Origin of the sequence: Chryseobacterium sp. Y16C, assembly GCF_022488405.1 — a bacterium.
Lineage (GTDB): Bacteria > Bacteroidota > Bacteroidia > Flavobacteriales > Weeksellaceae > Chryseobacterium > Chryseobacterium geocarposphaerae.
In genome coordinates this window covers 1-115,343 of the sequence record NZ_CP092711.1, presented here as the reverse complement: position 1 = coordinate 115,343, position 115,343 = coordinate 1, and the positions used below count along the sequence as shown (strand labels likewise).

The window sequence follows — 115,343 nt, the reverse complement described above, 5'->3', positions numbered from 1 at the left end:
GGATGATTCTTTCTTCATTTTCGTCTATCATAAAGATTCTGACGCTCCCCTTTTCCACAAAATAAATATTGGTGTCTGTTTCATCTTTTACTTTGAGAAACTGATACCGCTGAATGATCTTTTTATGTTGAAAAAGATCTGCTTCAAGTAGTGTTTTAATAATATCCACAGAACATATTTGATTAAAATCCAAGTTTATTTAAAAACAATAATTCATTTACATCGATTCACATTCCCGCTGTCATCATCGACATATAATAATTAGCACAATGCAAAGCAATCATTAGCAATATTTCTTTCTCTGAAAAGGTATCGAAAATGTCTGAAGCAGCAATGTGGTATTCATAATTCATTGTATTCCACTTCAAATCGGGCTTCATTACCAAAAGCTCAGTTCCGTTTTGATCTGCAAGTACAAATGATTCTTTGAAGATGCCTCTATGCTTAAAAATATATCCGCTTTTTACTTCATTAAAATAGGTCTGAATCACAATTTCTCCATTCCAGTTCATTCTGAATTTTAAAAGTATTTTTTCACCTTCTTTGAGTTCAATGGTTGTTCCCCAAAAGCCTTTGGGTTCGATTTGATATTTAGAACCTAAGGTTTCGATGTCAGCATTGAACTTAAACCAGCTTTTATACACTAGCGTACCGATAAGCATTTCATTTTCAACCAATTCGAAAGTTAACGAATTTTTTGACCTTACTTTATACTCTTTCATAAGCTTTTATTTTGTTGTTAATAAATGCCGTATTACAAAAAAATACACTTAGAGGTGCAACTAAGAATAATAAAATTTCTTTCATGGATATAGTTTTGATTGGTTTTTATTCAATTAATTCAGCTCTTTTTCCAGCTTTTCCAAATATTGCGTCCAGGCACTTGAACAGCCTTCATAGCATTCAAATTCGGGAGTCAGTCCATTATGAGTAAATACAACCTGTGTATGATTATCTTTCGTAGAAATATCAAAACCAATTTTAGTTCCCGTCCATTCATCCGTCTTACTTGCAAAAGTCAGATTGCTGTCCGTAACTTTCCAAACAATCTTTTTGTCCGGAATAACTTCTATCAGTTTTTGCTCGGTATGATGTACTCCGTTTCCGGCATCGAAAATAAATACATCATTGAGCCGTTCCGATTTTCCGGTAATGATTTCATCGTGTAAACCATACCACCATTTTTTGGGATCACTCAAAATATTGAAAATTTCATCAATAGGCTTTGATGTAGTGAACGTGTAGGAGAAATTTTGTGTTGGCATATTTTTATTCATTTATGTGATTGATAAAATTACAATTATTATGAAGTATGTAGATTTAAATTAATAGAAATTTATAAATTTGTTTAAAACAAAAAAGATGGAATCTGCTACATTAAAAAACATCAACAAAATTCTTAAAGACGCTCCAGAAAATATTTTGGAGAGAATCTTAGGTTATATAGAAGGAATTTTAGAAGAAGAAAATACTGATTTTAAACTTTCTGATGAACAAAAAGAAAGTCTTCGCCAAATCAAAAAAAGATCTTACGAGCAACATACAGAAATTGATACTTTTCTAAATGAAATGAGCTCAAAATATTCTATTTAGATTTCAATCAAATTCTTTTGTCTTGAAACAAAAGAACCAAAAATTCAAGACTTGGAAACTTCCGCTAAAAATTAAAATTTAATCCTAAAATTCCCAAAACTTGCGCGAATTCAAGATTTGTTCTTCGGTTGAAAATTTGTCTCGCACTTCAAACAGTGGGAATTTTTTAACGGATTAATTTTTAATTTTCTTAACGCTCCATTTTCCTATGTCGTAAAATATTGAAAACATAATCATTCAGATTTTAACAGAATCCGATATTTCATATTAAGACAATTCTTAAATTATTAGCATTTTGATACAATTTTAGTTAAATATTTTACATTTTAAACAGAAGCTCTTTAAATATTTCTCTATGTCGTCTCAAAAATGGAATATTTTCATAATGTATTTTATAGAGTTTAAATGATTTATTTATACCTAATTGGAAAAATAAGATTTCATCAATTTTATAAGAAAGTATTATTGAACCGTCATCATCAAATGAAATAAATCCTTTATCAAATAACTTATCGATATTTGGCTGAAGCAATAATCCATTGTATTTACTTAATCTTTCTACATCTGTTGCAATTTTCCAAGGCAAAATATGAGATGCAACAAGGAATTCTACTTTTTCAAATTGACTTACTGAACATTTACCCCATAGATCAATCAAATCTTTACGGAATTTTCCTTGTCCTATTCTTGCTTTCATTAATAATTCTTTCTGAGTTTTTGATATTTCTTTAGAATTAATTTCCTCTATATCTTGCAATATGTTATATTCTGATGCTAAAAATCTTTTGTAAGTAGCTAAAGCCGTTTTTAAGCTACTTTTATCTTTATATACAAGTTTCTTAATTTTTAAAATATTAAAAAGATTACCAGCATTTATTGTATCTGAATTAATGTCTATTCCATTCTTTAATAAAAAACTTAACCTACTTCTATAACTTGAACTTGAGCCTTTACCCAATCCGATATCAGTTAAATAATATCTTAATTCTGATTCGTTTATAATCATGGTCTTTTATAATTTTTTTCAAATACTAATTTATAGAATTCTTTAAGCCCACAAAACTCTTTTAAACAAAAAACCTCGCAAGAAAACTTACGAGGTTTTAAAAATATCTTAATCCGAAGATTACATCGTTTCCATTTTGAAACTCATGCTTTCGATTACTTTTAGAATTGCTTCAACCGTATCCATTGATGTTAAACAAGGAACACCGTTTTCCACACTCATTCTTCTGATCTGGAAACCGTCTCTTTCAGCTTGTTTTCCTTTTGTAGTCGTATTAACCACATACTGAACTTTTCCTTTTTGGATCAGATCGATCAGATTTACGTCTTCCTCTCCTATTTTGTATCCTATTTTACAAGGAATTCCTTTTTCTTCGAAGAATTTTGCCGTTCCTTCCGTTGCCCAGATTCTGAATCCGACCTCATGGAATCTCGCCGCCAAATCTGCTGCTTCCTGCTTGTGCTTATCAGCTACCGTGAATAAGATCGACCCATGCATCGGAACTTTTCTTCCTGCCGCAACCAATCCTTTGTAAAGAGCCTTTTCAAGTGTTGTATCTTTACCCATAACCTCTCCTGTAGACTTCATTTCAGGGCCTAAAGAGATGTCAACTTTCGTTAGTTTTGAGAAAGAGAACACAGGAACTTTTACATATACTCCTTCTTTATTCGGAACCAATCCGCTTTCGTAACCTAGATCTTTCAACTTCTGACCTAAGATTGCCTTTGTAGCCAGGTTCGCCATTGGAACATCCGTGATTTTAGACAAGAAAGGAACCGTTCTTGATGATCTTGGATTAACCTCGATTACATATACATTTCCATCGAAAAGAACGTATTGGATATTCATTAATCCGATGACGTTTAATCCTTTTGCCAATCTCTTTGTATAATCAACTAAAGTTTCGATTTCTTTTTGTGAAATATTCTGTGGAGGATACACCGCAATCGAGTCTCCGGAGTGAACTCCCGCTCTTTCGATATGCTCCATGATCCCCGGAATTACTACTGTTTCACCATCGCAGATTGCGTCGATCTCAACCTCTTTTCCAACCATGTATTTATCAACCAAAACCGGGTGTTCCGGGCTTGCTTCCACCGCATTTTCCATGTAATGCGCCAGTTCTGTTTCCGTGTATACAATTTCCATTGCTCTACCTCCCAAAACGTAGCTCGGACGAACTAATACCGGATATCCTATTTCGTTGGCAATTTTTATCGCCTCTTCTTTTGAAGTCGAAGTTTTTCCTAAAGGCTGTGGAATCTGCATTTCCTGAAGCGCTTTTTCGAACTTATCTCTGTTCTCAGCTCTGTCTAAATCTTCTAAAGTTGTTCCTAAAATCTGAACTCCGTGAGAAGCCAATTTATCAGCTAAGTTGATTGCTGTCTGTCCTCCGAACTGTACCACAACCCCTTTCGGTTTTTCAAGTTCGATTATGTTCATGACATCTTCTTCCGTTAAAGGTTCGAAGTATAATTTATCTGAAATCGAGAAGTCTGTAGAAACTGTTTCAGGGTTGTTGTTGATGATGATCGCTTCGTAGCCCATTTCTTTGATTGCCCAAACTGAATGAACTGTAGCATAATCAAACTCAACTCCCTGCCCGATTCTGATGGGTCCTGAACCCAAAACGATGATTTTTTCTTTATCTGAAACAACACTTTCGTTTTCTTCTTCGTAAGTTCCGTAGAAATATGGCGTTTCAGATTCGAATTCTGCGGCGCAGGTGTCTACCATTTTGTAAACCGGCATCACTCCGTTTTCTTTTCTGAAATTGAAAACTTCACGCTCCGTTACGTCCCAAAGAACTGCGATATTTACATCTGCAAAACCTAGTCTTTTGGCTTCGATTAAAGTTTCTTTATTGAATTTATTTTCAGCAATTCTCTTTTCGAAATCAACTAATTTCTTTAACTTCCAGATGAAGAATTTATCAATTTTACTCCATTCTACAATTTGTTCCCAGTCATATCCTCTTCTTAAAGCATCACCAATGATGAACAATCTTTCATCATCACAAACTCTGATTCTTCTTTCGATTTCTTCAGCCGTTAAAGCTGCAGCCTGTTTGGTTTTTAAACCTAGATGTTTAATTCCTGTTTCTAAAGAACGGATAGCTTTCTGTAAAGACTCTTCAAAATTTCTTCCGATAGCCATTACTTCCCCCGTCGCTTTCATCTGCGTTGACAATCTTCTGTCCGCAGTTTCGAATTTATCGAATGGAAATCTCGGGAATTTAGTTACCACATAATCCAAAGCCGGCTCGAAACAAGCGTAAGTTTTTCCTGTAACCGGATTCATGATTTCATCAAGAGTTAATCCTACAGCGATCTTAGCAGCGATCTTAGCAATCGGATATCCTGTTGCTTTTGATGCCAAAGCTGATGAACGGGAAACTCTCGGGTTCACCTCGATGATATAATAATTGAATGAATGCGGGTCTAATGCCAACTGTACGTTACATCCTCCTTCAATTCCTAACGCTCTGATGATTTTTAATGAAGCGTTTCTCAACAACTGATACTCTCTGTCGGAAAGCGTTTGAGAAGGCGCCACAACGATTGAGTCTCCTGTGTGAACTCCAACCGGATCTATATTCTCCATGTTACAAACCACAATCGCGTTGTCGTTTGCATCACGCATTACTTCATATTCAATTTCTTTGAAACCTGCGATTGATTTTTCGATCAGACACTGAGTTACGGGACTGTGTTTTAATCCTAATTCTGCAATTTCTTTCAATTCGACCTCATTGGAAGCGATACCACCTCCTGTTCCACCCATGGTAAAAGCCGGACGAACAATTACAGGATACCCGATATTGTCAGCAAAATTTAATGCTCCTTCTACCGTATTTACGATATCAGATTCCGGAACCGGCTCATTCAGTTCTCTCATCAGTTCACGGAACAAATCTCTGTCTTCCGCTCTGTTAATCGCTGAAAGCTTCGTTCCCAAAACTTCAACTTTACATTCTTCAAGAATTCCTGATTTTTCCAATTCTACTGCCATGTTCAAACCAGTCTGACCTCCTAAAGTTGGTAAAAGCGCATCCGGACGCTCTTTTCTGATGATATGACTTACAAACTGAAGTGAAATCGGCTCGATATATACTTTATCCGCGATTTCAACATCCGTCATAATCGTTGCAGGGTTTGAGTTGATCAAAATTACCTTGTAGCCTTCTTCCTTCAAAGACAGACAAGCCTGCGTTCCTGCGTAATCAAATTCTGCCGCCTGACCAATAATGATAGGTCCTGAACCGATTACTAAAATTGTTTTTATATCTGTACGTTTTGCCATTTCTAAGTTAGATGTTAGATGCTAGAAGTTAGATGTTAGACTTTTAGCACTGTTTTTATTTAGATTTAATTTTTTACACATTGTCATTCCGAGGAATCGAGGAATCTATATTTCGTTATTTAGATTCTTCACTGCGCTTTCGCTTCATTCAGAATGACAAACTGAGTGTTTTACTTTTTGAAGTTTTCCATTAATTCAATGAACTCATCAAATAAGTAGTTTGCATCTTCCGGGCCTGGACTTGCTTCCGGGTGATACTGAACTGAGAAACAAGGGTGAATTTTGTGTTTCAGACCTTCGTTTGTTCTGTCGTTCAATGCGATGTGTGTTTCAATTAAGTCTGTTCCTTTCAAGCTTTCCTGGTCAACAGCATAACCGTGGTTTTGGGAAGTAATTGCCACTTTGTTTTTCTCTAAATCCAATACAGGGTGATTTCCTCCTCTGTGTCCGAATTTTAATTTGAAAGTTTTTGCTCCACAAGCCAGACCGATCAATTGGTGTCCTAAACAGATTCCGAAAATTGGAACTTTTCCTAAGATTCCGTTAATCATTTCAAGAGCTTGTTGGTTATCTTCTGGATCTCCAGGACCGTTTGACAACATTACTCCATCTGGATTCATCAGCAAAATTTCTTCAGCTGTTACATCCTGGGAAACTACTGTGATATCGCAGTTTCTTTGAGACAATTCTCTGATAATTCCTAATTTAGAACCAAAATCTACCAACACTACTTTCAACCCTCTTCCAGGATTTGCGTAAGGTGTTTTTGTAGAAACCTGCTCCACCTGGTTTGTTGGGAAATTGGTTGATTTTAATTCTGAAACTACTGTGCTTTCATCAGCATCAGCGTTTACAATTTTCCCTTTCACAACTCCGTGGTTACGAAGAATTCTTGTCAGTCTTCTGGTATCGATTCCTGAAATTCCTGAAAGGTTTTTCTTTTTAAACAGTTCATCTAAAGTAATCTGAGTACGGAAATTCGAAGGAAAATCGCAAAGTTCTTTTACGATAAGCCCTTTGATAGCCGGCTCGATACTCTCATAATCATCTCTATTAATCCCATAGTTTCCGATTAATGGATAGGTCATACACACAATCTGACCGCAATAAGACGGGTCAGAAATCAGTTCCTGATACCCTGTCATTCCGGTATTGAAAACTACTTCTCCTGCAGTTTCCAATTCTGTTCCGAAACCTTCTCCATGAAACACTTCACCGGACTCCAGTATTAATTTTTTCTTCATTTTAAACTTTTATCTCTTTATTTTATTTTCTATTTATTTAAACCACCCCGCCAAAAATTCCAAGAATTTTTACCACCCCTCCTCTGGAGGGGAATTTGAGTGCATTTTTTCTTTTTACTTTTATCTTTTTACTTGGCTCTTATTTAAAAGTATACCCTTCTTTCTCTAAGGCTTCTTTTAAAATTGCCATTCTTGCGAAAACACCGTTTTGCATTTGCTTGAATACTCTTGAGCGTTCACATTCTACCAGGTCTGTATCAATCTCCACTCCCCTGTTGATTGGGGCAGGATGCATGATAATGGCTTCTTTTTTCATGGCTTTTTCTCTTTCTTTCGTCAGACCGTATTTTCTATGGTATTCCGAAGCGGAGAAGCTCATTTTTGCATCATGCCTTTCGTGTTGAATTCTTAACAACATTAAAACATCAACCTCAGCAATTAACTCATCAACACTTAAGTATGTACCATTGATTAAAGCGCCTTCATCAAACCATTGTTCTGGTCCTGAGAAATATACTTTTGCACCTAATCTTCTCAAAGCTTCCGCGTTTGAGTTAGCCACTCTGCTGTGTTTTACATCTCCTACAATTCCCACTTTTAAGCCTTCAAATTTTCCAAATTCCTGATAGATTGTCATTAAATCCAGCATACATTGGGACGGATGGTTTCCTGTTCCGTCTCCTCCGTTGATTACAGGGATTTTTATATTTTTTAATTCATCAAAATATCTGTCTTTCTTATCCCTGATTACCACAAGATTCACCCCAAGACTTTCAATGGTTTTTACCGTATCATAAAGGCTTTCCCCTTTGTTTACAGAACTGTGAGACGCATCGAAAGGAACAACCTGTAATCCTAATTTTCTTTCAGCAATATCAAAACTTGTTTTTGTTCTGGTACTGTCTTCAAAGAAAAGATTTGAGCAAAAAACCTCTCCTTCTATTTTAGTCGTTTTACCATTGGCAAAAGCCAATGCATCTGTGACTATACTATTGATTCTCTCAGTGCTTAGTTCTGTAATTGTAAACATACTCTCTTAATTTTTTCACAAAAAAAAAGCGAAGAAAATATCTTCGCTTACTATAAATAAATATCGTAAAGGACGTTATCGCCCGGTAATTCTAATGATATAAATACTGTCTTATTCATTAGGTGCAAAGATACAACAATTTTACAAACTGACAAAACTAAAATTTGATTTAGATTAAAAAATAGTAATCTCTCGTTATTTTCATTTTTAAATATTATTTTTGTTAGAACTCAACTTTATGATATGGATTTAAAAGACAGAATGATTCTCAGCATAATTCAGGAAGACTCCACTTTATCCGTGAAAGAAATTTCGGAAAAGATAGGTCTTACCTTTACTCCGACGTATGAAAGAATCAAACAGCTGGAGAAAAACGGAATTATTGAAAAATATGTAGGTCTTTTGAATCGTGAAAAACTGGGCTTGAATATTGTTGTGTATTGCAATGTTCGTCTCAAAGAGCAATCTCAGAAAGTTTTAGAAACATTTGAGAAAAACATTGGCAAGCACGATGAAGTTCAGGAGATCATCAGTCTTTCGGGTGAATACGATTATATGTTAAAAATCATTGCAAAAGATATCAATTCTTATAATGAATTTGCCGTCAATGTGATTTCAAATATTCCTAATATCGGGCAGTACCATAGTTCTATCGTGCTTCACGAGGTGAAAAAGTCTACTAAATTTAAGATTGATTTGGATTGAAAATGAATTATTGAACTATTAAGCTTTAATCAAGGGGTTAAGTTAATTGAGAAAATTTGGCATTGTTAAAAAACTTAATGCCCTAAACTTCTTAATTAAAGCTTAATGGTTCAAAATAAATCAACCCAATAACTTATTCTTCAGTTTATTAAACTGATACTCTATCTTATCCAGACACAAATTCCCAATACTTCCCTGATGGGTATGATTCAGATTTCCAATTTCAAAATCAAACTCATTGTTTTCGATCTTCTGCCCTACTTTTATATAAGCATCACGGAATGAACTTCCGTTTTTCACTTCTTCATTAATTTTCTCTACGCTGAAAAGATATTTGTACTTTTCATCTTCAAGAATTCCATCTTTCACCTGAATATTGGGTAACGTATAATTTAAAATCTCCAGACATTCCTTTAATGAATCAATGGCAGGAAAAAGAATTTCCTTTGTCAATTGCATATCCCGGTGATAGCCTGAAGGAAGATTATTGGTCAATAAAATAAACTCATTCGGCAAAGCCTGGATTCTGTTACAACGCGCACGAACCAATTCGAAAATATCCGGATTTTTCTTGTGGGGCATAATGCTGCTTCCCGTTGTGAATTCTTTAGGAAAACGGATAAAATCAAAATTCTGACTTAAATACAGACAAACGTCATAAGCAAACTTTCCTAATGTTCCCGCCAATGTTGCCATTGCCATCGATAACATTTTCTCTGATTTTCCACGCGTCATTTGAGCATAAACAGAATTATAATTCATCGACTGAAATCCTAAATTATACGTCGTACTCTCACGGTCAATTGGGAAAGATGAACCATAACCAGCTGCAGAACCTAATGGATTTTTATTAATGATATTTTTAACCGAAAACAATAGTTCAACATCATCCAATAATGCTTCTGCATAGGCTCCAAACCACAACCCAAACGATGAAGGCATTGCAATCTGTAAATGGGTATATCCCGGAAGCAAAACATTTTTGTGCTGTTCTGCCAGTTTGATTAATATCTGAAAAAATTCGTCTGTTAATGCTGTAATTTCACGGATTTCATCTAATAAATACAATTTTATATCCAATAAAACCTGATCATTTCGAGATCTTGCCGTATGGATTTTTTTTCCAATGTCTCCTAATTTTTCAATTAAAATAGATTCCACCTGCGAATGAATATCTTCCGCATTTTTATCAATTTCAAAAGTTCCGTTCTCTATATCTTCTAAAATACCTGCCAAAACAGACAACATCTGTTCTGACTCTTCAGTGGAAATAATTCCAACTTCTGCCAACATTTTACAGTGTGCCATAGAACCTTTAACGTCATATTTCGCCAAACGCTCATCAAAGTCAAGATCCTTCCCGACTGTAAAGTTATTTACTAATATATTAGTGGCATTATCGTCTTTTTGCCATATTTTTTTCATAAAATTCTTTTTTGTTGGAAGATGGAAGCTGGGTGTTAGAAGTTTACTACCAACTGCTTTATCTTCTTTTTCATTAACTATTAAACACAATTTTGCCATTCCGACGAAGGAGGAATCTATCTTTATATTTAAAAAAGATTCTTCACTCCACTTCGTTTCGTTCTGAATGACAAAGTGAATATTTTTTTTATATTTTCTTTTGTCTTGAAACAAAAGAAACAAAAATTCAAGACTTGGAAACTCCGGCTAAAAATTATTTCTGTTCTCTAAAAATTCTAAAACCTGCGCGAATTCAAAATTTGTTCTTCGGTTCAGAATTCCTCTCGTGCTCAAACAGTGGGAATTTTTTAACGGATTAAGTTTCAATTTTCTTAACGCCTCCGTTTCCTAAGTCGTTATTCGCAGACTTCATAGACATCCATCATCCGCCATCCCGCTTCCAGCCTATAAAACTTTCTCTAAAATCTTAATGTAGATCTCAATTCCCTCCGCAATTTCTTCGATGAAAATAAATTCATCCGCAGTATGAGAGCGCCTACTGTCGCCAGGCCCTAGCTTTACAGAGGTACAAGGAATGATTGCCTGATCAGATGAAGTTGGGGAGCCATACGTTGTCCTGCCAATTTCCAAACCTGCTTGAACAAACGGATGATCCATTTCTATTTTTGAAGAATTTAACCTGAAAGACCTCGCTGTCAACATTGATTTCATCTGCGACTGAATGATTTCAAATGCTTCATTATTGGAATATTCATCGGTAACTCGTACATCCAAAGTGAAAGTACAAGATTCCGGAACCACATTATGCTGAACTCCGGCGTGAATCCCTGACAGCGTTACCTTTACCTCACCCAAATAATCCGAAACTTTTGGAAATTTGAAGTTCAGAATATTTTGAAGATCTTCCATACATTTTACAATCGAGTTATCATCATTCGGATGAGCAGCATGAGAAGGAGTTCCTTTCATTTCCCCGTCAATAACCAAAAGTCCTTTTTCCGCAATCGCCAAATTCATCTGCGTTGGTTCTCCCACAATAGCAAGCTCTACATTCGGAAGCTGCGGAAATAAAGCTTCGATCCCGTCAAACCCTGAAATCTCCTCCTCGGCCGTCAAAGCAATAACTAAATTATATTGTAAATCTTCTTTATCATAAAAATGTAAAAAAACCTGCGCCATCGAAACTAAAGAAGCTCCCGCATCGTTACTTCCCAATCCGAATAATTTTCCGTCTTTTTCAATCGGTAAAAACGGATCCAACGTATACGCTTTATTCGGTTTTACGGTATCATGATGTGTATTCAGCAAAATTGACGGCTTGAAAACATCAAAATTTTTATTCACTGCCCAGATATTATTTTTAAATCGTTTTGTCGGAATCTGATGTTTTTTGAAAAAATTTTCAATTTCCACCGACGTATTAAATTCATCTTTGCTGAATGACGGAATTTCAATCAGTTTTTTCAACAATTCTACTGCGTTATTCAGTAATTCTTCTTTACTATAAACAGATTTCAGTTCCTTCATGATGGTTTTCTATATGGTTTTTAAGTTCGGTTTCTTTGATTAAGAATACCTTATTTACATTATTTTTTACTGCTTCAAGAGCATTTTCCAGTTTGGGAAGGATTCCTTTGTGAAGTTTACCTTCATCTTTTAAGATTGAAAATTCTTCTTCTGAAATATTTTTGATCGTAGATTCCGGATTGTTTACGTCTTCCAAAACACCATCTTTATCAAAGCAATACAATAATTCCACATCATATTTTATTGATAATGCCTGCGCAATTACCGAAGCAATCGTATCTGCATTGGTATTGAAAAGATGTCCTTTTTTATCGTGAGTGATCGCTGAAAACACAGGAACCAATTCCAGTTTAAGCAACTTTGAAATCAATTTCTTATTCACGCTTTTTTCAGTAATGTCGCCCACGAATCCGAAATCGATTCCTTCGTGTTCTCTTTTTTTAGCTTTAATTAAATTAGCATCTGCGCCGGAAAAACCTATTGCTTTACACTTCTTCTGCTGAAGCTTGGCTACAATATTTTTATTGATTCCTCCTGCATACACCATCGCTACAATATCCAGGGTATCTTTATCTGTTATTCTCCGTCCGTTTATCAGCTTCTGTTCAATTCCCAGCTTATCAGCCAGAGTTGTCGCCAGTTTTCCGCCTCCATGAACGAGGATTTTCTTTTCCTGAATTTCGGCAAACTGCTCTAAGAATTGTTCTAATAATTCCTCATCATCAATTAATGCGCCGCCAATTTTTATGATGTATAATTTTTCTTTCATTTTATACATTTTTATTATTAAACCTCATAGGTTTTTGAAACCTATGAGGTTTGATTTTATTTAGAATTCAATTCATCCAAGATTTCAGAGAAAACCGCCTGAGCCGAGAAAATTCGGTTTTTTGCCTGCTGATAAATGATCGAATTTTCACCATCCATCACCTCATCGCTCAACTCTACATTTCGACGAACCGGAAGACAGTGCATTACTTTTGCATTATTGGTATTTTCCAACTTTTCATTTGTTAACATCCAGTTTTCTTTCACTTCCGGCATTGCTGCATACTCATCAAAAGACGACCAATTCTTCACATAGATAAAATCTGCACCTTTCAACGCTTCATCCTGATCATGGATTACTTGCACATCTTTTGTGAATTTTTTATCCAAATCATACCCTTCAGGATTGGCGATGACAAAATCCACATCCATTTCTTGCATCCATTCTGCAAAAGAATTTCCTACTGCATGAGCAATCGGTTTGATGTGAGGCGCCCAGGTTAAAACCACTTTCGGCTTACGCTCTTCTTTCCAGTTTTCTGTAATTGTAATGCAGTCTGCCAAACTTTGCAAAGGGTGACGCGTTGCAGATTCTAAAGAAATAACCGGAACTTTGGCATGTTGCTCGAACTGGCTTAAAATACTTTCATTCACATCATCGTCTTTGCTTTTCATTCCTGCAAAACAACGAACCGCAATGATGTCACAATATTGATTCAATACCTCAATCGCGTCTTTAATATGCTCAACCGTATCGCCATTCATTACGGCACCATCTGCAAATTCCAAGTTCCATGCTTCCTGAGCAGCGTTTAACGTTAACACATTTAAGCCCAAATTCTGCGCTGCAATCTGGCTACTTAAACGGGTTCTCAAACTTGAATTTAAAAATACAAGTCCAATAGTTTTCCCGTATCCTTTCTCGGTTTCCGAAAGAGGATTTTCTTTAATTTGTAAAGCTTTTTTTATAATTTCCTGTAAGTTTTCAACATCACTTACAGAGGTGAATTTTTTCATTTTGAATTGATTTTAAAGATTTTTATCTTACATATTTGATTGAGTTTTAACGCTATGATCGCGAAGTTTTTAAAAAAAAATTAAAATATTTTCGTTCGCAAGGGCGTTTCACTCAGCTAATGATAGTTGTGTTTGTCATTCTGACGAAGGAAGAATCTCAACTTTATTTTTAGAGATTCCTCACTCCACTTCTGAACTACGTTCGTAAACCTTCAGTTTATATTCAGCATGACAGACCACATAATTTCACAGATTAGATATCTTCCAATACTTCTTTCAAAGCATTTATGAATACATCAGTTTCTTCTTTTTTAATGTTAAGCGCCGGAAGAATTCTCAACACAGCCTTATCATTAGAGTTTCCTGTGAAAATATGATGATCGTACAACAGTTTATTTCTCACTTCTGAGCAATCCCTGTCGAGTTCTATCCCAATCATCAAACCTTTCCTTCGGATGGTTTTAATATGTGGAAAATCTTTAATTTCATTTTCAATATAAGCGCCCATTTCCTGAGCATTTTCGATGAGATTTTCATCTTTCATCACGTCTAATACAGCAATCGCCGCAACACAAGCCAAATGATTTCCTCCGAAAGTTGTTCCCAGTAAACCGTTGCTTGCCTGAAATTTCGGATGAATCAGAACACCGCCGATCGGGAAACCATTTCCCATTCCTTTAGCTGTGGTGATGATATCGGCTTCAATTTCAAACTCCTGGTGAGCGAAGAAATATCCGCTTCTTCCGTATCCTGACTGAACTTCATCCAAAATCAAAACAACATCATGTTTTTCACACAGTTCTTTGATTTTCGTTATAAATTCAAGTGTTGGAATCATAATTCCGCCAACTCCCTGAATTCCTTCGATAATAACAGACGAGATTTCACTTCCTTGTTTTTCGAAAACTTCCTCAAGCTGTTCAATATTATTCCATTCAGACTTAATAAATCTTTCAGCATAATTTACCGGAGCAACAATTTTGGGATTATCCGTCACAGAAACTGCTGCTGAAGTTCTTCCGTGGAATGAACCAGAAAAGTAAAGCACCTTATTTTTTCCGTTGTGAAAAGACGCCAATTTTAAAGCATTTTCATTTGCTTCAGCTCCTGAATTACACAAAAACAGATTGTAATCTTCCAAGCCTGAAAGCTTTCCTAATTTTTCAGCCAATTCAGTTTGTAATTCATTCTGAACTGAGTTTGAATAAAAAGAAATTTTATCTAATTGTTTTTTTAATTGATTTTGATAATGCGGATGATTGTGCCCGATAGAAATCACTGCATGACCTCCATAAAAATCAAGATATTTTTTTCCTTTATCATCCCAAAGAAATGATCCCTGAGCTTTAATTGGATTGATGTTGAATAATGGATATACGTTGAATAAATTCATTTTTTTGTTTTTTATATTTTTCTTTTGTCTTGAAACAAAAGAAACAAAAATTCAAGACTTGGAAACTTTCGCTAAAAATTTAAATTGAATCCTAAAATTCCCAAAACTCGCACGAATTAAAGATTTGTCTTCGGCTGAAAATTTGCCTCGTGCTCAAACAGTGGGAATTTTTTAACGGATTAAATTTCAATTTTCTTAACGCTCCATTTTCCTAGATCGGTTTTAATTTGAGTTTTAAAATTAACGATTGACTATTTGACAATTGACATTAAAAAGCAATCGGTTTTAAATTCAATCCTGAATTTTCTTCCCAACCCATTGCAATATTCATATTTTGAACAGCCTGTCCGGAAGCTCCTTTCAACAAATTGTCAATCGCTGAGTGAATAACCGCAACATTTCCACTCTTTTCTATATGAATCACACAGCGATTCGTGTTGACAACCTGCTTTAGATCAATTGCTTTTTCGCTTACCTTTACAAAAGGCTCATCTGCATAAAAATCCTTAAACAATTGCTCAATATCTGAAAGTTCTAAATCTGTTTTCACCGTGGAACTTGTAAAAATTCCTCTCGCAAAATCTCCCCTCCATGGAACAAAATTCAGACTGATTTCATTCGTATTAAAAGAAACTAACTTCTGTAAAATCTCATCCACATGCTGATGTGTCAAAGTTTTATACGCTGAAATATTATCATTCCTCCAGGTAAAATGTGTTGTCGCCTGCAAAGACTGACCTGCACCTGTAGAACCTGTAATTCCTGTTGTATACACTTCATTCAACAAACCTTTTTGAGCAAGCGGAAGCAAAGCCAGTTGAATTGCAGTTGCAAAACATCCCGGATTCGCAATGCTTTTTGCTCCTGAAAGTTGATTTTTGTTGATTTCAGGCAAACCATAGATAAAATTTCTGTTTGCAAAATTTCCATCCAAACGAAAATCATTTCCTAAATCAATGACCAACGTTGAATCTTTTACAGGATTTTGAGTCAGCCAATTCTGACTTTCTTTGTGGGGAAGACATAAAAATAAAATGTCTACTTCCTCAGGCTTATCTGTTAAAACCATTTCACAAACCGTCGTTAAATCCGGGTACAAATCTGAAATCTTTGTGCCCGAATTCGAACGACTATATAAAAAACTCAAAGACACATAAGGATGAAAAGCCAGCAGACGGACCAATTCGCTTCCCGTGTAACCGTTGGCGCCGATGATTCCTGCTGTTTTTATTTCTTTTTGATTAATCATATTCATTATTTCAAAAATTGATGTTGTCATTCTGACGAAGGAAGAATCTCCTTTATTTTTAGAGATTCTTCACTCCACTTCGTTTCGTTCAGAATGACAATCTTAGTCCCTTTCTTTAAATCAATTTATATTTTGATTAATCTGATGATATATGTTTAAAGAATTGCTTACAATTTTCGTGTACCCTTTCACATCATCGCCTGTCCAAGCTCTGTTTGCTTCTCCATAACTTCCGAATTTATCAGACATTAAATCATGTTCAGATTCAATTCCATTTAAAATAAATCTGTAGGGATGAAGGGTTACAAAAACTTTTCCACTGACTGTTTTTTGAGAATCTACCAAGAAAGACTCGATATTTCTCATCACAGGGTCCAAAAAAAGTGCTTCGTGAAGCCAGTTTCCATACCAATCGGATAATTGGGACTTCATCATCTGCTGATATTTTGAAAGCGTATGTTTTTCCAATAAATGGTGCGCTTTGATAATTACAGATGCCGCAGCCGCTTCAAAACCAACTCTTCCTTTAATCCCTACAATCGTATCTCCAACGTGAATATCACGACCTATTCCATAAGCCGAAGCCAATTCTTCAATCTTTTGGATTGCATATACCGAATGTTCAAAATTTTCGCCATTCACTGCTACAACTTCACCATTTTTAAACTCAATTTCCAGTTCAGAAGGCTGAGTTTCTTTAATTTGAGAAGGAAAAGCTTCTTCAGGTAAGTAATTTCTTGACGTCAACGTTTCTTTCCCACCAACAGAAGTCCCCCAAAGTCCTTTATTCACAGAATATTGTGCTTTTTGGAATTCCATTTCGTAACCGTGATTTTTTAAAAACTCAATTTCTTCTTCACGAGACAAGGCCATATCACGAATCGGCGTGATGATTTCCACATTCGGACACATTACCTGGAAAATCAAGTCGAAACGAACCTGGTCATTTCCCGCTCCCGTACTCCCGTGAGCGATAGCATCAGCTCCGACTTCAATCGCGAATTTTGCAATTTCCTGCGCCTGAATGGTACGTTCCGCGCTTACAGACAAAGGATAAGTATTGTTTTTCAACACATTTCCAAAAATCAAATACTTTACGCAAGAATTGTAATAATCCTCCTGAGCATCTACGCACCTGTACTCTTTTACCCCAAGATTTAAGGCTTTTTTCTCCAGTTCTTTCTCTTCTTCTTTAGAAAAACCTCCGGTATTTACAGTAACTGCATACACATCATACCCCAGTGTCTCACTAAGATATTTAGCACAGTAAGAGGTATCCAAACCTCCGCTAAACGCTAAGATGACTTTCTTTTTCATCTGGACTCTTTTTATTGTTTTTAATGGTCATCTGGAATTCGCCAAGAGAATTTTGTACAGGGTACTCAATATCGGATTGGCTCATTTCATTGCTATATTTAATTTCCGGCTGCGTATGGGCAGCTCCATTTTTTGTTATATTCTCAGGAACGAAAAGCATGGCCGTACACAGACAGTTTTTACGTTCTTTTTTCATTAAAATTTCATAATTCACACAGTTTTTACAGCCGTTCCAGAACTCTTCATCCTGAGTTAGCTCAGAATAAATTACCGGTTTGTAGCCTAAATCACTGTTAATTTTCATCACGGCAAGACCTGTCGTAAGACCGAAAACCTTAGCATTCGGATATTTATCTCTAGATAATTGGAAAACTTTATTCTTGATTAAAGTTGCAGCCCCCCTTTCCCTGAATTTAGGAGAAACAATCAACCCAGAGTTAGCCACAAACTGACCATGCGACCAGGTTTCTATATAGCAGAAACCTACCCACTCCCCGTTTTCAGTAGCCACCACAGCATTGCCTTCTGAAATCTTCTTACTTAAATATTCTATGGAACGTTTGGCAATACCCGTCCCTCTACGCTGTGCAGAATCGTACATTTCCTGCTGTATTTCACTCACATACATCAGATGTATGGATGAGGAAATTTCTATTTCCATTTATTTATCTAAATTTTTTGGCAAATTTAAAATATAATTTCTTTTAAAACCAAATAAAAAAGATAATTTTATTGAATTAATTTAATATACAGGTAATTTTATCTTTACGTTAAATTAATATTTTGCTAAATTATTATATATTTGCTAAAAAGATATAGTTATGGAAAATCAATGTCCAAAATGTAACGGCACTAAGGTTGTAAAAAGCGGAATCTTGAATGAAAAACAACGCTTCCTTTGTAAAGATTGCAATTACTATTTTACCGTAAAAAAATTAGGAAAACAAATTGATGATTACTATGTAACAAAAGCTTTACAACTATATCTTGAAGGTTTAAGCTTTCGTGAAATCGAAAGAATTATTGGTGTTTCTCATGTTACGATCAGTTCTTGGATCAAGAAGTATAATATTACAAAACCTCCCCATTCAGAATTCCATCCGGTGTATAAAATTCTAAAGCAAAATGAACTGATTGAATATATGAGCAAAGAAGAAAACCTTAAAAATTCAGGATTAATCATTACTCAATTTGCTGATAAATATATGCTGATAAAATGGGAAAGATTTAAAAAATAATTTTCATAGTGAATTGTCAATAAGTTAATTGTGAATCTGAAAAATGATATTATATAACTATATACTTTAAACTAAAATATAGAATATTAAAAATTAACTATATCATTACCAATAATATATATTAAATTTCTTCAAACAAATTATTAATTACAATTTGGTATTCATAAAAAACAATACCAAAAATTGATAATTTATGAAGAAATTACTCACTTTTATTGGATTGGCTTTAATCAGCAATTCTTTATATTCTCAAGGTTCGCCTGATTATGGAAATGGACTGAAAGTTAACTTAAATCAACAAGGTGATAAGTATGTCAGATTTATTTTGTGGGACCAATTTTGGTTAAGAAACACCCAAATGAACCCAGGAAGTATGGTTGGCGGAGAACCTACCGACAATTCCTGGAGCCTGGGAAACAGACGATTACGTGCTTTAGCATATGCCCAAATTTCCAAAAGATATATGATTTTAGCACATTTTGGGATTAATAATCAGACATTTATCAACGGAGGTGGTTCGGGAACTTCAGGAACGGGAGGCTATGGAAACGGAAAAAAGCCACAGATGTTTTTTCATGATGCCTGGAACGAATATGCAGTTATTTTACCTGGTGAAGCGGGCAAATTCAGTTTATCTTTAGGTGCGGGGTTGCATTATTACATGGGACTTTCCCGAATGACAATGGCTTCAACATTGAATTTCCTAACAGTTGACTCCCCTATTTTTACATGGCCTTTAATTGATAATTCCGATCAGTTCGCCAGACAACTGGGAATGTTTGCAAAAGGAAAATATGGAAAATTGGAATATCGTTTTAGCCTAAATAAGCCTTTTGCGACAGATTTAACCCCAACAAATGTAACAGATCCGGCAAAAGCAGTGGCTGTCGACAACAATGGAAATCCTAACTTTTCTAAAGCTGGTTATGTAGAATATCAATTTTTGGATGAAGAATCAAATTTATTACCTTTCAAAGTAGGTTCTTACTTGGGAACAAAAAAAGTTTTCAATGTGGGCGCAGGTTTTTATCATCAAAAAGACGGCACGAGAACTTCCGTGAATTCAACTATTGAAAAGCATGACATTACCCTCATTGCAGTGGATGCTTTTGCCGATATTCCATTAGGAAATGCTAAAAATAAAATGGCTGTTTCTGCTTATGCAGGATATTACAATTATCAATTCGGTCCCAATTATATCCGAAATTTAGGCATCATGAATATTGCTTCCGCAGATCCGAATTTTATCGGGGATAAAGCGATTGCAGGACCGGGAAATCTACAACCGACCATCGGAACAGGTAATATTATCTACGCACAGGCTGGTTTGCTCTTGCCAAGTCAGGCAGAAAAACCTAAAATCAGGATTCAGCCTTTTGCAGCTTTTACCCATAAAAGCTTCGAAGCATTTGATAAATCTTCATCACAAGTCGATATCGGTGCCAATTGGTTTATAGATGGTCATCATGCAAAAATAACAACCCAATATTCTACAAGACCAACTTATACAAGCCCTACGGAAAGCCCAAAGTCTAAAGGAGAATTCATTATGCAATTCCAAATTTACCTATAAAACTATTAATTTTTTAACCACAAAAGATACAAAAGACACCCTACCGTTTAGAAAAGCAAAGTTCACAAAAGAATAAAAATCAAAGATTTTTTAAACTTATACCCTCTGATTTGAAGTCTAGCCGTAAACTTAAAATAAATAATGTATTAATCTTTTGACTCTTTTGTGGTTAAGTAAAAAATAAGCTTTAAGAAAACTCAATATCAATTTAAACTAACATCAAAATTTAAGCAATATGAGCGAACATCATCACGACGCCTATGAAAATATGACCGACAAGCAAAAAAACCGCACCATCTGGAGTGTAATCACTGCCTCATCACTCGGCACATTGATAGAATGGTACGACTTTTATATCTTCGGAAGTCTGGCTGTGGTTTTAGCAACGAAATTTTTCCCGGCGGATAATCCTACCGCAGCATTTTTATCTACGCTTGCGACTTTCGCAGCAGGATTTGTGGTAAGACCTTTCGGAGCTTTGTTCTTCGGAAGATTAGGAGATCTTATCGGAAGAAAATATACCTTTTTGGTAACTTTATTAATTATGGGATTCTCGACATTCCTTATCGGATGTATCCCGAGCTATGAAACCATTGGATTTATGGCGCCTGTTTTAGTTTTAATTCTAAGATTATTGCAAGGTTTAGCTCTAGGTGGAGAATACGGAGGTGCAGCAACTTATGTCGCAGAATACGCACAACCCGGAAGAAGAGGTTACTGGACTTCATGGATTCAGACAACTGCAACGGCGGGGCTTTTCATTTCATTAATTGTTATTTTGGTAACAAAAACAACACTTTCCGCAGAAGAATTTGATGGTTGGGGTTGGAGAATTCCTTTCTGGATTTCCATTTTAATGGTAGGAGTTTCCTATATTATCAGAAGAAACATGAAAGAATCTCCACTTTTTGCCAAGGCTAAAAGTGAAGGTAAAACTTCAAAAAATCCCTTAAAAGAAAGTTTTGGACATAAATTAAACTTCAAATTTGTCTTATTGGCATTATTCGGAGCCGCGATGGGACAAGGGGTAATCTGGTACACCGGACAATTTTACGCAATGAGTTTCCTTCAAAAGGTGATGAATGTAGAATCCGCGCAAGTCGACTCATTAATGGCAACGGCTTTATTTTTAGGAACGCCTTTCTTTGTTTTCTTTGGGTGGCTCTCGGATAAAATTGGTCGAAAAGCGGTGATGATGACCGGAATGCTGATTGCAATTTTAACGTACAGACCGATTTATGATTCCATGTTTAAAAGCATTAATCTTGAAAACAAAACCGTAGCAGCTAACGGAATTACAGAAAAAAGAACAGCTAAAATCCATGATAAAATCGCAACTGACAGCCTGGTGAGTTTTCATAAAGAGACACTTTACACGGACGGAACTTTAATTAAAAAAGACAGTGTTGTACACTGGTCACCAAGCGGACCTGTCATGAAAGACGGAAAAGCGGAAGAGCCGAAAGTTTCCCAAAGCATCAAATTAGCGGATAATACCAAATGGTATCTGGTATTTTTAGTATTCATTCAAGTAATTTTTGTAACGATGGTTTACGGTCCTATTGCGGCATTCCTAGTTGAAATGTTCCCGGTTAGAATCCGTTATACGTCAATGTCTCTGCCGTATCACATTGGAAACGGAGTGTTTGGAGGGTTGCTTCCGGCAGTTGCAACTTACTTAGTCACAACAGGAAAAGAAGCAGGACATGCTACATGGTATCTGGAAGGACTTTGGTATCCTATCGGAGTTGCCGGAGTCTGTTTATTAATCGGATTATTTTATCTTAAAAATAAGAACAATAATATTCACGATTAGATACTGAATCACTCAAATTTTTATTAATTTTAAAACAACGAAAATGAACGGACTAAAAAAAATATTAGGCATAGTTTGGATAGCCATCGCTTTGGTAGTGGGATATTTCGGAATTACAGTGTTGGGAATTCCAAAAATCACCTCGGGGAAACAGGAAGATCTGGTTTTCGGAATCATCATTCTATTCGTTTTGATGCCGATTATCTCGGGCGGAATGGCAATTTTCGGTTATTATGCTTTAACCGGAGAATATTCTGACGACAAAGTTTAAACAATAAGTTAGTGATAATTGGCGGATAGAATCTGTCCGTCAATTATTTTTTTATAGATCATGAAAAAAAGACACGAACAAAAACTAATCATCCTGAGCATAGGACTTCTGATTGCCTTTAGCATTCCTGTTTCATTGTTGTTCAACAGTGAAAGGGAGGTTTTTGGTTATCCAATGATCCTGATTTATATTTTCGCTGTCTGGATAGTTTCCATCATTATTTCTTTTGTAATCGTAAAAAAATATGATGAGTAGTTTCGCGTTATTTACGGCGGTTTTGTTTTACCTAGCCCTTTTGTTCTTAGTCGCTCACTTGGCGGAGAAGAAGAAGAGTAAGCTTTGGATCAACAATCCTTACATTTACGCGCTTTCTCTGGCAGTGTACTGCACAGCCTGGACGTATTACGGAAGCATTGGTGTTGCTGCAACCAGCGGGCTCAATTACCTTCCTATTTACATCGGGCCTATCATTATTATTCCGGCATGGATCTACATTAATACCAGAATTGTACGAATTTCAAGAGTGAATAAAATAAGCAGTTTGGCAGACTTTATTTCATTAAGATATGGTAACAGCAGGAGTTTCAGTGCTATCATTACTATTGTCTGTCTTCTGGCCATTGTTCCTTATATTGGCTTGCAGATCAAAGCCATTTCAGAAACTTTTCATTTGGTAACAGAAACACCGATGTCTAGTGATATTTTAACCGACAACGCTACTTTTGTTGTCATACTGATTGCTTTATTTTCTTCCTATTATGGAACACGTTACGTTGATGCTTCCGAAAAACGCCTAGGAATCATTTCTGCGATTGCTTTAGAAAGCTTTCTAAAGCTGTTCTTCATTATTATTTTAGGATTATTCGTTATTTATTTTGTATTTGACGGATTTTCAGACATCTATCAGAAAGCAAGCCATTTCGAAGATTTTAAAGCAAAAAACACTTTCAACGGAATTGAAGATGCGATGAACTGGATGGTATTATGTATGATTTCAGGAACTGCAATCTGTATTCTTCCGAGACAGTTCCACACTGCAATTGTTGAGAACCGACAGGAAAAACACATCAAAACAGCAATCTGGTTTTTCCCGCTTTATTTATTGATTTTTACTGTTTTTATCTTTCCGATTGCTTGGGGCGGAAGATTAATTTTTGACGGCCAAAAAGTAAATCCGGAGTTCTACTCTATTTTAATCCCTCAACATTTTAACAATACCCTAATTACTGTTTTGGTTTTCCTTGGAGGATTAAGTTCCTGCATCTCAATGATTATTATTTCGGCCATTACTTTGTCCATCATGCTTTCCAACAATTTAATTATTCCTTACGGATTATTAGGAAAGCTTAAATCCGAAAATGAAATTCAGAATACCAAACTCATTACCAACATCAGAAAATTCAGCATTTTTGCACTGATTATCATGGCATTTGCTTTTTATAAATATTTTATTTTAAAAACTTCACTGGATTCGGTTGGATTGATTTCATTTGTTGTGATTGCACAACTGGCTCCTGCATTTTTCGGAGCTATCTTCTGGCGAAGGGGAAGCTATAAAGGTGCAGTGATTGGGTTATTAGCAGGCTTGGCCATTTGTTATTTCGGATTGATTATTCCCCAATATTATTTCTCTTATAACCAGGAATTCAAAGGAGCTTTAAGAGATATGTACAATGCTTTTGATTTCTTTAAAATTTCTTTTTTAGGAAGGATTCCGCAGATTTTCTTTTGGTCAATTTTGGTCAATACCGGTTTATTTGCCATTCTTTCTGTGAGCAGTAAAGGTAACTATCGTGAGCGGAATTTTGCCGAATTGTATGTTGATATTGACAAATATATCCAAAACCATGAAAATGCATTCATTTGGCGAGGAACGGCTTATGTTTCGGACATCAAAAGCATTCTGGAAAGATTTTTAGGCAAAAACAAAACCGAGCAGGCATTAAGAATCTTTAATCTAAAGTACAATATCGATTCTCAGGCAGAAACTGCCGATTCAAGATTTATTAAATTTTCGGAAAACCTTTTAGCAGGACGGATCGGAACGGCTTCTGCGAAAATCTTGATTGAAGGCGTAACGAAAGAAGATAAAATATCTTTAAAAGAAGTCCTAAATATTTTAGAGGAATCCAAAGAAAATATTACCCTCAATAAAAAGCTCACAGAACAGTCCGAAGAACTTCAAAAACTGTCCGACGATTTAAGAAAAGCCAATGAAAGTTTAATCATCAAAGATCATCAGAAAGACGATTTCCTTGACTCTGTTGCCCATGAATTGAGAACTCCGATCACCGCCATTCGATCGGCAGGAGAAATTCTGGCGGATGATGATGATATTCCTTTAGAAATCAAAAAAGAGTTTTTGAATAATATCATCACGGAATCAGACAGGCTGAGCGAAATTATTAATGACATTCTGTATCTGGATAAACTCCAGCATGGTGAAATTGTTTTAAATATTCAAAAAAATAACATTATTGAAAGCTATAAAAAAGCTTTAAACCCGCTTCTTCACTTAATTCAGCAGAAAAACATCCATTTAAGCGAAGTAAATCTTCTCAACAATTTTTTGTTTGAATACGACGAAGCCAGAATGATTCAATTATTTCAGAATATTTTGGGAAATGCTTTAAAATTCACCGATGAACAGGGAACCATACAAACCAAACTGTCTGAAAAGAACAACCAATTAATCATTAAGATTTTCAATACCGGAAAACATATTCCGGAAGAAGATCTGGAAATGATTTTCGATAAATTTTACCAGTCGAAAAATCAGAATATTTTAAAACCGACAGGAAGTGGACTCGGGCTAGCCATTTCTAAAAAAATAGTTCAGGCTCAAGGCGGAACGATAAAAGCAGAAAACAGCGGACTGGGCGTAACTTTTACGATTTCTCTTCCCGAAAAAATAAAGAATAAAAATGAAGTTGAACACAGTTAAACACACAACATGAAAAAGATAATTATTGCAGATGATGAACACAAAATATTAATGTCATTGGAATACAGTTTCAAGAAAAACGGTTATGATGTTTTCATCGCAAGAGACGGAACCGAAGTACTGGAATTTTTAAAAACGATGGTCCCTGATGTAATTCTACTGGATATAATGATGCCCAACCTTGATGGGTACAGCACATTGGAGCTCATCAAACAAGACAAAAAATTAAAAGATACAAAAGTCATTTTCCTGAGTGCAAAAAACAATCCAAAAGATATTGAGAGAGGACTGGAAATGGGAGCCGATGCGTATGTCACAAAACCTTATTCAATCAAAAAGCTGATACAGCAGATTGAAGAAATGTTTGAGTAGACCTGGAATGACAAAGAAAATAAAAGACTAAAAAATATCCTAAATGTCATTCTGAACGAAATGAGAGAGAAGAATCTATATCAAAATTAATAGATTTCTCCTTCGTCGAATGACAGAACGTTAAAAAATAAACGCAAAATTGATATGGATGCAGATACGCTATTTCAAAGAAGCATAGAAGATAAAGAGAATTTCTGGAAAGAACAGGCTCAGAAAATCGACTGGTTTGAATTTCCTACGCAGATTCTTTCTAAAGATGAAACACATTACACTCAGTGGTTTTCAGACGGAAAGCTGAATATGTGTTATTTGTGTATTGACAAGCATATTGAAGACGGTTTCGGCGAACAAACCGCCATTGTTTATGATTCTCCTGTCACCAATCAGAAGAAAACATATACTTTCAATCAGGCAAAAGAAGAAATTTCAAAACTGGCGGGAGGTTTGGTTTCTTTAGGCTTACAAAAAGGCGATACAGCTGTTATTTACATGCCGATGATTCCGCAGACTTTATTTGCGATGTTGGCCTGTGCGAGAATCGGGGTGATTCACAATGTCGTTTTCGGAGGTTTTGCACCACATGAATTGGTCGTGAGAATTGATGATTGTAAACCCAAAGCCCTGATTACTGCAACCGCGGGAGTTGAAATAGCAAAGAGGATTCCTTATTTGCCGTTGGTAGAAAAAGCGATTGAACTGGCTCAGGATAAAGTTGAAAACATTATCGTTTACAATAGAAAATTAGCAGAAAATCAACATGAAATGTTTGAAGGGCTGATTGATTACGAAGAACTCGTTCAAAGATCAGAACCTGCAGATTGTGTTTCAGTAGAATCCACTCACCCACTCTATTTATTGTACACATCCGGAACAACAGGAAAACCAAAAGGAATCACACGAGATACAGGTGGTTATGCAACGGCTTTAAAATTTTCCATGCAATATATTTACGGCGTTGAACCGGGAGAAACCTATTGGGCAGCTTCCGATTTTGGCTGGGCGGTTGGGCACAGTTTTTCGGTTTACGGTCCGTTGATTAACAGAAATACCACGATAATTTTTGAGGGAAAACCCATTATGACACCAGATGCGGGAACTTTTTGGAGAATTATTTCGGAATATAAAGTTTCGGTGATGTTTACGGCTCCTACAGCAATTCGTGCTATAAAAAAAGAAGATCCGAATGGTGAACTGGTAAAAAAATACGATTTAAGTCATTTCAAAAAGCAGTTTCTGGCAGGTGAAAGATGCGATGTTGCCACATTAGACTGGTTTGCAGAACATATCGGAGTTCCTGCGATTGACCATTGGTGGCAAACGGAATCCGGCTGGCCGATGTTGGGCTTAATGACTTTTGACAAAAATTATAAAATCAAAAGAGCTTCCGCTGGAAAACCAATTCCGGGATATGATATTAAAATTTTTGACGAAAACGGTTACGAACTTGATGCGCATCATGAAGGTTATTTGGTCATCAAACTTCCACTTCCTCCAGGAGCTCTACTGGGAATCTGGAATGATAAAGACCGTTTTCAAAAAAGTTATTTATCACAGTACAACGGTTATTATTTTTCAGGAGATGGTGCCATAAAAGATGAAGACGGATATATTTTCATCACAGGAAGGGTTGATGATGTTATTAATGTTGCCGGACATCGGCTTTCCACTTCGGAAATGGAGGAAATTGTTTCGTCGCATCCTGATGTTGCAGAATGTGCCGTTGTCGGAATTGATGATGAACTGAAAGGACAAATCCCTTTTGCTTCGATTGTTTTAAAAAATGGTTCAACGATTTCCGAAGAAGAAGTGGAAAAAGACATTGTAAAAACAGTTCGTGAAAAAATAGGAGCAGTTGCCTGTCTTAAAAATGTGATGACCGTAAAACGTTTACCGAAAACACGATCCGGAAAAATTTTAAGAAAATTAATACGAACCCTATTAGACGGAAAAGAATTCCAGGTTCCATCAACGATTGACGACGAAAAAATCATTGAAGAAATTCAGGAAAAAATCAAAGAATATAAGGCTAAAATAAGAAATTAAGCATACATTTAATATAAACAAAATTCAAATTTCAAAAAACGAAAGGGATATGAGAAATTACCTGATTGAAGATTTACCACATTATTTTGAAGAATATAAAAAGTCTATCAAAAATCCTAAAAAATTCTGGGATAATATAGCTGACCAAAACTTTGTGTGGTATCAGAGATGGAGCAAGGTCGTAAAATATGATATGAATGAGGCCAAAATCACGTGGTTCAAAAATGCTAAATTAAATATTACGAAAAACTGTCTGGATAGACATTTGTCGGTAAGAGGCGATAAAACAGCAATTATCTGGGAACCCAATGATCCTAGAGAGGAAGCACAACACATTTCTTATAATGAATTATACACGAGGGTCAACAAAACCGCCAATGTTTTGAAGGAAATGGGTATCGAAAAAGGTGACAGAGTCTGTATCTATCTTCCGATGATTCCTGAACTGGCCATTACCATGTTGGCTTGTGCTAAATTAGGTGCTGTTCACTCGGTAATTTTCGCAGGATTTTCAGCATCTGCAGTTTCTTCAAGAGTAAATGACTGTGGCGCAAAAATGGTAATCACTTCAGACGGAAGCTACAGAGGAAGTAAGGTTTTAGATTTAAAAAGTATCGTTGATGAAGCTTTAGAAAAAAGTCCTAGTGTTGAAAAAGTTTTGGTGGTAAAGAGAACCAATAACGAAATCAAAATGAAAGAGCACAGAGATTTCTGGATGGAAGATCTGTATGAAACAGCTTCAGCAGATTTCGTAACCATTATTATGGATGCAGAAGATCCGTTATTCATTCTGTACACTTCAGGGTCTACTGGAAAGCCTAAAGGAATGCTTCATACTTGTGCTGGATATATGGTTTATACCGCTTATACTTTTAAAAATGTTTTTAATTATAAAGAAAATGACATCTATTGGTGTACTGCCGATATCGGATGGATTACGGGACACTCGTATATTCTTTACGGACCACTTTTAAACGGTGCAACAACGGTTATTTTTGAAGGAGTTCCGACTTATCCTGAGCCAGACAGATTCTGGGAAGTTATTGACAAACATAAAGTCACTCAGTTCTACACTGCTCCAACTGCTATTCGTTCATTAGCAAAAGAAAGCACAGAATGGGTAGATAAACATGATCTTAGCTCTTTAAAGGTAATAGGATCTGTAGGTGAACCTATTAATGATGAAGCTTGGCATTGGTTTAATGATCACGTCGGAAAGAAAAAATGCCCGATTGTGGATACCTGGTGGCAAACTGAAACAGGAGGAATTATGATCTCACCACTTCCTTTTGTGACTCCAACAAAACCAACCTATGCCACCCTGCCTTTACCAGGAGTTCAACCCGTTCTAATGGATGATAAACGCAATGAAATTTCAGGGAACCAGGTAACGGGAAACCTTTGTATCCGTTTTCCATGGCCGGGAATTGCAAGAACCATCTGGGGAGACCATCAACGATATAAAGAAACATATTTCTCAGCTTTCCCCGGAAAATATTTTACAGGTGATGGTGCATTAAGAGATGAAGTTGGCTATTACAGAATTACAGGTCGTGTAGATGATGTAATTATTGTTTCCGGACATAATTTGGGAACAGCTCCTATTGAAGACAGCATCAACGAACACCCGGCTGTAGCGGAATCTGCAATTGTAGGTTATCCTCATGATATTAAAGGAAATGCTTTATACGGATTTGTTATTTTAAAAGACACAGGAGCTGACAGAAAGCAGGAAAACCTGGTTAAAGAGATCAATCAGTTAATTTCAGACCAGATCGGGCCTATTGCCAAGCTTGATAAAATCCAGTTTGTTTCCGGGCTTCCAAAAACCCGTTCAGGAAAAATCATGCGTAGAATTCTGAGAAAAATTGCAGAAGGTGATTTCAGTAATTTCGGAGATATCAGCACTTTATTGAATCCTGAAATTGTAGAGGAAATTAAAAACGAACGAATTAACTAAACTATATGAACTGAGAAATCAGGGGAACGGGCTTTACGGCCCGTTTTTTATTTGCAAATTTGAAAATTTAAACAACCGTTCAATAGAAGAAAACTACACATTCAATCAATTAACATAGATAAACATATAAAATGTTAAAAATTATTAAAAATAATTTAATTTATACCAAAAATAATACTACCTTTAAGTACAATTTAAAACATATTGCTTATGTCAAATATATTAGCTGGATTATTTGAACATCACAGCGATTACAAAAAGCTTGAAACCGATTTAGAAAACTCAGGTTTCCCAAGTTCTGATTATATAGTATACCTGAATGATTCACCTCATCATTCTCAGTATCTTGTAAGTGTAGCCGTAAAAGATACTAGCCAAGCAAATATGGCAAAAGATATTTTCACCCAAAACGCCGTTCATAAAACCTATCTATTTGAAGATATGAGTATTGATCAGGCTGATTACACTCATTTAAAAGGATATATAGACGCAAGAAATAAGGCTGAAATCCATACCAGTCCTGAAGTAAGAATAAAAGGATCAAGCAGCGGCATAGATTCCGAAGTAAAATTCTGATAAAATACAAATTCTGATAATTCTAATAACCAGGAATCCGTAGATTATTCTGCGGATTTTCTTATTTGAAAAGTTCTTTATTTTTCGTATATTCGTCTTATAACATAGGCATTCACATGAGTTACGACTTAGAGCAGGAAAATAAAGAGATCCTTGCAAGATATAAAGATTTAATTTCCAATACATATAGAACATTGGATGAGGAAAACAACAAACTCATCCGAAAAGCATTTGATATTGCATTAGATGCCCACAAAGAGCAAAGAAGGAAAACCGGAGAGCCTTATATTTACCATCCTATTGCTGTTGCTAAAATTGTGGCTACAGAAATTGGTTTGGGAGCCACTTCTATTGCCTGTGCTCTTTTACACGACGTTATTGAAGACTCTGATTATACCTATGAAGATCTGAAGAAAATTTTTGGTGAAAAAATAGCCAATATCGTAAATGGACTCACCAAGATTTCCATCATGAATCATCAGAATATTTCGGTGCAGTCTGAGAATTACAGAAAATTACTCTTAACGCTTTCCGAAGACTTCAGGGTTATTCTCATTAAAATTGCAGATCGTCTTCACAATATGCGTACGCTGGAAAGTATGGCTCCGGATAAGCAGAAAAAGATTGCTTCCGAAACGGTTTATATTTATGCTCCTATGGCTCACCGTTTAGGACTGTATAACATCAAATCTGAGCTTGAAGATCTTTCTTTAAAATACAACAATCCTGATATTTACAATGAGATTGCGGAAAAATTGGAATTAGCCAAAGAAAGCCGTGAAAAGTATATTGAAGAGTTTAAAAAAGAAGTTTCTGAAAAACTGCATGAAGAAGGACTCAATTTCAAAATTAAAGGCCGTGCAAAAGCAATTTCTTCTATTTACAGAAAAATGCTGAAACAAGGCGTTTCGTTTGAAGAGGTTTTCGACAATTATGCGATTAGGATTATCTACAAATCGGATGCGAAGAATGAAAAATTCCTTGCCTGGAAAATATATTCCATCGTAACGGATGTTTATCACAGTAATCCTTCAAGAATGCGCGACTGGATTACACAACCGCGTTCTACAGGCTATGAAAGCTTACATTTAACAGTTCTTGGTCCCGACAAAAAATGGATTGAAGTTCAGATCCGCTCCGAAAGGATGGACGAAATAGCCGAAAAAGGGGTTGCAGCCCATTATAAATACAAAGAAGGGTATAAACAAAGCTCTGAAGACCGTAACTTTGAAAACTGGGTAACAGAGATCCGGGAAGTATTGGAACAACAACAAAATCTTTCTACATCGGAACTACTGGACAACATTAAGCTTAATCTATACTCAAAAGAGGTTTTTGTATTTACGCCTAAAGGTGAGATTAAAATTTTACCAACCAATGCTACCGCGCTCGATTTTGCTTTTGCAGTACACTCGGATTTAGGAATGAAATGTTTAGGAGCCAAGATAAACGGAAAACTGGTTCCTATTTCTTATATTCTCCAAAACGGGGATCAGGTGGATATTCTTTCTTCACAAAATCAAAAGCCTAAATCTGACTGGCTAGAATTTGTAGTGACTTCCAAAGCAAAGTCGAAGATTAAAAGTTATCTGAACTCTCAAAAAAATCAGCTGGTAGAAGAAGGAAAAGAAATTCTTCAAAGAAAGCTTCGCCATGCTAAAATCAATTTCAATGATGAGGAAATTAATAAACTCCAAAAATTCTTCAATCTTAAGAGCTCTCAGGAATTATTTCTTAAGTTCCAGAATAATGAACTGGATGCAAGCAGCCTGAGAAAATATATTGAAAGTAAAAACGTTTTCAACAACTTACTTTCCAGATTCAGAAAATCGCCTTCAAAAAATGTTCATTACGAAGAGCCTAAAGAGCAGAATCTGGACATGATTGTCTTCGGAAAAGATGAAGAAAAATTAAACTACAGCTATGCAAAATGCTGTACAGTGATTCCGGGAGACAAAATTTTTGGATTTATTACCATCTCTGATGGTATTAAAGTACACAGTGATAACTGTCCCAATGCCATCAATCTTCGGGCTCAGTACGATTACCGTGTGATTCCTGCCAAATGGGTGAATGCGGAAAGCTTTAAAAACAGAATAAAAATTGAAATTGAAGGCTTGGACAGAATGGGAATGATCAATGATATAACGGCTGTCATAAGCGGTGCAATGGGAATGGATATGAAAAGTATGTCTATTGAATCCAATGACGGAGTTTTCAACGGTACCATTAATCTTGAAGTAAAAAACAGAAGCCAACTGGAAGAGACCTTTAAAAAACTAAAAGCAATCAATGGCGTTTCAAGAATAAGAAGAATATAATTGGGATTGATATGAATTTGACATTATATTTTAAAAGATTCTTTAATAACAGTCAGTTTTCGGGAATTATGCTCATTTTATGTGTTATAATTTCATTACTGATTGCCAATTCGTCTATTGGTGACGGCTTTCAGCATTTTTTAGACCAGGAAATCGGTATTTCTGCTTTTCATTTAGAATATCCGGTAAGTGTCTGGATCAATGATGGTTTAATGGCTGTCTTTTTTCTTTTGGTGGGGCTTGAAATTAAAAGAGAAATCATTGAAGGAGAACTTTCTTCATTTAAGAATGCTTCTCTTCCTATCGTTGCTGCTATCGGCGGAATGCTTGTTCCAGCTGTTATTTTCACTATTTTTAATCTCGGAACTCAATACGAAAACGGCTGGGGAATTCCTATGGCTACTGATATTGCATTTTCCCTGGCTATTATTTCCATGCTGGGAAGCAGGATTCCGAACTCTATTAAAGTTTTTCTGGCTGCTCTGGCTATTGTAGACGATTTAGGAGCAATACTCGTAATAGCAATATTTTATACAGATCAGATACACTGGGTGTATTTACTGCTTTCTTTAGGAGTGACTTTATTATTATTTATTTTAAACTTTTTTAAAGTTACTAAGCTTATTTTCTATATTATTCCGGGAATATTTTTATGGTATTTTCTTCATCATTCAGGAATTCATGCTACTATTGCAGGTGTTTTATTAGCCTTTTCAATTCCCACCAATGAATCTGATACAGAAATATCGCCTTTAGAAAAACTTGAACATACGTTAAGCATTCCGGTAAGCTTTTTAATCATGCCTATATTTGCGCTTGCCAACACTAATATTACTTTCAATAACACAATGATAGGAGGACTCACTAATACGTTAGGACTCGGAATTGTCTGCGGATTAGTTTTAGGTAAGCTCATTGGCATTAACCTGTTCTCTTTTCTTGCTATAAAATTTAAACTAAGCTCGCTGCCACAGAACAGCTCATGGATGCAAATGATTGGAGTAGGCTGTTTGGCAGGAATTGGCTTTACGATGTCTATTTTTATCGCTTTACTTTCCTTTAAAACAGAAATACAGGTTCAGGATGAGGCCAAATTCGCCATATTGGTGGCTTCTTTTTTATCTGCTTTTTTAGGATATATGATTTTGAAAATAAGCTCTAAGAAATTTTCAGAAGACTAAATTTGGAAACATTTAATCAGAAAAAAATTTTAAAGTTATTTTAAGCTTTAGAATCGTTTTCCTGATTTAATTTTCTAGTATGTTCTTCATCACTTTCCAGGTCAGGTTCTTTAACTGCAGCCTTATACACCAAAGCTTCTTTTTGAAGTTCATCGGAAAGTAATTTTTCAAGCCTTAATTTTCTTATGGCCATATTGAGCTCATTTCCGAATAGAAGCAGGTATACATTTACATTTACCCAAACCATCAGAAGAATCATACTCCCGATAGAGCCGTATAAAACGTTATACCTTGCAATATCTTTCACATAAATGGCAAAAATATAGGTTGTAAGGACAAATAAAACTGTTGTCAGAATCGCTCCGGGAATCGCCTGTCTGAATCTTATAATCTTCACGGTACCCAACCAGTAAAATAAAGCTAAAAGGATAAAATAAAACAAAGGAAATGAAACGAATCCAATGATTTTTGAAAGGTTATCCACCAGCCATGAAATATCATAAGACGGTGTAAAAAGTTTCATAACAACCTCTACATAGTATACTCCGAAAAGCGTCAGAAATACAATGGAAATAAACCCGATGGTAATGAAAAAAGAAAGAATAAATTCTTTTACATCTGTCAGTTTTTCTTCAGAATTTTCATTAAAGCCATTAATTAATGAGAAAGTACCATTTGTAGCAAAAACCAAAGCCAGAATAATCGTAAGATTGCTGATCCCTTTCATATTGGGAATAATATTGGTTTCTATATACCCTCTTACATCTCCTTCCATATTGGATGGGAAAACATTATGCATTAAAACTTCAAAAATATAAAACTGAAGCTTGTCATAATGCGGCATATAAGGCAATACGGAAAGCAGGAAAAGAAGAAAAGGAAACAAACTTATGGTAAAGCTCCAGGAAATTGCCGCTGCTTTTCTGCCTATTTTTCCTTTAAAAATACCTGAAATATAGATCTGAAACATCTGCCAAAGCGATATTCCCAAAACAGGAATATGAATACCGTCAAAAAACTCTTGAATCTTCAAGATAAATCTAGGAAGTTTTATACCCATGTTCTATTTTAAAATATGATCTATTTTATCAAAGTTTCTATTTACAAATGTAGGGGAATTAAACCGGAAACCAATTCCCACCCGAAACAACCATTGTGTTGTTGAGTAAAAATTCTCATTAGAACTATTGATCCAGTTCAGCTGAAACCCTCCTCCGAAAAACCATTTTCCATTATCATATCCCATTCTCGCATTAGAGTACAGCCCTACATTAAACTCATGAAAGTCTTCACCAATTAGTTTTGAATAATAAAATTCAGGATAAGCCTCCAATATTGCATACCAATTCCCTTCGATTTTCTTCTGCACTCCTCCACCCGATCTTAAAGCAATTCTGAAATCTTTCGAAGGAGAATTGTCGGCACTTTCATTAAAGATTTCACCCTGATAAATTGTTTTGTTAAAATCACTGAGAATATTATACTGATAAAACAGACCTGTACTTACAATAAAAATGTCTTTCAGGGGTTTATACGTCATATTGTTAAAACTTCTGTAATCGTTTTTATTTCCCAGTAGCAAATAACTTGTTTCTCCTTTAAAAGATCTGTATTTGGCATCAGGAAACTGCAGATATCCTTCCTCATTATAATCATCACCGTAAATCAGGCGCATAAATTCCTTGGTATCCTGAAAATACAATCCTTTTACCTGACTAAAATAAACATATTGCCGGAGTTTCGGACTCACAAAAAAAGTAAATCCTACATTAAAGTATTTTGATTTTCCTTTTTCCGGGTCATCATTATTGATTCTTGTGAGTTTCGGAGCCAATGAAAAACTCACATCCAGCCATCTATAGCGTAAGAAAAATTCAGTGTAGAAAGCGTCATTGGGCCTTAATCGAAAAATTTTATCCTGATATAACAATCCGAAAATATTGTGAATGTAGCTCAATCCCGCCACCACCGAAACTTTCTTTTTATCTTCTTCTAGATATTTTTCATCCCGGATTTCACCAATTTCCTGAGCATAAGAAACTGATGAAAAACAAAAAAGCAGACAAGAAAGGATTTTTACTTGCATCGGATTGGTGTTCTAACAAAAGTAATGATTTTTAAATTTGAAACCGTTTAAAAACACTGTGAATTATGTCTTTCTTTAATTTATGAATATCTTTGTCCCCGTAAATATTTAAAGCCAGGAAATGCAGATCAATTTGCTTTGTATCGGAAAAACTGATGATAAAGAAATCACGTCATTAATCAGTTACTATCTGAAACGCCTCCCTAAACACTGGAATTTTGAAATTATAGAAATTCCGGATGTAAAAAATGCTAAAAACCTTACTCCTGATCTTCTTAAAAAGGAAGAAGCAAAACTTTTTCTGAACCACATTGATAAAAATGATCTGGTTGTGATTCTGGACGAGAAAGGAAAACAGTTTACCAGCCGTGAATTCGCACAAAAAATAGATATGTGGATGAATTCCTCTGTAAAAAAGATTCATCTTTTAATTGGGGGAGCCTATGGATTTTCTGATGAAATTTATAGCAGGACCAATGAAAAAATGTCATTATCTAAAATGACATTTACCCATCAAATGATCCGCTTGTTTATTGTGGAGCAGTTGTATCGTGCTGATCAGATTTTACAGGGAAAACCATATCATAACGATTAAGTATCTTAATATTTTCACTTGGCACATTCTTTTAAAGGATGCACCAAGTGAATATAAAATTATTTTTTTGTATTTACCATCACTATTTGGGTGATTCCTTTTTCTTGGAATTTTTTCTTGATTTTATCATCTGTAAGCACCATTACATTTTTTATATTTTCGTAAGGAACTTTTTTTACAGCTTCAATACTGCTTTCTTCTTTGTCAATGTAAAAAATTGATTTGGAAGCAGATTCTTCAGCTTTTTTCAAAGCTGCCACCAAAAGGGAATTCTCCTGAGTCTTTGTTTCAGCCTGTTGAGCATTTGCAAAAGTCATTGCTCCAAGAGTAAAAACTGTGATAGCGAATGGTTTCAGATTTGGGAATTTCATATAGTATATTTAACTCAATTATTTTTTTTCACATTTAGCATAATACTCCTGTAATAGGGCTTTTTCGTAACCTAAGCTTACTGCTTTATCTAAATTCGTACATGCTTCTTTAGGTTTTGCCGTATCAAACAGGATCTGAGCTTTGGTAACGTAAGCCTGAGCGAATTTCGGATCAACAGAAATTGATTTATTAACATCAGCAAGCGCTTCTTTTGTTTTTTTCATTTTAAGGTAAATATCCCCTCTCCCGCTGTATAATAATGATTCGGGCTTTTCAGAAATTAACTGATTATAATCTTTTAAAGCACCTTCAAGATCGCCGTTTCTTTTTTTAAGATTCGCCAGTCCGGTTCTTGCAAGAATATTATCAGGAGCAAAGCTTAAAACATGCTGTAAATCTTTCTGTGCCAAATCTTTCTTTCCTAAATTGTCATATATTTTGGACCGGAGTAAATAAAGATTAGCACTCTCTGGCTCTAATGATATCCCTGTATTAACATACTCTAAAGCTTTCGTTTTACTTCCTTTCAGATTATGCAAAGACGCCAGATTTTCATATACAGAAACAGATTTCGGGTTTGATTTTAAAGCAGATTCATAGGATTTGAATGCTTGAGTAGTTTTACCTAATCTGCGTTGTGAAGTTCCGAGATTATCGTAATATTCTGACTGAAATTTCTGAATTTGTTCTTTTTCAGCAAGCTTTGTATATTGTTCCTCAGCACATTTATAGTCGGCCTTACTGAAACATTCTTCTGCTGTTTTTTTGTCTTGTCCGTGGAATAATTGAACCACTGAAAAAGTGGCGAAAGTAAAAAATAGGAGTTTTGTTTTCATATAGTTTTAGTTTGTTTGTTGATCACTTTTTTGGCGAGCATAGCAAAAAGCCCTCCCAATAAAGATCCAACAAACGCCCCCACCAAAATATCTATCGGGAAATGCACACCTAAATAAATTCTGCTGTATGCTACGATTGCAGCCCACACAAATATAAAATAAGGAAACCAATTTAGCTTATTTTTTAATAAAAAACTTAAATAAGTTGCTAAAAAGAAAGTATTGGAAGCATGTGCCGAATAAAAACCGAACTGACCACCACATTTCACAATTCTCATATGATCTTGTAAACTAGGGTCATGGCAAGGTCTTAATCTCGCAACTCCATATTTAAATACGCCTGCTAACTGATCAGAAATAGTAACTCCGATCGCGACAAATATTAATATAAAGACAAAAGATCTTAGCTTATAATTTTTGAAAAGTAAATAACAAAAGATAATATAAAGCGGAACCCAAATCCAGGTACTTGAAATCAGCATCCAAAACTGATCGAAAGAGGAACTTCCTAAGTTATTTAGATATAAAAATACGCTTTTATCTTCCTGAATAATTTCTTCCATACTCTATCCTATCTGCTTACAGGTCCTTCATACGTTTCATCCTCTGAAGGTTTAATTTGCACCTGCTCTGTTTTCGTGGAAGAAGGTTCGTTTAAGATATCTTTTTCAATATCTTTCATGGAATTAAAATCTTTGGCAGCATCTTTTACTTTTTCAATCTCACGTTTGATCTCAGAAACAGGATTATCCGTTTCTTTCATGATCTCCGTTTTGATGTCTTCCACTGCACCACGCATTTTTCTTACGCCTGCTCCCAAGTCACGCGCAATCTGAGGAAGTTTATCCGGTCCGAATAATACAACGATCGCTACGGCAATCAATGCCATTTCTCCAATGCTTAATTCCATTTGCCAAAATTACGAAAGATTATGCAATTGTATTATGCTATATATCAATTTTAAATAAATTTTAAGAATTTAAACAATAAGGGGTTAAATATATTGTTTAGAGTTTAAGCTTTATTATTTGAGTTTAAGACAATTCAATATATGATTGCTATTCCGACAGAGCCTAAGGATGCGAACACAGTCCAAAGGACCTATTATTTTTTCCTTTAATAAGCAATTTAAATTGTTAAAGAAAAATTAATTCACTTAAATTTGATTTAATTCAAATACTTTATTATATTTAAAACATCAATTATTGTAAAATTCATTTCATAAATTCATATACTTCTTCAAAAGCAACAAGAGGATCAAATTTGATCCCCTTGTTTTTATTTGATACTTTCTTTTTCTGAATTCTTGTTTTTAAAATTAAAATAAGTGATAATTACACTTACAGCCATCAAAACAAATGCTAAGAAAAACGGTGCTCCTGAAAACTTAAAGGGTGCCTCGTCATGAGTAAAAAAATAAAATAAATTCGTCATCATCGGAGGCCCGATAATAGAAGTTGCACTCATTAGACTCGTTAAAGCTCCTTGCAATTCTCCCTGTTCATTCGAAGGAACACTTTTCGTAATGACTGATTGTAAAGCCGGGCCGCAAATCCCTCCCAAACAGTAAGGAATAAGGAATACGAACATCATCCAGCCTTGTGAGGCAAAAGCAAACAACAGCATTCCGATGGCATATAAGGCCAAACCGTAATAAATGCTTTTTTGTTCGCCCAATCTTGGTGTTGTCCATCGAATCAAACCTCCCTGAACTAATCCCACCAATAAACCTACAACTCCGAGGGAAATACCCACCATTCTTTCAGTCCAACTGAATTTGTACATGGTAAAGAAGCTCCAGTTACTCTGTACAGCATGTCCTGCAATGTAGATTAATATCAAAGAAACTATGAGACCCGAAATTTCAGGATGCTTTCCTAAAAACTTAAATGATCCGATCGGATTAGCTCTTTTCCAGTTAAATTCTCTTCTTTTATCTTTATCCAGACTTTCCGGAAGAATGAAATACCCATAAAGAAAGTTTAATAAACACAATCCTGCCGCTGCGTAAAAAGGAACTCTTGAACCGTAATGTCCCAAAACTCCACCTAAGACCGGTCCGATAATAAATCCTAGTCCGAAAGCGGCGCCAATCAAACCAAAATTCTTGGCTCTGTCTTCATCGGTTGAAATATCCGCAATATAAGCACTCGCTGTTGTAACACTGGCTCCGGTAATTCCCGCAATGACCCTTCCTAGAAACAACCACCAAATGGTGGGCGCTAAAGCCAGGAAAATATAATCAACTGCAAATCCGAAAAGCGAGATAAGAATAATCGGTCTTCGTCCGAATTTATCACTTAAATTCCCCACCACCGGAGAGAAAATAAATTGTGTAAATGCATAAGCAAAACCCAGCCAACCTCCATATTTGGCAGCTTCACTTATGTCACTGTGAATAAGTTCCTCAATTAATTTCGGAACTACCGGAATGATGATCCCCCATCCCGTAATATCAATCAATAACGTAATAAATATGAAGCCAATAGCGGCTTTTTTCTTTGAGTTTTCCATAACTGTGCAAAAATAATCAAATAAGGAAAAATAATGATTCTAAATTATATTAATTGGATGTTAGATTTTTAACTGATAGTTAGTAATCGTTTGGTGGCTAAAACCATATTATTTAAATTGATTTTGAAAGATGACAAATTTTACAAGATACTTCAAATTGAAATGAATGACTTTAGTCTAGCCCCGATTGCAGCAATTGTTTGAGCTCATTTTAAATTGTTTCGGCAGCGGCGGCAAAGCCGCCGCTGCCGAAACAATTTAAAATAGCGAGTGCGGAAAGCGGGAAAAAGCTTTAAATAAAATTCGATTCATTCATCATTACGCACAAAAAAAGCCTTTCAGGTTTGAAAGGCTTTTTTCTTATTTATTGTAGTATAAGTTATTTTGAAGCAAGTACTTCTTTGTTTGAAGTAGATTTACCATGTACTTCCTCTTCTTTTCCTTTTTTAAGGAAGTCATAAGCAATCGCCGATGCCACGAAGATAGATGAGTAAGTACCGAATCCGATACCAATTAACATCGCAAACATAAATCCTCTCAAGTTATCTCCACCGAAAATGAAGATTGCCAAGATTACTAAAATTGTAGTAAATGAGGTGTTGAATGTTCTACCCAATGTACTAGAAATAGAATCATCAAATAGTCCAGCTAATGTTAAAGATTTTTTCTCTCTTAAGTATTCTCTAATTCTGTCGAAGATAATTACCGTATCGTTGATTGAGTACCCTAAAACCGTCAGGATCGCAGCGATGAAATCCTGGTTGATCTCCATGTTGAACGGCATATATTTATGAAGCAGGGAATACGCTCCCAAAATGATTACGGCATCATGGAATAGTGCAGCAACCGCACCCAAAGAGAACTGCCATTTTCTAAATCTCAATAAGATATAGATAAAGATAATTCCTAATGCTCCTAAAACTGCATAAATACCGTGAATTTTAATATCATCTGCTACGGAAGGTCCTACTTTTTCAGAAGAAATAATTCCAGCATGTTCTTTATCTGCAGATTTGAAATCTTTCAATGTAGTTCCTGCAGGTAAGTTTGCTTTTAATCCTTCGAACAATTTTTGCTCAATGATTTGGTCAGCTTTTAAAGATTCATCTTCGATAAGGTAATCTGTAGAGATCTTCAACTGATTATTGCTTCCAAAAGTTTTAGCTTCAACAGAAGAATTCTTTCCATCTTCAGTTTTGAATAATGCTACTAATTTATCTTCAACATCTTCAGCTTTAACGTCTTTATCAAATCTTACCACATAGTTTCTACCTCCGGTAAAATCAATACCATATTTGAACCCGTGAGTTGCAATTGAAATGATACAAACCAGCGTTAACACAGCAGAGAAAATGTAAGCGTATTTTCTTTTTCCGATGAAATCGATCCAAGTATTTCTGAATAGGTTCTTTGTTGCAGGAGTCCAAACAGAAAGTCCTTTTCCTTTATTTAATCTTGAGAAGATCATTACTCTCGAAAGCAATACAGACGTAAATAATGTCATTGCAACCCCAATCATCAAGGTCAAAGCGAAACCTTTGATAGGTCCTGTTCCGAAGAAGAACAATACAACCGCCGTTAAGAAAGTAGTTGTGTGACCATCGATAATCGCATTCAACGCATGTTTGAAACCATCTTTGTAAGCTTCAAGAATACTCTTGCCTGCAAATAATTCTTCTTTTGTTCTTTCATAGATGATAACGTTTGTATCGACAGCAACTGCCATCGTTAAAACGATACCCGCGATACCAGGAAGGGTAAGAGTGAAATCTCCCGAATCCATAATACCGAAAATATAGAATAAGTTAATAACCATTGCAATTACCGCATAAACACCCGCTCCACCATAGTAGAAAATGATATAAACGATAATAATAGCAAATGCAATCATGAATGACATCAGACCTGCATCAATAGATTCTTGTCCTAAAGATGGCCCTACAACTGTAGCCTGAACCACTTTTGCACCTGCAGGTAATTTACCTGCTCCTAATACGTCTACCAATTCTTTAGCTTCTTCCTGAGAGAAGTTACCAGAAATCTGAGTTCTACCGTTAGGAATTGCACCTACAACATTCGGAGCAGTATAAACTCTACCATCCAATGTTACCGCAACTGGTTTACCAACGTTTTTCTCTGTTAATGTTTTCCATTCTTTAGCCCCTTTAGAATCCATCTGCATGTCTACTACTATTCTGCTTAGCTCATCATAACTAATGTTAGCCGTTTCAACAGCACCGTCTACTGGAGCTTTTTGGTTGATGTTACCTCTAATTGCATACAGTACCAAGCTTTCAGCATCTGTAGCCTCAGGTTTGTACCCCCACATAAATTGGGTATATTTAATGTTAGCCGGACGTAAAGACTGAGCTACTTTGCTGTTTAAAATTTTGTTTACAACAGCTGTATCAGATAATTTTACACTTCCAACCGCACTTGGACTCATAGATTTTCCTCCCTGGATGATATTTGCAAAATTTGTGTTTTTTGCAACACCCATAGAATCTCCTTTTGCAGCTACCATTGTGCTCAATGTTTGGAAATAAGGAGCAATTTCAGTGATTTGCTGTACTTCCCAGAATTGAAGTTTTGCAGAAGTCTGAAGCATCTTCTTTACTTTGTCAATGTCTTTCATTCCCGGCATTTCCACAGAAATTCTAGCAGTTCCAGGTACTCTCTGAACATTCGGCTGAATTGCACCCAACTTATCAATTCTCGTTCTGATTACTTCAAAAGCTGTTCCTACAGATGCATCGATCTTTCTTTTCACGATGCTTTTTACCTGTTCATCCGGTGTATTGTACTTCACCTCAGTAAGGGTTGTATTTCCGAAGATTTCAGGATCTGCCAATTTCAGGTTTGTACCTTTAGCTTTGTTTACAGCATCAAACTGTTCGAAGAAATTGTCGATGTAAGCTTTTGTAGAATTCTTTTGTGCTTCATCAGTTTTGTTTAAAGCCTCAATAAGAACAGGGTTGGTAGAATAATTTGTTAAATCATTCACAAGATCTCTTTGGTTGATTTCCAAAAGAACGTTGATCCCTCCTTTCAAGTCAAGACCAAGTTTCATTTCCTTGTCTTTGGCTTTAGTGTAATAAAGTTTTGTGAATCCCAGGTTCAGAGTATCCTTAGAAAGTTTTGCAATTTCTTTCTGATACTTTTCCGGATTGTCTCCTGCAATAGCAGTTGCCTGCTTTTCAATTTTGCTGGCGTACCAAGTTGGTAATAGCTCATTTAAGCAAATCAACCCTAGTACAATAGCGACAATTGTAATAAGTCCTTTTCCTTGCATTTTGTTATAACTACGTTAAATTAAGTCGGCAAATATAATCATTTTATTGAATTTTATGAATTTTTAACAACAGAAATCGTTTATTTTCAGATATATCGGCATTCTTATTTTCATTTAAGATTTAATAATTTTTTGAGGATATTTTAGTGAATTTTTCAACGTTCGATTGGTATGAAATTTTCATTCAGCTTTAATACACTAAATATCAAAATATTATGAAAAATTTACTTTTTTGCACAAGTATTTTTTCTTCTCTCGTTATTAATGCCCAAAACATTAATATAGAAGAATTTGCCACGGGATTTACAGCTCCCGTCGAAATTGTACATGCGAACGACAGCAGAATGTTTGTTGTTCAGCAAAATGGAATCATAAAAATTCTCCAGTCAAACGGAAGTACTAACACTACCAATTTCCTGAATATCAGTTCAAAAATAACCTATGGCGGAGAAAGAGGACTTTTGGGCCTTGCTTTCCACCCGCAATATGCTACAAACGGCTATTTTTTTGTGTATTACAATGATACTAACGGAAATATTACCGTAGCCAGATATACCCGCAGCTCAAATCCTGATGTTGCTGATCCAGCTACAGAAAAAATTATCCTGAATCTTCCCAAACCATTCGATAATCATAATGGAGGGAGCATTCATTTCGCACCCGATGGATATTTATGGATCGTAACCGGAGACGGTGGAAGCGGTGGAGACCCCAATAATAATGCTCAAAATAAAAATTCGCTGCTGGGAAAACTCCTCAGACTTGATATTAATTCTACAGGACCTTACAATATACCACCAAACAATCCTTTTGTTGGCATAGATGGGGCAGATGAAGTCTGGGCTTACGGATTGCGTAATGCCTGGAAATTTAATTTTGACACTACTTCAGGAAATGTAATGATTGCGGATGTAGGCCAAGGTCAGATTGAAGAAATTAACCGACAGCCAATTTCTCAAGCCGGTCTTAATTACGGCTGGAGATGCTATGAAGGGAATACTCCTTACAATACAACGGGCTGTCCAAGTACTTCAACGCTGACTTTTCCCGTGGCTGCTTACAATCACACCGGAGGAAAATGTTCAATTACCGGAGGATATATTTACAGAGGCACCCAATATCCGACCTTACAGGGAAGGTATATCTTTGCCGATTACTGCTCTACCCAGCTCGGAATTTTAAATCCGGACGATTCCATAACCTGGACTTCTGCATTCTCCGGAAATAATTTTTCAACATTTGGAATCAACAATCAGAATGAATTATTTGTAGCTGCCGTTAATAATGGAAAAATATTTAAAATTACTTCAGGAACACTGGCTACACAGGAAAATACTCTTTCTCCGCAAATAAAAATTTATCCCAATCCCGCTGCAAAAAGAGTTTTTATTGATGGTGCAAAAGGCAAAGATATTTCTGTTGAAATTTTCAGTGCTGATGGAAAAATTGTCTTAGAGTCTCAAAAAATAGGAAACGATGGAAGTATTGATATTTCAGGAATTCCTGCCGGAGTCTATTTCATCAATCTGAATTCAGAAAATTTAAAATATTACAGTCAAAAATTAATTATTCAATAAAATATATTCAAAAGTCTATAAAAAAATCCAGCCAATAAACGGTTGGATTTTTTTCAATATAAAGATATTTCAATTTTTAAATTGTCATGGAAAAAATTCTTGTTTCCGGCTTGTTTCTCATCATTCTCAAATCAAAAACCATGGCTACATTTCTGGTAAATGCTCTTCCTTTTTCTGTTATTTTAATCTGATGATCATGAATTTCAACCAATTCATCATTCTCCATTTCCTTTAGCATTTCAAAAGCATTGTCTAATTCAGGGAAAGAATTATTGAGATCAAAAGTTGTTTCAAGCTGACACATTAAATTCAAAATATGTCTTCTTACAATAAGGTCTTCTTCGTTCAGGATATGCCCTTTTACTACAGGAATTTTTCCTTCTTCCACTATTTTCTGATATTCCTCTACCGTTTTCACATTCTGTGCAAAAGCATACCATGAATCTGAAATCGCTGACATTCCCAAACCAACCATCAATTGAGTTTTGCTTGAGGTATACCCCATGAAGTTTCTGTGCAGCTTTTTCTGAAGTAAAGATTGATACAAATCATCATGTTCCAAAGAAAAATGATCCATTCCCACTTCGATGTAACCTAATTCTTCCAGTAGTTTTTTACCATCTTCATACAGACGGCGCTTTTCTTCACCACTCGGAAGATCATTTTCATCAAATCCTCTTTGTCCAACTCCTTTCACCCATGGAACGTGTGCATAAGAGTAAAATGCCAAACGATCCGGTTTCAGTTCCATTGTCTTACGGATTGTATTTTCCATGGCTTCCCAAGTTTGATGCGGAAGTCCGAATACCAGATCATGACTTATTCCTCTGTAGCCAATCTCTTTAGCCCATTCCGTTACTTCTTTTACCTTTTCGAAAGACTGTATCCTGTTGATGGCCTTCTGAACTTTAGGATCATAATCCTGAACTCCAAAACTCACTCTTCTGAAACCTAAATCATAAAGTGTCTGCAAATGTTTTTTGGTAGTATTGTTTGGATGTCCTTCAAAAGAAAACTCAGGATGTTCTGCGATTTCAACCGTTTCAAAAATCCCTTCCAATAAGGTTTTCAAATTTTCCGGTGAAAAGAAAGTCGGTGTTCCTCCCCCTAAATGAAGTTCTTTTAATTTTGGTTTCTCATCAAAAAGCTGAAGGTACAGCCGCCATTCTTTCAATACGCTTTCCAGATACGGAATTTCAACACTGTGTTGTTTTGTAATACGTTTATGGCATGCACAAAATGTACACAGCGCCTCGCAGAAAGGCAGGTGAATATAAATAGAAATTCCCTCTTCTGCATTGGTTTCCTTAAAAGTCCTGATTACACTTTCTGTCCATTTTTCAGATGAAAAACTACCTTCATCCCAGTAAGGAACGGTAGGATAAGAAGTATAACGAGGTCCGGGAATATTGTATTTATCTATTAAAGAATTCATTTCAGATTTAATTTTAAATCGAATTTCAATTTGAAATTTCTTACTGCAAAATTAAGTATATCTTATGAATATTTAATCATGAAATATATTAGGGTCTTTTTTCGGAATTTATAATGAGTCTAAATACCTCTTCGGCAAATTTTTGCCCCATATCAATATACCCCGCACTGTTGTAATGCCATGGATCGTCACCATAACCGTAGTTTTTAGTTGAACGGACAATTGCTGTATTCCTGTCATCTCTTACAAATTTCTCCTGAGCATATTGTACGAGCTCTCCCATTTTCCATACTTTTCCTGATTTATCTTTCCCTGAGTCTGATATTTTTCCGATCACGACAGGAAGATCACCCGTTAGCATCGCTGCTCTCATTTGATTCATTAATGTCTTTAAATGATCATAATACCGATTCGCAATGGCTTCATCATAACTGGCATCACCTTCACCCTGCATCCAAAGAATTCCTGACGGAATCACCTGATCTTTTTTACCGTCTTTATCAATATCTGTTTCCGCTAAAGCATTTTTTACTGTTTTTAAAAAGTTATCATACTGGTTCAATCCGTTTTTTCCGTTAAAATCTGCATCCCAACACCCAAAAGGTCCGGCAGCAAGACTGTCGATAGAAGTTCCCTCTCTCGCATATTTTATTAAAGCAATTTTATCTTTGGGGAATAATTCCTTGATCTTTTTTGCAAAAGACATCTCTAACCCAAACCTGTCGGAAAGTGTATTTACTGTTCCGTCTGTCTTAAAGCCTGTTCCATTTCCGGGTTTTAAAATATCCCATTTACCTGTTCCACCATTCAAATCAGCATCAGGAACAGAATTTCCCTGAAAAATGTAAACATCTTTAAAGTTTCTCAGATCATTTGGTAAATCTTTATTAAAACCAAAACCATTCATATTTGATTGTCCGGCCAAAATGAAAACCCTTATTTTCTGAGTGTAAAATAGTGTAGGGATCAATAAAAGGAAAAATATCTTTAAATTTTTCATCGACATTTTTTTAAATAAATTTAAGATTGAAGGAAAATTGAACGGACTATATTAAAAAGATACGCTCTATGATAAGGATATCCTGGTCTTCTGATAAAAGACGGCAATTCTGAAACATAAAAGTCTAAATTATATTTTTCCGCAGTATTCATGGATTACAGCTTTAATTTCATTACCGAAATCTTATCCTTCCCTGCAAAAACTATGGTATTCCCATCTATCCATTGGCAAACAAAAAATCCTTTTTCATCAGAAATTTTTTTCCATGTCTTTCCAAAATCTGAAGAATAACTGATATGCTGATCTCCTACCGAAATAATTTCTTTCCCTTTAGAACCGGGCTTAATTTTCACACAAGTTGTATAACCAGCATTTTTTCCTGATGCCTGAACTTGCCATGTTTTTCCGCCGTCATTTGTAGTCGCGATATTATTGATATTGTCTGCTTGTTTTGTATAATCTCCGCCAACTGCAACTCCAAATTTGTCATCATAAAAATCTATTGAATACATTCCCTGAGAAGATTCTCCCTGCACGAATGGAGTATTAAAAATTTCAATGTTTTCATTTTTTAAATTCATTCTCAGAATTCTTGATGCTTTTCCGCCGGTTGCAATCCAAAGATATTTCTTGCTTGAAGCTATATTTGTATTACTTGCGGCAAAAGCAGCCTCCCCTTCATTCAGACTTATATTATTTTTAAAATTACTCCATTTCCCATTTTTAAAAACAGCTAATTTCAGATGATTATCTTTGTCTGCATCACTAAAAGTATAGGCCAATTCATTATTTACAAAATGTAAAGCATCGTAAAAAGCAGTTTTTACTGTATCTCTAAAAATAATTTCAGAGGTTAAGTCCTTTTTATCAATCTTAAAAAACTCAGCCGGACTTTCAATATTAATGGTGTAAAAAGAATTCTTATCCTGCGCCAGAGTTCTGAACTGCAATTTTTTTTCAGATAATTTAATCTGCTTTTGATTTTGGGGATTGTATACATCTACAAAACCGAATTTAGAATCTGTTCCGGTATACCAGACTTTGTTATCATACACTTCAAGTGCACGAATACTTATTTTATCATTTAATATAGTTTCTAAACTCACTTGTTGAGAGAATGAAAAGATTCCTAAAAAGGAAAACAGAATGGGAAATACTTTTTTCATAGAAACAAAAATAAAAAATCCACAGAAAAATCTGTGGATTTGTATGGTTTTAAATTTTATAAATCTAAATCAGGTTTTTGTAAAGGTTCCTGTTCTGCTTTGAACGTTTCTCCGTATCCGACTTTATGTAGTTTAGAGTGTCTGATACTGTACGCAAAATAGATAATCACTCCTAGAGCCAGCCATCCTGTTGATAATAATTTCGCTTCATGACTTAGGTTCCAGATCAAATACACATTGATGCAAATTCCTAAGGTTGCAATAACAGGCAATGCAGGAACTTTGAAGTTTCTAGGTAAATTAGGTTCTCTTTTTCTCAAAATCCAAACCGCTACACATACCATAGTAAAGGCAAATAAGGTTCCGAAACTCGTCATATCCGCTAATTTACTGATCGGTGTTAATGAAGCTACTGTAGCAATTACAATTCCTAAAAGCATTAAGCTTTTCGCAGGAGTTTTTCTTACCGGGTGTACATCGCTGAACATTTTAGGAATCAATCCGTCTTTAGACATTCCCAGGAAGATTCTTGACTGTCCCATAATCATTACCATTAATACAGAGATCAAACCTACTGTTGCTGCAATTGTGATAATATATCCAGCCCATCCCTGACCTGCAATTTCAAATGCATAGGCCACCGGAGCTTTAATAGCATCCGGGAATTTCCCTTGAGGGTTAAAGTCTGTATAATGCATCATCCCTGTAAGAACCAATGAAACTAAAATATATAATGCGGTACACACTAAAAGTGAAGCAATAATTGCAAATGGCACATCTTTTTTAGGATTAATCGCTTCTCCAGCTTGTGTGGAAACTGCATCAAATCCTACATAAGCGAAGAATATTGCTGCTGCTCCGGAAATAATCCCCTGAATTCCGTACGCTTCTTTCATGGTTTCACCTTCTTTCACCATGGTAGCTGCAGGAATAAAAGGATTCCAGTTATCAGCATTAATAAAGAAAGCCCCCGCAATAATTACAAATATAACTGCTGAAACCTTCATAAGTACAATAAGGTTATTGGCTTTTGCAGCTTCTTTAGTTCCTTTTATCAATAAGGAAATTACCACCAAAACAATTACAAAAGCAGGTAAATTCATTGAAAAACCTTCTCCTGTATAACTTGCAGGATCTGAAGTAAGATAATCAGGCAGATGAAGGCCAAACATTTTTAACAATTTATTAAAGTATCCGGACCACGAAACCGCTACCGTCATGGATCCCATCGCATACTCCAGGATAAGCCCCCAACCGATAATCCATGCAAAAATTTCACCTACAGTTCCATAAGCATAAGCATAAGCAGAACCTTCTACAGGCAGAATGGAAGCAAATTCAGAATAACACAGAGCTGCGAAAACACACGCAATTCCTGCTATAATAAAGGAAAGTGCCAATGCAGGACCTGCATGATAATAAGCTCCTGTACCCGTTAACACAAAAATTCCGCCCCCAATAATCGCACCGATACCGATAGCCGTAAGACTCCATTTACCAAGTACTCTTTTAAGCTGACTACTTTTAACATCATTCTCAAAAGCACTCATCGGCTTTTTCGTCCAGATTTTTGACATATTTTACTATTTATTAAAGATTTACGAAAATATAAAAAATTTAGAAACCTTAACGTTTATTGACAATTTTTCGTCATTAATTTTAAACAATCAACCTTAAAAAACTGATTACCACTACATTTAAATCATTTCCAACTCTCTTAATTTTTGTTTATTTTTGAACTCATGAATATATATGAACTTTTCATAAAACCCTATGAAAGCTATACTTCTCTCCAGATTTTCCTGGAAGCCTTTGCAACCGTCTTCGGAATCCTGAGTGTATATTTTTCCATCAAAAAGAACATCTGGGTCTATCCTACCGGAATTATTTCCACTTTAATATATGTTTATATTCTTTTCAATTTTGGATTATTGGGAGACTGTATGATTAATGTGTATTATACTGTGATGAGTATTTACGGATGGATATTATGGGCAAAAAATTCTGATGATCATATTCATGTTGAAGTAACCTGGGCATCCAGAAAAGAATGGATATATGGTATTATACTTTTTCTGTTCAGCATAATCCTGGTTACGATCATCTATTATTATAAGCCTTATATAGACAATCATTTTTCCATGAAAGGCACGAATCTTGGTTTATATCATTTAGATTGGGGCAATAAGCTAGACATAGCAACCACTTCCATATTTTTAGTCGGAATGTGGTTTATGGCTAAAAGGCGCATTGAAAACTGGATTTTTTGGATTATAGGAGATTTTATTTGCATCCCTATGATGATTTATAAAGGTCTCGGAATCACTTCGGTTCAATATTTGGTATTTACTATAATGGCTATCTTAGGATACCTCAATTGGAAAAAAAGTTATAAAGAAAAAAAAGTACAATTAAAGTCATGAAAAATTTATTTAAAATAGCATTTGGCATTTTAATGATGAGCAGCCTCACTTCTTGTGCAGTATATTCAGATACTGGATACGGATATGGGGATCCATATTACAATAACGGATATTACTATGCTCCAAGCGGATATTACGGAAGCGGAGGATATTGGGGAAATGACGGATATTATTACCGAAATGATTACACCTATTACTACGACAACGGAATGCCTTATTATTACTACAACTATAATAATTCTAGGAGAAAAGTATATGTAGAGAGAAGAAATACAACTTCACAAAGACCTAACAACGGGTTCAGAGGAGGTGTGAACGATGGTTCTTATAATGGCGGTTACAGACCTAATACCGGAAACAATCAGGGTGGTCAAAGACCTAATAACGGATTTAGAAATCCAGGTAATCAGGGAAATCAAAACCAAAATAACAACCGTCAGGGAGGATTTAGAAATAATTCTTCCAATTCAAACAGCGAATACCGAAATCCTTCTAACAACAGCTCAAATGGTGGCTTCAGAAACAATTCGGGAAATGCGCAGCAGAATAATTCTCAGCAAAACAACAATCCCAACAGAAGTGGTGGAGGATTTAGATAAAACCATTATAAATAAGAAAACGAACAGTTAACACTGTTCGTTTTTTGTATTAATTATAGTAATTTTGCAAGTTCAAATTGAGACAAAAAAATATGGATTTTTATAAATATCAAGGCACTGGAAATGATTTCGTCATGATAGACAACCGTTCCGGAGAATGGAATGATCTTTCAGTGGAAAATATTCAAAAACTTTGCGACCGCCGTTTTGGAATTGGTGCAGACGGACTTATTAAAATTAATGTAGCCGAAGGGTATGATTTTGAAGTGGATTATTACAATTCTGATGGTTCAAAAAGCTTTTGCGGAAACGGCGCCCGCTGTTCTGTGGCCTTTGCATTTTTCCTTGACATCTTTGAAGGAAAATGTAAGTTCATGGCCATCGATGGGGAACATGAAGCAGAAATCCATAATGGGATCGTAAAACTTAAAATGAAGGATGTAGAAACTATTTCCAATGATGGGCAAGATACTGTGATGGATACCGGTTCGCCTCATTATGTAAAATATGTTGAAGATATTATCAATTATAATGTTTTTGCCCACGGAAACGGGATCAGAAATTCTGAAAACTACAAGGAAAAAGGAATCAATGTCAACTTTGTGGAAAAAATTTCTGATGATGAAATTTTCGTAAGAACCTATGAACGAGGCGTTGAGGATGAAACTTACAGTTGCGGAACAGGAGTTACAGCTTCCGCTTTAACTTTTCTTCAAAATAGCAATCTAATCTCTGTAAATGTAAAAACTCTGGGAGGAAATCTTAAGGTTTATGCTGAAAAAAATGGAGATTCTTTTCAGAATATCTGGCTGGAAGGACCCGCAAAACAGGTTTTTAGAGGAAAAGTAGATCTTATTTAAAAACCAAAAAAAACTTTAATCACCATTTAAATGAAAAAAGCAATTCTTTTCATCATCCTGCTTGTATTTGTAGTAGGCGGATTTTTTGGAGTTAGATTTTATAAAAAATATTACGGAAACAATATCAAAAAAGACGGATATGTTTTGATTCCGCACAAAGCGAGTTTCAAACAGATCCTGGATTCTGCAGCAAAATATGTTGATAATCAAGAATCTTTCGAAATCGTGGCAAAAGAAAAAGATTTGGCTCAATATTTTAAGGCAGGTAGATATCACTTTCAAAAAGGACTGGGGAATGCTAACCTGGTAAATATGATCAAGGCCGGAAATCAAAGTGAAAACAGCTTTAGAATTGGTGATTTTGGAGACGTTTATCAGATGATCGGTAAAGTTTCTAAAAAAACAGAATTGGATTCTTTAAAATTTGTGAACGACCTGAATGCTATTGCAACAGAAAAAGGCTACAATAATGCCGAAGATCTGAAAAAGTATTTCTTCATTGATACCTACAACTTTTTCTGGACGGTAACTCCGGAAGAATTTTTCAAAAAATTTGATGATCAATATAATGAATTCTGGAATAGTGAGAGAAAAGGAAAAGAACAACAATCAGGTTTAACGAGAGACCAGATTTATGCTTTAGCTTCAATTGTTTATAAGGAATCCGGAGGTAAAAAAGATGAGCAGAAAACAATTGCTGGATTATATCTCAACCGTTACAGAAAAGGAATGAAACTTCAGTCTGATCCAACGGTAATTTATGCCATCAATAAACAGACCAATTTCAAGGAGCAAATCAAAAGGGTATTCTATAAGCATTTGTCTACTCCATCTCCATATAATACCTATGCCAATAAGGGAATTCCACCGGGACCAATCTGTATCGTTGATAAAAACTCTGTTGATGCTGTTTTAAACGCTGAAAACAACAATTATATTTATATGTGTGCAGATCCATCAAGACCTGGCTATCATAAATTTACCGATAATGCGGAAGAGCATGCCATTAATGCAAAGGCTTATCAGGACTGGCTCAACTCAAATAATATCAAATAAAAAATAAATTTAACTTTATTTTAACTAATCAATAATTAACATTTAGCTTTAAAACGCGACATATACATTATAAATAATAAACAATCTTAATATTATGAAAATTCGGTGTATTTACAATTTCACAATATTAAGGTAAATCTTTCACGATTTTACACAAAAAAAACGTTATGAATCAGACGGAAATCATTAACATTTTCACTAAAAAAACCTTAGGACTTACTTTTGTACTTTCTGCAGCCGCATTTGCTTTTGGACAGGAAAAAGTGGGTATTTCGGGAACTGTTGTCAACAAAAACAACCAGCCTGTACCTTATGCTTCTGTTACCTTTAGCAACAAGACAAGCAAACTTCTCAGCGATGCTGCTCTTACTGATGAAAAAGGTCAGTATAAATTAGATATTACCCCTGGAAACTATGATATTACGGTAGAAGCAATCGATTACAAGAAAAGTGTAATCAATAAACAGATTACTACAGCAGGAAATATCGGCGCCTTATCTATTGAACCGGAAAAAAGTGCTACCAATATAAAAACCGGAGATATTCAAGCAGTTGTAATCACTGCTCAATCTACAAAACCTTATAAAGTTGAACTTGATAAAAGAACTTACGACCCTTCTCAGGATATTGTAAGTAAGGGTGGAAATCTTCAGGATGTACTTTCTAATGTGCCTTCTGTTTCTGTAGATACCGATGGTACAGTTTCCATGAGAGGAAGCTCAAATGTGAAATTCTTAATTAATGGTAAACCTTCTGCATTACTTGGAATTGATGATGGTGCTAATGCTTTACAAAGTATTCCGGCTGATCAGATTGAGAAAATTGAGGTAATTACTAATCCTTCTTCAAAGTTTGAAGCAAGTGGAACTTCTGGTATTCTTAATATTATTCTTAAGAAAAGTAAAAAAGTGGGCTTCAATGGTAGTGTTGTCGGTTCTCTAGGATATTTCCCAAGAACCAGCCTTAATGCGAATTTAAGCTGGAGAAAAAATAAAATGACCTGGTTTTTAAATGGTGGTGGTGGTTACACTGAAAACCAAAATAAAAATGAAACTGAAACTACCTACCATAATATTGTTTTACCTAATAATATAGATCCTACCTCTCCTACTTTTGTTCAGCCTAAGGATATCCCGACTTATCAGTCTCAAGATTCCAAAAATAAAAGCTATAGTAAAAACTATAACGCAACAGCAGGTTTTGTATATGATATTTCAGATAAAACCTCGTTAAATGTTTCTGGTATGGTCAGAACTTTTGAAGGAGACTCTAATGAAAAGCTGAATTCCCTTGATAATTTTTTCAGGTATTCACCAACTGCCAATTCATGGCAGCCACTAACATCTCTAATGCAGAGAAATTCTAATGGGAATAATAATAATTTAGCATTTCAGGGAGATTTTGGTCTCGACCATAAATTTGATGATAAAGGGCAAAACATTTCACTATCATTAAGCTTACAGAGTAACAGAAGTAATAACAATTCTGATATCGCAGAATATTTAGATTCTAATTTCGTACGCGATGATGTTTCAGATAGACACTCTACTAACAAAACCGTTATAGGGAAGATAGATTATGAATTACCAATAGGAGAAAAGTCAAAACTAGAAGCCGGTTATCGTATCGACAATAATAATAATGATTATACAAGTGTTGTAACCAGTACTGTACAGGATCCTGTTATTGGATATTATAACAATTCCACTATGTATCAGGAAATGTTTAATGCATTTTATGTACAATTCAAAAGCAAAATTGGGAACTTCGGATATCAATTGGGGTTAAGAGATGAACAATCCAATATTAAAATAGATTATAAAAACCAAGGCGGTGATCCTCCTATCAATACGACTAAAAATTATAATAATTTATTTCCCAGTATCTATTTAAGCTATGATGTAACTAAAGATAATCAGATATTATTGAATTATTCCCGTAGAATAGACAGACCTCGTTCTTTCTTCATGGTACCTTATTCTAACTACTCAAACAGACAAAATGTCTTTGAGGGGAATATTGATCTTAATCCATCTTATGTAGATTCTTTTGAACTTGGTTATAATATTTCTAAAAGAAAATTTACAGTCAATCCTACGCTTTACTACCGTCATTCAACGGATGATAATAAAATGCTGGTATATAGAAAAGATGAGAGAACTGCAGATTTCTTTACAAAACCAATTAATTTAGGAAATGATAACCGTTATGGTTTAGATTTAAACTTTACATATGATCCTTTTTCGTGGTTAAAATTAATGGGTAACCTAGATGTATTTGGATATAAAACTTCGGGTATTGCTTTTTATAATTTAATAGACAGAAATGGTAATCCAGGTGTTGGAAGTATGGATTTTACAGGAAGCGGAGTATCTACAAGGGCAAGATTGAATGCAACATTTAAAGTCGATAAAACATTCAGTTTCCAACTACAAGGGTTCTACAGAGGGGCACAGAAATCAGCAAATCAGGACACTAAAGATATGTATGCTTTAAATTTGGGTGCTTCCAAAACAATATGGAAAGGCGACGGAACTATTGCTTTCAATATCCAGGATATCTTTAACACAAGAAGTAGAGAAATATATAGCTACAGCAGTGATTATACCCGTAGAAACTATATGCAATGGCAACCAAGACAGTTCTCAATTTCTTTAACTTACAGATTCAAGCAGGGAGAAAAAGTAGAGCAACCAAAACGTAAAAAAGACATCAACTCCAATGCAACCGGAGACGATCAACAGGGAGGACCAATGTAATCCTTCCGTATATAACACAAAAAATCCCGAAAGTAATACTTTCGGGATTTTTTATTTGCTTATTTCTTTATTTGATAATTTCAGCTTTTCAGCTTCAAAAATTCTTTTTCTTAAATCGCTCGATGAAAACCTGTGATCTCTTTTATTGTAAAAGATCTCAATTCCCTTTTCTTCACAGTATTTTTTCCCGGTAAAATCTTTGTCCATATAATCGTCACCGATGATTCTTACATCTATTACAAATGACTTCAGAATATCTTCTAAATCCTCTTCCGTATAATAAGGAATGATCTCATCAACTGCATTCACTGCTTTTAGCTGAATATACCTTTCTACGATAGTCTGGGTAGGCTTATTTTTGCTGGGCCTGTCATGTGAAGGATCAATTTGTAGCCCTACAATAAGGTAATCACATACCGTTTTGGCTTCTTCCAACATTTTTATGTGACCCGCATGAAGCAAATCAAAGGAAGAAAATGTAATGCCTATTCTTTCTGTTTTCATAATTTCTATTTAAAATTTCGCTGATAAAGATTCTTTAATATATAACCCTTATTTTGCTAAAGTAGCATTTAATTTTTAAAAATTATCTTCTTGAATTTAAATATTTTTGCCATTCCCAGGTCGTTTTCAAAGCATCTTCTAAAGTCGTCTCTGATTTCCAATTAAGCTCCTTTTCTGCTTTATCGGCATTGGCATAAGCAATTGTAATATCACCTTCCCTTCTTGGACAAATCTGATATGGAACTTTCACATTATTCGCTGTTTCAAAAGCTTTTACTACTTCCAATACAGAAGACCCTTTTCCTGTACCCAAATTATAAATATCAATTACCGCTTCTTCAGATTGATTCTCCAATAACCTTTTCAGGGCCGCGACATGGGCTTTTGCCAGATCAACAACATAAATATAATCTCTCACTGCAGTTCCATCTTCAGTCGGATAGTCATCTCCCCAAACATTTAGCTTTTCTCTTATTCCGGCAGCGGTTTGCATTACATAAGGAACAAGATTATTCGGAACTCCAATCGGAAGTTCACCGATTTTTGCTGACGGATGGGCTCCGATCGGGTTAAAATATCTCAATAAAGAAATTTTTCGCTGGTATGCTTTGGCAAAATCAGTCAAAATCTCTTCTCCCATTTGTTTCGTTTTCCCGTAAACACTTTCCGGCATTTTTAGCGGCGTATTTTCGTCAATCGGCATTTGATCTGCCTGCCCGTAAACTGTACAAGAAGAACTGAAAATAAAGTTTGAAATTCCTCTTTCTTTAAATTCCTGCAAAATATTAATTAATGAAAATAAATTATTCTCATAATAATCTACTGGCTTCTCCTGACTCTCTCCTACTGCTTTATAAGCTGCAAAATTGATACAGCCATCAATTTGATGGGCTTCAAAAACCTGATTCAGCAATTCTTTTCTTTTTAAATCGAAAGGATAGAAAACAGGCTTCTTTCCTGTAATTTCTTCAATATTTTTTAAGATAAATTTCTCCGAGTTTGATAAATCATCTATAATAACAACTTCAAAATTGTTATTTAATAATTCTACAACCGTGTGTGAACCTATGTACCCTAATCCTCCTGTGACAAGTATTGCCATTTTAATAATATTTTTTATTCTTTGTGTTTTCCTATTTCTTCTATTTCTAATGGAATAATACTCCCCTTAAACTTATATTTTTGAATTATAAAAAGTAAGCCAAATAATATAAAATAAATTGCCGGCATAAGAGTGTAATCTAAAATATCTCCGCCAAAATCTTTTATAATGAAAATCGATTCAAATATTCCGTAAGAAAAAATTATCAATATTAAAATTAATGTGATTGAAAAAGTTAAAATGGAGCTTCCACTTTTCTTAATCAATAAAAATAAAGATAGTGCAGACAATGCTCCTATCAAAAAAATCAATATTGAATAAATGAAATCTTTTGTGTTTAAAAATGAATTTGTAATAACTCTTGTATAAAAAGCAAATCCAAATAAAGTTGCAAAAACTCCATTTATTAAAAGAGCAATCCAATAAACTAGCTTATATTGAAAAACTTTTTTCATTTTATCCCATAAATTCCAGCACAGCATCCGTAATATACTTCAGCTGCTCATCATCAAGTTCTGTATGCATGGGTAAAGAAATCACCTGATCTAAAAGCTTATCTGTATTTACGAAATCTGCGTCGTTACTTTCCTGATAGTAAGCTTTTTGTTTTCTCAATGCTACAGGATAATAGATCATGGCAGGAATCTCTTTTTCCGTCAAGAATTTTTGCAGTTCATTACGTTTGCCATTCAGAATTCTCAATGTATACTGGTGGAAAACGTGGGTAGAATCTTCTGCTCTTTTCGGAGTCAGAATATTAGGATGATTGGCAAAAGCTTCATCATAAAAATCGGCTGCTTTTCTTCTTGACTCATTATAGGAATCTAAATGAGGAAGTTTTTTTCTTAACACAGCAGCCTGAATACTGTCTAAACGAGAATTTACCCCTACTTCATCATGATAGTATCTTTCGTACATTCCGTGATTGACAATTCCTCTTAAACGGTGCGCCAATTCATCATTATTCGTAAAAATAGCCCCACCATCCCCATAGCAACCTAAGTTTTTAGAAGGGAAGAATGAAGTTGTTCCAACTGTCGACATTGTTCCAGACTTTTTCACTGTTCCGTCTGCAAAAGTATAATCAGCACCAATTGCCTGTGCATTATCTTCAATAACGTATAGATTATTTTCTTCAGCAATTTTCAGAATCTCTTCCATATTGGCACATTGTCCGAAGATATGAACCGGAATGATCGCTTTTGTTCTTGGAGTGATTGCTTTTTTAATGGCTTCCGTTGAAATGGTAAAGGTATCATAATCCACATCTACCAATACCGATTTAAGCTTAAGCAAATGAATCACCTCCACGGTCGCAGCAAAAGTAAAATCTGCCGTGATTACCTCATCACCTTCCTGTAAATCAAGCGCCATCAAAGCAATCTGTAAAGCATCTGTCCCATTTGCACAAGGAATCACATGTTTCACATCTAAATAAGACTCCAATTCATTCTGGAAAGACTTTACTTCAGGACCGTTGATAAAAGCCGCTGAATCCATTACATTTAAAACTGCATTATCTACGTCATTTTTTATTTTGTAATACTGACTTTGCAAGTCAACCATCTGAATCTTTTTCATATATAAATTTTATTTTTTAATTATACATAACCGCTCAAATTCTTAGTATCTGCTTACATAAATTTGTATATCACGATTCTGTAATAATTTATTTCTGTAAAAATAAGGATTTTAATATCCTTTCAAAAATTTTATTGATTTTGTTTTATCTTTATACAAAATAAATGCATGAATAAATTTCTATCTTTTTGTTTTTTAGCAATTTGCTCTTCTTTTTCTGCTCAGACAGAACTTGTTTTTGTTTATTTTAATGATAAACCGAATAAAACTGCATTTTATGCAAATCCGTTATCAGAACTCACTCAAAAATCCCTGAACCGAAGAATCAATCTAGGCATAGCATTAAATGATCAGGACGCTCCCATAGAACAATCTTACATACAAAGCATCCAGAACTTAGGTATTCCTGTGACCGATTATTCCAAATGGTTGAATGGCGTCGCTGTAAACGTTAACCAGGCACAGGTCAATCTGATAAAAACACTTCCGTTTGTATCATCCGTACAAAGCTTTGCTAAAAATTCTTCATTAACTTTAAAAATTCAGAATCAAAATAAATGGAACGGTTTTGAAAAATTCAATAACCTATCTACAATCTTCAATTATGGCTCTGGTTTAGAACAGATTGATCAAATCAATCTTAAGCCACTGCATCTTGCAGGATATACAGGAACAGGTGTTTCTATTGCTATAATTGATACCGGATTTCCTTTCGTAAATACAGGTGCTGCTTTTTCAAGATTATGGGCAAATAGCCAAATAAAAGCCAGCTATGATTTTGTTGCAAAAAACACTGATATTTACAATACAACGCTGAATAATCATGGTTCTGTAGTTTTAGGAGCAATCGGAGGTTACCTTCAGAACAGTTTTGTAGGATCGGCTCCGGATGCAGATTTTTATCTGTACAGAAGTGAGAATACCACAGTGGAAATTCCGGAAGAGGAAATGTACTGGATTGAAGCTGCCGAAGAAGCAGACAGAAAAGGTGTGGATCTGATTACCTCTTCTCTGGGATATTCTGTCTTTGACGATCCTAAATATAACTATTCCTACTCCAATATGAACGGAACGACTTCATTCATTGCAAGAGGTGCTGAAATTGCGGTCAACAAAGGGATATTTGTACTGATTGCAGCCGGTAATTCCGGAGAACAACCATGGCATTATATCACAACACCTGCAGATAATGCAAAAGTTTTCTCAATAGGCTCGGTAGATTCCGCAAATCTATCTTCAGCATTTTCCTCGTATGGACCCAATTCAGCAGGAGTAATCAAACCTGATGCAGCCGCAAGAGGTACCAACTCAACAACAGTAGACAACGGATCTCTCATTACTGTTTCCGGAACTTCTATTGCAACGCCCATTGCTGCGGGTGGAGTTGCCTGTCTTATTCAGGCTTTTTCTACCATGAACAGAGATCTGATGAGAAATAAACTGCGTCAGACCGCTTCTCTATTTCCAAGTTATACCGATCAAATGGGCTTTGGAATTCTTAATTTCGGAAGTTTTTATAATTCGGTTTTAAATACCTCTGAACTGGTCAAGAAAAATTCTATTGCTGTTTTTCCCAATCCTGTTAAAAATATTTTAAATATTGCTTCAGAAAGTGAGGTTATTTCTTTAGAGGTTTATGATCATTTAGGGAGATTAATTACTAAAGTCAACAATCAAAAATCTGTAAAAGTGGAGAGCTTTCCTAAAGAAGTTTATTATCTCAAAATCCAAACGAAGGATAAAGTTTATTATGAGAAATTTATAAAAGAATAATAAAAATTTTAACAGCTCTTTTTGATTGTTATTGATTCAAATGTTTTAAAATCCAATTAACGCATTCTTCAGGGTCCATAATACTCCAAGAGTGAGGATGTCTGAAGCCTTCTGGTCTAACGCCTCTATCGTTCACAATGATTAAGTCTGCGTTCTTATGTCCTTTCAGTTTTAATAGATTCATCATAGCAGTAATACTGATACAATTCGTGTCATACAAATCTCTTCCTCTATTATTCATCTGCCATATAATTGCAGGTTCTGTGTACATTAAAACAGGGATATTCATTAAATATTTAGCGTTTCCACCATCTTTCTCAGTATATAAAAACATTGATTCTTTAATATAATTCTCTTTATTTTTATCAGGATAGCCAAGCGCTTCGATCATTTCTTTTCTAAAACTTTTCGCCTCATTTACAGCAGCCTCTGAAAAATTCCTTTCTATATCACGATTTAACTGATAATACATTTTCTCATAATCTAAAGGAGGATCAAGAGCAAAAACTGAATTTGGAGTGAAGTAAGTATTCTTATCTCTCACCGCTATTTCTGCATATTTTACAGCCAACATTCCTCCATAAGACAAACCACCAATTGAAATTTTATCTTTCGATATTTTATGCTTCTCCACAATATCTTTTGCAATCCTGTCTAAAAATTTTCGTTCAATATCCATTTTAAAATCTCCGTCTTCAAAACCAGGAAAAACCACAATTAAGTTTTTCTCTACTGCTAGTTCATCCAGATAAATCTGATTCATCACTCTTTCTGGACTTTCTCCGCCACCGTGCAGAATAACAATCAATCCAGCAGGTTTACCTTCAGGTACTATTTTATAATAGAAATTTGAAGTGTCTTTGAAAGTAATTTTTTCCGGTTGTTGAGCAAAAGTTGCAATAGAAAAGATAATAAAAAGTGTAGCTAGAAATTTAATGTTCATAAATATTTTAAAAAGGTTAAAAAACTATCCGAAAGTACGGATAGTTTTAATATTGTTCATAATATAATGTGTAGAAAAATTTATTTATGCTGAATTTCTACTTGCATTAATGTTTCCAAACAAGGAACGTGTCACCAATTTTCCATACGCTTCTACATCTCCTTCTCCTTTCTGAATTTTCATTAAAGCATACTGCTGAATACTCAATAATGGAAGGACAATTCTTTCACGGATCTTCACCGATTTTCTTGAAAGCGGATCTTCTTCCTGAAGCATTTTAAAACCAGTTAACTCCAACATAATATTCTTGGAAAGATTATATTCATCAAACAAAATATTCCAGAACGCACCGAATTTCGGATTGTTTTTAATATAATAAGTCAGCGGGAAATATGTTTTATTCATACTCATCATTGAATTCAAAACCAACGTTTTGAAGAAATCCGAACCTTTATATAGTTCTCTTACTTCATCAAACCTTCCCTGCTCCTTCATCTGCTGCATCGCAAAACCGAAACCGAAGAACCCCGGAACATTCTGCTTCAACTGCGACCATGAACCTACAAATGGAATAGCTCTTAAATCTTCAAACTTCAGCTCACTCCCGTTTCCTCTTTTCGAAGGTCGGCTTCCGATATTGGTTTTTCCGTAATAATCCAATGTACTCATTTCCTGAAGATAAGGAACAAACATAGGATGCGCTTTCAGATCTGAATATTTCTGATAACTGATTTCCGCCAGTTCAATGATTAAAGCCCTTTCTTTTTCGGTTAAGTCTTTTTTAGCATTTTTAAAAACATCATTCTCAACGCCGGCTGTCAAAAGCTGCTCAAAATTATATTTCGCCTGCTCTTTATTCCCAAAAATGCTGGTAATGGTTTGTCCCTGAATGGTTAATTCTATTTTATTATTCGCAATCGTTTTGCCTTGTGAAGCATAGAAGTCGTGAGTTTTGCCTCCTCCTCTTGCCGGTGGTCCACCTCTACCATCAAAGAATATTACTTTAATTTCATTTTCTTCAGAAAGTTTCGTTAGCACTTCTTTGGCTTTATAGATTTCCCAGTTCGCTTTTAGATACCCTCCGTCTTTTGTTCCGTCTGAGAAACCAAGCATAATCGTCTGCTGATTTCCTCTTTTCTCCAGATGCTTTTTATAAACCGGGTTCTGATACAATTCAGCCATCACATTTTCAGCATTGGCAAGACCTTCCATGGTTTCGAAAAGCGGAACAATATCCATATTGATTTCTTCATCCTGATAACCACAGATTTTGAAAAATGCGTATACATTCATCACATCTTTTACCGCATCGGAATTGGAGATAATATAACGGTTCATTCCTCTCAATCCATTCAGTTGCTGAATTTCTGCAATCTGAGAAACTGTCAGTAAAGTATCTTTAATAATATCTTCAAAATCATCAGGATTTACTTTTTCCTGGATTTGAATCAATTGATTAAACTTATCCTCATTGTTTGCTTCTATATTCCCGTAAACTTTAGCAAAAACTTCATCGATAACTTTCTGATGAATTCTGCTGTCCTGACGAACATCCAAAGTTGCAAAGTGAGTTCCGAAAATTCTTACGCGATCTCTGAAATTTACCAGTAAGTCAATAAATAACGAATTGTGCTGTTCTACCAGGATCTTTTCAGCTTCATCCAGTCTCTTAATAATATCATCGGATGTAATTTTTTCATTTCTGAAAATCGCAGAATACAACTCATTGCTCAATTTGGTCAAAACATCTGAAACTCCTCTGAAACTTAACCTTCTTCGGACCGTCTTTAAATTATTATAATAAGCCTTTAAAATCGCCGAATGCAGTTCTTCTGCCACTCTTTTCGTCACTTCCGCTGTCACAAAAGGATTTCCATCCCTATCACCTCCCGGCCAGAAACCCAGCTGAATCACATCTTCATGCAAATGAAAATGATCATTACCGAATATTGATTTTATTTTAGTGAAAAGTTCTCCAATAGTATCATAATACACGTATCTCAGGTAATAAATAATACTCAAAGCCTCATCAATAGGAGTTGGTTTTTCTTTGTTCACAAAAGGAGTTTTTCCCAACTGCTGCAGCAACATATCGATATTTGTGATAGAATCTGTCGTAATGGCGTTTCTAAGGTCATGAAGGATTCTCTGCACCGAATTCGGGTAAAACTGTGTCGGATGGGCTGTAAATACAACTTTCACCGCAAAATCTTTCAGTTTCTCTCGGATTTTTTCGAGTTTATGATCCTGTAATGAACGTTCATACATATTGGTTACCGTTCCGTTATCACTTTCAGAGTGAAGGTTCGGAAATGCAGCATCTTCAATGCTATCAAACAGAACAACCTGTCTTTCAATATATTGTATAATTTTAAAAAGCAGTTCGAGTTTCTGCTCTTCGGTCTGCAAATCGGTATGGCTTTTAAAGAATTCTTCAACAATTTCTTCAGGCGTTTTTCCGGCTTCATAGCCGATCTTGCTTTCTTCACAAAGAAACGGAAGCAGCATCCCGATATTCGTCATTTTATCATAAGGCAGGCTCATAAATAATGAATTGTAGATCTGGAACTTATTTTCCACAATCTGCCTGAATTTTTCTGCGCGTTGGTCGTGTATCATATAACAAATGTAGGAGATTTTGTTTTGAATTCAAATCACGTTTAGTTTAAATTTTATGAATATTTTTGCAGGATATATAACGCTAATTTTGATTGCAAAGCATTAATAGTTAATTTTACATTCACACCAATCTATATTCCATGAAAAAGATATTTATATTCTTTGTAATCTCTTTACTTTTCACAGCTTGTGGAGAGGATTGTTATAATCCTCCCCAACCGATCGTTTTTGAGTTCGTTAATTCCAATGATGAAAACCTGATTACCAATGGAAGTCTGGCCTCTTATTCGATTGTAGAAGAAAACCAGACCGCAGTACAGCTGACCAAAACTTCTGATGATAAAATTATTTTAGAAAATGTAGGCGCTTATAATGGCACAAAAAACTATAAATTTAGTTCTAATCTTAAAGTTTTTGATTTTTCTATACAGTCATCAGAATTTAAAGGAGGCTGTGATGGCTATCAGATTAATAAGATAACTTTTACAGGCGTCAAGATAGATGTAACAGATGAAAAAGGATATTATAAAATTATATTCCAGTAATTAAGTGGCACTAATTTATCTTAGAAATACTTATGAGAATTATTTCAATCTTTTCTTTTCTGCTACCTGGTTTGCTGCTCTCCCAAATTACAGTCCCTACTGATTTCAAAAAAATTCCTGAAATCCTGGATAATACAGAGCTGCTTTATCCTTTCATTGTTCCAGAGAAAAAATATGAATATTGGTCTGTATTTCGTAATAATCCGGATCCAGACAAAGCTATCGTTTATGAAAGTCAGGCACCGGAATTTATGACAATTAACGATCCCGCTCCCGAGAAAGGTTTCTTTCAGAAATGTTTAGGTGAAAACTGTTTTTCATACCTTATTGCCTGTGAAAACAGTCAGTCTAAATACTTTTCAACGGAACAGCAATTGAGAAATTTTATTGGCTATGTCGATAATCTTCCGGAAGCTCTCCTGATTGCCCAAACGTATGGCTTTATGCTTGATTCCATCAATATATCCGGAGGCGCTTATAAGATTGAAGATCATTATATTGTAATGTATTTATCAAAACTCAATAAATCTTCTACAAAAGAATCATTTCTGGTCAAGATAAATAGAAAAACAGGAAAACTAGAATCTAAAAGCAAAGGATTTTATTAAAAACATCTGATTATTCTTTAATTCATTAATACTGGTAATTTTATTTTGTCTTTATACGTTTTTTCAATAGTTTCGCTTTACCAATATACAAACTATGAAAAATCAGAACTTCAAAACATCAGCAATTGGGCCATTCTATAAATCGATCCTATTACTATTCGTATTCTTTAGCCACTTCACTTTTGCTCAGTATGAGAAAGTTTATAAATATGATGACTATCACAAAGATTGGGCATTGGTAAAAACATCTTCCGGAACTTTTGGTTTTATTGATAAGCAAAAAAAGCTGATCGTACAGCCTATTTATTCCAAAATTGAAAAATTTGGTATTTTGGATGATAATTTTGCTTTGGTTAAATCGATCTCCGATGGATATGGATTAATTGATCAATCAGGAAAAGAAAGAGTTCCCGCCATCTATTCTAAAATAGAAAAATTTGATGCCATAAAAAAAGATTGTGCTTTGGTTAAATCAAGATCAGATCTTTATGGTTTTGTGGACAGAACCGGAAAAGAAATAATACCTGCTACTTATACTTTAGAAGAAATAAAGACGAAGTTTCAATAGGTATCATTTAAGATGATCATTGGAATTTTAAAACAATCTTAACTTATTTTTGAAAAAGCATTCCGTACATTTGGGTAACAAAAAATGTAAGAACAATGCTTAATTTCGAGTTTAAAAATCCAACAAAAATACTTTTCGGAAAAGGTGAAATTGCTAAAATTTCCAACGAGATTCCTAAAGATGCTAAAATCTTAATGATTTACGGAGGTGGAAGCATCAAAAACAACGGTGTTTACGATCAGGTAAAAGAAGCTTTAAAAAATCACGACCTTTATGAGTTCGGTGGTGTTCCGGCGAACCCTGAATATGAAGTACTGATCAATGCGCTAGACTTTATTAAAGAAAAAAGCATCACCTTCTTATTAGCAGTTGGCGGAGGTTCTGTCATTGACGGAACAAAATTTCTTTCTGCAGCTGCTAATTATGTTGGAGAACCGTGGGAAATCTTAAAAAAACCTGTGAGAACTTTTGAAGGCGAAGGAATGCCTTTCGGAAGCATCTTAACATTACCGGCTACAGGTTCTGAAATGAATTCAGGATACGTGATTTCAAGAAGAGAGACTAATGAAAAATTATCTTCCGGAGGTCCTGGACTTTTCCCGCAATTTTCTGTTTTAGATCCTGAAGTGGTAAGATCTATTCCTAAAAATCAGATTGTGAATGGATTAACAGATGCTTATACTCATGTTTTGGAACAATATATGACCGCTCCTTCTTCTGCAGATTTACAGGAGAGAATTGCTGAAAGTATTTTAATCAGCTTACAGGAAACTGCCCCGAAGGTGTTAGCGGATGATTTTGATTATGAAGCTGCCGGGAACTTTATGTGGTGCTGTACTATGGCTCTTAACGGATTGATCCAAAAAGGAGTGATTACAGACTGGGCAGTACATGCAATGGGACATGAATTAACCGCTTATTTCGGAATTGATCACGCAAGAACTTTAGCGATTATTGCACCTTCCCATTACCGTTATAATTTTGAAACTAAAAAAGGCAAACTGGCTCAATATGCAGAAAGAGTCTGGGGAATCAAAGATGGTAGTACAGAAGAAAAAGCAGAACTAGGAATAAAAAAACTGGAAGAATTCTTTCACAGCCTACATATCCAGACCAAACTTTCAGAATATACGGAAGATTATAAGGGAACAGCCGAAAAAGTAGAAAAAGCTTTTACAGACCGAAACTGGTTAGGTTTAGGAGAATACAAAAAACTTACCCCGCAGGATGCCTACAAGATTGTAGAAATGAGCTATTAATAAAATGTTAGATTTAGAGTTTCAGTTTACAGTTAAAAATTAGGCATGAAACTCTAAACTTTTAACCTTAAACAGATAAATTCATTTTTTTTGCAAACATTCATTTAAAAAACCTTTATTTCATTACTGATATTACAAATTTATTTATATTTTAGCACATTCTTAAATTTGTGATAATGAAAAAACAGCTACTTTTATTTGCCTTTTCAGCCTTGGCGCTTACTTCTTGTAAAGATGACGATATGCAAGCATACGAATTAGATATTCTAAAAGGAGATTGGAAGACAAATAAAACGGAAATTGTATCAGGGAAAGATGGTAAAACTGTTCTTTTAACAACTCCGGTAACCGGATGCAGTACAAAAGACATTACTTATTTCAGTATTGATTATTCTACTTCATATACATATTATAACGGCACCGGTGCAGATTGTAAAGTCGCTGGTAAAAGCGAAGGAAAGTATACTTATGACACAGAAACTAAACTTCTTACCATAAAGTATAATAATAATGGTGACCAACCTTATAGAGTAGAAATCTTATCAAGCTCTGAGCTTAAAATTTTAGATTTATCCACTGATATTGACTATAACGCAGATGGAGTCAATGATCGAGTTTATATGTCATTTAAAAGATAATAATACATAACTCCCGGTTTTTCCGGGAGTTTTTTTATACCTTTATCCTACAAAAATTTAGAACAATGAAGAAGATGTTATCAGCATTCTTATTGCTGACTTTTGCCCTTTTCTTTTCTCAGGAAAAAAAGCCGATGTTTTGGCAAGACATTCAAAATTTCAAAAAACTTGATCAGGAAAATACTCCTCCTGAAAATGCTATTCTTTTGATCGGAAGCTCCTCTTTCACAAAATGGACGGATGTAGCCAATTATTTTCCTACCAAAACTATTATTAACAGAGGTTTTGGAGGTTCCAGACTCACAGATCTTAATTATTATGCAAATGATCTTTTAAATTATCAGCCTAAACAAATCATCATTTATTGCGGGGAAAACGATTTTGCGGATGATGACAAACTAAAAGCAGATGTTGTTGTTGACAGATTCAAAACATTCTATCAGAAAATTCGTCAGAAATTCCCGAAAATAGAAGTAGATTATATTTCGATTAAATATTCGCCAAGCAGAGAGAAACTATGGCCTCAAATGAAGGAAGCCAATAAAAAGATTGCTAAATTCATGAAAAAAGAAAAAAATGCTGATTTCATAGATATTACAAAAGTGATGAACGATTCAAACGGGAATATCAGAAAAGACCTTTTTGTAGAAGATATGCTCCATATGACTCCAGAAGGTTACCGACTTTGGACTTCTGTAATGAATCCTTATATGAAGTAAAACAAATAAGAAATAGGCTATTTTTTTTAAGATTACAAAATAACTAGCCGCTTAATTTCTTTGTGAAAACAATGATGAATAATCATGAATTCACATTTATTGGATGATTTTTTCAACTTTCAATTCAAAAAAACAATATAAAAAACTCTACTTGCACGATATAATAAAAATTCATTTCTTTGTGAACTTTAAAAAAATTAATAACAATGAAAAAAATTTTATTATTAGCTGTAGCTGCAGGTTTCGTTTTTAGTTCTTGTAAGAAAGATGATGATGATCAAAATTTAATAATCGGAACCTGGAAGGTTAACAAATTCAGCTATAAATATGGCAATGGATCTTCTGAAACAGAAATACCGGATGAATGTGCAGCTAAATCGACTATTGTATTCAAAGAAGATGGAGCATTAATCAGCAATGATTATTATAAAACCGGAGGGAATTGTGTTTCCGACAACGATATGGGAACCTATTCTTACAATGAATCAGGAAAAACACTTGCAATGAATTTAGAAGATAATACTATAAACTTTAAAGTATTAAATCTTACCAATTCTGAACTTGCTCTTCAGGGAGAGAATGACGATTATGACGGAGATGGTACGAATGATGAATACATCGTCTATTTAAAAAGATAAAAAGAAAACACTTCCAAATGGAAGTGTTTCTTATTTTATTTCTTTCTCTTAGATTTAGAGATTGCTTTCTGCTGTGCTCTGTTCGCTCCAAACTTCTTAGGCGCTTTTCTTTTCGAAGGTCCACCCCAGTTTTCTTTGGTATTCTTTGCTTTCTTTTCGTGGAAAGCTCCCCCTCCATCATTCAGTTTTACCGGAGCCGGGTTCTTCATGGCAATATGCTCTTCTTCAGACGTAATCTTTTTAGGATTTATTTTTACATCTTCAGGGAAATCGATGAATTTTAAATCTTTATCCATCAATAACTCAATATCAAGAATCAAAGGCTCCTCTTTTTTCGTAACAAAAGTTATCGCTTTACCATCTTTATCTGCTCTACCCGTTCTACCGATTCTGTGAATATATTGTTCCGGAATATCAGGAGTTTCGAAGTTGATCACGTGGGTAATATCTGAGATATCCAAACCTCTAGCCATGACGTCTGTCGTAATCAATCCTCGTATTTCTTCATTCTCAAAACGCTTCATTGCTTTCAATCGGTAGTTTTGAGACTTATTGGAGTGAATGACATCAAACTGCTCGGGAAAAAGCTCATCAATTTTAGTAAATAATAAATCAGCGTGCTTCTTGTTATTGTTGAAAATCAAAACTTTGGACATATCCTCATTGTTTTTCAATAAATTTTCAAGCAAATTGATCTTAGTATTGAAATTTTCAACCTTATAAGCAGTCTGTTCTATTTTCTCAAGCGGTGTTCCTGATTTTGCCAGTGAAATTTCAACAGGGCTTGCAAAATATTCATCTAGCATCTCGTCAACGGCTTCGGTCATGGTTGCAGAGAATAAGATATTCTGTCTTTTCTCTTTCATCATTTCAAAAATATGCGTCAACTGAGGTCTGAATCCTAAATTAAGCATTTCGTCAAACTCATCAATGATCAGTTTCTGAACTTCCTTCAATGAAATGGCATTATCAATAGACAAATCCATTACCCTTCCCGGAGTTCCTACCAAAATATCACAACCATCATTAAACAACAACTTTTGTGTATTGATATTCTTACCTCCGTAAATTCCAATAACTCTTGCAGTAATGTTTTCCGTTAATTTTTCAAGAATTTCTGTAACCTGAACCACCAATTCTCTGGTTGGAACCAGCACTAAAACCGTCGGATTTCCGGATTTATTGTATTTCCAGGTTTTCAAAACCGGTAAAAGATAAGCTAATGTTTTTCCTGTTCCGGTCTGTGCAATTCCCATCACATCACGTCCCGAAAGTATAGGTTTCAAACTTTTTTCCTGAATAGGAGTAGGTTCAAATAATTCTAAATCTGCTAAAACATCAAGAATTTTAACCGGAAGATCAAAATCTGCAAAAGTGAGTTTTTCCATTTTGCAAAGATAGACAATTAATTTTTTAAAGTTTGAAGGGAAGTTTTAAGAAAAAGCTTAACAGTAAGTTTGTCATTCTGACGTAGGAAGAATCTCAATAAAAGTAACAGACTCTTCCTACGTCAGAATGACAGATATGATTTATAATTATTTTCTTGTAATTCTCAGCAAAATGATGATCACTAAAAATATTGAAAAGATAAATCCTAAAACAGCAACCAATGACAACTCTCCGATTCTGGGACCAGCTTCTGAAACAAAAACAATTGATGTCGCAATAATATTGGCTCCTAAAACCACTGCTAAAATGAGATTAACGATACTTGACTTAATTAACTGATTCATTTTCTCCAGATTTTTTATCTCGCTGGAAACCGTAAATTTATTTTCGTCCAATTTTTGTAAAACCGAACGCAGTTCTCTCGGAATTTCATCCACATTATCCGTAAAATTCATTACCCGGTCGACTCCGCTTTTAAAAAGATTCTGCGGACTGATCTTTCGGGCAAAAATCTTTTTGGTAAACGGACTTAAACTTTTTACAACATCCAGATCCGGGTTAATACTTCTTCCAACTCCTTCTATCAAAGTAATTCCTTTAAACAAAAGATAAAAATAATCAGGCATCTGCAGTCGATTATCCGTCAGAACATCTTTCATCTTATTGATGATTACCTGCGCATTGATCTCTTTTAAAGAGGTACTGTGAACAAAATTCAGAATGTCTTCCACATCGTTTTCAAATCTTCTTTCATCCGGAATTTCATAGCTTATCGCCATTTTTTTAAGGTATCTTACAATTTTATGAGGATTTTTAGCCACGAAGCTTACAATAAGATTTTCCAGCACTTCTTTATCGTTAGGCGGAATTTTTCCTACCGCTCCGAAATCTATGAAAACAACTTTTCCGTCTTTTTTCACTAAAATATTCCCTGCGTGAGGATCGGCATGGAAAAAACCGTAATCCATAATCTGGGTCACGAAAAGTCTCAGACCAATCTCAGAGATGTTTACAGGATCTATATTGTTAGCCAAAAGTATCGATTTATCAGTTACTTTTATTCCATCAATAAATTCCATACAAAGAACATTATTGTTACAGAATTCTTCGTATACTTTCGGAACATAAGTTTCTTTATTGCTTTTGAAATTCCTTCTGAATTGCAGAATATTTTCTTTTTCGTTAATCAATGAAACTTCTTCAAGCAGAGATTTTTCGAAAGTGAAAATCGCCTGTTTCAGATTCAGTTTCTCTCCTATTTCTGAGTAAGAGGAAACGAGTTTTTCAAGGTCTTTAATCAGCAACAGATCATCTTCAATGACAGTCTGAACATCAGGTTTCTTAATTTTTAAAATCACCTCAGTTCCGTCATTCAGAATTCCTTTATAAACCTGTGCAATAGAAGCCGTTGCCAAAGGGACTTTCTGAATTTTCGTAAAATGATCATTCACAGAAATATCAAATTCATTTTCCAGAATATCCTCAACATTCATCTCTACCGTTTCGACTTTATCCTGCAACTTTTGTAATTCCTGAATCAGTTCTTTAGGAAGCAGATCTTCCCTGTTGCTGAAGGTTTGTCCCAGCTTTACAAAAGTGGGTCCCAATTCTTCTAAAACCAACCGGATTCTCTCATAAACACTTCCTTCAGAAACTATTTCATCCGAAGCTTCCTCTACCTTTTTCCCACTCTGCATTCTTGCCAATACGTCTTTGAAGCCGTATTTGCTTAATACAGAAAATAATTTGGCTGATCTTTTGAGTTTTCGTTGCTGCTTATCAAACATAATAATTCTAAAAATAGTTTGTTATAAGATATTCAAAATGGGAAAATTATAAATCTGTAGTTTATATTTTAGCTTTTGAAATATAAATGTAAACACACAATAAAGATAAAAATACTAAACCATGAATTAATATACTGTATTTCAAATGTTTTTCATTGCGAGAATAATACTTAATCAGATTAACAATCAACAGAATAAGCGTTAGAATAGGTAAAAATATTAAAAGTAAAACACCAAACCAGGTATGCAAGGTCCTGCTTTATCAAAATATTCTCCTAATAAGCTCAATAAATAGTAAGCAAGATAAAATACTATAGTTAGAATTGCACTTTGAAGTGCTTTATTTTTAATATTTAAAAAAGTTATCATAAAATATACTCAAAACTAGCTTATCGTTGCATTACAAATATTTTGACAGAGAAATTTAAATCAACTATCTAGATTTTTACACAATAATTATTCCACAAACAGATATTCATTATAATGCCCTAAAAACTTCACATTGGCTTTGAGCGCAATCAACTCATCAATCGCATTTTGAGATAAAACAGGATGCCATTCACTGGCTACATTAATGAAAAAAAAATAGTTTCCCAATCCTGTTTTCAGGGTACGGCTTTCAATTTTTGAAAGGTTCATTTTTCGCCATGCAAATACGGAAAGCACCTGATGTAGCCCTCCTGCATGATCTTCAGGAAGGGTAATAATCAGAGATGTTTTTTCTGAACTTTTTTGTAAGGGAAGTTCTAGGATTTCTTTGTTTTTAGATATCACTACAAACTTGGTATGGTTTTGTTCAAAATCCTGAATATTTTCGTGAATAATCTTTAAACCATACAATTTAGCCGCGGAACGGTTGGCTACAGCCGCCCACTTTTCATTTGGATTTTCAGATACCAGTTTTGCAGAAGCAGCAGTAGAATTAAAATCCTGCGATGGGATTCCGGGATAATTTTCGTGTCTGAAGTGATAGGTCTGTGCCAAAGCCTGCGGATGGGAAATGATCTTCTCAAACACTGAATTTTCAGGATGCACCATCAAATGATGGGCAATTGGCATCACCAATTCCGTTTCTATAAAAACATCGAAATTATAGAGATAATCCAACGTCATAGAAACCGTTCCTTCTATTGAGTTTTCAAGGGGTACAACAGCTTTATCAACCTCATTATTCATTACGGCATTAAAACAATCCAAAATACTGGATTGGGGTATTAATTCTTCGTGCGGAAATATCTGTGAAGCCGCTAACTGCGTAAAACTTGCCTGCGGACCAAGAAATGCTATCTTCATAGAACAAATGTAAAAATATTAAACAAAAAAATCCCGCCAAAAGGCAGGATTTATATTTAAATTCAAGTCAAAATTATTCCCATTCAATGGTTGCAGGCGGTTTGCTTGAAATATCGTAAGCTACTCTGTTAATTCCTCTTACTTCGTTAATGATTCTGCTTGAAACCGTATCTAAGAACTCGTAAGGAAGTCTGCTCCACGTTGCCGTCATAAAGTCGATCGTGTTTGCAGAACGAACTACTGCTGTATATTCGTATGTTCTTTCATCTCCCATTACTCCTACAGATTTTACCGGAAGAAGCACAACGAATGCCTGAGAAACTTTTTCATACAAATCGTTTTTGTACAATTCTTCGATGAAAATATCATCCGCTTCCTGAAGGATTCTTACTTTTTCAGCATCTACAGCTCCCAATACTCTGATTCCTAATCCAGGACCAGGAAAAGGGTGTCTGTGAACCAAATGATGAGGAATTCCCAGTTCTTCTCCTACTTTTCTTACTTCATCTTTGAATAATTCTCTTAGAGGCTCTAGCAATTCAAATTCCATATCTTCCGGAAGTCCACCAACGTTGTGGTGAGATTTGATTACTGCAGAAGGCCCGTTTACAGACTGACTTTCGATTACGTCAGGATAAATCGTTCCCTGGGCTAAGAATTTAGCACCTTCAATTTTATGAGATTCTTCATCAAAAACGTGGATAAATTCGTTTCCGATAATTTTTCTTTTGGCTTCAGGATCATCAACTCCGGCTAGTTTTGACAGAAATCTTTCCGATGCATCTACCATTTTAATGTTCATATGGAAATGTTCACCATAATTATCCATTACTTTTTTGCCTTCATCTTTTCTCAATAAACCTGTATCAACGAAGATACACGTCAGCTGATCTCCGATTGCTTTATGAATCAAAACTGCCGCTACGGAAGAATCCACTCCTCCGGAAAGTCCTAGAATCACTTTTTGATCTCCAACTTTTTCACGGATCTCTTCAACTGTTTTTTCGATATAGTTTGTCAGTTTCCAGTTTTTGTCCGCATTACAGATTCCAAAAACGAAATTCTCCAACATTTTTCCTCCTTCTTCTGTATGGGAAACTTCCGGGTGAAACTGTACACAGTAGATTTTTTTATCTTCGTTTGACATGGAAGCAATTACTCCTGATGTTGCGTTTAATTCAAAACCTGCAGGTAATTGTCCAACTTCATCAAAGTGGCTCATCCAAACTACTGAGTTATTAGAAACCCCTTTTAATAAAGAAGATTCTTTTACAATTTCTAAGTGAGCCTTTCCATACTCCCCTTTTACTCCTTTATGAACTTTTCCGCCTAAAAGGTGTGCTGTAAGCTGCATTCCGTAGCAAATTCCCAATACAGGAATTCCTTGTTCATATAATTCTTTTTCAACCAAATGAGCGTTTTCTGCATTTACAGAACTTGGCCCCCCTGAAAGGATAATTCCTTTTGGCTGTTTGTCTAAAAGTGTTTCTAATGGTGTATTGAAAGGTAAAATTTCAGAATATACTCCCATTTCACGGATTCTTCTTCCGATAAGCTGGTTGTACTGTGATCCGAAATCTAATATGATAATACCGTTGTTCATTTTTATAATTGATAAATGATGATTGATAAATGATGAGTTTTTAATTGTTTTAAACCTTTAAAAGAGTGTTTGTCATTCCGTAGGAATCTAAGCTATTTAAATTTTTATCATTGCAGTAGAGATTCCTACGGAATGACAAAAATTGGGTTCATTTTAAATCAAAACTTAACTCAAATATTTTTTAATTAATCTTTTAAGTTTTGGCTAAAGCCAATTCGATTTCATTTTTATTAATCGGGCTAAAGCCCGATCTTATTGATGGAAAGCTTTTCAATGATAAAGTCTTTACAAAAAAAGACCTGGATTTCTCCAAATCTTTTTTGATTTATTGTTTAGAACTTTCCGATGTCTTCTCTGTAGAAGCCATAATCGAAATGTACATGACTTGCATCTTCGTAAACTTTTTTACGGGCATCTTCGTACGTTGCTCCGGTAGCTACTATATTCAGTACTCTACCTCCGTTAGAAACAACTGCATCTCCTTTTTTAATTGCTCCTGCATATAAAAGCTGGCTGTGCTTCACTTTGTCTTCTCCTACGATTTCAAAGCCTGTTTCGAAGTTTCTTGGATATCCTCCTGAACACATTACCAGACAAACTGCTTTTTCGTCTTTAAATTTAAGTTCAAGATCTTTTCCGTTCATACAATCCTGAATAACATCTAATAGGTTGTTCTCCATAAGAGCCATCAATACCTGAGTTTCAGGATCTCCGAATCTCATGTTGTATTCAAGTAGATAAGCTCCGTTTTTAGTCACCATCAATCCGAAGAAAATGATTCCTTTAAAACTGAAACCTTCTCCTTTAAGACCTTTTAGAGTAGGCTCAAGAATATTTTTTTCAAAATCAGCATAATGCTCCTGAGTAAATTCAGGGCTTGGTGCTACAGTTCCCATACCTCCTGTGTTTGGACCTGTATCTCCTTTTCCTGCTTTTTTATAGTCTTTAGCAGCAATACAAGGGAAGATCTTTTCACCGTTTGAGAACGCAATAATTGACGCTTCAAAACCTTCTAAATATTCTTCGATAACGATACGGATACCTGCATCTCCGAATATTCTTCTGATCATAAAATCGTGAATCGTAGCTTCTGCTTCTTCTAATGTTTCACAGATCACCACTCCTTTGCCTCCTGCAAGACCACTAGCTTTAACTACCAATGGATATTGCTGTGTCTGAATATATTCCTTAGCATCGTTATAAGCATCAAATACGACAGCTTTTGCTGTTTTGATATCATAGGTCTGCATAAATTTCTTAGAGAAAGCTTTACTTCCTTCTAAACTTGCAACTTTTTGAGTCGGACCGAAAACTTTAAGATCATGTTTCTTAAACTCATCCTTCAACCCTGCAACAAGAGGAGCTTCAGGACCAACAATCGTTAAGTCTACTTTTTCTTTGATTGCAAAATCTCTAAGTTCTTTAATCTCTGATAAATGAACATTTTTCCCTATTGCATCGGTAGTAGCGTTTCCATTGGCAAAAAACATTTTAGTAACTCTAGAGTCTTTCTGAAGTTTTGCTGCCAAAGCAGATTCTCTTCCACCTTCACCTATGATTAATATTCTCATACTTTATTTATTATCTAGTCTTATTGTACAAATATATAATTTTGAATGCTATAAATACAATCTCAAAATTATTTTTTAATTCTATTTTAATTAGTGTAAAAAATGTCTAATCCCTGTAAACATCATCGGAATTTTATGCTCATTGGCAGCTTCAATACTGTCCTGATCTTTTACACTTCCTCCCGGCTGAATAATTGCTTTAATTCCTTCCTGAGCGCAGAAATCCACTACATCACGGAAAGGGAAAAACGCATCAGAAGCCAGTACCAGGTCTCCTGAAAATTTTTCTTTAGCTCTTTCAATCGCCTGTTGAGTTGCCCAGATTCTGTTTACCTGTCCTCCTCCGATTCCGAAAGCCTGAATTCCGTTTGAAACTACAATCGCATTAGATTTTACATATTTCACTACTCTCTGAGAGAATAATAATGCTTTTTTCTGCTCTTCTGTAGGCTGAGTTTCAGTTACCACTTTAATATCATCAGAGAAGATACTGTCGTTATCCTGAACCAAGATACCACCATCGATTTTCACCCAAGTCTGTTTGTCAGAAACAGGGTTTACGATTTTTATAATTCTTAAGTTTTTCTTCTTTCTTAAAATTTCCAAAGCTTCCTCATCAAATTCAGGAGCCATTACGATTTCAAGGAATGTCTTGTTTAATTCTTCAGCTGTTGCCGCATCAATTTTGTAATTCATTGCAACAATTCCGCCAAAGATGGAAACCGGATCGCACTCGAAAGTTTTCTGGTAAGTTTCCAATGCTGAAGTTCCGATGGCAACTCCGCAAGGTGTAGAATGTTTTACAGCACAACAAGCCATTTCTTCTTTGAATTCCGTAACCACTTTCCAGCAAAGATCCATATCACGAAGATTGTTGAAAGACAATTCTTTACCTCCCAACTGTTCGAAATCTTTCATTGCCCCGTTTTCGAAAGTAGAAACGTAGTAAGCTGCTGTCTGATGTGGATTTTCACCATATCTAAGGTCAGAAACTTTTTTGTAAGATGCATTAAGATACGTCGGATATTCTTCGTCTAAAAGCATTCTTGAAATCGCCGCATCATAAGCAGAAGTAAGATTGAATACTTTTCCTGCCAACCTTTTACGAGTTTCAATGTACGTATCTCCGTTTTGCTCCATTTCGATTTTCACTGCTGCGTAATCTTCTACGTCAGTAATTACCGTTACAGAATCAAAGTTTTTAGCTGCAGAACGAAGCATTGAAGGGCCTCCGATGTCGATGAATTCTACCTTTTCGTGAAGAGAAATGTTTTTGTTTACATTTTCGAAGAAAGGATAAAGATTCACGATCACCATGTCAATCAGACCAATTCCATGCTCCTGAACTGTTTTCATGTGCTCTTCATTGGAACGAACCGCCAACAATCCGCCGTGAACTTTCGGATGTAATGTTTTCACTCTTCCGTCCAACATCTCAGGGAAATTGGTAACCTCATCAATCTGAATTGGATTTAAACCAGCGTCTTTCAAATGTTTGAACGTCCCTCCTGTAGAAATCAATTCATAATTTTGGGCTTCCAAAAACTGTGCGAACTCTATCAATCCGCTCTTGTCAGAAACACTGATTAAAACTCTTTTTTTGCTCATTTTACTTTCGATTTTTTACTTTTTACAGCTATTTCAAACTGTAGTCCGGGTCTTTCACTTCCGGGCCTTACTTTATTTTTACTTAGATTTTCTTTGTTTTTCGAAATAATTTAAATCTAAATGTGTTTTTAATTCAAAAAGGTGATATCTTTTTTTACCACCCCGTCAAAAATTCTTTCTGAATTTTTGCCACCCCTTCAAGGGAAGGGAATTTTGTATCGCTAATAATTTGTGTTTAATTATTATTTAATACTTTATTGATTGCTTTTGGGAAAATCTCATATTCTATGATATGAACTTTTTCCGCTACGGTTTCCGGGGTGTCATCTTCTGTTACTTCAAATGATTTTTGAAGAATAGCTTCTCCTTCATCAATTCCTGAAGTCACAAAATGTACGGTAGCTCCGCTTTCTTTTTCCTTCGCTTCAATAACAGCATGATGCACATGGTGTCCCCACATTCCTTTTCCTCCGAATTTCGGAAGCAGAGCCGGATGAATATTAATTATTTTCCCTTTCCAAAGTTCACAAAACTCAGGTTTTAGAATGGATAAAAATCCTGCCAATACGATTAAATCAGTATTTTCAGGAATTGCTTTAGCCAATTCATCACTGAAATTCTTCCCTCTTGGAATCAGAATATTATCTATGTTATGATTTTTTGCTCTTTCAAGTCCGTAGCATTCTCTGTCGGCAACTACCAAAGATACTTTTGCATTCTGGATTTCCCCATTGTCAATGGTATCGATAATTCTCTGAAGATTAGTCCCTGAACCTGAAACGAGTATAACAATATTTTTCATTAATGAGTCAATTTGAAAATGAGTTAATTTGAAAATGAAATAGAAACATTATCTAATTGATAAATTTTCAAAATTTCAAATCAATCTTCTCGCTTCCTTTTGTAATTTCCCCGATCTCGTAAGCATCATCAAGAAGGTTTAGCACTTTTTCAGCTTTTTCAGCATCTACTACTACGATCATTCCAACACCCATATTGAATGTTCCGAACATTTCTTCACGAGCTACACCGCCTCTTTTTTCCAACTCAAGCATAATGCTTGGAATCTGAATTTTTGAAGCATCGATCGTCGCGCAAAGTCCGTCACCAATGATTCTTGGGATGTTTTCGTATAATCCCCCCCCTGTAATATGAGCAATACCTGCAACTTCAACCTCAGCAAGTACTTTATGAATATCTTTATAGTATAGTCTTGTAGGAACCAAAAGCGTCTCATATAAAGGTTTTCCTTCGAATTCTTCATTGAAATCCGGGAACACTTTTCTTACCAAAGAAAATCCGTTTGAATGGAAACCTGAACTTGGCAATGCGATAATTTTGTCTCCCGCTTTAATTTTAGATCCGTCAATAATCTGGTCTTTTTCAACAATTCCTACGCAGAACCCGGCAACATCGTAGTCTCCCGGCTGATACATTCCCGGCATTTCAGCAGTTTCACCACCGATTAATGCACAGTTGTTATCTTTACAGGCTTCTACCATTCCTAAAACGATTTCAGCGGCAATTTCTGAATCCAGTTTTCCGCAAGCCAGGTAGTCTAAGAAAAATAATGGTTTTGCACCATGACAAAGAATATCATTGGCACACATCGCGAAACAGTCGACCCCGATAGAATCATATTTTTTGGAGTCCAAAGCCACTTTAAGCTTTGTTCCCACTCCATCTGTTCCTGAAACCAAAACAGGATTTTTGTATCCGCCGATTTCGTAGAAAGCTCCAAAACTACCCAAATGATTCAAAACATTTGAATTGTGCGTTTCACCGACAGCTTTTTTAATCTTGTCAACCGTTTTGTATCCTTCTTCTTTGTCTACTCCTGCTGATTTGTAAGTGTTGCTCATGTCTACTTTTAGAAATTTATTTCAAACTTTTTATTCAAATTTAGAAAACAAAAAAGCCGACAATCTTGGTAGATTATCGGCCGTTGTTTTATCTCAGAATTTCAGAGCCCACAATATTCCCTTTCTTGGAAAAATACGGATTAAAGGAGGTCTGAATTTTCATCTTTTTTCTTTTTGCAAAGATATTAATTTTATATTAATTTTCAAATCTATTTTTCAAGGATAGATTCGATGGCAGAAATTTTCTTTATTTTCTCTCTTAATTCACTGTCTTTCTCTTCATTGGAAATCTTTTGAGCTGCTTTGTCAAAATTATCATTAAAGAAAGGCAATGAAAATGTTTCTACGATATTTCCACCGTGGAAAGGAAAACGTTTGGTTGCCGCTTCCAAAACTCCTGCTCCTCCTCTCGCTCCCGGAGCCGCAGACATTAGCAACATAGGTACTTCATTCCAAACCGTTCTGTCTTTGATTCTCGACACCCAGTCGAACACATTTTTAAATGCTGTAGAGTATGTCCCGTTATGCTCCGGTAAAGAAACCAACAATAAGTTTGCTCCGTCAATTTTTGCGGCAAAATCTTTTGCTTCCTGAGGAACTCCGTTTGCCAATTCTCTTTCGTGCTTGTAAATCGGCATTTCGAAAGGGTTTAAATCTACCACTTCTACTTCTGCATTTTCAAAAATTGATGCTGCATATGATACAAGGTGTTTATTCATGGATGCTTCGGAATTGGATCCCGCTATTGCTAAAATTTTCATTATTTTCTATATTATTTTAAATAAGTTTTTGTTTAATTACTGACACAAAGGTCGGGAAGATTTTCGTTAAAATCAATATTTATGTTTTAACCACCCCGTCAAAAGTTCTTTCTGAATTTTCGCCACCCCTCCAATGGAGGGGAATTTTACTTTACGAAATTATTTATTTTAAATAAGCCGGTAATTCCATTGGAACTTCCATTAAAAGAATTTCAGTGTCTTCAACTGCTTCGATATTGAAGCTTTGAGTATCCCAGATTCCTAAACCATCTCTTTCATTTAGAATTCTGTCTCCAATTTTTGCACTTCCTTTTAATACAAATGCATAGACTCCGTTTCCTTTTTTGTTAAGCATATAATTTTTACCGTTTCCTTTGGTAAAATTAGCTAAATTAAACCACGCATCCTGATGAATCCAAACCCCGTCGTCATTTTTATTGGGTGATAAAATCTGTTGGAAGCCATTGATTTTCTCTCCTTCTTTAATACTTTTCTGGTCGTATCTCGGTTCAACTCCCACTTCTCTCGGGAAAACCCAGATTTGCAAAAACTTTACAGCCTGATCTTTATTTTTATTGTACTCGCTGTGCATTACGCCTGTTCCCGCACTCATTACCTGAATTTCTCCTTTTTTGATAACGGCGGTTGTTCCCATCGAATCTTTATGCTCCAGATCTCCTTCCAAAGGAATTGAAATGATTTCCATGTCTCTGTGAGGATGTGTTCCGAATCCCATTCCTTGGGTTACGGTATCGTCGTTCAACACTCTTAACACTCCAAAATGTGTTCTTTCAGGATTTTGATATCCTGCAAAGCTAAATGTATGGTAAGAATTTAACCATCCGTGATTGGCATGACCTCTTGTGTCTGCTTTATGATATACTGTTTTCATACTGTGATTATTTATGGTACAAATGTACATCGTATAGCTTACGAAAATGTTGATGTAGGGTAAGAAAGGATTTCCGGTGTTATGTTTTATTGTTTTCTTCTTAAATTTAAAAAGCGAATTCAAATTGAACTCGCTTTTTGATATAGTTTATAAATTTTCCTAATTATTGTACTGTTAATGGGAGAGTAATTGTATTTGGTAAACCAATTGTAGCACGAGTCGTTTCTGTAGTTTCAACTTTCCAGCCATAATTTGTTGATGCAGATGAAGTACAAGTACCGGATACTTGATATAGATATGCTATTCCTACCATCGCTGCATTAGTTGCATACCCATTCGCATTTACATTATCTAGCTTAAAGAATTTCCCTGTTGTTCCTTCATAATATAAATATTTTCCATTTCTAATTTGTGTAGTATTATTTCCAGAGTTGACATATTTTATAGATCCGCTGCATGATGAATCCCCATAGTAGCTTTGCGTTCCCGGAAAAGTACCATCTATATTAATTGTTGTAATATATCCGTTACTTGTTTTAATTACATAGCTATTAGTTCCCATAGTTTGCACATATCCAATCAACTGATTATTTGCGTCAACTAATCTTCCTAACCCTTCACTTACCGAAGAGCCCCCTCCTGATGGAGTAGCCCAGGTTCCGTCTCCTCTAAGATATGTTGTATTATCTTTAGTTCCTGTTGCAGATATTTTAGCCAAAGTAATAGCATTATCCGCAACTTTTGCTGTAGTAATGGCATTGTTGGCAATGGTAGTTACGGCTGTACTGCTAATCAATACATCTCCCGTTGCAGTTTGGGGAGCCTGAGGAGAATATGGAGAAACAGAACTGGTTAAATAAACCTGTCCCCCTGCTGTTCCGTTTGTTAATCCCACTCCTGTTGCACCCGTAGCTCCTGTTGCGCCTTGCGGACCTGGAGGTCCTTGTATTCCCTGCACTCCCTGCATTCCATTACAGACATAATTTGTGGATGTCACTTCTGATGCATCAAGAACCCCGTTCGCATTAGTATCCTGTCCGCTTTCAACCTTCAATCCCCCTGTACTGCAATGTATACCTGCAGATTCAATGGTAGTTTTTACTAAAGCATTCAATGTAGAACTTCCCAAGGAAGATCTTGAAGCCTTACCTATAGTTCCGTCTGTTTTCATCACCAACACCTGATCGTAAGTAGAAGAACTGCTTCCATCAGTTAGTGAACGGACACGTAAAGTTCCATTGACGTCTAAAGTTTCTGTAGGTTGTTGAGTATTGATTCCCACATTGCCAGATTGAGCACTTATTGTAACTACACTGGCAAGGATAGCTACAAAAAGTAGAGTTTTTTTCATGTTTTTTGTTAATTTTTTTATTTTGGTAAAAAGTACACACAAATATATTGATTTTACTAAAAAAATAACTCTAAAATCAAGGATATATTAAATAAAATATAGGACAAATAAAATGGTGATTGAAAACCCTCTTTCAATCACCATTTTATAACCTTTAAAACTCTCTATATATAATTATGTAGAGGAATTTTAAAAATGTACCTGCTGGATTTCCTCTTCAATTTCTTTTGGAGTTTCAGTTTCTGATTTAATGAAAAACAAAGTTAATATTGCACCTAACAGCATACAAACTCCGCCAACAACAATATAATCGATAGCTTGCTTTCCAAAAATACCACTTACAATAGGTCCTCCGAAAACCCCGTTAATAATCTGAGGAATTACAATAAAGAAATTAAAAATCCCCATATAAACACCCATTTTCTTCTGTGGGATAGAATCTATCAGCATTGCATAAGGCATTGCCAAAATACTTGCCCAGGCAAATCCTAAACCTATCATTGAAATCCATAAATTATTAACATCTTTAATAAAATACATTGAAATCAGCCCCAGTCCTCCACAAGCTAAAGCTAAGGCATGAGTTTGTTTTTTTCCAATAAACTTCGCAATTGGTGTTAAAGCAAAAGCAAAGAAAATGGCATAAAAATTATAATTTCCAAATAAACTTCCTGTTAAATCTCCCGCTCTATTAAATTCTGCAGAATGAGTATCATCTGGTGATAGCCCGAAATGATGCGTTGCCAAAGCACTTGTTGTAAACACCCACATGGTAAACAATGCAAACCATGAAAAAAACTGAACTACTCCCAGTCTTTTCATTTGGGAAGGTATATTTGAAAAATCCTTGAAAATATCTGTAAATCTTGACGGTCGATCCTTTTCTTGTTTCTCTTCTGCAAATTCTGCAAATTCCTTTGGTGAATATTCTTTGGTTGTAAAAATTGTATAAAGAATTGACAAAATCAAAACTGCAGCTCCAATGTAAAATGCATAGATCACATTATCTGCTACAAATCCTTTCGGGGCAATATTAGATATTGATTTTATATTTAATATCCATTGAGGCAGGCCGAAAGACAAATTTTTTCTCAAGTAAAAATCAATATCTAGATTAATTTTTTGAAAATTTGCAAGAAAATTTGGTAACTCTGAACCTATCACCGCTCCTATTCCAATCAAAATTGTTTGTACCGAAAAACCAATAGTTCCCTGATGTTTTGGCAGCATATCTCCTACCAATGCTCGGAAAGGTTCCATGGCTACATTGATGGAAGCATCCATCATTGCAAGAAAAATCACCGCCAATAACAGAACATTTGCAGCCATCATCTGTGTTGCAGAAGCCGCATTCGGAAGCAATACCAAACCGATTGCACACAATACCGCTCCAATTAAAAAATATGGTTTTCTTCTTCCCAACGGGCTCCAGGTATTGTCACCCATGTGCCCGATAATAGGCTGAACAATTAAGCCTGTAACAGGCGCAACCAGCCAAAACCATGACAACTCATGAACATCAGCTCCGAAATTGGCTAAAATTCTGCTTGCATTTCCGTTTTGTAACCCAAAAGCCATCTGGATTCCTAAAAAACCCATACTCATATTGATGATTTGAAGCATGGATAAATTCGGTTTTGTTTTTCTTCCTAATTTACCTGCATCATATCTTCCTGCCATTTCTGCCATTATTTTTTCAGTTTTTGAATTAATGCATCTTCGATTGGTGTTTTTTCCACTACCACTTTATCTACTACCTCATTGGGTACAGTAACAGAAAGTACATATTGTTTTACTTTCCATTGTCCATTTATTTTTTCTACGACTCCGGAACCGCGGCAGATCTTCATTTGGGTATCCAACAGTTCATCAAACCAAGCCAGTTTTCTGTCTTTACTGAAATAAATATTCCTTTTTAATGAAGTAAAATTCCATGTTCTTTTTTTGTCGAAGTAAGGTTTTGCCCAGATCATAAATGATTTTTTATCCCAAACCTCGGTTGCATCTGTTCCGATAAACGTGGATTCGTCTGCAAAATAATTAAAGTAAGTATTAAAATCAGCATTCGCAGCCGCAACATTAAAGCTGTCGAGCATTGTTCCAATTTCTTTTTTTTCTTTTTCAAATTTTGCCTGAGCTGAAATGCCTATAAAACTCAATATAAATAGGATGAAGGTAAAGAATATTGTTGTTTTTTTCATATTTAATTATAAACCTTAAATTTTATTTTTAACGCAAAGAGCGCAAAGTTTTCTTTTTAACTACTAAATGTTTTTAAGTTCGCAAAGGCGTTTCACTTAAGTAAGATCACAAAGGTTTTAATTGCGAAAACATTTGTGCTATTCATGTTTTAATTCAATTCAATAATCATCGGTGTTTTTGCCGGTATTGTTAAAGTATTCTGCATCGAAAATTCCTTATCAGAGAGAATATCTTTTCCTTTTGTAAACCCGTTCAATGATTCTGCAAAATGTTTCAGGTCCAGTTTTTGTTCTTTTTCATCGTTATTCAGAATCACCATCACACTTTCTTTTTCATTATATCGAAAATACACAAAAACATTATTCTGAGGAACGAAATTTTTAGTTTTTCCTGTATGAATAACTTCATTGCCTTTTCTCCAATTCAATAATTTACGGGTAAACTGATAAAATTCCTTTTGCTCAGCGGTTTGGGAAGAGGGATCGAAAGCGTTCTGTTTATCAGATTTCCAGCCTCCAGGAAAATCTCTTCTGATGTCTGCATCTCCACCTTTATTTTTATCACCACGCATTCCTATTTCGGAGCCATAATAAATTTGTGGAATTCCGCGAACGGTAGAAATCAAAGTAAGGCCCAATTTATAGGCTTTAGGATCTGCATTAAAAATTTCATTCCATCTTTCCGTATCATGATTTTCGAAGAAAACCATTACGTTATTGATATTTGGATAAAGGAAATCACTTGTAAATACATTATAAATCTTCACCAATCCGGAATCCCAACCTTCTTTTTCTTTTAATGCTTTTGGTAAATCTCTATACAGCATAAAATCCATCACAGAAGGTAAATAAGAATTATAATTAGCAGCTTCTCCGGTTTTGGAATCTTTTTGCCATGCAGATATTTGTCCCGCTGTATACAACCATGTTTCTCCAACGATATTAAAATTCGGATATTCGTCAGTGATTGCTTTGGCCCATTTTGCCATGGCTTCTTTGTCGTTGTAAGGATAAGTATCTACGCGGAAGCCTCCCAATTCAGCATATTCAATCCACCAGATCGCATTTTGAGTAAGATATTTCAGAACCAGCGGATTGTTCTGATTGATATCGGGCATTGTGGTATCGAACCAGCCGTCTAATGCCAATTTTTTGTCTATTTCAGAGGCATTGGTATCAAACTGTGTTGTGGTTTTATAATTCGAACGTCTGAAACCGTTTTCTCCATCTTTAAACCAATGGATCCAATCTTTTGTCGGTAAGTCTTTGATCATCCAGTGAGAAACTCCCCAGTGATTGGTCACATAATCCATCACCAGCTTCATATTTCTCCGGTTCAACTTCTGGGAAAGCTCTTTATAATCTTCATTGGTTCCGTAGCGCTCATCAATTTTGTATAAATCTGTCTGGGCATACCCGTGATAGGAATATACCTTTTCATTATCTTCATTCACAGGAGTCAGCCAAACGGATGTTGCTCCTAAATTTTGAATATAGTCCAGATTGTTGATAATTCCTCTTAAATCTCCTCCATGACGGCCATTGGGAAGGTTTCTATTCGCTTTTTCCGTTAAATTAGGACTAGAATCATTCTTTTCATCACCATTCGCAAATCGGTCAGGCATGATCAGATACATCACATCTTTTGAAGTAAAGGATTCTCTATTCGCAGAATTCGGGTTTCTCTGCTTTAGTTCATAGGTGTAAGAGCCTATATTTTTTTTCCCGTTTTTAATGATAATCTTAAACTTCGGAACATTAATTTCATTGATATTAACCGTTACAAAAACGTAATTCGGGTTTTCAACTTTTTGGATGTTTTTTATTTGAACACCGTCCGAAAGTTCAATTTCATTCTTAGCAATATTTTTTCCGTACATCAAGATCTGAAGTTCAGGATTTTTCATTCCTTTCCACCAGAATGCAGGCTCTACCTTGTCTAAAGGTTTCTGGGAAAAGGCTACTGCAGCTACTGAAAGTGCAATAATTGCGTATATTTTTTTCATAAATTTTTGCTTAATAAGATTTTTGGCTATCCTGTTTTCAAAAAATATAATATAAATAGAACATATAAAAAATCCTTAAAGGCAAAACCTTTAAGGATTATAAAGTTAAGAAAATTTTTATTTTACAGGCTTAATCGAGATGGCGAAGCCTCCACTTCTTGCCATTTTAAAATTGATCTTAGATTTGCTTGTAATCTGCTTTTTATAGATATTATAGCTTTGAGGATTGTTGATATAATCTGCATCTTTTCCATCTTCGTAGATGGTTGCTTCATACTTCTGTCCTTTATCCAGGAAAGAGAAATCTACGGTATAATCACGTTTATTTTCATCGGTAATTCCTCCTACAAACCAATTTTCAGTTCCCTTAGCTTTTCTGGCCGTTACGACGTAATCTCCGGGTTCTGCCGATAAGATTTTTGTATCATCCCAGTCAGCCGCTACATCTTTAATGAATTGGAAAGCGTCCATATGCTTTTTATAGTTTTCCGGTAAGTCTGCCGCCATTTGGAGAGGCATATACATCGTTACATAAAGCGCTAACTGTTTTACGAGTGTTGTTTTTACGAAACGATTGTCCCCCGGGAAATAATAGTCTAGTTTGGTCTGGAAAATTCCAGGTGTATAATCCATAGAACCTCCCATCCATCTTGTAAACGGAAGAATGGTCTGATGATCCGGGTTATTTCCTCCGAACGCCTCATATTCCGTACCACGGGCTGCTTCCGCAGAAATATAGTTTGGATAAGTACGGCTCTCTCCTGTAGGACGTACAGATTCGTGAGAATTTACCATGATCTTATATTCATTGGCTTTCTCCGCAATTCTGTAGAAATGATTGATCGTCCATTGGGAATAATGGTGCTCACCTCTTGGAATAATGTCTCCAACATAACCGGTTTTCACAGCATCATACCCATATTTGTTCATCAACTGAAAAGCTTTATCTGCCCATCTTTCATAGTTCGTTGCCGAACCTGAAGTTTCGTGGTGCATGATTAATTTAATTCCCTTAGAGTGTGCATATTCATTTAACATTTTAATGTCAAAATCCGGATAAGGGGTAATGAAATCGAAAACAAATTCTTTTGAATGCCCGAACCAGTCTTCCCAACCGATATTCCAACCTTCGATCAATAGACCCTGGAAACCGTTTTCAGCAGCAAAATCGATGTATTCTTTTACTTTTGTATTGTTGGCTGCATGTTTTCCGTTTGGAGTCAGTTTCGTAAAATCGGTTGTATCCAAATGCACATTTTCTGCTGTTGAATACGCCCATTGAGATTTCCCGATAATCATTTCCCACCAAACACCCATGTATTTTGTCGGATGGATATAAGAAGTATCTGTATATTTTGTAGGCTCATTAAGATTAAAAATCATTTTAGAAGCCATCACTTCTTCTGCTTTTGGAGAAACAATAATTGTTCTCCAAGGAGTAACAGATGGTGTTTGAATATATCCTTTTGCTCCCTGTCTGTCGGCAGTGAGATGAGTTTTAAATTTAAAATTCTGAGCATCTACCTCAAGGTGAGAAGCTGGATAATTCAGAACCGCAGCTTCTGCAACATTGATATATAAAGATTCTTTCCCTTCTCTTTTCAACATTACCGGAGACTGAACGGCATTTTTAATTAAAGTTTGAGATGCATTTGCATCGGCTGCTTCAGGCCATCTTGCAGGAATTTCAGAAACTTTTGTTTCCTGATATTTATATTCCTGGGAATCGTAATCTGCAACAATCCACCAGGCTTTCATATCTGTCGGGAAATCAATTTCAGAATCTTCTTCACGAATGGTAAAGTAATTCAGATTTTTCTGTTGAGGAAATTCATATCTGAATCCTAATCCATCGTTAAACAATCTGAATTTTACCACAATACTTCTATCCGTAGAAGCCTGATTCAGCGTAACCGCCAATTCATTATATTGATTAATATAGTTTTTCTTTTCCCCTAAAACCGGCTGCCAGGTTTCATTTTTTGAATCTCTTTTTTCGTCAACTTTTGAAAAACCATTGTTCAAATCGAATTTGGCATCTTCTGGTTTTGCAATTTCTGACGCAAATTTTATTGAAGCATCTTTAAATAATCTCAATCCCAATTTAGAATCTTCCACCACTGTTTTACCATTGTATTTAAGATTGTAATACGGAACTCCCTGCTTCAGCTGAAAATCCATTTCAAATTTTCCGTCCGGCGATTTTAAAGATTGTGCATTAACACCCACAAACATCATTGAGAGCAAAAATGCTCCAACTGTAATTTTCTTCATAATGACTATTTATAACTTTAAAAATAGCCAAGTGCTTTTATAAAAACAGCACTTGGCTATGTAAATTCAGATTAAATTAATTTTATAATGGCTGGATTTTGTAAGTTCCTAATTTCACATTTACGGAAATTTTATAATTACCTCCTGTTCCATCAAACTTGATATTACCATTACTTCCTTTCGGTCCTAGATATCCTGTGTTTCCATCGGCTGTAATATTTCCCCAATCCAGGTCTCCCCAACTTTGTTGTCCTAAGAACTTAAATTCTGAAGCAGCAGGAAGTGCTACTGTATACTCAAACTTCCCGTTACCTAGGCTTGTCATTGGAATTGCCGTTGCCGCATTCCAACCATTTACAGTACCTACTAAATAAACATTCGTAGGATTCCAGCTATTCACAGGAGATGCCGAAACTGTAATTGACTTTACTGCTGCATCCGCATCAATAACAACTTTATACATTCCTGTAACTCCATTGAACTGAATGTTTTCAGGAGTTGAAGCAACTAAGTTCGTAGACCAAGTTTTAAAATATTTGTTTCCTGCATTCATTCCTGCCGTATCTAAACTATAATTAAGCGGGTCCCATCCTTGTTGTCCAAGGAATCTAAATGTTTTACCATTTTCCAAATAAGTATAGATTGTTGAAAAATTATCTTTCTTATAAAGTAATTGAGAGGTTCCCGCATCCCAGCCTACTGCAGAAGCATCGCCTACCAAATAAAAGGAAGGGAATGCTGTTAAATAAGGAGTAACTGTCATTGTAACAGAATTGGAATATAATGCTACGTTACCAACAGAAGATTTCATTCTAATTTCAATAGCAGTTGCAACTCCTGGTAAAAAACCTGAATCTAACATTATTTTATTGAAATCTCCAACTGTATAAGTTCCTGATAAGTCTTTTGCAGTAATATCAACACTGTGTGCTCCTTGAAAATTAAGTCCTGCTTTAGCAAATTCCAAAGAATTACTTAACGATACAGGAGTATCAAAAACAGGATTTACCCAACTGAATTTAACAGCCTTATTAGCCTCATCATCCTTTAATAAAACCAATGTTGTTGCATCTGCAGATAAAGACGGCTTTGTTCCATCTCCTAAAATTGCCTGATCTTCATCCTTTTCACAAGCAATTATGAGAAAACCTATTAGGGCAAATGTTAATATTTTAAATAAATGTTTCATTTTGATCGTGTTTTAAGATTAGTACCCTGGGTTTTGAACTAGATTTGGATTTGCAACTAGATCCTTAGCTGGAATTGGATAAAGATTTCTAAAATTTTCGACACTCTTACCATCTTTTACTCCTCCTTTCCACGGCCATAAATATGATCCTGTGGTAAACTTACCATAACGAATAAGATCTGTTCTTCTTGTCATTTCCCATCCTAATTCTCTTCCTCTTTCATCAAGTATAAAATCAAGGTTAATAGAGGCTAATGGCGTTGTATAGCCAGCTCTTGTTCTAATATCGTTAACATATTGCAAAGCAGTAGCTGTATTACCGTTTCCTCCTCTTAGAGTTGCTTCAGCATACATTAAATAAATATCTGCTAGTCTAAATAAAGGAATATCTGCGTCACAGAAATTCTTTGCACCATCTGAACCAAATTGTCCTGTACTTGTTAAATTTTTATATTTTATAAAAGCATAACCATCAGTAAATTCCCCTAAATTATTGATTTCAAGGTTTTGTCCACTAGTATAAAAATTCCCTCGCTGATCATTTGAATTTGTAAACAATGCAACGTAAGATTTTGTAGTTCTTAAACCACCCCATCCCCCATTGATTCCAAACATACTTTCTGAAGGCATACTACCTCCAACTGCAGCATGAACCATATAGGTAGATCCACCAGAAGTCTGGGTATGAACTCCATCAAATACAATAGGGAAAATAGTTTCAGCGTTATTCTTGTCATTATCTGCCAAGAATAAATCTGAATATTTAGTCTTTAAAGAATATCCTGCAGCAATTACTTTATTAGTGTAAGTAATTACATCATTATTATGATTACTTCCATTATAAATAGGTGCATTTAGATAAAGTCTTGCAAGCAATGACCAAGCTGCAGCTTTATCTGCTCTACCATAAGCACTAGTTCGCGCATCTCTCATATCATTAGCAACTGCTAATAGCTCAGATTCAACATAATTAAATAAATCGGCACGAGTAATTCTTTGAGGTGGATTAGTAGAACCCGGCAGATAGCTTTCATCTACAAAAGGAACATTTCCAAATAAGTCCAGTGCATAGTAATATGATAAAGCTCTTAGATACCTAACCTCAGCTCTCATATATTTTGCTTCTTTAAGATTATCTCCCGTGATATTATTTGATGCCAGCTTTTCATCAGTAACATTCCTTAAGAATTCATTACAAAAAGCAATTTCTGTATAAATTCTATAATACATTCCAGCAATGAACTCATTTGAAGAATCCCAAGTCATTTTATGAATCGTCTGCAAAGTACCATCGTTCCAAGCAATAACCGCTTCATCTGTTGGTAATGTTTGCATCGTGTATAATAATCTTGTATATTGAGAAAAGTTACCGTCAATGCCATTAATATCTGAATTTCCTCCGTTACTTTCTTGCCCTCCACTCGCAAAACCACCATATACTTTGGCTAATGCACTTGGATAGTTTGCAAAATCATTGAAAACATTTGTTGAAGTGACTCCTATTCTTGGCTCTTGCTCTAGATCACTAACACATGAAGTCGAAATCGTCAGTAATCCCAAAGCTGCAACTACTGTTATTTTATTTAAAATATTTTTATTAGGTTTCATTTGTTATTCTATTTAAAATTGAAAATTAAGCCCCAAAGAATATACTTTAGGCATTTGGTAATACCCATTATCTATGTTGCCGAAAATTTCAGGATCAACTCCTGAGTATTTTGTAATTACAAATACATTCTGAAGCATTCCATAAACTTTTAGACTGCTTCCTTTACTGAATACATCTTTAAAATTATATCCCAAATTCACATTATCCAATCTGAAGAATGATGCATTTTCAATAAATAAATCAGAGAAATATCTAGGTAATGAAAATTGATATTGTGCTGATGAAGAATATACATTCTGAAGATAACTATTAGTAGAAGCAGATTGTAATGAACTGTTAGAAGCAGCGTTATTGTAAACATAATTTCCTAATACAGCTCTTGCACTTAATCCAAAATCCCAGTTTTTATAATTTACTTTCGTATTAAAACCTAAAATTGCATCAGGCTGAGTAGATTTATAATAATACATATCACTTGCATTAGTAACTCCGTCTCCATTTCTGTCCACAAAAACGCCGTCTAAAGGTTTCCCGTTATTATCATATACCTGTTGATACACTAAGAAAGAATAAGGTTGGTATCCTACAGCATGAGCCTGGATTTTATTTCCAACACCTCCAGTAATGTCTCCTATTGGAATAAAGAATGAATCGTTTGCTGCACTTACAAGATTGGTTACTTTAGAATTATAATGTGTAGCATTGAAAGATACTTCCCAAGTTGTACGTTCGTTTTTTATAGGCACAAAAGTGATGGATCCTTCAATACCTTTAGTATCCATACTACCAACATTTAAGATATTATGATTACTTAAATCTCCAGCAGCAATCGGTGAGTCCACTAATAACTTTTCTGCTTTTTTCTTAAATACATCAATTGCACCGTAAATTCTATTTTTTGCAAAACCATAATCAACTCCTAGGTTTTGTGTTGTTGTGGTTTCCCAAGTCAAATTAGGATTATAAATATCTGGTCTTAGCATATAATAATACTGTGAACCGAATTGATATTGTGCACCAGGAACACTCGGACTATATGAAGCAAATGCCGGATAATAATTATCTCCCAATTCATTATTTCCTGTTTTACCCCAACCAGCTCTTAATTTTAACGTATTAAGTCCTGAGTTTTTAAGAAATTCTTCTTCATTAATTTTCCAAGCAACAGAGACTCCTGGGAAATTTCCCCAAAGATTATCTCTTGTTCCGTTATAAAATCTAGAAGAACCATCTCGTCTTATTGATCCTGAAATGATATATTTATTAGCTATAGTAAATATTGCCCTTCCATAAAATGAAAGTAGAACCAATTTCCTGTCAACAGCATTTACTTGCCCTGCTGTTTGTCCATTTCCTTGATTGGTAACTACAAGTGGTGCAGTAGTATGAAAATCCTGATAAGCATAACCAGCAGTAAGATCTACATTTGTTTTTAAGCTTGTTATATTTTTTGTGTAATTAAAATAAGTTTCCAATAGCTTATTTTTCTTTTCCATTGAATAAGGTCTGTATGAACCTAAGACCCCTATTCCCGATTTATAAGCAGGATCAATGGTAACTGCACCTTCTCCTTTTGAATAATCATATCCTGCATTTACATTGAAATGTAAATCAGGCAAAAAATGAAGTTTATAATCCAGCTGTATATTCCCAAGAGCCCTCCAGACAGAAGAAACATCTCTTACCGCATTTAATTGAGCTACCGGATTTGCAGTTGCATTAACGTTTAACCCAGTGTTAGAAGCCGGATCTAGCCATTCGTAATATCCACCATAATTAGAATTTCCCGAATACACAGGTTGAGTCGGATCAAAATAAGTAGCATTGGCAATCACTCCTGTTGCTGGAAAACGATTGTCCGTAAATGTTCCTTTGGCATTAACATTAACACTTAAGTGATTATCAAAAAATTTAGGATTTAAATTTATTGCTGCAGATGTTCTGCGGAAAGAATTGGTCTTTACAATACCATTTTGCTCATTGTAACCTAATGATACCCTGTAAGGTAAGCCTTTAACACCTCCAGAGAAAGAAACATTATTATCTGTCCCCCAAGCTTTTTGATAGATCTGGTCCTGCCAATTTGTATTTGCCGAACCCAGTCTGGCAACATAGCTTGGTGATGCATTTTGATTGACAAAAGATCTGAATGCATCAGCATCTAAAACATCTACATTCCCCATTTTTGTAGATACAGAAGCCAAAGTTGAAAAGTTAATTTTCAATTTACCAGCTGTTCCTTGCTTTGTGGTTATTAAAATTACCCCATTTGAAGCCCTGTTTCCATAGATCGCTGTAGCAGAAGCATCCTTTAAAATATCAAATGTTTGAATATCATTAGGGTTAATTAAGGAAAGAGGATCAGAAGCCCCACTTATTCCGCTAAAGTCTTGAGGTACGCCGTCAATTACAATTAATGGTGACTGAGATCCGCTTAAAGATCCAATACCGCGAATTCTGATGGCAGTTCCAGCTCCTGGTGCTCCACTATTCCCTACAATGGAAACTCCGGGAGTTTTTCCCTGAATCAATTGTCCGGGTGAAGTAGCCCCCCCGTTAAAATCTTTTGCACTGATGGAAGAGATCGATCCGGTTACATCCGTTTTCTTCTGCTTACCATATCCAATCAAAACAACCTCCTCTATCTTTTTCTCTTTGGTGATAGAGTCTTTGGTCTGCGCGTGAATCATGGAACTAGCCAATAAAAATGCAGGCGCAATTTTTAATACTGTTGTAAAGTTTTTCACAATCTTATTTTTATATAGTTTCGTTTATAGTTCTGGCATGAAACCAGACTTGCAATTTATAAAAATTTTATAATTATCATAAAATTAACAAAAAATTAAAATAAAAATATTTATATTAAAACCCAATAAAAAGCTAGATAACTATATACCAATACATTAAGAGATAATATGCTAAACATAATACAATTCTTAATATAGTAAAAAGTTAAACATTTGTTTAACAAAATATTTAGGTTTAACGTATAATTAATATATAGCGACTATTAAAAAGACACAGATATTAATTTTCGGAGATAATCAGTATCTTTGCAGCTAAAACTTTACTATTAAATGTCAAACAGAAAGATGATTACGGCAGCTTTGCCTTATGCAAACGGACCGGTTCATATAGGACATTTGGCAGGTGTCTATATTCCTGCGGATGTTTACGCAAGATTTCAGAGAAGATTGGGAAAAGATGTAGCGTTTATCTGTGGATCAGATGAACACGGGATCCCTATTACGATAAGAGCTAAAAAAGAAGGGGTTACTCCTCAGGATATCGTCGACAAATACCACGAAATCATTAAAAAATCTTTTTCAGACCTGGGGATTTCCTTCGATGAATATTCAAGAACGACGTCTAAAAATCATTATGAGACCAGTCAGGATTTTTTCAAGGTTCTTTATGAAAAAGGAAAATTCACTGAAGAACTGTCTGAACAATATTTTGACGAACAGGCTGGAGAATTCCTGGCAGACCGATATATCGTCGGAACCTGTCCGAATTGCGGCAACGAAAACGCTTACGGTGACCAGTGTGAAAAATGCGGTTCTACCCTTTCTCCATCAGAATTGATCAATCCGAAATCAATGCTAAGCGGCAATGTTCCTATCTTAAAAGAAACAAAGAACTGGTATTTACCACTCAATGAATATGAAGACTTCCTGAACGAATGGATCATTGAAGGTCATAAAGACGACTGGAAGCCCAATGTTTATGGACAGGTAAAATCATGGTTAAATGACGGGCTGAAACCGCGTGCAATGACCAGAGATCTGAATTGGGGAGTTCCGGTTCCGCTTCCGGATGCTGAAGGAAAAGTTCTGTATGTTTGGTTTGATGCGCCGATCGGCTATATTTCTTTCACGAAAGAATGGGCAGAGAAAAACGGAAAAAACTGGAAAGATTACTGGCAAAGCGAAGATTCTGATTTGGTTCACTTTATCGGAAAAGATAATATTGTATTCCACTGTATTATTTTCCCTTCGATGATGAAGGCTCACGGAGATTTCATCATGCCGAAAAACGTTCCTGCTTTTGAATTCCTTAATCTTGAAAATGATAAAATTTCAACTTCAAGAAACTGGGCGGTTTGGGCACATGAATATGTAGAAGATTTCCCGGGACAAGAAGACGTGCTAAGATATGCTCTTCTTTCGTCAGCTCCGGAAACGAAGGATAATAATTTTACCTGGAAAGATTTTCAGACGAAGAACAACTCTGAGTTGGTTGGGATTTTTGGGAACTTTATCAATAGAGTTGCTGTTTTAATTCATAAATATTATGACGGAGTTGTTCCTCAAGGTAATACAAACAGTCCTGAATTAAAGGAAATCAACAAAGCAGCGAAAGAAATTTCAGGGTTTTTAGAAAATTATGAATTCAGAAATTCTCTAACAGCTCTGATGAATTTAGCTCGTTTTGGAAACCAATATCTTCAGACAGAAGAACCTTGGAAAACCATTAAAGACAACCCTGAAAAAGCGGCTCAGTCTTTATTTGTTGGAGCTCAGATTGCGGTTGCTTTAGCTCAGCTATGCGAACCGTTTATGCCTTTCAGTTCTGAGAAATTATTGAACATGTTCAATGTGCAGAGGTCAGGTTGGAATGATGTTGAAACAAAATCCGTTTTAATTGAAACAGGTCACAAAATCAACGAAGCATCTCTTCTTTTCTCAAAAATCGAAGACGATGTCATCGAAGCCCAAATCCAGAAATTGGAAAACACAAAGCAAAACAATAAAAAAACAAACCCTAACGCAAATCCTATGAAAGACGAAATCACTTTTGATGATTTTACGAAAATAGACTTAAGAACAGCTACCATTTTAGAAGCTGAAAAAGTTGAAAAAGCAGATAAATTATTGAAACTTACCGTTGACACAGGAGTTGACGTAAGAACTGTAGTTTCAGGAATTGCAGAAAGTTTCACCCCGGAAGAAGTAGTTGGAAAACAGGTGATGATTTTATTAAACCTTGCTCCAAGAAAGATCAGAGGAATTGAATCTCAGGGAATGTTGCTATTAACAACAAAACCGGACGGAAAATTATCTTTCGTAACACCGGATGACAGCAATGTTGAAAATGGTATTGAGATTGGATAATCTTCAATATTTCAGATAAAGAAATCCACATGAAATTCATGTGGATTTTTTTTAAAGATGCTTCGACAAGCTCAGCATGACAACGCGAATATAACCGTTTTGTAACATCCTTTTATTTATTGCTTTAAGATAAGCGAATAGTATTAGAGATGTCATGCTGAGCCTGTCGAAGCATCTCCAATTCATTATTTTTTAATTAATCTTGCTAAATAAGCATCTTCATCCTGCAGAACTTTCTCAATTTTAAAACCATTATTTTCAGCCGCATTTTTCAAAGTATTGAAATCCAAGTACAACCATTTTATAGGATCTTCAGATTCACCTTTGTAATGAACGATATAATCCAGCTCGCCATAATATCCTTCTGCAGGAATATAAACTCCGCCGTCTTCATCCCGATCGAACATATATAAAATATCGGTGCTGTCAATCAAAATCTGACCTTTTTCATTCAACAAAGAATGTAATTTTTTGAGATAAATATCAATGACTTTCAGGCTTTGAAAAATCCCTGTTCCGTTCATTAATAAAAGAATTGTATCAAAAGTTTCTCCTTCAAAATGAAGCATATTTTCAGCAACCGCTTTTTTGATTCCCCTCAATTTGCATACTTCAATGGATTTTGGTGAAATATCTAACGCAGTAACATCCAGATTTCTATCATTTTGAAGATACAAGGAATGCGATCCGGCTCCGGCTCCAATATCCAAGACTTTTCCTTTGGATAGTTTTAAGGCTTTCTGTTCAATATCATTCATATCTTCAAAATCGCGGAAAAGATAATCTACCGGGAGCTCGTCCAGTTCGGAAATTGAAGTTTCAGTCTGCAAATCTTTTGGATCTTCATCATGATAAAAATCCCAGATAGCACGTCCCATTAAGTCTTTCATAGCTGTAAATATGAGTGCAAAGATACTATCTTCTAAAAGAAACGAAAAATATAATTGTAATTAGACTTTCATCTATCATACATCTCAAATTCATTTTAAATACTTTATAAGCATGATTAACATTTTCTATTTCTCAGACAACGTTCTTCCCACATTATTTCCTAAATTGTATCTTTTAAAAACAAGAACAACCTCATGACAAATAAAAGTTTTAATGTTCATCAGGGTTTTACTTTCAGTAAACATGTTCCGGAGGAAATTTCCAATTTCGAAAGGGTTTTCGATGTATTCAGAGATTTGCTCATCCACACTTCCGGCGATCTTGAGGAAGCTTTTGAATGGCTCGATATGCTCGACAGAGAATACAATATTTTCGATGATGAATACACCCGTGAAGATTTTGAAGAAGATCTGAAAAAACGCGGCTATATCAAAGCAGAAGATCCTGAAGACGGCAATTCCGGAACCGGAGAAGGTAAAAACGTGTTGACTGCCAAACTGGAAGCTGCCCTTCGTGAATATGCCCTGGATCAGATTTTCGGGAAGCTCCAGAAAAGTGGTATCGGAAATCACCGTACAAGCAAAACGGGAATCGGTGACGAGCGCGATGGTGAACACCGAAATTTCCAGTATGGTGATGATTTATCAGCTGTAAATATGACTGAAAGTTTGAAAAACGCCCAGATCAACAATGGAATTTCAGATCTCAGAATGACGGAAGATGACCTCATCGTAGAAGAAACCAAACACAAAGCTCAGATGAGCACGGTTTTAATGATAGATATCAGTCACTCTATGATTCTGTATGGCGAAGACCGTATTACTCCTGCCAAAAAAGTAGCCATGGCTCTGGTGGAATTAATCAAAAGAAAATATCCGAAAGATTCTATTGATATTATTGTTTTCGGAAATGAAGCATGGCCGATTAAAATTAAAGATTTGCCTTATTTACAAGTTGGGCCGTATCATACAAATACAGTTGCCGGGTTGGAACTGGCAATGGATATTCTGCGAAGAAAAAGAAATACCAACAAGCAGATCTTCATGATTACCGACGGAAAACCAAGCTGTCTGAAGTTACCGAACGGAGAATATTACATGAACAGTGTAGGACTCGATGAAAGAATTGTTTCCGAATGTCTTCATAAAGCAGCACAGGCAAGAAAACTGAAAATTCCGATCACTACTTTTATGATTGCACAGGATCCTTATCTCCGAAAATTTGTAGAAATCTTTACCGCTCAGAATAAAGGAAAAGCTTTCCTTACAGGACTTTCAGGATTAGGACAGATGATTTTTGAAGATTACGAGAAGAATAGGATTAAAAGGATTTGAGGAAGAACCAAGGAAAAAGTAAAAAGTTAAATGTCTTTACAAACCAAAATAAAGCAGTTAGTTAGACCTATTAATACTGCTATATAACACATTATATGACTAGACAAATGAAAAACGATACAACATTTAAAGAACTAAAAAAATCAGGATATACAGATAAAACCATCAACCAGGAAATTCAGGCTAATCTGATTGCTAAGATCAAAGCTAAAGAACCTGTTTTTGAAGGACTTTACGGCTATGAAGATACCGTGATTCCTCAATTGAAAAAAGCGATTCTGGCAGGTCATCACATCAATCTTTTGGGATTGCGTGGACAGGCAAAAACAAGAATTGCCAGAAGCATGGTCAATCTTTTGGATGAATATATGCCGATTGTAAAAGGTTCTGAAATTAACGACAGTCCGTTTCAGCCGATTTCAAAATATGCGAAAGATCTTGTTGCAGAACTTGGTGACGAAACGCCAATTTCATGGGTTCACCGTTCAGACCGTTTTTTTGAAAAACTGGCAACTCCTGATGTAAATATTGCCGATTTAATTGGAGACATCGATCCCATAAAGGCAGCGACTTTAAAATTACCTTATTCTGACGAAAGAGTTTTGCATTACGGAATGATTCCAAGAGCTAATCGTTCTATTTTTGTTTTGAATGAATTACCCGATCTGCAGGCCAGAATTCAGGTTTCTTTGTTCAATATTTTACAGGAAGGTGATATTCAGATCAGAGGTTTCCAATTGAGAATGCCTTTAGATATTCAGTTTGTATTTACGGCAAACCCTGAAGATTACACCAACAGAGGAAGTATCGTAACACCGTTAAAAGACAGAATCGGTTCTCAGATTTTCACTCATTACCCAAAAAGTGTTGAGCTTGCCAAGCAAATTACTGAGCAGGAAGCTTTAATTTCCCCAAAAGATCGTGAAAAAATCCAGATCTCTGATTTAGCGAAAAACCTCTTGGAAGAAGTCGCTTTTGTAGCCAGAGACAGTGAATATGTGGATGCCAAAAGTGGAGTAAGCGCAAGATTAACGATCAGTGCCATGGAAAATCTTTTTGCAGCGGCTAAACTGCGTCTTTTGGAAACCGGTTCAGAAAAAACAAGCATTCGTCTTTTAGATTTCATGTCTATTATTCCTTCTATCACCGGAAAAATCGAATTGGTGTATGAAGGAGAACAGGAAGGCGCAGATCATGTTGCCAAAATTCTGATTGATCAGGCTATTATGAGATTGTTTGAGGATATTTTCCCGCGTATTTCAAAACTGGAAAAAGAGGGAATTAAAACTCCATATACAGACTTGATCCAATGGTTTTCAAAGAATCAGCTTGAGTTAAACTATGCGGATACGGATAAAGAATTCTATGCTAAACTGAATAAGATACAACCACTTACAACAGTTGTTGAAGAAAACGCCTCTGAATTGAGCAAAGAAGATCAAAACTTCTGTAAAGAACTTGTTTTATGGGCTTTAGCCATCAGCAAAAAGCTAGACAAATCTGAAAATCAGGCAGATTATACTTTTGATTCAGCGGATGTAAGACAGTATTTCCGTAATTAAAAATTACTTAATCAACTTATAAAAAACAGACTTCTTTATTAGGAAGTCTGTTTTTGTTTTATATAATAGAATTAAAATTCAAAAGTATAGGAAAGATTGAACGTTCTTCCTCTTACTTTATAATTAAACAGTTCAGGAATTCCATAAGAAGAATACAACACCTGAGAACGCTTACTCCAGATTGTCTGATAATCTGTATTGAAGATATTCTGAATTCCTAAATTGAATTTACCCCAATTGAATCGGTAGCCTACCATTAAATCAGAGGTATTGTACCCATCAATTTCATTATTAATATCATCCTTCAATTTAAAGTTTTGCAGTGACTGGAATCTGAATGACCAGTTTCTGACATTATAACCAATATAGGTCACCAATTTTGATGGAGAAGCATTGTAAATCTCCTGCTTTTGCCACTCCCCTTTGTTATCTACCTGAGACTGGATCAACAATCCGCTGGCTCCAAAATATACTCCGTTAGTCATGCTGTAAGAAACCTCAGCTTCAATTCCCATATTTCTTAGTTTCAGATCATTAACCAAAATCTGGAATGTAGTTCTGTCTACCGCAATATTTTTATCGGAAGTACTTAAGAATCCGGCAATCTGCCCTCTCAATCCGCCTTTGCTGATACGGTACCCTGCTTCAAACTGATTGGTTTTAATTGCCTGTAAAGGTTGCTCTTTTACATTAATACTCGAAGTGACGTCCCAGTTTCCTGTACCTGCATTCAGAGCATACACTCCAATTCCGTAGTATTTTGAAGGGTCTGCCAAACTTACTCCTTGTGAGAAAGTTCCCCAAACCTGATGTTGTTCATCAAATCGATATAGCAATCCTGCATTGGCAAGAGTCACATTATAAGAACTTTTTCCTCCCGGAATGACAGAAGCAGATGCTCCGTATCCCATAGCCACCTGAGTCTGCTGTTGTGATCCAATGAAATCGTCTACTTTTACATTCATATTCTGATATCTTACCCCACCGTTAAGCTGCAATTTTGGAAGAATATTATATTTTGCCTGAACATATCCTGCGTAACTTTCCGAATGATTGGTTGGATATCTTCCCAGACTGTATTTGGTTTCGTTGATTAATCCACCACTTGACATTGTTTTAGCAATATCATATACAGATTGGTTCCCTTCGAATTTCTCAAAATCTACATCCACTCCATAAGTTACATTCAATCCTCTCCATGATTTTGACAGTAAAGCTTTTAAACCCGAATAGAACGTATTTTGTTGGGAAGAAGACATATAAGAAGTCGTAGCCGGTAATTTTACGGTTCCCGGAAACGGATAAAATCCTAATTTCTCCCCTCTCGTTGCCAACTGAACATATAAATCCTGACCGCCTAAAATATTATTTCCGTTATAGGTTAAGGTTCCCATATAACGCTCCGTTCCAATGTTCTTATCTGAGGAAAAACCGTCTCTCATTTCCAGCAGACTGGCATTTTTTGTAGTAAAAGCAGCAAGATTCTGGCCTAAATATAAACTTCTGTCGCCATTAAATTTAGAATTATAATACTGAACAGAAGCCGTAATTTTATGGTTGTTATTAAACTTATATCCTCCTGTTGCCAAGATATCCAATGACTGGTTGTATTGAAGATCCGTCTGTGTAATATCTGTAAGAACCTGTTTCTGATCTGCTCCGTAGACTCCACCGTTTTGCTGATAGGCAACTCCCAATCTTCCGAAAAGCTTCTCTCCTTTTGCTGCAATAGATTGTGCCGCACGGAAATCGTGATCATCGCTTCCCATAAATCCGGTACGGACTCCCACTTCTGTTTCGCCGCTAATTCCTTTTTTAGAAGGAGCTTTGGTTATAATATTAATAATTCCTCCCGTTGCGTTTCCTCCATAAATGGAACTTGCCCCGGAAAGCACTTCAATTCTTTCAATATTAAAAGGATCAATCGCATCAAGCTGTCGGCTGATGGTACGGATGCTGTTCAATGACACACCGTCAATCATAATTAAAGCAGAACGTCCGCGCATATTTTGTCCGTAGTTGGTTCTTCCCTGCGGACCGATATCCATACTCGGAATTAAAATGGACAACATTTCTTTAATGGGAACTCCGCTCTTTACCTGCTCCTGGATTTTCTCTTTCTGAACAACCCAAACCGTACCGGGAATTTCGGAGATTTTCGTAGGTTTTCTTGAAGCTACAATGACTACATCCTCAATACTTTTAGCGTTTGTAGAATCCGTAGTCGTTTGAGAAAATACAGCTCCTGAAATCAGTAAAGCAGCAACAACATAATGCTTTTTCATTCTTCTTAATTAAAATTTCTATAAATATTTTCAAAAATAATTTTTATTTAGAAGCAATAAAAATAAAAGAGCATGAAAAATTTCATATTTTTAAATAATTGTTTAATTTTTTAACGGTACAAAAAGTAAAACCCCATCTTATAATAAAATGGAGTTTTACAGGTGAAAAACAAGGTTTCTTTATAATGCAGGACCCGCTGCATCTTTTATTTCATGTAACAATTTTTTTCTTTCGCGAAGTCTTTTTCTCGCCAAAGCCGATTTTCCGCTTAATATTTTAACAAATCTGGCATATTCGAAACGCTCTTTTCCGAAATGATGCGTAAAAACATAAACTAAAACTCCGATTCCTGTCAGAATAATATATCCGAATATTTTTTTACTCGCTACAAGAATGGCATTCAGCTGAATAGCTTTCAAACCTGCCGCATTTTGGGAAGTAACAGTCATTCCATCCATATAAACCGCAAGATCTCCGATGGCAACCACCTGAAAATGATACAGGAACCATGAATATAGCGCGGAGAAAACTCCAACGGCTAAAAATGTTCTCCAAACCAATACCAATCCTATAGCAGCCAACATATCATCCATTTCCAGTTTATCTAATGTATAAAACCAAACGGAAATAAAAAGCGAACCCATTCCGTATCCTTTCAGGAACATAGGCAAATACCAGTTTTCATAATTGAATTCCAGTACCATCGAAAAGTACATCACGATTGCGTATCCCACCATTGCTGCAAACCCGGAAAAAATAAACATCTTCAAAGGAATTTCTTTTTTAAACCAAAATATTGCGATAACTCCTGCTAAAATAAGTCCGGGAATCATCAACAGGTTTAATTTGGCATTCGTCAATTGATCGTATCCTAAAACTCCCACTGCAAAAGAATTCTGAATCGTAGTTGTTCCTAAAAACATTCCTAACATAAAAAGCATGAACAATCCGTGCTGAACATTATTTTTTGTGAATATTTTAAAAGAAAGATAAGGTCTTTTTAAAGTGAGCTGACGAACAGTTAACAAGGCAAAACTCACAAATGCAGCAATACTTGCATTGATGATATTTTTTGAATTGAGCCAATCCTGCTGTTTTCCAAATGAAAAGACATAAGCCGAAAACATAAATGTAGAGACAAAAAGTAATATACTTAACCAGTCAATATAATGTAACGGAACTTTCAGCGCAAAATATTTGTCATGCATAAAAACCCAATGCACCAAAGCCAGTACAAAACACGCAACCGCCATAATTACATAAAAATGCTGCCAGTTGTAATTAATGGATATTTCTGCCGCATAATATCCTGAAATCTGATTAAGCACCAAAACAAATGTATAAAATGCTCCATAAAACATTCCCCGGTTGCCAATCATTGCCATTAATGGTAAAAATAATTCTATCGTTACCATCATTTTTAAAAATCCTATACATAAAGAAGAAAACACAAAGATCATCGGATCAAGAGTGGTTGAATTAAGATAGCTCAGCAATCCTAAAAGTACTAGTAAAACCGTCATTTTATCCCGAACCTTAAATCTCATTTTCATTCTGAGAACAACCGGCATACATGCTCCCATTCCTATGGTGGTAGCATAATTCGCCCACATGAAATATTCGGTCATCGCACCGGTTCCGCTCACTACATAACTGATGTTCCCTACATACACTCCACCCAGTGGCATTACAACGGCAAGAAGCAATACAATCAGTAAAAGCTGTACAGGTTTCGGAACCCAGTCGTTATACAATCCTTTGTTATACATTTTTGTTGATTTAAATAAGAGCCAAGGAAGAAGTAAAAAGATTCAAGTATTATGTAGATTTATAGTCAATTGAACTCTTATCTATTTTTTAAACTTATAGAATCTCACTTTTTACTTGAATCTTTTTACTTTTTACTTTCAAAACTCACATTCACATTCATCCCTGCACTCAGTTTATCTACATTTTCTTTTTTATTAGAAGCCGTAAACTCAATTCTCACAGGAATTCTCTGCTGAACTTTAATGAAGTTTCCGGTCGAATTATCTGTCGGAACACTTGAATACCTTGAACCCGTTGCCGCAGAAATTGCAGTTACCACTCCTTCAAATTTTTGTCCGCCCAAAGCATCTGCCGTCATCATCATTTTTTCCCCGATTTTAATATTGGGCATCTGGCTTTCCAAAAAGTTGGCAGTTACCCATTTTTGTCCGTTTAAGACAATCGTTGCCACTTGTTGTCCCGGTTGAATCAATTGTCCTTCGGAGATTGTTCTTCTTCCCATCACTCCGTCATAAGGTGCTGTAATCACAGTATAAGACAAATTGATTTTTGCCATATCCAAAGCAGATTTCGTTCTTTTAATTTCGGCATCATTAATTCCTAATTTACTCTTCACTTCTGTTGTAGAAAGATTCGCAGACTGTTTTTGGTTCACCAAAGTTTCATAGGCAGCCTTTTGAGCGTCATACTCAGTTTTTACCTGATCATATTGCTGTCTTGTAACCGCTTCAGAAGCCAGAAGATTTTTATATCGGGTTAAGTTTTGTTCAGCATTCCAAAGTCTTGCTTTTGCACCGGCAATGTTCGATTCCATAACATTAACATTATTTGAAACGGTATTCACTGATGAGCTTGTTGCCGTTTTTTGAGCTAAAGCATTCTGATAAGCCGCTTCAGCCTGACCAAGCTGAGTTAAAATTTCACGGTTATCAAGAATGACCAGTGTGTCACCTTTTTTAACTTTTTGGTGTTCAATGAATTTTATTTCTTTGATATAAGCCGAAACTCGGGTATTAATCGGGTTAATGAATTCCTCGACCTGAGCCGCTTCAGTATAGGTTTTGTCTCCAATATGAAAATATTCACGAACCAGCCAGAACAATCCGAAACCGATCACCAAAAAGACAATAACATTTGAGATGATGGCTCTGATTTTATTCTTTTTATTTTCTTTCTTTTTTGCTGCAGCACTTGATTGTACAGGTGTTGAAGATATATTTTGAGTATTTTGTTCCTTGTTTTCCATTGTTTTCAGTTTTAAAAATTAAAGAGTTCCTGTAGATTTCAGAAGATTGTAATATTGATACAGTACATTGATTTCTGCATTCGCATAATCCAGTTCAGATTGAAGTTTTTGGTTTTGCGCATCAATCATTTCTGCCTGTACTGCCAATTGATTCAGATATTTAGCTTCCGTAATCTTGTAGTTTTCTTCCGCCAATTTTTTAGCATCATTCAAAATATCTGCCTGCTGAATAGATTCCTGGTACTTTACATACGCAGCATTCACAGCCATATCAATATTCTGTTGTGTTAACGTCATTGCATCGTTGGCCTGCGTTTTTTGCAGTTCTCCCAGCTTTACTCTTTCTTTTGTTTTATATAAATTATCAATATTATAACTTAAAGAAACTCCTGTCTGCCAACCTCCGGAATACATATCCAACACTGGATTTCTCGTAGTAATCGGTCTTTGCAGAGTATATCCTCCAAAACCTGCAACCGTAGGCATTTTATCTGTCTTAATGATTTCAATGTTTTTATCTGCAACATCCCTATTTGTTTTTGCAAATTTCATTGAAGGATTGCTTTCGTGGGCAAGATTTACATAATATTCCATTCCAATTCCGGCTTCTTTATTCTCTAAACTTTCAATCGGGATAATCTCAGTATCTGTCGGCAATCCCAAAGCAATATTTAAATTATAGTTAAGTATCTTCTTATTGTTCACCAAAGTCAAAATTCCCTGATCCAAATTCTTGATCGCCAGTTCACCACGAATCACTTCATTTCGGGTAACCATTCCCTGCTGATAAAATTTCTGGATATTTTTTAACCTTTCCTGAGCCAATCTTTTGTTGTTCTGAAATACTTCCTGTTGGTTTAAGATCTTATAAACATCCAAATAATTAGAGATGACTAAAAATTTCACATCCTGTTTATTCTTTTCTAAATCCAATTTCGAAAGCTGTTCGCGAAGTCCAGCCAGTTCAATAGATTTATTTACCAATCCTCCTTTGAAGATCAGCTGAGTTGCCTGAACCGCATAAGAGCTTCCGTAATGAGGCATCGGAATATTGGTGGAATTGGAGAAATCTTTATCGATCGCCACTGCATCCCCTAAATAAAACTGACTCGTAGAAGCCGTTATGGTAGGAAGTTTTTGAAGTTTTGCAACATTAGTATTCTGTTTGGCAATATCGATATTCTGTGCCGAAACTTTTAATTGCTGATGATTTTGCACGGCAAGTTCGGCCACCTCATTCGCTGTCATCTGTTTTATTTCTTGTGAAAAAAACAGCGCAGGAAATAGTGCTACCACGAGTGATAGTGCTGTTTTTACGTTCTTTACCATTTTACCTTGTTTTACGAGTACAAAGTTATGGCGTTCAAAAACTCAAACAAATGTTTGAGAATTGGAAAAGGATGTTCAAATGTAAGATTTTAGTTTTCGAACTGATGCCTGTATTGCGACGGGCTTTCGCCCAAATGCTTCTTAAAAAAGTGAGAAAGCGAGTACTGATCGCTAAATCCAAGAATTGAAGAAACCTCCGAAACAGTTTTATTTGAAGAGTTTAAAAGCACTTTAGCCTCATTAATTACAACTAAAGCAATAATTTGACTTGCAGACTTCCCTGTAATAGACTTGATAACTGATGAAAGATGTCTGGTTGTAATCGACTGACGTTCGGCATAAAATTCAACTGACCGCTCCGTAAGATGATGTTCTGCGAGATCAGTCAGAAATACAAAAACAATTTCCTCCTGTCTCGACATCTGGTTCATCGAACTGTTGTCTTCTTTGGAAATAATTCCTGCCATCTGATAACAGAAAACAGAAAACAGATGCTCCACCATTTCTTTTTTATACATCATTTCTGTCTCCGAATCCAGGATATATTTAAGAAAATTTACGCTTTTCCAGACCACATCCATTTCATCCTGATGAAAAGGAACTCCAATGTTCATTTGCTGCCTGAAGTAACGGTAGGTTATTAATCTGTTGAACTTTAGTGATAAAGCTGAAATAAATTCACGTTTATAGGAAACCATTCTCGACTGAAAATCATCACTCACTGAAACCACTTCGTAAATCGTTTGCGGGTCTGTCACCATAAACATATTGGCAGAAAGCTCCAGATCACGGAAATGCTGCTTAAGCTTTATGGTACCTGTTTTAATAAAAATGAATGCCGGATTTTCAGGACGGAAAGGTTTATCGACAGCAATTCTCTCGAATATATTATGTTGTGTAAAAACATCAACCCCGAACTTTTCTAAGACAGACATAGCACAAATGTAAGCAAAGTCTTGAGCGATTGCAAAAATTTATTATTTTAGTATTTTACAAAATAGCCTGATATGAGAAAGATTGATTTGCTACTTGCCGAATATGGCGATAGTCACAGAAACTCTACCAATAAACTAATTCACTGGATTTGTGTGCCTTTAATCTTCTGGACTATTTTAGGTTTCATCTCATACATCCCGACTCCCAATATATATCTGAAATATTTTGGATTCATGAGCATTGCAAGCTTCATCGCTCTGGCTCTGGTAACTATTTTTTATTTCAGATTGTCATGGAGAATTGCCATCATCATGATTTTTGTAATGCTTTTGATGGAGCATTTTGTTTCTTTAGCCAATGTCACTTTTGGCAAAAAATCATGGATTTTTTACCTGGCCATATTTATCATCACCTGGATTTTACAATTTGTCGGACATAAAATTGAAGGCAAAAAACCTTCATTTCTGAAAGATTTACAATTCCTTCTGATCGGTCCGATCTGGTTATTAAGTTTTATTCTTAAAAAATTAGGAATAAGATATTAATCTTCTAAAGCATAGACTGCAAAACTTGCTAACCAATGATCTCCGCCATAATTTCCCTGAAAGAGCAATGGAAGTCCATTGTTTAAAAATATAGTTGCTGTTTTCTGAAATTCTTTTTTCAACGGATGATGATCCGGGAGGGATTTTGCAATTCCTTTCATACACCATGCTTTTGAAAAAGACAATCCTACCAGATGAACCGTTTGATAGTCATTCAGATCACTTACTACAGGAATTTTTTCAATATTTTCCAGGCTTCGTTTTTCGTAGAATTTATCAAACCACTGTACAAATTCTTTTTGAGGCAGAACCCTTCTCATCAGATCAGCAATTTCTAAACTTGGCGAAAAAAAATCCGAACCGTCCGGTTCCAGATAAGCTGGAGTTTTTGTATTGTTTAAGTAGAAATCTTTTGCTTTTTCGATCAGTTGATTCTCGAAAGTCTTATCACCTGTCGCTCTTGCCCAATCCAAAGCAAAAACCATTGCAAAAGCCGTATTGGGATGAACACCGGTTCTGTTCGGATACGTCTGTTTAGGTAAAAAGGTTTTCCACGAACTCAAAATCTTATCCGTTAAAGGTTTTAAGTTCTGATGCCAGATTTTGGCTTTTGGATGGTTCCAGGTTGCTAATTCTTCATCCAGTTTCAATAACCAGGCCCACCCGTATGTTCTTTCAAAAGTTCCGGTTAATTGATATTTTGTGAAATAATCAGCTTCGGTCTGAAGATTTTCTTTTTTAAAAGAGCTATCAAGTATATTTTCAATGTCTTTTGCAACCGGTAAGCCAGGTTTTGTCTTCAATAAACGAACAAGCATCCAATGCCCATGAACAGAGCTATGCCAATCGAAACATCCATAGAAGCTCGGATGCAGATCTTTTGGACTTAACGGAACTTCTCCGGCATTATTAATAATATGTGCGGTTTTATTCGGATACTCCTGATTGATACAGTGAAGCGGTTTTTCGGATAATTTGATCGCCATTTCATTTGTCAGTTTCTGAACTTCCTGAGCATAGATTAAAAACGGAAAACATATAATGGCTAAAAGACTCTTTTTCATTCAATAAAAATATAAAATAAATTCAATTTTAACAGTTTGAAATGCTCAAACAATAAATAAAACAAAATAAGTCACATCAATTTTAAAAAATTATTGAGAATTTAGAATAAAAATCGGTTTTTCGCATGCTTTTTGATAAAACTACTCAAACTTTATGTATGAAAAAATTATCTATCTCATTAGTTTGTTTACTTATTATCGGTTGTAACAAATCTGAAAACATTGCTAAAGAAGAAACCCGTGCCGATCTAGCAGAAATCATTCAAGAAGATAAAGTAGCACTTAGCTCACCTACTGCACCAAACTCCTCTCAACCACCAAACTTAGTTTCTGAAAAAACAGAATCTGAAAATAAATCCAATTTTCCAACCCAAAGAATTGACACTATTTCCAAGAAAATTATTAAAAATGGAGATATGAGAATCCAGGTCGGAGATATTAAGAAGTCGCAGGATAAGATTAATGAAATTATAAAAAACAATCAGGCTTATATTCAAAAGGAAGAATTTCAGAATACGGATATAGACGAAAACTTATACATTACCATCAGAGTTCCCCATAAAAACTTTGATGCTCTTGTCAATTCTTTTTCTAATGGAGTGGGTTCTGTTTTATCTAAAAATATATCATCAAATGACGTTACAGAAGAATATACCGATGTTTCGATAAAATTGGCCAACAAAAAAATATACCTTGAGAAGTACAGAGATATGCTGAAAAGTGCTGCAACCACAAAAGACATGCTGGAAATTCAGGAAAACATTCGTGAACTTGAAGACGAAATTGATGTCTCGGAAGGAAGATTGCGTTTTATTGATGACCGCGTAAATTACAGTACATTAAATCTGAACTTGTACAAAGAGAAAATAAGAAGCTCTGCCACTTCGAACATTGGTTTCGGAAGCCGTTTCGGAGATTCTATAACGGAAGGTTGGAATAGTTTCGTGACTTTTATTCTGGGAATTATATCACTTTGGCCATTCTTTTTATTGATTCCTGTTTTTATTTTTCTTTGGAGGAAATGGAGAGGCAGAAAGAAGAAATAATACCAGATAAACTAATATTTAACTTGTCATTCTGAATGAAGCAAAAATGCAATGAAGAATCTCTAAAAATGTAGTTGAGATTCTTCCTTCGTCAGAATGACAGTTGAAAATTTTTATAATTATTTACCTAATACAAATACAGCAGGAATTTTATGAAGTTCCGGTTTCTGTTTTTGCCAGTCTTTAATAGTCTTTGTTTTGATAAATTCTAACTCTGGATCATTGATATTGGCAGCGATGCAAAGCTTTGTATTAGGTGATAAAAACTTCGTCATATCTTCAAAAAGCTGATTATTCCTGTAGGGAGTTTCCATGAAAATCTGGGAATATCCTGTTTTTTGAACTAAATTTTCCAACTGTAAAATCTGTTTTTTCTTTTCGCTTTTATCAATCGGAAGATATCCGTTAAACGTAAATTCCTGCCCGTTAAAACCACTTGAAATAAGGGCCAAAATAATCGATGAAGGTCCTGAAATCGGGATTACTCTGATATTTTTTTCATGACACCATTTTACCATCAGATTTCCCGGATCCGCAATACAGGGAAGTCCGGCTTCTGAAAGCAGGCCAAAGTCCTGACCTTTCAGCATCAATTGCTGTGCATCTTTGATATCAGCGTTTTCAGTGTATTTATCTAAAAGAAAAAGTTTCAGATCTGACTGTTTTTTTTCAGGAGCAAAAAACTTCACTACTTTTCTGGCTGTTTTTTCATTTTCAACAAAAAAGTAATCGGTTTGCATAATATATTCTTTTATCACTGGTGAAAAATGAGTGATAGAAGTATTTTCAGAAAGATAAGCAGGTAATAAAAAAAGCATGGTTTTGACTTATTCTAATGATAATTGTAAATTACGATTCTAACAATAAATTTTCTGCAATTTTTTCGCAGCCTTTATCCAGAAGCTGGAAAACGTTTTCAAAATCTTTCATATCTCCCCAATACGGATCGGGAACTTCTGTATTTTTATGATCTCCTGCAGCTTCTAAAAATAAGGATATTTTTTGTCTTTGTTCTTCATTCTCCGCTTTTGAAACCACATCTGCCAAAACATCAACATCCATACAGTAGATTTTATCAAAAATTTCAAAATCCTTAGCACCAATAGGTCTTGAACGTTGTTTTGAAATATCTATACCGTGGTTTGCTGCTGTCTTTATGGCTCTTTTATCCGGATGTTCACCTTCATGCATAGAAATTGTTCCCGCAGAATCCACCATATAGTCTTCAGGAAGCTTGGTCTTCATAATTCCTTCTGCTAAAGGACTTCTGCATATATTTCCCAAACAGACCATTAATATTTTCATGAATATTTATTTAAAAAATTAACTGATTTAATGATTAGAAAGCAATATTATTACTTCAGGCAAAACTAAACAAAAAATGAAGAATAGGCTATATTCTTCATCTCTTGTATTTAATTTAAAGTATTTTAGTGTTTGATTCTTTCGGTAAGCTCTTTAACGTATTTTTTGACTTCCTTATCGATTTTAGATACATCTTTTATCGTTTCACATGCATACATTACTGTTGAGTGATCTTTACCTCCCATTTCTTCTCCAATTTTCGTAAAAGTAGCATTGGTAAATTCTTTAGCAAAATACATTGCCAACTGTCTTGGAAGAGCAATTTCTCTTTTTCTTGTTTTAGATAAAAGCTGTTCCCTCTTAATTCCGAAATAATCACATACCACTTCCTGAATAAAAGGAATGTTGATCACTTTTTTCTGATTAGCCGCAATTTTGTTGATCGTATCTTTTAAAAGTTCTAAACTTAAGTCGGATTTATAAATTGTAGAGTAGGCAATCACTGAGTTGATCACCCCAATAAGTTCTCTCACGTTTGTCTTGGCTTCCGCTGCAAGGAAATCAAGCATATCTTCTGTAAGAACGATACCGTCTCTGCTTAATTTGTCTTCAATAATTTTCTTACGGGTTTCTAAATCCGGAGATTTTATTTCTGCAGAAAGTCCCCATTTGAAGCGGGAAACAATTCTGTCCTGAATATCCATAATATCTGCCGGAGCTTTATCTGAAGTAAGGATAATCTGTTTTCCGTTCTGATGCAGATAGTCAAAAATATGGAAGAAGCTATCTTGTGTTGCAGATTTTCCTGATAGGAACTGAATATCATCAATAATCAGTACATCTACCATCTGATAGAAGTTAGCGAATTCTGTTTGTTTATGCGCCTTTGCCGCTGAAATAAACTGCTGAATAAATTTTTCAGAAGACAGATACAGCACCACCTTATCCGGAAATTGACTTTTCACTTCAAGTCCAACAGCCTGTCCTAAGTGCGTTTTTCCTACTCCATAACCTCCATATAAAAACAATGGGTTAAAAGCAGTTGCTCCCGGTCTTTTGGCAATAGATCTCGCTACGGTAGCAGCAAACTTATTACTCTCTCCTTCTACGTAATTTTCGAAAGAAAAATCTGATTTCAGATTAGAATCTATATTTACTTTTTTAATTCCCGGAACCACAAACGGATTAACTATGTTGGAAGAGAAACCTTGCGGCATAGTTTCCTGGACTTTCGGAGTGGGAACTGTTTTCCCTTTCATATTCATTGTAACAGGTTTTTCTAAACCAACCGGCTTATTTTCCATTACAGAATACCAAAGTTTCACACCTTTTCCTATATTTTTCTTCAGGGCAGCAGAAAGCAGGGACAGGTAATTATCCTCAATATACTCTTTGTAAAAATCACTCGGAACCATTAATGTAAGATTATTGTCAACCAAAGAAATTGGCTGCACTTTATCAAACAGTAAGTCGAAAGATTTTTCAAGCTTTTTAAGATCAGAATTATCTTCAGCTGCGTTGAGATTATCACGCATAAACTGAAGGCATTTCTGCCATATCATCATTAAATTTTCATCCAT

94 protein-coding genes and 1 pseudogene (1 of these 95 running past the window's edge) are annotated in these 115,343 nt (G+C 35.3%); 34 read left to right on the top strand and 61 right to left on the bottom strand.

Going from position 1 to position 115,343, the window contains the following annotated elements:
- From MKS83_RS00475 to MKS83_RS00465, 3 genes are all read right to left on the bottom strand, one after another.
- Positions 1-169 carry the beginning of a Crp/Fnr family transcriptional regulator gene (locus MKS83_RS00475; protein WP_240581485.1) on the bottom strand. The gene continues 356 nt to the left of window position 1, outside the view, so only the first 169 of its 525 coding nucleotides appear in the window; it begins with the start codon at positions 167-169; its stop codon lies beyond the left edge, outside the window.
- 58 nt (positions 170-227) lie between these two features.
- Complete coding sequence (locus MKS83_RS00470) at positions 228-722, bottom strand: hypothetical protein (protein WP_240581484.1); 495 nt, start codon at positions 720-722, stop codon at positions 228-230.
- A 114-nt stretch (positions 723-836) separates the two neighbouring features.
- Positions 837-1,265, bottom strand: a complete 429-nt coding sequence (locus tag MKS83_RS00465) for an SRPBCC family protein (protein WP_240581483.1) — start codon at positions 1,263-1,265, stop codon at positions 837-839.
- 97 nt (positions 1,266-1,362) lie between these two features.
- On the opposite strand from MKS83_RS00465, the gene MKS83_RS00460 reads away from it, so the two are divergent.
- Positions 1,363-1,593 carry a hypothetical protein gene (locus MKS83_RS00460; protein WP_240581482.1) on the top strand — a complete coding sequence of 77 codons (231 nt, stop codon included), beginning with the start codon at positions 1,363-1,365 and terminating at the stop codon, positions 1,591-1,593.
- Positions 1,594-1,912: 319 nt separating this feature from the next.
- Here MKS83_RS00460 and MKS83_RS00455 read toward each other — a convergent pair whose 3' ends face one another.
- The 4 genes from MKS83_RS00455 to MKS83_RS00440 form a co-directional block, all read right to left on the bottom strand.
- Positions 1,913-2,599 carry an HNH endonuclease gene (locus MKS83_RS00455; RefSeq protein ID WP_240581481.1) on the bottom strand — a complete coding sequence of 229 codons (687 nt, stop codon included), beginning with the start codon at positions 2,597-2,599 and terminating at the stop codon, positions 1,913-1,915.
- A gap of 120 nt (positions 2,600-2,719) precedes the next feature.
- Positions 2,720-5,902: a carbamoyl-phosphate synthase large subunit gene (gene carB / locus MKS83_RS00450; protein WP_240581480.1), complete on the bottom strand. Its 3,183-nt coding sequence runs from the start codon at positions 5,900-5,902 to the stop codon at positions 2,720-2,722.
- A gap of 170 nt (positions 5,903-6,072) precedes the next feature.
- Positions 6,073-7,146: a carbamoyl phosphate synthase small subunit gene (locus MKS83_RS00445; protein ID WP_240581479.1), complete on the bottom strand. Its 1,074-nt coding sequence runs from the start codon at positions 7,144-7,146 to the stop codon at positions 6,073-6,075.
- Between the two features lie 139 nt (positions 7,147-7,285).
- Complete coding sequence (locus MKS83_RS00440) at positions 7,286-8,176, bottom strand: aspartate carbamoyltransferase catalytic subunit (protein WP_240581478.1); 891 nt, start codon at positions 8,174-8,176, stop codon at positions 7,286-7,288.
- 243 nt (positions 8,177-8,419) lie between these two features.
- Here MKS83_RS00440 and MKS83_RS00435 point away from each other — a divergent pair, with 243 nt between their 5' ends.
- Complete coding sequence (locus MKS83_RS00435; RefSeq protein WP_039365735.1) at positions 8,420-8,881, top strand: Lrp/AsnC family transcriptional regulator; 462 nt, start codon at positions 8,420-8,422, stop codon at positions 8,879-8,881.
- A 120-nt stretch (positions 8,882-9,001) separates the two neighbouring features.
- On the opposite strand, the gene argH is transcribed toward MKS83_RS00435, so the two are convergent.
- The 8 genes from argH to MKS83_RS00395 all read right to left on the bottom strand — a co-directional run bounded on the left by argH (position 9,002) and on the right by MKS83_RS00395 (position 18,238).
- Complete coding sequence (gene argH, locus MKS83_RS00430) at positions 9,002-10,306, bottom strand: argininosuccinate lyase (protein WP_240581477.1); 1,305 nt, start codon at positions 10,304-10,306, stop codon at positions 9,002-9,004.
- A gap of 444 nt (positions 10,307-10,750) precedes the next feature.
- Positions 10,751-11,833 carry a M20 family metallo-hydrolase gene (locus tag MKS83_RS00425; protein WP_240581476.1) on the bottom strand — a complete coding sequence of 361 codons (1,083 nt, stop codon included), beginning with the start codon at positions 11,831-11,833 and terminating at the stop codon, positions 10,751-10,753.
- A complete protein-coding gene (gene argB / locus MKS83_RS00420) occupies positions 11,808-12,602 on the bottom strand; it encodes an acetylglutamate kinase (RefSeq protein ID WP_240581475.1) in 795 nt (264 codons plus the stop codon). The genes MKS83_RS00425 and argB overlap by 26 nt, the downstream gene beginning before the upstream one ends.
- Before the next feature lie 56 nt (positions 12,603-12,658).
- Positions 12,659-13,618, bottom strand: coding sequence for an N-acetylornithine carbamoyltransferase (locus tag MKS83_RS00415; RefSeq protein ID WP_240581474.1), 960 nt, complete (start codon positions 13,616-13,618; stop codon positions 12,659-12,661).
- Positions 13,619-13,871: 253 nt separating this feature from the next.
- A complete protein-coding gene (locus MKS83_RS00410; RefSeq protein ID WP_240581473.1) occupies positions 13,872-15,011 on the bottom strand; it encodes an aspartate aminotransferase family protein in 1,140 nt (379 codons plus the stop codon).
- Between the two features lie 268 nt (positions 15,012-15,279).
- Positions 15,280-16,260 (bottom strand): N-acetyl-gamma-glutamyl-phosphate reductase, encoded by a 981-nt coding sequence (gene argC / locus MKS83_RS00405; protein WP_240581472.1) that lies wholly within the window; start codon positions 16,258-16,260, stop codon positions 15,280-15,282.
- Positions 16,261-16,380: 120 nt separating this feature from the next.
- On the bottom strand, positions 16,381-17,577 hold the full coding sequence (gene argG, locus MKS83_RS00400) for an argininosuccinate synthase (RefSeq protein WP_240581471.1): 1,197 nt from the start codon (positions 17,575-17,577) through the stop codon (positions 16,381-16,383).
- Positions 17,549-18,238, bottom strand: a complete 690-nt coding sequence (locus MKS83_RS00395) for a GNAT family N-acetyltransferase (protein ID WP_240581470.1) — start codon at positions 18,236-18,238, stop codon at positions 17,549-17,551. Before MKS83_RS00395 ends, argG begins: the two co-directional genes overlap by 29 nt.
- A 160-nt stretch (positions 18,239-18,398) precedes the next feature.
- On the opposite strand from MKS83_RS00395, the gene MKS83_RS00390 reads away from it, so the two are divergent.
- The 12 genes from MKS83_RS00390 to nhaA all read left to right on the top strand — a co-directional run bounded on the left by MKS83_RS00390 (position 18,399) and on the right by nhaA (position 33,872).
- Positions 18,399-18,815 (top strand): terminase gpP N-terminus-related DNA-binding protein, encoded by a 417-nt coding sequence (locus tag MKS83_RS00390; protein ID WP_240581469.1) that lies wholly within the window; start codon positions 18,399-18,401, stop codon positions 18,813-18,815.
- Positions 18,816-19,008: 193 nt separating this feature from the next.
- Positions 19,009-20,388, top strand: a complete 1,380-nt coding sequence (locus tag MKS83_RS00385) for a porin (RefSeq protein ID WP_240581468.1) — start codon at positions 19,009-19,011, stop codon at positions 20,386-20,388.
- Positions 20,389-20,623: 235 nt separating this feature from the next.
- A complete protein-coding gene (locus tag MKS83_RS00380; protein ID WP_240581467.1) occupies positions 20,624-22,204 on the top strand; it encodes an MFS transporter in 1,581 nt (526 codons plus the stop codon).
- 43 nt (positions 22,205-22,247) lie between these two features.
- Positions 22,248-22,475: a DUF6814 family protein gene (locus MKS83_RS00375; protein ID WP_240581466.1), complete on the top strand. Its 228-nt coding sequence runs from the start codon at positions 22,248-22,250 to the stop codon at positions 22,473-22,475.
- A gap of 60 nt (positions 22,476-22,535) precedes the next feature.
- Entirely contained in the window at positions 22,536-22,730 is a 195-nt protein-coding gene (locus tag MKS83_RS00370) for a hypothetical protein (protein WP_240581465.1), read from the top strand.
- Positions 22,723-25,419, top strand: coding sequence for an ATP-binding protein (locus tag MKS83_RS00365; RefSeq protein WP_410679633.1), 2,697 nt, complete (start codon positions 22,723-22,725; stop codon positions 25,417-25,419). Before MKS83_RS00370 ends, MKS83_RS00365 begins: the two co-directional genes overlap by 8 nt.
- Before the next feature lie 9 nt (positions 25,420-25,428).
- A complete protein-coding gene (locus MKS83_RS00360; RefSeq protein WP_100375135.1) occupies positions 25,429-25,791 on the top strand; it encodes a response regulator transcription factor in 363 nt (120 codons plus the stop codon).
- A gap of 144 nt (positions 25,792-25,935) precedes the next feature.
- Positions 25,936-27,834, top strand: coding sequence for an AMP-binding protein (locus tag MKS83_RS00355; RefSeq protein ID WP_240581463.1), 1,899 nt, complete (start codon positions 25,936-25,938; stop codon positions 27,832-27,834).
- A gap of 28 nt (positions 27,835-27,862) precedes the next feature.
- A complete protein-coding gene (gene acs, locus MKS83_RS00350) occupies positions 27,863-29,794 on the top strand; it encodes an acetate--CoA ligase (protein WP_410679631.1) in 1,932 nt (643 codons plus the stop codon).
- Between the two features lie 210 nt (positions 29,795-30,004).
- Positions 30,005-30,370 (top strand): hypothetical protein, encoded by a 366-nt coding sequence (locus MKS83_RS00345; protein WP_100375132.1) that lies wholly within the window; start codon positions 30,005-30,007, stop codon positions 30,368-30,370.
- Between the two features lie 116 nt (positions 30,371-30,486).
- The gene (locus MKS83_RS00340; protein ID WP_100375131.1) at positions 30,487-32,691 is read left to right on the top strand and encodes a RelA/SpoT family protein; all 2,205 of its coding nucleotides are present in this window, start codon (positions 30,487-30,489) and stop codon (positions 32,689-32,691) included.
- An 11-nt stretch (positions 32,692-32,702) separates the two neighbouring features.
- Positions 32,703-33,872 carry a Na+/H+ antiporter NhaA gene (gene nhaA, locus MKS83_RS00335; RefSeq protein WP_240581461.1) on the top strand — a complete coding sequence of 390 codons (1,170 nt, stop codon included), beginning with the start codon at positions 32,703-32,705 and terminating at the stop codon, positions 33,870-33,872.
- A gap of 40 nt (positions 33,873-33,912) precedes the next feature.
- Here nhaA and MKS83_RS00330 read toward each other — a convergent pair whose 3' ends face one another.
- Positions 33,913-34,932: a YihY/virulence factor BrkB family protein gene (locus MKS83_RS00330; protein ID WP_100375129.1), complete on the bottom strand. Its 1,020-nt coding sequence runs from the start codon at positions 34,930-34,932 to the stop codon at positions 33,913-33,915.
- A gap of 3 nt (positions 34,933-34,935) precedes the next feature.
- Positions 34,936-35,958 carry a DUF4421 family protein gene (locus tag MKS83_RS00325; protein WP_240581460.1) on the bottom strand — a complete coding sequence of 341 codons (1,023 nt, stop codon included), beginning with the start codon at positions 35,956-35,958 and terminating at the stop codon, positions 34,936-34,938.
- Positions 35,959-36,079: 121 nt separating this feature from the next.
- On the opposite strand from MKS83_RS00325, the gene MKS83_RS00320 reads away from it, so the two are divergent.
- Positions 36,080-36,553 (top strand): 23S rRNA (pseudouridine(1915)-N(3))-methyltransferase RlmH, encoded by a 474-nt coding sequence (locus MKS83_RS00320; RefSeq protein WP_240581459.1) that lies wholly within the window; start codon positions 36,080-36,082, stop codon positions 36,551-36,553.
- A 59-nt stretch (positions 36,554-36,612) separates the two neighbouring features.
- On the opposite strand, the gene MKS83_RS00315 is transcribed toward MKS83_RS00320, so the two are convergent.
- From MKS83_RS00315 to secD, 6 genes and pseudogenes are all read right to left on the bottom strand, one after another.
- Positions 36,613-36,924 carry a hypothetical protein gene (locus MKS83_RS00315; protein WP_240581458.1) on the bottom strand — a complete coding sequence of 104 codons (312 nt, stop codon included), beginning with the start codon at positions 36,922-36,924 and terminating at the stop codon, positions 36,613-36,615.
- 18 nt (positions 36,925-36,942) lie between these two features.
- Entirely contained in the window at positions 36,943-37,761 is an 819-nt protein-coding gene (locus tag MKS83_RS00310; RefSeq protein ID WP_240581457.1) for a tetratricopeptide repeat protein, read from the bottom strand.
- The gene (locus tag MKS83_RS00305) at positions 37,758-38,324 is read right to left on the bottom strand and encodes a phosphatase PAP2 family protein (protein WP_100375124.1); all 567 of its coding nucleotides are present in this window, start codon (positions 38,322-38,324) and stop codon (positions 37,758-37,760) included. The genes MKS83_RS00310 and MKS83_RS00305 overlap by 4 nt, the downstream gene beginning before the upstream one ends.
- A gap of 8 nt (positions 38,325-38,332) precedes the next feature.
- The gene (locus MKS83_RS00300; protein WP_240581456.1) at positions 38,333-38,671 is read right to left on the bottom strand and encodes a twin-arginine translocase TatA/TatE family subunit; all 339 of its coding nucleotides are present in this window, start codon (positions 38,669-38,671) and stop codon (positions 38,333-38,335) included.
- Positions 38,672-39,039: 368 nt separating this feature from the next.
- Positions 39,040-40,281, bottom strand: a pseudogene (locus MKS83_RS00295) (TCR/Tet family MFS transporter); the annotation flags it as partial.
- 373 nt (positions 40,282-40,654) lie between these two features.
- The gene (secD, locus tag MKS83_RS00290; RefSeq protein ID WP_240581454.1) at positions 40,655-43,567 is read right to left on the bottom strand and encodes a protein translocase subunit SecD; all 2,913 of its coding nucleotides are present in this window, start codon (positions 43,565-43,567) and stop codon (positions 40,655-40,657) included.
- Positions 43,568-43,782: 215 nt separating this feature from the next.
- Between secD and MKS83_RS00285 the strand changes: the two genes are divergently transcribed.
- Positions 43,783-45,144, top strand: a complete 1,362-nt coding sequence (locus MKS83_RS00285; RefSeq protein ID WP_240581453.1) for a PQQ-dependent sugar dehydrogenase — start codon at positions 43,783-43,785, stop codon at positions 45,142-45,144.
- A gap of 76 nt (positions 45,145-45,220) precedes the next feature.
- Here the strand turns inward: MKS83_RS00285 and hemN are convergent, their stop codons facing one another.
- From hemN to MKS83_RS00265, 4 genes are all read right to left on the bottom strand, one after another.
- Positions 45,221-46,579, bottom strand: coding sequence for an oxygen-independent coproporphyrinogen III oxidase (gene hemN, locus MKS83_RS00280; RefSeq protein WP_240581452.1), 1,359 nt, complete (start codon positions 46,577-46,579; stop codon positions 45,221-45,223).
- Positions 46,580-46,667: 88 nt separating this feature from the next.
- Positions 46,668-47,579 carry a sialate O-acetylesterase gene (locus MKS83_RS00275; protein WP_240581451.1) on the bottom strand — a complete coding sequence of 304 codons (912 nt, stop codon included), beginning with the start codon at positions 47,577-47,579 and terminating at the stop codon, positions 46,668-46,670.
- A gap of 155 nt (positions 47,580-47,734) precedes the next feature.
- On the bottom strand, positions 47,735-48,745 hold the full coding sequence (locus MKS83_RS00270) for a WD40/YVTN/BNR-like repeat-containing protein (protein WP_240581450.1): 1,011 nt from the start codon (positions 48,743-48,745) through the stop codon (positions 47,735-47,737).
- A gap of 56 nt (positions 48,746-48,801) precedes the next feature.
- The gene (locus MKS83_RS00265) at positions 48,802-50,322 is read right to left on the bottom strand and encodes an APC family permease (protein WP_240581449.1); all 1,521 of its coding nucleotides are present in this window, start codon (positions 50,320-50,322) and stop codon (positions 48,802-48,804) included.
- A gap of 165 nt (positions 50,323-50,487) precedes the next feature.
- Here MKS83_RS00265 and pnuC point away from each other — a divergent pair, with 165 nt between their 5' ends.
- The 5 genes from pnuC (at position 50,488) to MKS83_RS00240 (ending at position 56,442) form a co-directional block, all read left to right on the top strand.
- A complete protein-coding gene (gene pnuC, locus MKS83_RS00260) occupies positions 50,488-51,168 on the top strand; it encodes a nicotinamide riboside transporter PnuC (protein ID WP_240581448.1) in 681 nt (226 codons plus the stop codon).
- Positions 51,165-51,767: a hypothetical protein gene (locus tag MKS83_RS00255; RefSeq protein ID WP_240581447.1), complete on the top strand. Its 603-nt coding sequence runs from the start codon at positions 51,165-51,167 to the stop codon at positions 51,765-51,767. The genes pnuC and MKS83_RS00255 overlap by 4 nt, the downstream gene beginning before the upstream one ends.
- A 92-nt stretch (positions 51,768-51,859) precedes the next feature.
- The gene (gene dapF, locus MKS83_RS00250) at positions 51,860-52,627 is read left to right on the top strand and encodes a diaminopimelate epimerase (RefSeq protein ID WP_240581446.1); all 768 of its coding nucleotides are present in this window, start codon (positions 51,860-51,862) and stop codon (positions 52,625-52,627) included.
- Between the two features lie 30 nt (positions 52,628-52,657).
- Complete coding sequence (mltG, locus tag MKS83_RS00245) at positions 52,658-53,683, top strand: endolytic transglycosylase MltG (RefSeq protein ID WP_240581445.1); 1,026 nt, start codon at positions 52,658-52,660, stop codon at positions 53,681-53,683.
- A 167-nt stretch (positions 53,684-53,850) separates the two neighbouring features.
- Positions 53,851-56,442: a TonB-dependent receptor domain-containing protein gene (locus MKS83_RS00240; protein WP_240581444.1), complete on the top strand. Its 2,592-nt coding sequence runs from the start codon at positions 53,851-53,853 to the stop codon at positions 56,440-56,442.
- Positions 56,443-56,493: 51 nt separating this feature from the next.
- Here the strand turns inward: MKS83_RS00240 and MKS83_RS00235 are convergent, their stop codons facing one another.
- The 4 genes from MKS83_RS00235 to MKS83_RS00220 all read right to left on the bottom strand — a co-directional run bounded on the left by MKS83_RS00235 (position 56,494) and on the right by MKS83_RS00220 (position 59,629).
- Positions 56,494-56,946 carry an adenylyltransferase/cytidyltransferase family protein gene (locus MKS83_RS00235; protein WP_240581443.1) on the bottom strand — a complete coding sequence of 151 codons (453 nt, stop codon included), beginning with the start codon at positions 56,944-56,946 and terminating at the stop codon, positions 56,494-56,496.
- A gap of 82 nt (positions 56,947-57,028) precedes the next feature.
- Positions 57,029-58,048 carry a UDP-glucose 4-epimerase GalE gene (gene galE, locus MKS83_RS00230; protein ID WP_240581442.1) on the bottom strand — a complete coding sequence of 340 codons (1,020 nt, stop codon included), beginning with the start codon at positions 58,046-58,048 and terminating at the stop codon, positions 57,029-57,031.
- 14 nt (positions 58,049-58,062) lie between these two features.
- Positions 58,063-58,503 carry a hypothetical protein gene (locus MKS83_RS00225; RefSeq protein ID WP_240581441.1) on the bottom strand — a complete coding sequence of 147 codons (441 nt, stop codon included), beginning with the start codon at positions 58,501-58,503 and terminating at the stop codon, positions 58,063-58,065.
- 1 nt (position 58,504) lies between these two features.
- On the bottom strand, positions 58,505-59,629 hold the full coding sequence (locus tag MKS83_RS00220) for a DegT/DnrJ/EryC1/StrS family aminotransferase (protein ID WP_240581440.1): 1,125 nt from the start codon (positions 59,627-59,629) through the stop codon (positions 58,505-58,507).
- A 168-nt stretch (positions 59,630-59,797) separates the two neighbouring features.
- On the opposite strand from MKS83_RS00220, the gene MKS83_RS00215 reads away from it, so the two are divergent.
- Positions 59,798-61,402 carry a S8/S53 family peptidase gene (locus MKS83_RS00215; RefSeq protein WP_240581439.1) on the top strand — a complete coding sequence of 535 codons (1,605 nt, stop codon included), beginning with the start codon at positions 59,798-59,800 and terminating at the stop codon, positions 61,400-61,402.
- A 28-nt stretch (positions 61,403-61,430) separates the two neighbouring features.
- Here MKS83_RS00215 and MKS83_RS00210 read toward each other — a convergent pair whose 3' ends face one another.
- Entirely contained in the window at positions 61,431-62,345 is a 915-nt protein-coding gene (locus tag MKS83_RS00210; protein WP_240581438.1) for a hypothetical protein, read from the bottom strand.
- An 84-nt stretch (positions 62,346-62,429) separates the two neighbouring features.
- Positions 62,430-64,964 carry a phosphoenolpyruvate carboxylase gene (locus tag MKS83_RS00205; protein WP_240581437.1) on the bottom strand — a complete coding sequence of 845 codons (2,535 nt, stop codon included), beginning with the start codon at positions 64,962-64,964 and terminating at the stop codon, positions 62,430-62,432.
- Positions 64,965-65,104: 140 nt separating this feature from the next.
- Here MKS83_RS00205 and MKS83_RS00200 point away from each other — a divergent pair, with 140 nt between their 5' ends.
- The 7 genes from MKS83_RS00200 to MKS83_RS00170 all read left to right on the top strand — a co-directional run bounded on the left by MKS83_RS00200 (position 65,105) and on the right by MKS83_RS00170 (position 69,939).
- Positions 65,105-65,509, top strand: a complete 405-nt coding sequence (locus tag MKS83_RS00200) for a hypothetical protein (RefSeq protein WP_240581436.1) — start codon at positions 65,105-65,107, stop codon at positions 65,507-65,509.
- 32 nt (positions 65,510-65,541) lie between these two features.
- Positions 65,542-66,117 (top strand): hypothetical protein, encoded by a 576-nt coding sequence (locus tag MKS83_RS00195; RefSeq protein ID WP_240581435.1) that lies wholly within the window; start codon positions 65,542-65,544, stop codon positions 66,115-66,117.
- A gap of 94 nt (positions 66,118-66,211) precedes the next feature.
- Complete coding sequence (locus tag MKS83_RS00190; protein WP_240581434.1) at positions 66,212-66,685, top strand: WG repeat-containing protein; 474 nt, start codon at positions 66,212-66,214, stop codon at positions 66,683-66,685.
- 95 nt (positions 66,686-66,780) lie between these two features.
- Positions 66,781-67,944 carry an iron-containing alcohol dehydrogenase gene (locus MKS83_RS00185; protein ID WP_240581433.1) on the top strand — a complete coding sequence of 388 codons (1,164 nt, stop codon included), beginning with the start codon at positions 66,781-66,783 and terminating at the stop codon, positions 67,942-67,944.
- A 176-nt stretch (positions 67,945-68,120) separates the two neighbouring features.
- Positions 68,121-68,582, top strand: a complete 462-nt coding sequence (locus MKS83_RS00180; RefSeq protein WP_240581432.1) for a lipocalin family protein — start codon at positions 68,121-68,123, stop codon at positions 68,580-68,582.
- Positions 68,583-68,647: 65 nt separating this feature from the next.
- Entirely contained in the window at positions 68,648-69,301 is a 654-nt protein-coding gene (locus MKS83_RS00175) for a GDSL-type esterase/lipase family protein (RefSeq protein WP_240581431.1), read from the top strand.
- Between the two features lie 206 nt (positions 69,302-69,507).
- Positions 69,508-69,939: a lipocalin family protein gene (locus tag MKS83_RS00170; RefSeq protein ID WP_100375098.1), complete on the top strand. Its 432-nt coding sequence runs from the start codon at positions 69,508-69,510 to the stop codon at positions 69,937-69,939.
- A 35-nt stretch (positions 69,940-69,974) separates the two neighbouring features.
- Here the strand turns inward: MKS83_RS00170 and MKS83_RS00165 are convergent, their stop codons facing one another.
- The 18 genes from MKS83_RS00165 to MKS83_RS00080 form a co-directional block, all read right to left on the bottom strand.
- Positions 69,975-71,327 carry a DEAD/DEAH box helicase gene (locus MKS83_RS00165; protein ID WP_240581430.1) on the bottom strand — a complete coding sequence of 451 codons (1,353 nt, stop codon included), beginning with the start codon at positions 71,325-71,327 and terminating at the stop codon, positions 69,975-69,977.
- 147 nt (positions 71,328-71,474) lie between these two features.
- The gene (locus tag MKS83_RS00160; protein ID WP_240581429.1) at positions 71,475-73,115 is read right to left on the bottom strand and encodes an AarF/UbiB family protein; all 1,641 of its coding nucleotides are present in this window, start codon (positions 73,113-73,115) and stop codon (positions 71,475-71,477) included.
- A gap of 456 nt (positions 73,116-73,571) precedes the next feature.
- Entirely contained in the window at positions 73,572-74,408 is an 837-nt protein-coding gene (gene pheA / locus MKS83_RS00155) for a prephenate dehydratase (RefSeq protein WP_240581428.1), read from the bottom strand.
- A gap of 73 nt (positions 74,409-74,481) precedes the next feature.
- On the bottom strand, positions 74,482-76,011 hold the full coding sequence (guaA, locus tag MKS83_RS00150) for a glutamine-hydrolyzing GMP synthase (protein WP_240581427.1): 1,530 nt from the start codon (positions 76,009-76,011) through the stop codon (positions 74,482-74,484).
- A gap of 332 nt (positions 76,012-76,343) precedes the next feature.
- The gene (gene purD, locus MKS83_RS00145) at positions 76,344-77,582 is read right to left on the bottom strand and encodes a phosphoribosylamine--glycine ligase (protein ID WP_240581426.1); all 1,239 of its coding nucleotides are present in this window, start codon (positions 77,580-77,582) and stop codon (positions 76,344-76,346) included.
- 90 nt (positions 77,583-77,672) lie between these two features.
- Positions 77,673-79,190 carry a bifunctional phosphoribosylaminoimidazolecarboxamide formyltransferase/IMP cyclohydrolase gene (gene purH / locus MKS83_RS00140; RefSeq protein ID WP_100375092.1) on the bottom strand — a complete coding sequence of 506 codons (1,518 nt, stop codon included), beginning with the start codon at positions 79,188-79,190 and terminating at the stop codon, positions 77,673-77,675.
- A gap of 235 nt (positions 79,191-79,425) precedes the next feature.
- A complete protein-coding gene (gene purN, locus MKS83_RS00135) occupies positions 79,426-79,992 on the bottom strand; it encodes a phosphoribosylglycinamide formyltransferase (protein ID WP_240581425.1) in 567 nt (188 codons plus the stop codon).
- 67 nt (positions 79,993-80,059) lie between these two features.
- Positions 80,060-81,052: a phosphoribosylformylglycinamidine cyclo-ligase gene (gene purM, locus MKS83_RS00130; protein WP_240581424.1), complete on the bottom strand. Its 993-nt coding sequence runs from the start codon at positions 81,050-81,052 to the stop codon at positions 80,060-80,062.
- 209 nt (positions 81,053-81,261) lie between these two features.
- Positions 81,262-81,813 carry an NADPH-dependent FMN reductase gene (locus MKS83_RS00125; RefSeq protein WP_100375088.1) on the bottom strand — a complete coding sequence of 184 codons (552 nt, stop codon included), beginning with the start codon at positions 81,811-81,813 and terminating at the stop codon, positions 81,262-81,264.
- A 163-nt stretch (positions 81,814-81,976) separates the two neighbouring features.
- The gene (locus MKS83_RS00120) at positions 81,977-82,705 is read right to left on the bottom strand and encodes a pirin family protein (protein ID WP_100375087.1); all 729 of its coding nucleotides are present in this window, start codon (positions 82,703-82,705) and stop codon (positions 81,977-81,979) included.
- A 163-nt stretch (positions 82,706-82,868) separates the two neighbouring features.
- A complete protein-coding gene (locus MKS83_RS00115; protein WP_240581423.1) occupies positions 82,869-84,056 on the bottom strand; it encodes a hypothetical protein in 1,188 nt (395 codons plus the stop codon).
- A 189-nt stretch (positions 84,057-84,245) separates the two neighbouring features.
- Positions 84,246-85,745, bottom strand: coding sequence for an MFS transporter (locus tag MKS83_RS00110; RefSeq protein WP_240581422.1), 1,500 nt, complete (start codon positions 85,743-85,745; stop codon positions 84,246-84,248).
- On the bottom strand, positions 85,745-86,257 hold the full coding sequence (locus tag MKS83_RS00105) for a nuclear transport factor 2 family protein (protein WP_240581421.1): 513 nt from the start codon (positions 86,255-86,257) through the stop codon (positions 85,745-85,747). The genes MKS83_RS00110 and MKS83_RS00105 overlap by 1 nt, the downstream gene beginning before the upstream one ends.
- A gap of 149 nt (positions 86,258-86,406) precedes the next feature.
- Positions 86,407-88,263, bottom strand: a complete 1,857-nt coding sequence (locus MKS83_RS00100; RefSeq protein WP_240581420.1) for a glycoside hydrolase family 13 protein — start codon at positions 88,261-88,263, stop codon at positions 86,407-86,409.
- Positions 88,264-88,380: 117 nt separating this feature from the next.
- Entirely contained in the window at positions 88,381-90,537 is a 2,157-nt protein-coding gene (locus MKS83_RS00095) for a glycoside hydrolase family 97 protein (RefSeq protein ID WP_240581419.1), read from the bottom strand.
- 82 nt (positions 90,538-90,619) lie between these two features.
- Positions 90,620-91,726, bottom strand: coding sequence for a SusE domain-containing protein (locus MKS83_RS00090; protein ID WP_100375081.1), 1,107 nt, complete (start codon positions 91,724-91,726; stop codon positions 90,620-90,622).
- An 18-nt stretch (positions 91,727-91,744) separates the two neighbouring features.
- Entirely contained in the window at positions 91,745-93,334 is a 1,590-nt protein-coding gene (locus MKS83_RS00085; protein WP_240581418.1) for a RagB/SusD family nutrient uptake outer membrane protein, read from the bottom strand.
- A 12-nt stretch (positions 93,335-93,346) separates the two neighbouring features.
- A complete protein-coding gene (locus tag MKS83_RS00080; protein ID WP_240581417.1) occupies positions 93,347-96,082 on the bottom strand; it encodes a SusC/RagA family TonB-linked outer membrane protein in 2,736 nt (911 codons plus the stop codon).
- Positions 96,083-96,412: 330 nt separating this feature from the next.
- Between MKS83_RS00080 and metG the strand changes: the two genes are divergently transcribed.
- A complete protein-coding gene (gene metG / locus MKS83_RS00075; protein ID WP_240581416.1) occupies positions 96,413-98,449 on the top strand; it encodes a methionine--tRNA ligase in 2,037 nt (678 codons plus the stop codon).
- A gap of 185 nt (positions 98,450-98,634) precedes the next feature.
- Here metG and MKS83_RS00070 read toward each other — a convergent pair whose 3' ends face one another.
- A complete protein-coding gene (locus tag MKS83_RS00070) occupies positions 98,635-99,339 on the bottom strand; it encodes a class I SAM-dependent methyltransferase (RefSeq protein WP_240581415.1) in 705 nt (234 codons plus the stop codon).
- Positions 99,340-99,534: 195 nt separating this feature from the next.
- Between MKS83_RS00070 and MKS83_RS00065 the strand changes: the two genes are divergently transcribed.
- Both MKS83_RS00065 and MKS83_RS00060 read left to right on the top strand, forming a co-directional pair.
- A complete protein-coding gene (locus tag MKS83_RS00065; RefSeq protein WP_240581414.1) occupies positions 99,535-100,674 on the top strand; it encodes a vWA domain-containing protein in 1,140 nt (379 codons plus the stop codon).
- Positions 100,675-100,781: 107 nt separating this feature from the next.
- Positions 100,782-102,236, top strand: a complete 1,455-nt coding sequence (locus MKS83_RS00060) for a sigma 54-interacting transcriptional regulator (RefSeq protein WP_240581413.1) — start codon at positions 100,782-100,784, stop codon at positions 102,234-102,236.
- 71 nt (positions 102,237-102,307) lie between these two features.
- Here MKS83_RS00060 and MKS83_RS00055 read toward each other — a convergent pair whose 3' ends face one another.
- The 5 genes from MKS83_RS00055 to MKS83_RS00035 all read right to left on the bottom strand — a co-directional run bounded on the left by MKS83_RS00055 (position 102,308) and on the right by MKS83_RS00035 (position 109,802).
- On the bottom strand, positions 102,308-104,521 hold the full coding sequence (locus tag MKS83_RS00055) for a TonB-dependent receptor (RefSeq protein WP_240581412.1): 2,214 nt from the start codon (positions 104,519-104,521) through the stop codon (positions 102,308-102,310).
- Between the two features lie 180 nt (positions 104,522-104,701).
- Positions 104,702-106,291 (bottom strand): MFS transporter, encoded by a 1,590-nt coding sequence (locus tag MKS83_RS00050; RefSeq protein ID WP_240581411.1) that lies wholly within the window; start codon positions 106,289-106,291, stop codon positions 104,702-104,704.
- A gap of 125 nt (positions 106,292-106,416) precedes the next feature.
- Positions 106,417-107,538, bottom strand: coding sequence for an HlyD family secretion protein (locus MKS83_RS00045; protein WP_240581410.1), 1,122 nt, complete (start codon positions 107,536-107,538; stop codon positions 106,417-106,419).
- A gap of 18 nt (positions 107,539-107,556) precedes the next feature.
- Positions 107,557-108,867 carry a TolC family protein gene (locus MKS83_RS00040; protein ID WP_240581409.1) on the bottom strand — a complete coding sequence of 437 codons (1,311 nt, stop codon included), beginning with the start codon at positions 108,865-108,867 and terminating at the stop codon, positions 107,557-107,559.
- Between the two features lie 89 nt (positions 108,868-108,956).
- On the bottom strand, positions 108,957-109,802 hold the full coding sequence (locus MKS83_RS00035; protein WP_240581408.1) for a helix-turn-helix domain-containing protein: 846 nt from the start codon (positions 109,800-109,802) through the stop codon (positions 108,957-108,959).
- 72 nt (positions 109,803-109,874) lie between these two features.
- Between MKS83_RS00035 and MKS83_RS00030 the strand changes: the two genes are divergently transcribed.
- Complete coding sequence (locus tag MKS83_RS00030; RefSeq protein WP_100375070.1) at positions 109,875-110,348, top strand: DUF962 domain-containing protein; 474 nt, start codon at positions 109,875-109,877, stop codon at positions 110,346-110,348.
- On the opposite strand, the gene MKS83_RS00025 is transcribed toward MKS83_RS00030, so the two are convergent.
- A complete protein-coding gene (locus tag MKS83_RS00025; protein ID WP_240581407.1) occupies positions 110,345-111,412 on the bottom strand; it encodes a DUF2891 domain-containing protein in 1,068 nt (355 codons plus the stop codon). The two genes, MKS83_RS00030 and MKS83_RS00025, sit on opposite strands and share 4 nt — an antisense overlap.
- 158 nt (positions 111,413-111,570) lie before the next feature.
- Here MKS83_RS00025 and MKS83_RS00020 point away from each other — a divergent pair, with 158 nt between their 5' ends.
- Positions 111,571-112,458: a DUF4349 domain-containing protein gene (locus tag MKS83_RS00020; protein WP_240581406.1), complete on the top strand. Its 888-nt coding sequence runs from the start codon at positions 111,571-111,573 to the stop codon at positions 112,456-112,458.
- Positions 112,459-112,577: 119 nt separating this feature from the next.
- On the opposite strand, the gene MKS83_RS00015 is transcribed toward MKS83_RS00020, so the two are convergent.
- From MKS83_RS00015 to dnaA, 3 genes are all read right to left on the bottom strand, one after another.
- Positions 112,578-113,276: an SAM-dependent methyltransferase gene (locus MKS83_RS00015; RefSeq protein ID WP_240581405.1), complete on the bottom strand. Its 699-nt coding sequence runs from the start codon at positions 113,274-113,276 to the stop codon at positions 112,578-112,580.
- A 31-nt stretch (positions 113,277-113,307) separates the two neighbouring features.
- Positions 113,308-113,763 carry a low molecular weight protein-tyrosine-phosphatase gene (locus MKS83_RS00010; RefSeq protein WP_240581404.1) on the bottom strand — a complete coding sequence of 152 codons (456 nt, stop codon included), beginning with the start codon at positions 113,761-113,763 and terminating at the stop codon, positions 113,308-113,310.
- Positions 113,764-113,888: 125 nt separating this feature from the next.
- Complete coding sequence (gene dnaA / locus MKS83_RS00005) at positions 113,889-115,343, bottom strand: chromosomal replication initiator protein DnaA (RefSeq protein ID WP_100376943.1); 1,455 nt, start codon at positions 115,341-115,343, stop codon at positions 113,889-113,891.

What these genes read in the sequence shown, in the direction of transcription:
- MKS83_RS00100 (WP_240581420.1), bottom strand. Translation starts at nt 88,263, where the DNA reads ATGAAAAAAATATACGCAATTATTGCACTTTCAGTAGCTGCAGTAGCC.
- MKS83_RS00380 (WP_240581467.1), top strand. Translation starts at nt 20,624, where the DNA reads ATGAGCGAACATCATCACGACGCCTATGAAAATATGACCGACAAGCAA.
- MKS83_RS00370 (WP_240581465.1), top strand. Translation starts at nt 22,536, where the DNA reads ATGAAAAAAAGACACGAACAAAAACTAATCATCCTGAGCATAGGACTT.
- MKS83_RS00340 (WP_100375131.1), top strand. Translation starts at nt 30,487, where the DNA reads ATGAGTTACGACTTAGAGCAGGAAAATAAAGAGATCCTTGCAAGATAT.
- MKS83_RS00425 (WP_240581476.1), bottom strand. Translation starts at nt 11,833, where the DNA reads ATGAAGGAACTGAAATCTGTTTATAGTAAAGAAGAATTACTGAATAAC.
- MKS83_RS00355 (WP_240581463.1), top strand. Translation starts at nt 25,936, where the DNA reads ATGGATGCAGATACGCTATTTCAAAGAAGCATAGAAGATAAAGAGAAT.
- purH (WP_100375092.1), bottom strand. Translation starts at nt 79,190, where the DNA reads ATGAGCAAAAAAAGAGTTTTAATCAGTGTTTCTGACAAGAGCGGATTG.
- metG (WP_240581416.1), top strand. Translation starts at nt 96,413, where the DNA reads ATGTCAAACAGAAAGATGATTACGGCAGCTTTGCCTTATGCAAACGGA.
- MKS83_RS00020 (WP_240581406.1), top strand. Translation starts at nt 111,571, where the DNA reads ATGAAAAAATTATCTATCTCATTAGTTTGTTTACTTATTATCGGTTGT.
- MKS83_RS00345 (WP_100375132.1), top strand. Translation starts at nt 30,005, where the DNA reads ATGTCAAATATATTAGCTGGATTATTTGAACATCACAGCGATTACAAA.
- MKS83_RS00375 (WP_240581466.1), top strand. Translation starts at nt 22,248, where the DNA reads ATGAACGGACTAAAAAAAATATTAGGCATAGTTTGGATAGCCATCGCT.
- MKS83_RS00015 (WP_240581405.1), bottom strand. Translation starts at nt 113,276, where the DNA reads ATGCTTTTTTTATTACCTGCTTATCTTTCTGAAAATACTTCTATCACT.
- MKS83_RS00220 (WP_240581440.1), bottom strand. Translation starts at nt 59,629, where the DNA reads ATGAAAAAGATTCAGATGGTTGACTTGCAAAGTCAGTATTACAAAATA.
- MKS83_RS00190 (WP_240581434.1), top strand. Translation starts at nt 66,212, where the DNA reads ATGAAAAATCAGAACTTCAAAACATCAGCAATTGGGCCATTCTATAAA.
- MKS83_RS00395 (WP_240581470.1), bottom strand. Translation starts at nt 18,238, where the DNA reads ATGGAAATAGAAATTTCCTCATCCATACATCTGATGTATGTGAGTGAA.
- MKS83_RS00065 (WP_240581414.1), top strand. Translation starts at nt 99,535, where the DNA reads ATGACAAATAAAAGTTTTAATGTTCATCAGGGTTTTACTTTCAGTAAA.
- secD (WP_240581454.1), bottom strand. Translation starts at nt 43,567, where the DNA reads ATGCAAGGAAAAGGACTTATTACAATTGTCGCTATTGTACTAGGGTTG.
- MKS83_RS00160 (WP_240581429.1), bottom strand. Translation starts at nt 73,115, where the DNA reads ATGTTTGATAAGCAGCAACGAAAACTCAAAAGATCAGCCAAATTATTT.
- MKS83_RS00115 (WP_240581423.1), bottom strand. Translation starts at nt 84,056, where the DNA reads ATGAAAAAAACTCTACTTTTTGTAGCTATCCTTGCCAGTGTAGTTACA.
- MKS83_RS00440 (WP_240581478.1), bottom strand. Translation starts at nt 8,176, where the DNA reads ATGTTTACAATTACAGAACTAAGCACTGAGAGAATCAATAGTATAGTC.
- MKS83_RS00455 (WP_240581481.1), bottom strand. Translation starts at nt 2,599, where the DNA reads ATGATTATAAACGAATCAGAATTAAGATATTATTTAACTGATATCGGA.
- argH (WP_240581477.1), bottom strand. Translation starts at nt 10,306, where the DNA reads ATGAAAAAAATATGGCAAAAAGACGATAATGCCACTAATATATTAGTA.
- MKS83_RS00315 (WP_240581458.1), bottom strand. Translation starts at nt 36,924, where the DNA reads ATGAAATTCCCAAATCTGAAACCATTCGCTATCACAGTTTTTACTCTT.
- MKS83_RS00185 (WP_240581433.1), top strand. Translation starts at nt 66,781, where the DNA reads ATGCTTAATTTCGAGTTTAAAAATCCAACAAAAATACTTTTCGGAAAA.
- dnaA (WP_100376943.1), bottom strand. Translation starts at nt 115,343, where the DNA reads ATGGATGAAAATTTAATGATGATATGGCAGAAATGCCTTCAGTTTATG.
- MKS83_RS00010 (WP_240581404.1), bottom strand. Translation starts at nt 113,763, where the DNA reads ATGAAAATATTAATGGTCTGTTTGGGAAATATATGCAGAAGTCCTTTA.
- MKS83_RS00060 (WP_240581413.1), top strand. Translation starts at nt 100,782, where the DNA reads ATGAAAAACGATACAACATTTAAAGAACTAAAAAAATCAGGATATACA.
- dapF (WP_240581446.1), top strand. Translation starts at nt 51,860, where the DNA reads ATGGATTTTTATAAATATCAAGGCACTGGAAATGATTTCGTCATGATA.
- pnuC (WP_240581448.1), top strand. Translation starts at nt 50,488, where the DNA reads ATGAATATATATGAACTTTTCATAAAACCCTATGAAAGCTATACTTCT.
- MKS83_RS00105 (WP_240581421.1), bottom strand. Translation starts at nt 86,257, where the DNA reads ATGAAAAAAACAACAATATTCTTTACCTTCATCCTATTTATATTGAGT.
- MKS83_RS00170 (WP_100375098.1), top strand. Translation starts at nt 69,508, where the DNA reads ATGAAAAAAATTTTATTATTAGCTGTAGCTGCAGGTTTCGTTTTTAGT.
- MKS83_RS00225 (WP_240581441.1), bottom strand. Translation starts at nt 58,503, where the DNA reads ATGAAAAAAGTTTTTCAATATAAGCTAGTTTATTGGATTGCTCTTTTA.
- argG (WP_240581471.1), bottom strand. Translation starts at nt 17,577, where the DNA reads ATGAAAAAGAAAGTCATCTTAGCGTTTAGCGGAGGTTTGGATACCTCT.
- MKS83_RS00460 (WP_240581482.1), top strand. Translation starts at nt 1,363, where the DNA reads ATGGAATCTGCTACATTAAAAAACATCAACAAAATTCTTAAAGACGCT.
- MKS83_RS00090 (WP_100375081.1), bottom strand. Translation starts at nt 91,726, where the DNA reads ATGAAACATTTATTTAAAATATTAACATTTGCCCTAATAGGTTTTCTC.
- argB (WP_240581475.1), bottom strand. Translation starts at nt 12,602, where the DNA reads ATGAAAGAAAAATTATACATCATAAAAATTGGCGGCGCATTAATTGAT.
- MKS83_RS00325 (WP_240581460.1), bottom strand. Translation starts at nt 35,958, where the DNA reads ATGCAAGTAAAAATCCTTTCTTGTCTGCTTTTTTGTTTTTCATCAGTT.
- galE (WP_240581442.1), bottom strand. Translation starts at nt 58,048, where the DNA reads ATGGCAATACTTGTCACAGGAGGATTAGGGTACATAGGTTCACACACG.
- MKS83_RS00410 (WP_240581473.1), bottom strand. Translation starts at nt 15,011, where the DNA reads ATGAATTTATTCAACGTATATCCATTATTCAACATCAATCCAATTAAA.
- mltG (WP_240581445.1), top strand. Translation starts at nt 52,658, where the DNA reads ATGAAAAAAGCAATTCTTTTCATCATCCTGCTTGTATTTGTAGTAGGC.
- nhaA (WP_240581461.1), top strand. Translation starts at nt 32,703, where the DNA reads ATGAATTTGACATTATATTTTAAAAGATTCTTTAATAACAGTCAGTTT.
- MKS83_RS00035 (WP_240581408.1), bottom strand. Translation starts at nt 109,802, where the DNA reads ATGTCTGTCTTAGAAAAGTTCGGGGTTGATGTTTTTACACAACATAAT.
- MKS83_RS00120 (WP_100375087.1), bottom strand. Translation starts at nt 82,705, where the DNA reads ATGAAAACAGTATATCATAAAGCAGACACAAGAGGTCATGCCAATCAC.
- MKS83_RS00305 (WP_100375124.1), bottom strand. Translation starts at nt 38,324, where the DNA reads ATGGAAGAAATTATTCAGGAAGATAAAAGCGTATTTTTATATCTAAAT.
- MKS83_RS00385 (WP_240581468.1), top strand. Translation starts at nt 19,009, where the DNA reads ATGAAGAAATTACTCACTTTTATTGGATTGGCTTTAATCAGCAATTCT.
- purD (WP_240581426.1), bottom strand. Translation starts at nt 77,582, where the DNA reads ATGAGAATATTAATCATAGGTGAAGGTGGAAGAGAATCTGCTTTGGCA.
- MKS83_RS00320 (WP_240581459.1), top strand. Translation starts at nt 36,080, where the DNA reads ATGCAGATCAATTTGCTTTGTATCGGAAAAACTGATGATAAAGAAATC.
- MKS83_RS00435 (WP_039365735.1), top strand. Translation starts at nt 8,420, where the DNA reads ATGGATTTAAAAGACAGAATGATTCTCAGCATAATTCAGGAAGACTCC.
- MKS83_RS00470 (WP_240581484.1), bottom strand. Translation starts at nt 722, where the DNA reads ATGAAAGAGTATAAAGTAAGGTCAAAAAATTCGTTAACTTTCGAATTG.
- MKS83_RS00165 (WP_240581430.1), bottom strand. Translation starts at nt 71,327, where the DNA reads ATGGAAAAACTCACTTTTGCAGATTTTGATCTTCCGGTTAAAATTCTT.
- MKS83_RS00360 (WP_100375135.1), top strand. Translation starts at nt 25,429, where the DNA reads ATGAAAAAGATAATTATTGCAGATGATGAACACAAAATATTAATGTCA.
- MKS83_RS00195 (WP_240581435.1), top strand. Translation starts at nt 65,542, where the DNA reads ATGAGAATTATTTCAATCTTTTCTTTTCTGCTACCTGGTTTGCTGCTC.
- MKS83_RS00265 (WP_240581449.1), bottom strand. Translation starts at nt 50,322, where the DNA reads ATGTCAAAAATCTGGACGAAAAAGCCGATGAGTGCTTTTGAGAATGAT.
- MKS83_RS00365 (WP_410679633.1), top strand. Translation starts at nt 22,723, where the DNA reads ATGAGTAGTTTCGCGTTATTTACGGCGGTTTTGTTTTACCTAGCCCTT.
- hemN (WP_240581452.1), bottom strand. Translation starts at nt 46,579, where the DNA reads ATGAATTCTTTAATAGATAAATACAATATTCCCGGACCTCGTTATACT.
- MKS83_RS00200 (WP_240581436.1), top strand. Translation starts at nt 65,105, where the DNA reads ATGAAAAAGATATTTATATTCTTTGTAATCTCTTTACTTTTCACAGCT.
- MKS83_RS00180 (WP_240581432.1), top strand. Translation starts at nt 68,121, where the DNA reads ATGAAAAAACAGCTACTTTTATTTGCCTTTTCAGCCTTGGCGCTTACT.
- MKS83_RS00310 (WP_240581457.1), bottom strand. Translation starts at nt 37,761, where the DNA reads ATGAAAACAAAACTCCTATTTTTTACTTTCGCCACTTTTTCAGTGGTT.
- MKS83_RS00215 (WP_240581439.1), top strand. Translation starts at nt 59,798, where the DNA reads ATGAATAAATTTCTATCTTTTTGTTTTTTAGCAATTTGCTCTTCTTTT.
- MKS83_RS00095 (WP_240581419.1), bottom strand. Translation starts at nt 90,537, where the DNA reads ATGAAGAAAATTACAGTTGGAGCATTTTTGCTCTCAATGATGTTTGTG.
- MKS83_RS00465 (WP_240581483.1), bottom strand. Translation starts at nt 1,265, where the DNA reads ATGCCAACACAAAATTTCTCCTACACGTTCACTACATCAAAGCCTATT.
- MKS83_RS00255 (WP_240581447.1), top strand. Translation starts at nt 51,165, where the DNA reads ATGAAAAATTTATTTAAAATAGCATTTGGCATTTTAATGATGAGCAGC.
- MKS83_RS00070 (WP_240581415.1), bottom strand. Translation starts at nt 99,339, where the DNA reads ATGAAAGACTTAATGGGACGTGCTATCTGGGATTTTTATCATGATGAA.
- MKS83_RS00045 (WP_240581410.1), bottom strand. Translation starts at nt 107,538, where the DNA reads ATGGAAAACAAGGAACAAAATACTCAAAATATATCTTCAACACCTGTA.
- MKS83_RS00175 (WP_240581431.1), top strand. Translation starts at nt 68,648, where the DNA reads ATGAAGAAGATGTTATCAGCATTCTTATTGCTGACTTTTGCCCTTTTC.
- MKS83_RS00205 (WP_240581437.1), bottom strand. Translation starts at nt 64,964, where the DNA reads ATGATACACGACCAACGCGCAGAAAAATTCAGGCAGATTGTGGAAAAT.
- MKS83_RS00285 (WP_240581453.1), top strand. Translation starts at nt 43,783, where the DNA reads ATGAAAAATTTACTTTTTTGCACAAGTATTTTTTCTTCTCTCGTTATT.
- MKS83_RS00025 (WP_240581407.1), bottom strand. Translation starts at nt 111,412, where the DNA reads ATGAAAAAGAGTCTTTTAGCCATTATATGTTTTCCGTTTTTAATCTAT.
- purN (WP_240581425.1), bottom strand. Translation starts at nt 79,992, where the DNA reads ATGAAAAATATTGTTATACTCGTTTCAGGTTCAGGGACTAATCTTCAG.
- guaA (WP_240581427.1), bottom strand. Translation starts at nt 76,011, where the DNA reads ATGAACAACGGTATTATCATATTAGATTTCGGATCACAGTACAACCAG.
- argC (WP_240581472.1), bottom strand. Translation starts at nt 16,260, where the DNA reads ATGATTAATCAAAAAGAAATAAAAACAGCAGGAATCATCGGCGCCAAC.
- MKS83_RS00235 (WP_240581443.1), bottom strand. Translation starts at nt 56,946, where the DNA reads ATGAAAACAGAAAGAATAGGCATTACATTTTCTTCCTTTGATTTGCTT.
- MKS83_RS00445 (WP_240581479.1), bottom strand. Translation starts at nt 7,146, where the DNA reads ATGAAGAAAAAATTAATACTGGAGTCCGGTGAAGTGTTTCATGGAGAA.
- MKS83_RS00110 (WP_240581422.1), bottom strand. Translation starts at nt 85,745, where the DNA reads ATGGCAGAAATGGCAGGAAGATATGATGCAGGTAAATTAGGAAGAAAA.
- MKS83_RS00300 (WP_240581456.1), bottom strand. Translation starts at nt 38,671, where the DNA reads ATGGAATTAAGCATTGGAGAAATGGCATTGATTGCCGTAGCGATCGTT.
- MKS83_RS00050 (WP_240581411.1), bottom strand. Translation starts at nt 106,291, where the DNA reads ATGTATAACAAAGGATTGTATAACGACTGGGTTCCGAAACCTGTACAG.
- MKS83_RS00275 (WP_240581451.1), bottom strand. Translation starts at nt 47,579, where the DNA reads ATGAAAAATTTAAAGATATTTTTCCTTTTATTGATCCCTACACTATTT.
- MKS83_RS00125 (WP_100375088.1), bottom strand. Translation starts at nt 81,813, where the DNA reads ATGAAAATTTTAGCAATAGCGGGATCCAATTCCGAAGCATCCATGAAT.
- MKS83_RS00270 (WP_240581450.1), bottom strand. Translation starts at nt 48,745, where the DNA reads ATGAAAAAAGTATTTCCCATTCTGTTTTCCTTTTTAGGAATCTTTTCA.
- carB (WP_240581480.1), bottom strand. Translation starts at nt 5,902, where the DNA reads ATGGCAAAACGTACAGATATAAAAACAATTTTAGTAATCGGTTCAGGA.
- MKS83_RS00390 (WP_240581469.1), top strand. Translation starts at nt 18,399, where the DNA reads ATGGAAAATCAATGTCCAAAATGTAACGGCACTAAGGTTGTAAAAAGC.
- MKS83_RS00415 (WP_240581474.1), bottom strand. Translation starts at nt 13,618, where the DNA reads ATGAAAAAATTCACCTCTGTAAGTGATGTTGAAAACTTACAGGAAATT.
- MKS83_RS00240 (WP_240581444.1), top strand. Translation starts at nt 53,851, where the DNA reads ATGAATCAGACGGAAATCATTAACATTTTCACTAAAAAAACCTTAGGA.
- MKS83_RS00040 (WP_240581409.1), bottom strand. Translation starts at nt 108,867, where the DNA reads ATGGTAAAGAACGTAAAAACAGCACTATCACTCGTGGTAGCACTATTT.
- MKS83_RS00330 (WP_100375129.1), bottom strand. Translation starts at nt 34,932, where the DNA reads ATGGGTATAAAACTTCCTAGATTTATCTTGAAGATTCAAGAGTTTTTT.
- MKS83_RS00085 (WP_240581418.1), bottom strand. Translation starts at nt 93,334, where the DNA reads ATGAAACCTAATAAAAATATTTTAAATAAAATAACAGTAGTTGCAGCT.
- pheA (WP_240581428.1), bottom strand. Translation starts at nt 74,408, where the DNA reads ATGAAGATAGCATTTCTTGGTCCGCAGGCAAGTTTTACGCAGTTAGCG.
- MKS83_RS00055 (WP_240581412.1), bottom strand. Translation starts at nt 104,521, where the DNA reads ATGAAAAAGCATTATGTTGTTGCTGCTTTACTGATTTCAGGAGCTGTA.
- purM (WP_240581424.1), bottom strand. Translation starts at nt 81,052, where the DNA reads ATGAGCAACACTTACAAATCAGCAGGAGTAGACAAAGAAGAAGGATAC.
- MKS83_RS00210 (WP_240581438.1), bottom strand. Translation starts at nt 62,345, where the DNA reads ATGAACATTAAATTTCTAGCTACACTTTTTATTATCTTTTCTATTGCA.
- MKS83_RS00030 (WP_100375070.1), top strand. Translation starts at nt 109,875, where the DNA reads ATGAGAAAGATTGATTTGCTACTTGCCGAATATGGCGATAGTCACAGA.